The 115,343-nt window shown below is 69.6% G+C and carries 96 protein-coding genes, 2 pseudogenes and 1 riboswitch (1 of these 99 cut by a window edge); of the genes and pseudogenes, 51 read left to right on the top strand and 47 right to left on the bottom strand.

Features of this window, described 5'->3' with window-relative positions; genetic code table 11:
• Nucleotides 1-43 carry the start of a hypothetical protein gene (locus CLT74_RS19495; RefSeq protein ID WP_099847805.1) on the bottom strand. 137 nt of this gene lie to the left of the window's left edge, so only the first 43 of its 180 coding nucleotides appear in the window; it begins with the start codon at nt 41-43; its stop codon lies beyond the left edge, outside the window.
• Nucleotides 44-203: 160 nt separating this feature from the next.
• Between CLT74_RS19495 and CLT74_RS19490 the strand changes: the two genes are divergently transcribed.
• Complete coding sequence (locus tag CLT74_RS19490; RefSeq protein ID WP_099847804.1) at nt 204-872, top strand: alpha/beta fold hydrolase; 669 nt, start codon at nt 204-206, stop codon at nt 870-872.
• A gap of 87 nt (nt 873-959) precedes the next feature.
• On the opposite strand, the gene CLT74_RS19485 is transcribed toward CLT74_RS19490, so the two are convergent.
• From CLT74_RS19485 to CLT74_RS19470, 4 genes are all read right to left on the bottom strand, one after another.
• Complete coding sequence (locus CLT74_RS19485; RefSeq protein ID WP_099847803.1) at nt 960-2,165, bottom strand: AI-2E family transporter; 1,206 nt, start codon at nt 2,163-2,165, stop codon at nt 960-962.
• Between the two features lie 190 nt (nt 2,166-2,355).
• The gene (locus CLT74_RS19480) at nt 2,356-3,144 is read right to left on the bottom strand and encodes a hypothetical protein (protein ID WP_099852404.1); all 789 of its coding nucleotides are present in this window, start codon (nt 3,142-3,144) and stop codon (nt 2,356-2,358) included.
• Nucleotides 3,145-3,378: 234 nt separating this feature from the next.
• Nucleotides 3,379-3,774, bottom strand: coding sequence for a hypothetical protein (locus CLT74_RS19475; RefSeq protein WP_099847802.1), 396 nt, complete (start codon nt 3,772-3,774; stop codon nt 3,379-3,381).
• Between the two features lie 97 nt (nt 3,775-3,871).
• Complete coding sequence (locus CLT74_RS19470) at nt 3,872-4,207, bottom strand: MarR family winged helix-turn-helix transcriptional regulator (protein ID WP_099847801.1); 336 nt, start codon at nt 4,205-4,207, stop codon at nt 3,872-3,874.
• Nucleotides 4,208-4,409: 202 nt separating this feature from the next.
• Here CLT74_RS19470 and CLT74_RS19465 point away from each other — a divergent pair, with 202 nt between their 5' ends.
• A complete protein-coding gene (locus CLT74_RS19465; protein WP_099847800.1) occupies nt 4,410-5,108 on the top strand; it encodes a carbonic anhydrase in 699 nt (232 codons plus the stop codon).
• 58 nt (nt 5,109-5,166) lie between these two features.
• Here CLT74_RS19465 and CLT74_RS19460 read toward each other — a convergent pair whose 3' ends face one another.
• From CLT74_RS19460 to CLT74_RS19450, 3 genes are all read right to left on the bottom strand, one after another.
• The gene (locus CLT74_RS19460; RefSeq protein WP_099847799.1) at nt 5,167-6,183 is read right to left on the bottom strand and encodes a VldE C-terminal domain-containing protein; all 1,017 of its coding nucleotides are present in this window, start codon (nt 6,181-6,183) and stop codon (nt 5,167-5,169) included.
• A gap of 4 nt (nt 6,184-6,187) precedes the next feature.
• A riboswitch (cyclic di-AMP (ydaO/yuaA leader) is annotated at nt 6,188-6,318 on the bottom strand.
• Between the two features lie 166 nt (nt 6,319-6,484).
• Nucleotides 6,485-7,831: a YibE/F family protein gene (locus tag CLT74_RS19455; RefSeq protein WP_099847798.1), complete on the bottom strand. Its 1,347-nt coding sequence runs from the start codon at nt 7,829-7,831 to the stop codon at nt 6,485-6,487.
• A gap of 274 nt (nt 7,832-8,105) precedes the next feature.
• Nucleotides 8,106-8,402, bottom strand: coding sequence for a metal-sensitive transcriptional regulator (locus CLT74_RS19450; RefSeq protein ID WP_099847797.1), 297 nt, complete (start codon nt 8,400-8,402; stop codon nt 8,106-8,108).
• Between the two features lie 115 nt (nt 8,403-8,517).
• Between CLT74_RS19450 and CLT74_RS19445 the strand changes: the two genes are divergently transcribed.
• The 4 genes from CLT74_RS19445 to CLT74_RS19430 all read left to right on the top strand — a co-directional run bounded on the left by CLT74_RS19445 (nt 8,518) and on the right by CLT74_RS19430 (nt 12,238).
• Nucleotides 8,518-8,727, top strand: a complete 210-nt coding sequence (locus CLT74_RS19445) for a copper ion binding protein (protein WP_099852401.1) — start codon at nt 8,518-8,520, stop codon at nt 8,725-8,727.
• 32 nt (nt 8,728-8,759) lie between these two features.
• Nucleotides 8,760-9,731 carry a hypothetical protein gene (locus CLT74_RS19440; protein WP_099847796.1) on the top strand — a complete coding sequence of 324 codons (972 nt, stop codon included), beginning with the start codon at nt 8,760-8,762 and terminating at the stop codon, nt 9,729-9,731.
• Between the two features lie 11 nt (nt 9,732-9,742).
• On the top strand, nt 9,743-11,992 hold the full coding sequence (locus tag CLT74_RS19435; protein ID WP_099847795.1) for a heavy metal translocating P-type ATPase: 2,250 nt from the start codon (nt 9,743-9,745) through the stop codon (nt 11,990-11,992).
• 72 nt (nt 11,993-12,064) lie between these two features.
• Nucleotides 12,065-12,238 carry a CsbD family protein gene (locus tag CLT74_RS19430; RefSeq protein WP_099847794.1) on the top strand — a complete coding sequence of 58 codons (174 nt, stop codon included), beginning with the start codon at nt 12,065-12,067 and terminating at the stop codon, nt 12,236-12,238.
• 62 nt (nt 12,239-12,300) lie between these two features.
• Here the strand turns inward: CLT74_RS19430 and CLT74_RS19425 are convergent, their stop codons facing one another.
• Both CLT74_RS19425 and CLT74_RS19420 read right to left on the bottom strand, forming a co-directional pair.
• A complete protein-coding gene (locus tag CLT74_RS19425) occupies nt 12,301-13,260 on the bottom strand; it encodes a sensor histidine kinase (RefSeq protein WP_099847793.1) in 960 nt (319 codons plus the stop codon).
• On the bottom strand, nt 13,257-14,102 hold the full coding sequence (locus CLT74_RS19420; protein WP_486582420.1) for an MEDS domain-containing protein: 846 nt from the start codon (nt 14,100-14,102) through the stop codon (nt 13,257-13,259). Before CLT74_RS19420 ends, CLT74_RS19425 begins: the two co-directional genes overlap by 4 nt.
• 117 nt (nt 14,103-14,219) lie before the next feature.
• Here CLT74_RS19420 and CLT74_RS19415 point away from each other — a divergent pair, with 117 nt between their 5' ends.
• A complete protein-coding gene (locus tag CLT74_RS19415; RefSeq protein ID WP_099847792.1) occupies nt 14,220-14,795 on the top strand; it encodes a sigma-70 family RNA polymerase sigma factor in 576 nt (191 codons plus the stop codon).
• A gap of 17 nt (nt 14,796-14,812) precedes the next feature.
• Here CLT74_RS19415 and CLT74_RS19410 read toward each other — a convergent pair whose 3' ends face one another.
• The 3 genes from CLT74_RS19410 to CLT74_RS19400 all read right to left on the bottom strand — a co-directional run bounded on the left by CLT74_RS19410 (nt 14,813) and on the right by CLT74_RS19400 (nt 18,188).
• Nucleotides 14,813-15,655, bottom strand: a complete 843-nt coding sequence (locus CLT74_RS19410; protein ID WP_099847791.1) for a zf-HC2 domain-containing protein — start codon at nt 15,653-15,655, stop codon at nt 14,813-14,815.
• A gap of 69 nt (nt 15,656-15,724) precedes the next feature.
• Nucleotides 15,725-17,524: a glycoside hydrolase family 15 protein gene (locus CLT74_RS19405; protein ID WP_099847790.1), complete on the bottom strand. Its 1,800-nt coding sequence runs from the start codon at nt 17,522-17,524 to the stop codon at nt 15,725-15,727.
• A gap of 37 nt (nt 17,525-17,561) precedes the next feature.
• Entirely contained in the window at nt 17,562-18,188 is a 627-nt protein-coding gene (locus CLT74_RS19400; protein WP_099847789.1) for a universal stress protein, read from the bottom strand.
• A gap of 120 nt (nt 18,189-18,308) precedes the next feature.
• Here CLT74_RS19400 and CLT74_RS19395 point away from each other — a divergent pair, with 120 nt between their 5' ends.
• The 3 genes from CLT74_RS19395 to CLT74_RS19385 are packed head-to-tail and all read left to right on the top strand — an operon-like array spanning nt 18,309 to nt 21,052.
• The gene (locus tag CLT74_RS19395) at nt 18,309-19,523 is read left to right on the top strand and encodes a D-arabinono-1,4-lactone oxidase (protein WP_099847788.1); all 1,215 of its coding nucleotides are present in this window, start codon (nt 18,309-18,311) and stop codon (nt 19,521-19,523) included.
• Nucleotides 19,523-19,888, top strand: coding sequence for a sensory rhodopsin transducer (locus tag CLT74_RS19390; protein ID WP_486582419.1), 366 nt, complete (start codon nt 19,523-19,525; stop codon nt 19,886-19,888). The genes CLT74_RS19395 and CLT74_RS19390 overlap by 1 nt, the downstream gene beginning before the upstream one ends.
• Before the next feature lie 9 nt (nt 19,889-19,897).
• Nucleotides 19,898-21,052: an FUSC family protein gene (locus CLT74_RS19385; RefSeq protein ID WP_486582418.1), complete on the top strand. Its 1,155-nt coding sequence runs from the start codon at nt 19,898-19,900 to the stop codon at nt 21,050-21,052.
• Between the two features lies 1 nt (nt 21,053).
• On the opposite strand, the gene CLT74_RS19380 is transcribed toward CLT74_RS19385, so the two are convergent.
• The 4 genes from CLT74_RS19380 to CLT74_RS19365 form a co-directional block, all read right to left on the bottom strand.
• Nucleotides 21,054-22,667 carry a polyketide antibiotic transporter gene (locus tag CLT74_RS19380; RefSeq protein ID WP_099847786.1) on the bottom strand — a complete coding sequence of 538 codons (1,614 nt, stop codon included), beginning with the start codon at nt 22,665-22,667 and terminating at the stop codon, nt 21,054-21,056.
• On the bottom strand, nt 22,664-23,548 hold the full coding sequence (locus tag CLT74_RS19375) for an ABC transporter ATP-binding protein (RefSeq protein ID WP_199172225.1): 885 nt from the start codon (nt 23,546-23,548) through the stop codon (nt 22,664-22,666). The genes CLT74_RS19380 and CLT74_RS19375 overlap by 4 nt, the downstream gene beginning before the upstream one ends.
• A 105-nt stretch (nt 23,549-23,653) precedes the next feature.
• On the bottom strand, nt 23,654-24,694 hold the full coding sequence (locus tag CLT74_RS19370) for a cation transporter (RefSeq protein WP_099847785.1): 1,041 nt from the start codon (nt 24,692-24,694) through the stop codon (nt 23,654-23,656).
• 107 nt (nt 24,695-24,801) lie between these two features.
• The gene (locus tag CLT74_RS19365) at nt 24,802-26,412 is read right to left on the bottom strand and encodes a potassium/proton antiporter (protein ID WP_099847784.1); all 1,611 of its coding nucleotides are present in this window, start codon (nt 26,410-26,412) and stop codon (nt 24,802-24,804) included.
• Between the two features lie 307 nt (nt 26,413-26,719).
• On the opposite strand from CLT74_RS19365, the gene CLT74_RS19360 reads away from it, so the two are divergent.
• Both CLT74_RS19360 and CLT74_RS19355 read left to right on the top strand, forming a co-directional pair.
• Nucleotides 26,720-27,475 (top strand): potassium channel family protein, encoded by a 756-nt coding sequence (locus tag CLT74_RS19360; RefSeq protein ID WP_099847783.1) that lies wholly within the window; start codon nt 26,720-26,722, stop codon nt 27,473-27,475.
• Between the two features lie 247 nt (nt 27,476-27,722).
• Entirely contained in the window at nt 27,723-30,374 is a 2,652-nt protein-coding gene (locus CLT74_RS19355) for an HAD-IC family P-type ATPase (RefSeq protein WP_099852392.1), read from the top strand.
• A 33-nt stretch (nt 30,375-30,407) separates the two neighbouring features.
• Here CLT74_RS19355 and mgtE read toward each other — a convergent pair whose 3' ends face one another.
• The 3 genes from mgtE to crcB (CLT74_RS19340) form a co-directional block, all read right to left on the bottom strand.
• Nucleotides 30,408-31,736 carry a magnesium transporter gene (gene mgtE, locus CLT74_RS19350; RefSeq protein ID WP_099847782.1) on the bottom strand — a complete coding sequence of 443 codons (1,329 nt, stop codon included), beginning with the start codon at nt 31,734-31,736 and terminating at the stop codon, nt 30,408-30,410.
• A 103-nt stretch (nt 31,737-31,839) separates the two neighbouring features.
• Entirely contained in the window at nt 31,840-32,214 is a 375-nt protein-coding gene (crcB, locus tag CLT74_RS19345) for a fluoride efflux transporter CrcB (RefSeq protein ID WP_099847781.1), read from the bottom strand.
• Nucleotides 32,211-32,693, bottom strand: coding sequence for a fluoride efflux transporter CrcB (crcB, locus tag CLT74_RS19340; RefSeq protein ID WP_099847780.1), 483 nt, complete (start codon nt 32,691-32,693; stop codon nt 32,211-32,213). Before crcB (CLT74_RS19340) ends, crcB (CLT74_RS19345) begins: the two co-directional genes overlap by 4 nt.
• Before the next feature lie 187 nt (nt 32,694-32,880).
• Between crcB (CLT74_RS19340) and CLT74_RS19335 the strand changes: the two genes are divergently transcribed.
• The 4 genes from CLT74_RS19335 to CLT74_RS19325 all read left to right on the top strand — a co-directional run bounded on the left by CLT74_RS19335 (nt 32,881) and on the right by CLT74_RS19325 (nt 36,729).
• Entirely contained in the window at nt 32,881-33,216 is a 336-nt protein-coding gene (locus CLT74_RS19335) for a YnfA family protein (protein WP_099847779.1), read from the top strand.
• 11 nt (nt 33,217-33,227) lie between these two features.
• Nucleotides 33,228-33,383 carry a hypothetical protein gene (locus tag CLT74_RS30490; RefSeq protein ID WP_158240280.1) on the top strand — a complete coding sequence of 52 codons (156 nt, stop codon included), beginning with the start codon at nt 33,228-33,230 and terminating at the stop codon, nt 33,381-33,383.
• Nucleotides 33,384-33,655: 272 nt separating this feature from the next.
• Nucleotides 33,656-35,533 (top strand): ATP-binding cassette domain-containing protein, encoded by a 1,878-nt coding sequence (locus tag CLT74_RS19330; protein WP_099852390.1) that lies wholly within the window; start codon nt 33,656-33,658, stop codon nt 35,531-35,533.
• A gap of 95 nt (nt 35,534-35,628) precedes the next feature.
• A complete protein-coding gene (locus CLT74_RS19325; protein ID WP_099847778.1) occupies nt 35,629-36,729 on the top strand; it encodes an L-dopachrome tautomerase-related protein in 1,101 nt (366 codons plus the stop codon).
• A 107-nt stretch (nt 36,730-36,836) separates the two neighbouring features.
• Here CLT74_RS19325 and CLT74_RS19320 read toward each other — a convergent pair whose 3' ends face one another.
• The 3 genes from CLT74_RS19320 to CLT74_RS19310 are packed head-to-tail and all read right to left on the bottom strand — an operon-like array spanning nt 36,837 to nt 39,294.
• Complete coding sequence (locus tag CLT74_RS19320; RefSeq protein ID WP_099847777.1) at nt 36,837-37,469, bottom strand: copper resistance CopC family protein; 633 nt, start codon at nt 37,467-37,469, stop codon at nt 36,837-36,839.
• Between the two features lie 17 nt (nt 37,470-37,486).
• On the bottom strand, nt 37,487-38,689 hold the full coding sequence (locus tag CLT74_RS19315; protein WP_099852385.1) for a Dyp-type peroxidase: 1,203 nt from the start codon (nt 38,687-38,689) through the stop codon (nt 37,487-37,489).
• A gap of 17 nt (nt 38,690-38,706) precedes the next feature.
• Complete coding sequence (locus CLT74_RS19310) at nt 38,707-39,294, bottom strand: copper chaperone PCu(A)C (protein ID WP_099852387.1); 588 nt, start codon at nt 39,292-39,294, stop codon at nt 38,707-38,709.
• Nucleotides 39,295-39,432: 138 nt separating this feature from the next.
• Between CLT74_RS19310 and CLT74_RS19305 the strand changes: the two genes are divergently transcribed.
• Nucleotides 39,433-40,254, top strand: a complete 822-nt coding sequence (locus CLT74_RS19305) for an AraC family transcriptional regulator (protein ID WP_099847776.1) — start codon at nt 39,433-39,435, stop codon at nt 40,252-40,254.
• Here CLT74_RS19305 and CLT74_RS19300 read toward each other — a convergent pair.
• Nucleotides 40,229-40,660 carry a DUF2000 domain-containing protein gene (locus tag CLT74_RS19300; RefSeq protein WP_099847775.1) on the bottom strand — a complete coding sequence of 144 codons (432 nt, stop codon included), beginning with the start codon at nt 40,658-40,660 and terminating at the stop codon, nt 40,229-40,231. The genes CLT74_RS19305 and CLT74_RS19300 overlap by 26 nt on opposite strands.
• Nucleotides 40,661-40,714: 54 nt before the next feature.
• A complete protein-coding gene (locus tag CLT74_RS19295; protein ID WP_486582417.1) occupies nt 40,715-42,766 on the bottom strand; it encodes a copper-translocating P-type ATPase in 2,052 nt (683 codons plus the stop codon).
• Nucleotides 42,767-43,089: 323 nt separating this feature from the next.
• Here CLT74_RS19295 and CLT74_RS19290 point away from each other — a divergent pair, with 323 nt between their 5' ends.
• The 3 genes from CLT74_RS19290 to CLT74_RS19280 are packed head-to-tail and all read left to right on the top strand — an operon-like array spanning nt 43,090 to nt 47,238.
• Nucleotides 43,090-45,594: a nitrate- and nitrite sensing domain-containing protein gene (locus CLT74_RS19290; protein ID WP_099847773.1), complete on the top strand. Its 2,505-nt coding sequence runs from the start codon at nt 43,090-43,092 to the stop codon at nt 45,592-45,594.
• A gap of 40 nt (nt 45,595-45,634) precedes the next feature.
• Nucleotides 45,635-46,039: a roadblock/LC7 domain-containing protein gene (locus CLT74_RS19285; protein ID WP_099847772.1), complete on the top strand. Its 405-nt coding sequence runs from the start codon at nt 45,635-45,637 to the stop codon at nt 46,037-46,039.
• Nucleotides 46,036-47,238, top strand: coding sequence for an ABC transporter substrate-binding protein (locus tag CLT74_RS19280; RefSeq protein ID WP_486582416.1), 1,203 nt, complete (start codon nt 46,036-46,038; stop codon nt 47,236-47,238). The genes CLT74_RS19285 and CLT74_RS19280 overlap by 4 nt, the downstream gene beginning before the upstream one ends.
• Before the next feature lie 111 nt (nt 47,239-47,349).
• Here the strand turns inward: CLT74_RS19280 and CLT74_RS19275 are convergent, their stop codons facing one another.
• Nucleotides 47,350-49,452 carry a cellulase family glycosylhydrolase gene (locus CLT74_RS19275; protein WP_099847771.1) on the bottom strand — a complete coding sequence of 701 codons (2,103 nt, stop codon included), beginning with the start codon at nt 49,450-49,452 and terminating at the stop codon, nt 47,350-47,352.
• A 509-nt stretch (nt 49,453-49,961) separates the two neighbouring features.
• Here CLT74_RS19275 and CLT74_RS19270 point away from each other — a divergent pair.
• Nucleotides 49,962-51,032, top strand: a complete 1,071-nt coding sequence (locus CLT74_RS19270) for a LacI family DNA-binding transcriptional regulator (protein WP_486582415.1) — start codon at nt 49,962-49,964, stop codon at nt 51,030-51,032.
• Nucleotides 51,033-51,067: 35 nt separating this feature from the next.
• On the opposite strand, the gene CLT74_RS19265 is transcribed toward CLT74_RS19270, so the two are convergent.
• Together CLT74_RS19265 and CLT74_RS19260 are read right to left on the bottom strand one after the other, a co-directional pair.
• Nucleotides 51,068-52,072, bottom strand: a complete 1,005-nt coding sequence (locus CLT74_RS19265; RefSeq protein WP_099847770.1) for an FPP/GGPP synthase family protein — start codon at nt 52,070-52,072, stop codon at nt 51,068-51,070.
• A 48-nt stretch (nt 52,073-52,120) separates the two neighbouring features.
• Nucleotides 52,121-52,537 carry a hypothetical protein gene (locus CLT74_RS19260; protein WP_099847769.1) on the bottom strand — a complete coding sequence of 139 codons (417 nt, stop codon included), beginning with the start codon at nt 52,535-52,537 and terminating at the stop codon, nt 52,121-52,123.
• A 376-nt stretch (nt 52,538-52,913) separates the two neighbouring features.
• Between CLT74_RS19260 and CLT74_RS19255 the strand changes: the two are divergent.
• A pseudogene (locus CLT74_RS19255) lies at nt 52,914-53,762 on the top strand (tryptophan--tRNA ligase); the annotation flags it as partial.
• A gap of 50 nt (nt 53,763-53,812) precedes the next feature.
• Here the strand turns inward: CLT74_RS19255 and CLT74_RS19250 are convergent.
• Nucleotides 53,813-55,102, bottom strand: a complete 1,290-nt coding sequence (locus CLT74_RS19250; protein ID WP_099847767.1) for a GAF domain-containing protein — start codon at nt 55,100-55,102, stop codon at nt 53,813-53,815.
• Between the two features lie 300 nt (nt 55,103-55,402).
• Entirely contained in the window at nt 55,403-56,968 is a 1,566-nt protein-coding gene (locus CLT74_RS19245; RefSeq protein ID WP_158240279.1) for a GDSL-type esterase/lipase family protein, read from the bottom strand.
• Nucleotides 56,969-57,801: 833 nt separating this feature from the next.
• On the opposite strand from CLT74_RS19245, the gene CLT74_RS19240 reads away from it, so the two are divergent.
• Nucleotides 57,802-58,137: a helix-turn-helix domain-containing protein gene (locus CLT74_RS19240; protein WP_099847765.1), complete on the top strand. Its 336-nt coding sequence runs from the start codon at nt 57,802-57,804 to the stop codon at nt 58,135-58,137.
• A gap of 1,191 nt (nt 58,138-59,328) precedes the next feature.
• A complete protein-coding gene (locus tag CLT74_RS19235; RefSeq protein WP_099847764.1) occupies nt 59,329-59,553 on the top strand; it encodes a hypothetical protein in 225 nt (74 codons plus the stop codon).
• Nucleotides 59,554-59,768: 215 nt separating this feature from the next.
• Here the strand turns inward: CLT74_RS19235 and CLT74_RS19230 are convergent, their stop codons facing one another.
• Complete coding sequence (locus CLT74_RS19230; RefSeq protein ID WP_099847763.1) at nt 59,769-59,966, bottom strand: hypothetical protein; 198 nt, start codon at nt 59,964-59,966, stop codon at nt 59,769-59,771.
• 395 nt (nt 59,967-60,361) lie between these two features.
• On the opposite strand from CLT74_RS19230, the gene CLT74_RS19220 reads away from it, so the two are divergent.
• The 8 genes from CLT74_RS19220 (at nt 60,362) to CLT74_RS19190 (ending at nt 67,518) form a co-directional block, all read left to right on the top strand.
• Nucleotides 60,362-61,093: a GAF and ANTAR domain-containing protein gene (locus CLT74_RS19220; RefSeq protein ID WP_099847432.1), complete on the top strand. Its 732-nt coding sequence runs from the start codon at nt 60,362-60,364 to the stop codon at nt 61,091-61,093.
• A gap of 372 nt (nt 61,094-61,465) precedes the next feature.
• Nucleotides 61,466-61,864, top strand: coding sequence for a LapA family protein (locus tag CLT74_RS19215; RefSeq protein WP_099847761.1), 399 nt, complete (start codon nt 61,466-61,468; stop codon nt 61,862-61,864).
• A complete protein-coding gene (locus CLT74_RS19210) occupies nt 61,864-62,421 on the top strand; it encodes a DUF5994 family protein (RefSeq protein ID WP_099847760.1) in 558 nt (185 codons plus the stop codon). Before CLT74_RS19215 ends, CLT74_RS19210 begins: the two co-directional genes overlap by 1 nt.
• A 148-nt stretch (nt 62,422-62,569) precedes the next feature.
• Entirely contained in the window at nt 62,570-62,743 is a 174-nt protein-coding gene (locus CLT74_RS30865; RefSeq protein ID WP_199172223.1) for a hypothetical protein, read from the top strand.
• Nucleotides 62,740-63,753, top strand: coding sequence for a glycosyltransferase family 4 protein (locus CLT74_RS19205; RefSeq protein WP_099847759.1), 1,014 nt, complete (start codon nt 62,740-62,742; stop codon nt 63,751-63,753). Before CLT74_RS30865 ends, CLT74_RS19205 begins: the two co-directional genes overlap by 4 nt.
• Nucleotides 63,754-63,872: 119 nt before the next feature.
• On the top strand, nt 63,873-65,009 hold the full coding sequence (locus tag CLT74_RS19200) for a glycosyltransferase (RefSeq protein WP_099847758.1): 1,137 nt from the start codon (nt 63,873-63,875) through the stop codon (nt 65,007-65,009).
• Nucleotides 65,006-66,058, top strand: a complete 1,053-nt coding sequence (locus tag CLT74_RS19195; RefSeq protein ID WP_486582414.1) for a glycosyltransferase — start codon at nt 65,006-65,008, stop codon at nt 66,056-66,058. The genes CLT74_RS19200 and CLT74_RS19195 overlap by 4 nt, the downstream gene beginning before the upstream one ends.
• A complete protein-coding gene (locus CLT74_RS19190) occupies nt 66,055-67,518 on the top strand; it encodes a glycoside hydrolase family 130 protein (RefSeq protein ID WP_099852377.1) in 1,464 nt (487 codons plus the stop codon). The genes CLT74_RS19195 and CLT74_RS19190 overlap by 4 nt, the downstream gene beginning before the upstream one ends.
• A 73-nt stretch (nt 67,519-67,591) precedes the next feature.
• Here CLT74_RS19190 and CLT74_RS19185 read toward each other — a convergent pair whose 3' ends face one another.
• Nucleotides 67,592-68,653, bottom strand: a complete 1,062-nt coding sequence (locus CLT74_RS19185) for a Brp/Blh family beta-carotene 15,15'-dioxygenase (RefSeq protein ID WP_158240278.1) — start codon at nt 68,651-68,653, stop codon at nt 67,592-67,594.
• On the bottom strand, nt 68,650-69,345 hold the full coding sequence (locus CLT74_RS19180; RefSeq protein WP_099847757.1) for a bacteriorhodopsin: 696 nt from the start codon (nt 69,343-69,345) through the stop codon (nt 68,650-68,652). Before CLT74_RS19180 ends, CLT74_RS19185 begins: the two co-directional genes overlap by 4 nt.
• 175 nt (nt 69,346-69,520) lie before the next feature.
• On the opposite strand from CLT74_RS19180, the gene CLT74_RS19175 reads away from it, so the two are divergent.
• Nucleotides 69,521-70,348, top strand: a complete 828-nt coding sequence (locus tag CLT74_RS19175; RefSeq protein WP_099847756.1) for a bacteriorhodopsin — start codon at nt 69,521-69,523, stop codon at nt 70,346-70,348.
• A gap of 95 nt (nt 70,349-70,443) precedes the next feature.
• On the top strand, nt 70,444-71,211 hold the full coding sequence (gene heR / locus CLT74_RS19170; protein WP_199172222.1) for a heliorhodopsin HeR: 768 nt from the start codon (nt 70,444-70,446) through the stop codon (nt 71,209-71,211).
• 208 nt (nt 71,212-71,419) lie between these two features.
• Here heR and CLT74_RS19165 read toward each other — a convergent pair whose 3' ends face one another.
• Nucleotides 71,420-72,334 carry a LysR family transcriptional regulator gene (locus CLT74_RS19165; protein ID WP_099847754.1) on the bottom strand — a complete coding sequence of 305 codons (915 nt, stop codon included), beginning with the start codon at nt 72,332-72,334 and terminating at the stop codon, nt 71,420-71,422.
• A gap of 190 nt (nt 72,335-72,524) precedes the next feature.
• Between CLT74_RS19165 and CLT74_RS19160 the strand changes: the two genes are divergently transcribed.
• The 4 genes from CLT74_RS19160 to CLT74_RS19145 all read left to right on the top strand — a co-directional run bounded on the left by CLT74_RS19160 (nt 72,525) and on the right by CLT74_RS19145 (nt 75,635).
• Nucleotides 72,525-73,325 carry a GNAT family N-acetyltransferase gene (locus CLT74_RS19160; protein ID WP_099847753.1) on the top strand — a complete coding sequence of 267 codons (801 nt, stop codon included), beginning with the start codon at nt 72,525-72,527 and terminating at the stop codon, nt 73,323-73,325.
• Nucleotides 73,326-73,516: 191 nt separating this feature from the next.
• Nucleotides 73,517-73,951 carry a hypothetical protein gene (locus CLT74_RS19155; protein WP_099847752.1) on the top strand — a complete coding sequence of 145 codons (435 nt, stop codon included), beginning with the start codon at nt 73,517-73,519 and terminating at the stop codon, nt 73,949-73,951.
• On the top strand, nt 73,948-74,889 hold the full coding sequence (locus tag CLT74_RS19150; protein ID WP_099847751.1) for an ATP-binding cassette domain-containing protein: 942 nt from the start codon (nt 73,948-73,950) through the stop codon (nt 74,887-74,889). Before CLT74_RS19155 ends, CLT74_RS19150 begins: the two co-directional genes overlap by 4 nt.
• Complete coding sequence (locus CLT74_RS19145) at nt 74,886-75,635, top strand: ABC transporter permease (RefSeq protein WP_099847750.1); 750 nt, start codon at nt 74,886-74,888, stop codon at nt 75,633-75,635. The genes CLT74_RS19150 and CLT74_RS19145 overlap by 4 nt, the downstream gene beginning before the upstream one ends.
• On the opposite strand, the gene CLT74_RS19140 is transcribed toward CLT74_RS19145, so the two are convergent.
• Both CLT74_RS19140 and CLT74_RS19135 read right to left on the bottom strand, forming a co-directional pair.
• Complete coding sequence (locus CLT74_RS19140) at nt 75,619-75,864, bottom strand: hypothetical protein (protein WP_199172221.1); 246 nt, start codon at nt 75,862-75,864, stop codon at nt 75,619-75,621. The two genes, CLT74_RS19145 and CLT74_RS19140, sit on opposite strands and share 17 nt — an antisense overlap.
• Before the next feature lie 570 nt (nt 75,865-76,434).
• A complete protein-coding gene (locus CLT74_RS19135; protein ID WP_143697190.1) occupies nt 76,435-77,481 on the bottom strand; it encodes a hypothetical protein in 1,047 nt (348 codons plus the stop codon).
• Nucleotides 77,482-77,873: 392 nt separating this feature from the next.
• Between CLT74_RS19135 and CLT74_RS30255 the strand changes: the two genes are divergently transcribed.
• Nucleotides 77,874-80,810, top strand: coding sequence for a tetratricopeptide repeat protein (locus tag CLT74_RS30255; RefSeq protein WP_143697189.1), 2,937 nt, complete (start codon nt 77,874-77,876; stop codon nt 80,808-80,810).
• Nucleotides 80,811-81,219: 409 nt separating this feature from the next.
• Here CLT74_RS30255 and CLT74_RS19120 read toward each other — a convergent pair whose 3' ends face one another.
• The gene (locus CLT74_RS19120) at nt 81,220-81,483 is read right to left on the bottom strand and encodes a hypothetical protein (protein ID WP_099847746.1); all 264 of its coding nucleotides are present in this window, start codon (nt 81,481-81,483) and stop codon (nt 81,220-81,222) included.
• Nucleotides 81,484-81,560: 77 nt separating this feature from the next.
• Between CLT74_RS19120 and CLT74_RS19115 the strand changes: the two genes are divergently transcribed.
• The 10 genes from CLT74_RS19115 (at nt 81,561) to CLT74_RS19065 (ending at nt 93,792) form a co-directional block, all read left to right on the top strand.
• Complete coding sequence (locus CLT74_RS19115) at nt 81,561-83,588, top strand: P-loop NTPase fold protein (RefSeq protein ID WP_099847745.1); 2,028 nt, start codon at nt 81,561-81,563, stop codon at nt 83,586-83,588.
• On the top strand, nt 83,524-84,315 hold the full coding sequence (locus CLT74_RS19110) for a hypothetical protein (protein ID WP_199172220.1): 792 nt from the start codon (nt 83,524-83,526) through the stop codon (nt 84,313-84,315). The genes CLT74_RS19115 and CLT74_RS19110 overlap by 65 nt, the downstream gene beginning before the upstream one ends.
• Nucleotides 84,312-85,670 carry a Qat anti-phage system QueC-like protein QatC gene (gene qatC / locus CLT74_RS19105; protein ID WP_099847744.1) on the top strand — a complete coding sequence of 453 codons (1,359 nt, stop codon included), beginning with the start codon at nt 84,312-84,314 and terminating at the stop codon, nt 85,668-85,670. The genes CLT74_RS19110 and qatC overlap by 4 nt, the downstream gene beginning before the upstream one ends.
• A gap of 5 nt (nt 85,671-85,675) precedes the next feature.
• Complete coding sequence (locus CLT74_RS19100) at nt 85,676-86,419, top strand: TatD family hydrolase (RefSeq protein ID WP_199172219.1); 744 nt, start codon at nt 85,676-85,678, stop codon at nt 86,417-86,419.
• Between the two features lie 163 nt (nt 86,420-86,582).
• Nucleotides 86,583-87,968, top strand: a complete 1,386-nt coding sequence (locus CLT74_RS19095) for a hypothetical protein (RefSeq protein WP_143697188.1) — start codon at nt 86,583-86,585, stop codon at nt 87,966-87,968.
• 26 nt (nt 87,969-87,994) lie between these two features.
• Nucleotides 87,995-89,527, top strand: a complete 1,533-nt coding sequence (locus CLT74_RS19090) for a hypothetical protein (protein ID WP_143697187.1) — start codon at nt 87,995-87,997, stop codon at nt 89,525-89,527.
• 140 nt (nt 89,528-89,667) lie between these two features.
• The gene (locus CLT74_RS19085; protein ID WP_099847741.1) at nt 89,668-90,597 is read left to right on the top strand and encodes a hypothetical protein; all 930 of its coding nucleotides are present in this window, start codon (nt 89,668-89,670) and stop codon (nt 90,595-90,597) included.
• Between the two features lie 601 nt (nt 90,598-91,198).
• Nucleotides 91,199-92,032, top strand: coding sequence for an IS5 family transposase (locus tag CLT74_RS19075; protein WP_099845014.1), 834 nt, complete (start codon nt 91,199-91,201; stop codon nt 92,030-92,032).
• Nucleotides 92,033-92,195: 163 nt separating this feature from the next.
• The gene (locus tag CLT74_RS19070; protein WP_099845014.1) at nt 92,196-93,029 is read left to right on the top strand and encodes an IS5 family transposase; all 834 of its coding nucleotides are present in this window, start codon (nt 92,196-92,198) and stop codon (nt 93,027-93,029) included.
• Nucleotides 93,030-93,201: 172 nt separating this feature from the next.
• Nucleotides 93,202-93,792, top strand: coding sequence for a hypothetical protein (locus tag CLT74_RS19065; RefSeq protein WP_143697013.1), 591 nt, complete (start codon nt 93,202-93,204; stop codon nt 93,790-93,792).
• Nucleotides 93,793-93,881: 89 nt separating this feature from the next.
• On the opposite strand, the gene CLT74_RS19060 is transcribed toward CLT74_RS19065, so the two are convergent.
• Nucleotides 93,882-94,664 carry a transposase family protein gene (locus CLT74_RS19060; RefSeq protein WP_099845012.1) on the bottom strand — a complete coding sequence of 261 codons (783 nt, stop codon included), beginning with the start codon at nt 94,662-94,664 and terminating at the stop codon, nt 93,882-93,884.
• 225 nt (nt 94,665-94,889) lie between these two features.
• Between CLT74_RS19060 and CLT74_RS19055 the strand changes: the two genes are divergently transcribed.
• Nucleotides 94,890-95,516 carry a hypothetical protein gene (locus CLT74_RS19055; protein WP_099847739.1) on the top strand — a complete coding sequence of 209 codons (627 nt, stop codon included), beginning with the start codon at nt 94,890-94,892 and terminating at the stop codon, nt 95,514-95,516.
• Between the two features lie 178 nt (nt 95,517-95,694).
• On the opposite strand, the gene CLT74_RS19050 is transcribed toward CLT74_RS19055, so the two are convergent.
• From CLT74_RS19050 to CLT74_RS19025, 6 genes are all read right to left on the bottom strand, one after another.
• Nucleotides 95,695-97,245 carry a hypothetical protein gene (locus CLT74_RS19050; protein WP_099847738.1) on the bottom strand — a complete coding sequence of 517 codons (1,551 nt, stop codon included), beginning with the start codon at nt 97,243-97,245 and terminating at the stop codon, nt 95,695-95,697.
• A gap of 371 nt (nt 97,246-97,616) precedes the next feature.
• Nucleotides 97,617-101,489: a P-loop domain-containing protein gene (locus CLT74_RS19045; protein ID WP_143697186.1), complete on the bottom strand. Its 3,873-nt coding sequence runs from the start codon at nt 101,487-101,489 to the stop codon at nt 97,617-97,619.
• 426 nt (nt 101,490-101,915) lie between these two features.
• On the bottom strand, nt 101,916-104,819 hold the full coding sequence (locus CLT74_RS19040; RefSeq protein ID WP_099847736.1) for a Z1 domain-containing protein: 2,904 nt from the start codon (nt 104,817-104,819) through the stop codon (nt 101,916-101,918).
• Nucleotides 104,816-105,805 carry a PD-(D/E)XK motif protein gene (locus CLT74_RS19035; RefSeq protein ID WP_099847735.1) on the bottom strand — a complete coding sequence of 330 codons (990 nt, stop codon included), beginning with the start codon at nt 105,803-105,805 and terminating at the stop codon, nt 104,816-104,818. Before CLT74_RS19035 ends, CLT74_RS19040 begins: the two co-directional genes overlap by 4 nt.
• Nucleotides 105,802-107,334 (bottom strand): ATP-binding protein, encoded by a 1,533-nt coding sequence (locus CLT74_RS19030; RefSeq protein ID WP_486582413.1) that lies wholly within the window; start codon nt 107,332-107,334, stop codon nt 105,802-105,804. Before CLT74_RS19030 ends, CLT74_RS19035 begins: the two co-directional genes overlap by 4 nt.
• A gap of 23 nt (nt 107,335-107,357) precedes the next feature.
• Entirely contained in the window at nt 107,358-109,343 is a 1,986-nt protein-coding gene (locus CLT74_RS19025) for an AIPR family protein (RefSeq protein ID WP_099847734.1), read from the bottom strand.
• A 363-nt stretch (nt 109,344-109,706) separates the two neighbouring features.
• Between CLT74_RS19025 and dcm the strand changes: the two genes are divergently transcribed.
• Nucleotides 109,707-111,659 (top strand): DNA cytosine methyltransferase, encoded by a 1,953-nt coding sequence (gene dcm, locus CLT74_RS19020; RefSeq protein ID WP_099852369.1) that lies wholly within the window; start codon nt 109,707-109,709, stop codon nt 111,657-111,659.
• Here the strand turns inward: dcm and CLT74_RS19015 are convergent.
• From CLT74_RS19015 to CLT74_RS19005, 3 genes and pseudogenes are all read right to left on the bottom strand, one after another.
• Complete coding sequence (locus tag CLT74_RS19015; RefSeq protein ID WP_199172218.1) at nt 111,649-112,962, bottom strand: ATP-binding protein; 1,314 nt, start codon at nt 112,960-112,962, stop codon at nt 111,649-111,651. The genes dcm and CLT74_RS19015 overlap by 11 nt on opposite strands.
• Nucleotides 112,963-113,431: 469 nt before the next feature.
• Nucleotides 113,432-113,818: pseudogene (locus CLT74_RS19010) on the bottom strand (very short patch repair endonuclease); the annotation flags it as partial.
• 386 nt (nt 113,819-114,204) lie between these two features.
• Entirely contained in the window at nt 114,205-115,143 is a 939-nt protein-coding gene (locus CLT74_RS19005; protein WP_099847731.1) for a replication-relaxation family protein, read from the bottom strand.
• Nucleotides 115,144-115,343: the final 200 nt, after the last annotated feature.

Below are 115,343 nucleotides of genomic sequence, written 5' to 3'. Positions count from 1 at the left end.
GTTCGGCGGCGGACTGCACGGGCTCACGCTGGTGATGCGCCATGACGGTCCTCGCGATCTGTCGGGGGCGCCGGTGACGCCGGTCCGTCTGCGGTCGCCCGTCGGCTACCCGGCACCCCCCGGCGCAAACCCCAGGGCGACCGGGGGCGTGTCGTCGTCCGGGCCGGGTATCCGGGCGGGCGAGTCGGCAACTGGGGGACGAGATGGACGTACGCGGCGAAGCGGCGACGATCCCGGCGGGCGAGGTGCTGCTCCCGGCTGATCTGCTGGTGCCGGCGCAGCCGGTCGGGGCTGTGCTGTTCGCCCACGGCAGCGGCAGTTCCCGGCACAGCCCGCGCAACGTCGCAGTGGCTCGCCAGCTCAATCGTGGTGGACTCGGCACCGTCCTGGTGGACCTGCTCACCCCGGCCGAGGACCGGGTGGACGCGGTCACCGCCGAGCTGCGTTTCGACATCGGGCTGCTGGCCGACCGCCTCGCCGGAGTCGTGGACTGGCTGGCCACCGAGCGGCCGTTCGGCGCGGCCCCGGTCGGCCTCTTCGGTGCGAGTACGGGAGCCGCCGCCGCCCTGGTCGCCGCGGCGCGTCGGCCGGATCTGGTGCGAGCGGTGGTCTCCCGGGGTGGCCGCCCCGACCTGGCCGGTTCCGCGCTCGGCCAGGTGCGCGCCGCCACGCTGCTCCTGGTGGGTGGTCTCGACGAACAGGTGATCGCCCTCAACCAGCAGGCGCTCGGCCAGCTGACGTCCCGGGCCAACCTACGGGTGATTCCCGGCGCGACGCATCTCTTCGAGGAGCCGGGCACCCTGGACCAGGTCGCCGAGGCTGCCGCCGACTGGTTCCACGACCACCTGCACCCGCACACCACCGCCGCATAGACCACGCACCCGCCCACCCCGGCCCCGGGCGGCGCGGGCCCCGCCTCGGGCCGGCGTGCTCTGCGGGTCGAGTGGCTGGCTGCGCCGTCAGGCGGGTTCGGGGTCCGGCCCGGGTGGCGGCGACGACGGACGGGCGGGCGGCGCGGTCGGGGCTGGTGGTGCGGGTGGACCGGACTCGGAACCGGTGGTCGCTGCGGTGGTCTGCCGTTGCCGCTGCACGGTGTCGATCACGCGCCAGACGACAGCGGTGATCGGAACCGCCACGAAGGCCCCTGCGATGCCGGCGATGAGGGTGCCGGCGGTCACCGCGACCAGGATCACCACCGGATGCAGCCGTACCTGGCGCTTCATCACCAGTGGCTCCAGCAGGTTGCCCTCGATCTGTTGGACGGCGATCACGGCGGCCAGGGTGAGCAGGGCGGTGGTGGGACCGTTGGCGGCAAGTGCCACAAGTACCGCGACCGCGCCGGCCACTGTGGCACCGACGATCGGCACGAACGCGCCGATGAACGTGATCAACGCGAGTGGCAGTGCCAACGGGACATCGAGCAGCACCAGCGCCAGGCCGATGCCAACAGCGTCGATGCCGGCGATCAGCATGGTGCCTCGGGTGTACGAGCCGAGGGTCCGCCAGCCGACCCGGCCCGCCTTGGCGGCGATCTCCCGGTTGCGCCCGGCGGCCCGGCGCAGCGTCCAGTGCCACATTTCCCGGCCGTCCTTGAGCAGGAAGAACAGCAGCACGAGGGCGAGCAGGGCGGAGCCGACCACCTCGGTCACCGTGCGGGCGCTGGCGACCGGATCCACCTCCTGCTGGCTGACCGTCTGACGCACCTGGGCGAGCAGCCCGTCGAGCTGTTCGTCGGTGACCGGCAGGGTGGAGGTGACGAAGTCCCGGGTGCGTTCCAGGCCCTGCCCCAGCTCGTCACCCAACTCGCTGAACTGGTCGGCGGTCAGACTCCAGGCCAGCACGCCGACGCCGCCCAGGACGCCGAGCAGGAGCAGGACGGTGAGCAGGGCGGCGAGCGCGGCGGGCAGCCGTAGCCGGCGCAGCGCCAGTTGTACCGGGTCGAGCAGCGCGGCGAGGAAGAGGGTCGCGGCCACGGCGATGGCCAGGGGGGTGACCAGCAGCGTGATCCGGGCCAGCAGCCAGAGCCCGGCGGCGATCACCACCAGGCAGGCGCTCCACACCACAGCGGAGCGGATCAGCCACGGCAGGGCCGCCCATGTCTGGCGCGGGCCGGCGCTCCGATCTGCCGGCTCGTCGGGGGTTTGCCCGCCATTCTCTGCGACCACGTCGGCCCTCCTCGATGTCCGGCGAGGTCGGTACCCGATCGACGTCCTCCCGACACCGATTCCACGCCAGGGCCTGGCCGAAGTCCCGACCGACGGTGGCCTGCGCACCGCCTCGGCCCGACGAGGACTTCGACACCGACCCTAGTTGCCGGAGGTCGAGGCGGGGAGCGTTCGGCTCGCGAGACCCGGCTCAGTACGCGGCGACCGGTGCCGGCCCGACGACCACCGCCGGAATCTCCCGGGTCTGCTCGGCGGTACCCGGCGTGGTCAGTGGCAGGACGAACTCGCGCTCCTCGGTCACCGGCAACAGCGCGCAGACCGCCTCCTCCCGCAGGCTGCGGGCCGCCGCGGCGGCGAGTTCCGCAGCGCGCCAGGTGGTCTGCTCCCGTTCCCGAGCCGTCCGTTGCCGGGCCAGCAGGTGGTCGCGTACCGCTCGGCGCAGCATCAACTCCTGCTCGACCGGGTGCAACCTGGGGTCCCAGCCACGATGCGCGAAAACGTCGCTGAGCTGCTCCACGGACAGTTCCCGCCGCCAGTACGCGTCCAGGGCGGCCCGGTGCAGCCAGCGCTCCCGGTCGGCGTACTCGGCGGGAGTGCGGCTGGTCTGCGGCAGTGGCATGCAGGCGGCACCGGAGAGCCGACGCACGTCCGCCTCGGCCGCCTCGTACGCCCGCCACGCCTGCTCGGCCTCGTCCTGCGCGGCCAGCCACTCGTCGCGGCGGTGCCGGGCCGTGGCGTCGGCCCGGTCCGCGGCGACCGTCACCTCTTCGGCCCAGCGTTCCTGGTCACGTCGATGCTCGGAGTGTTCGGACCGGCTCGGCAGCGCGGCCTCGCGGATGCGGGTGCCGGCGTCGAAGCGGAAGAGCCGGGGTCGCAGCAGCAGGCCGGCGACGGCGAGCGTCACCACGCCGAGCAGCCCCAGCCAGATGGCGGCGGCGCGGGGCGCGTCGAGCAGGACGGAGGAGAGGGCGGTACGCATCATCAACACCTCGCGGTCGGGATGAGTCGTCGACTGTGGTGGACGCAGGTGACGGCTGGGTGGCGGGCGGCTCGGTGCGCGCTGTCAGGTCGGCTGGATCGGGATCGCCTGGCGGTCCCGGGACCACCTGCCAAGGCACCGACGGGGTGCGGTCGGTCGGCCGTCGGGCCGCCGCTGGCGTACCGGCCGGCGAGGGCTGCGCGTGGTTCGATCGGCCGGCCGGGCTGCCGTCGGTCAGCCGGAGGGTGGGCCGCGCCGGGTCGGCTCGCCAGCGCGGACGGCGGAAACCGCGACATGATGATCGACCCGGGCGATGCCGACCGACGCGGCCTCGGCACGTTCCGGCCGGATCTGTGCGGTGCTCGCCGACTCGCGTCGCTCCGGGCCGGCGTCGACCGCCTGGCCGGGCTCGACGACCGGCTGGACCCCCACCAGCGTGCTGGCGGGTGGGTCGATGGCGACAGTCGCGGACACCGGCGAGACGGTGGCGGACCCGGCCGGCGGATCGACCGCCACGGCCCCGCCGAGGCCGACGGCGAGCACGAGCGAGGCCAGTGCGAACCGGGTCAGCTCACGCAGTGCGCACAGCGTTGCCGGCCACAGTGGACGGGCGAAAGCTGGCGACGGCACCGGTCCAACCTATCCCGCCGTCGACGTGATCGCAGCGCGGCGATCGTCCGGGGTGGGTGAAGCGCGCCACGTGGTCCGATCGGGACGGCTGCCGGGCTCACTGGTCGGCGGTGCCGGTCACCTGCTCCTTGGTGAAGAGAGCCAGCAGGTCGCCGACCTGGTGGTCGGCCTCCGCCGGGTGGCGGAACCGCCCGGCCGGGTTGAGGGTGTACTCGTTGCGTCGGCCCACCCGGGTGCGGTGCAGGTAGCCGCCGGCTTCGAGGTCGGCGACGATCGCCTGGGCGGCACGTTCGGTGACGCCGACCTCGGTCGCGACGTCGCGCAGCCGGGCCGTGGGGTTACGGGCGATGGCGAGCAGGACGTGCGCGTGGTTCGTGAGGAAGGTCCAATTCCGCGCGTTTTCCCGTCCGTCAGTGCTCGCCATGTCCGCCATCGTATGACCTGCCGTTCGGGTGCCCGGGTGGCGCTGCCACCGGGGGTGCGGGATCGATCCGACGCAAGCGTTGGCTGATGCATGAAATGCATATCACGTATAGCTTGACGTGCGTTATGTCGCATGTGACGGTGTTGGCAGCCCGTGACCAGCGCCGGCCCGGGATGACCAGGCATTCCTCACGGAGAAGAGGTACAGCCGGATGAGTCGACCCGCAACTCCCGGTCCGCAGCCGGGGCCCGAACGCGAACTGCTCACCGCAGACCTTCCCGGCGCCCCGCAACGGGCTCTCGCCGAACTGCTCGCCGGCAACCGACGGTTCGTCACCGACACGCTGCGGCATCCCAACCAGAATGCCGGGCGGCGGGCCGCCGTCGCGGCCGAACAGCACCCCTTCGCGGTGATCGTCGGCTGCTCCGACTCCCGGCTCGCCGCCGAGATCATCTTCGATCGCGGGCTGGGTGACCTCTTCGTGGTCCGCACCGCCGGGCACACCGTCGGCCCTGAGGTGCTGGGCAGCGTGGAGTACGCCGTGGCCGTGCTGCGTACGCCGCTCGTGGTGGTGCTCGGGCACGACTCGTGCGGTGCCGTACAGGCGGCCCGCGAGGCACTCGCCACCGCCACCACGCCCCCGGGCCACCTGGGTGCCGTGGTCGACGCCGTGGTGCCCAGCCTGCGTCGGGCCCAGGAGGCTGGAGTGCAGGAACTGGACGGGATCGTGGACATCCACATCGCGCGGACCGTCGAGGCGATGCTGGAATCCTCCACGACCCTCGCGGCTGAGGTGGCCACCGGACGGTGCGCGGTGGTCGGCATGTCGTACCGGCTGGCCGCCGGTGAGGTGCGGGCGGTGGCCGCGGAACCCGCCGACCTGGCCGGCGCGCTGGCGACCGCTCCCTGACGACGAGGGCCGTCCCGCCAACCGGCGGGGACGGCCCTCGGTGCGTTGCGTCGGGCGATCAGAGCAGTGACACGTGAACGTGGTCCGTGTGGTTGGACGGACCGCTGTAGGAACTCCAGCGCTCGGTCGCCGCGAACCAGATCTGCCGATTCCAGATCACGTAGTAGACGCCCAGCCGGTCGGCGTTGCGGACCAGGAAGGCCGCCAGATTGTTGCCGTAGATCCGGGTGTCGTTGTTGTGCCACGGGCTGAAGCCGCTGTTCTGCAACGACCAGTCACAGGCCCGGCCCTTGGGGTGCTCGAACTTGTCGCCCGGGCGGAAGCAGCCGACGAACCTGTTGAAGCCGGCCCGCTTGACCTCCTTGTACATGTGCAGCGTCCGGGGCGTGATGCAGCCCGACGTGGTGGGGTCGTTCTGGCTGCACGACTCCGGCTTCCAGCCGCCGTCCGAGGCCCGGTTCGGCGCGATCCGCGCCACCGGCGAGGTGGCGTCCACCAGCCCGCCGGTCAGGCCGACACCACCGACCAGCCGGAGCGACTTCTCCGCCTCGGTCTTCTTGCGCGCCATGTCGTTGGTCAGCTTCTTCTGCTCGCGCACCTCGGCGTCGAGCGCGAGCTTGGCCTGCTCGGCGCGAATCTTGATCGCGTTGACCTCGCCCAGCTTCTTGTCGTTCACCAGGTTCAGCTCGTCGAGTGCCGAGGCCCGGTCGATGAACGAGTCCGGTGCGTTGCTCTGCAACAGCATGGCGATCGCGCCGACCCGGCCCGTCCGGTACGACTGGGTGGCGATCTGGGCGACCTGCGGGGAGAGCGCGTCCAGGTCGGCCTGCGCGGAGCGGACCTCGACCGCCAGTTTCAGCTGCCTTTTCTTGGACTTCTCCAGCTTCGCCTTGGCCTTGGAGTAGTCCCGGTTGGCCGCCTCGATCAGATCGTTGAGCATCGGCGGGTCGTCGTCGTGCTCCGCCGGCTTGGGGTTGTTCGGCGCGGCCATAGCCGGCATCGGACCGGCGAATACCGCGAACGCGGCGAACACGGCCACCACGGGTGTCAACCAGCGGCGTAGGGGTGCCGTCACTGTTTTCCCTTCCATCGACCGCCGACCGGGTTAGCTGACGGGTTCGGGACGGAAGTGGCCCCTACCGCTTTCGCGGATTCACCCCACGTACCTGGGTTCCCGGCTCGCCTGACGGCGATTGGGCGGTGGCACCGCTGGCGCCGCTGCGCGCCTCCGGCGGTGACCGGCAGTGAGGTTACCCGACAGTCCATCTGTGCTTCTACGCCCCGAACCCGACGAGATGCGTCATTTCGTAATCGCTTTGAGTGACCAGCGACACGGTTTCGAGCCGCATCGGCAGGGGCGGTCACACTGAGGAGTGTCACCATGTGGTGTCCGTGCTCCTGTCCGGGTCGGGCCACCCCGAAGGGGTGGCGGGGGACGTGTTTCGAGTGGGTGGTGCGCTGAGGGCGCGGAGCGCCTCGGCCCGGTCCGTCGCCGGCCGGGGAACTACGGGGGCGGGCTCACCGGTGGGGGTGCCGGCGTCGCCGCGCCCGGCGGTGCTGACCAGCGCGGCGAGCGCGGTGGTCAGCGGCACCGCGGCGATCAGCCCGAGCGTGGCGACCACGCTTCGGACGATCTCCGTGGTGAGAAACTCACTGGTCAGGATCTGGCCCAGCGCGCGGGAGTCCGCGGTCAGCAGGAGCAGCAGCGGCAGCGAGGCGCCGGCGTACGCCAGCACGATGGTGTTGACCACCGAGGCGATGTGGGCCCGCCCGACCCGGGTGGCCGAGCGGTACAGCTCCCGGCGGGAAAAGTTCGGGTTGGCATGGCGCAGCTCGTTGACCGCGGCGGCCTGGGTGACCGTGACGTCGTCGAGCACCCCCAGCGAGCCGATGATGATGCCGGCCAGCAGCAGGCCGTGCAGGTCGACGTCGGCGCGGAACATGGACAGGGTGGTGGCGTCCTCGCTGCCGAATCCGGTCAGGTGGGTGGCCCCGGTCGCGGCCAGCCCGAGCAGCCCGGTCAGCACCAGACTGGCCAGCGTGCCGAGCACGGCCACCGAGGTCTGGGCGGATATGCCGTGGGTCAGGTACAGCACCACAAACATGATCAACGAGGCGCCGACGATGGCGACCACGAGAGGCGGCCGGCCGGCGCTGATGCCGGGCAGCACGAAGGTCAGCAGGATGGCGAAGCTGGCGGCCAGGCCGCCCAGCGCCGCCAGGCCCCGCAACCGCCCGAACGCGACGATGGCGGCGGCGAAGAGCACGGCCAGCCAGACCAGCGGCTTGCCGCGCTGGTGCTCGGCGATGTTGTAGGTGCTGACCGAGGGGTCCTCGGGGTCGGTGAGCGAGACCAGGATGACGTCGTCGTCGACATCCACGCGGGGTGCCCCGGGCCCGGTCGGGATGGGCGTCTGCACCTCCCGTCCTTCGTCCGGACCGGTCTCCACCCGGACGGTGACCGTGCCGCAGGGGCCCTCCGCAGCCGTCGGGGTGCCCTCGGGGACCACCGGGTTGGGTGGGCATGGCTCGCTCACCACCCGGGTGACCGTGCCGTGGTGACGGGGAGCGTCGTCGGCGGCTTCGGGGCGCGGGGCGTCCCGGGGCCAGAGCACGATGGCGGCGACCAGGGTGGCCAGGAACAGGGGGACCACCGTCACGACGAGTATCCGCCGCACCCCGGGCGGGGTGGGCGGAGCGGAACGGGTGTGGTCGGCGCCCATTCAGTGTCTCCCAACGATTTCAGGGCTGAGTACGTGTCGATGGGCGAGACGGTTCAGTGCCGCCCGACGACCGGGTCGGAAGGCAGCCTGAATGGCCTGAACGTGGCGAGGTGGCTGCGTACCGTGAGGTGTGGATCGGCTCGCGACGGCCCGGTCGGTGTGCGCCCGGCAACGACCTCGGGCCGCGAGGCACGGATTTCGGCTGGCCATCGTGTGCGAATGGTAACCAGCCGGACCTGCCGACGCCTGTCGTGCGGGTGCGTCGGCGGGTCGGTCAGCCGCGTTTCATCAGGCGGCCGACGGCGGCCATCATCTCGGTCGCCATCTCGTCGGCGCGTCCCTCGGCGGCACCTTCGTGCATGCAGTGCCGGGCGTGCCCGTCGAGCAGGCCGAGGGCGACCTTGTCCAGTGCGGCCTGGATGGCGGAGATCTGGGTCAGCACGTCGATGCAGTAGCGGTCGTCGTCGACCATCTTCTCGATGCCGCGCACCTGGCCCTCCACCCGGCGCAGCCGGGCGAGGAGTTGGTCCTTGCTGGCGGTGTAGCCACGGATCGGCGCGGGTGTGCTCATGCCGGCAAGAATAACGTACCCCTGGGGGGTATGTTACCGTCGATACGCCAATACCCCCTGCGGGTATCTGGAGGGGCGGGTGCTCGGCTCGCCCGAGGAGCAGGAGGAGAGTTCCATGGTCAGCACGACGTACCAGGTGCAGGGCATGACCTGCGGGCACTGCGTCAACGCGGTGAGCACCGAGATCGGCGCGATCGAGGGCGTCACGGACGTCCAGGTGGACCTGGCCGCCGGTCGGGTCACCGTCACGAGTGACAAGCCGTTGTCCGAGGACGCGGTGCGCGCCGCCGTGGACGAGGCCGGATACGAGCTGGCCGGCGCCTGAGCCGGTCAGCAGGCGGGACCGGGAGGTCAACCATGAACACGGCGACGAAGCTGAGCGGCTTCGCACTGGGCCTGGCGGCGGTGTTCGGCGCGGCGTACGGGGTGGGGCAGCTGACCGGTCCGGTGACCGTGGTCGCCACCGAGCACGACAGCGACGGCGTCGGGCATGGCGGTGACGTCCGCGACGAGGACGCCGGCCACGGGGAGGGGGCGGTCGGGCACCTGCCCGGCGGCCTGCTCGTCTCCGACAGGGGATACACCCTGGTGCCGGTCGGCGCGCCGGCGGGTGAGTTCGCGTTCCGGATCACCGGGCCCGACGGCCGTCCGGTGACCGACTACGACGTCACCCACGACGAACGGATGCACCTCATCGTCGCCCGCCGCGACCTCTCCGGCTTCCGGCACGTCCATCCGGAGTTGGCCGGTGACGGCACCTGGCGGATCGCCTCGCCACTGGACTCCCCCGGGGTGTGGCGGGCCTTCGCCGACTTCACCCCGACCGGCGGCGAGCCCCTGACGCTCGGTGTCGACGTGACGGTCCCTGGCGCGCTGACCGAGCGACAGCTGCCCGCCCCGGCGAGCAGCGCCACCGTCGACGGTTACACGGTCACCCTCTCCGGAGCCCCGCAGCCCGGGCGCACCGCGACGCTGACGCTCACCGTCGACCGTGACGGCGTGCCGGTCACCGATCTGGAGCCGTATCTCGGGGCGTACGGTCACCTGGTGGCGCTGCGCCGCGGTGACCTGGCCTACCTGCACGTGCACCCCGAGGGCACCCCGGGCGACGGTCGGACCACCCCCGGCCCGCAGGTGAGCTTCGCCACCGAGTTCCCCTCGGCCGGCACGTACCGGCTCTACCTCGACTTCCGCCACCGGGGCGTGGTGCGTACCGCCGAGTTCACGGTGCATGTCGGTGACCCGGGCAGCACCACCGGGCCGACCGACGAGCACGCCAGCGCCGAGCCCGAGGACGGGCACGGCACCCCCGGGCACGAGCACGACTGACGGGACCAGCCATGAGCACGAGCCGACCCCTGACCGCCGCACCGCACCTGATCGAGCTGGCCATCGGCGGTATGACCTGCGCGTCCTGCGCCGCCCGGATCGAGAAGAAGCTCAACCGGATGGACGGCGTGCAGGCCACCGTCAACTACGCCACCGAGAAGGCGACAGTCTCGTACGCCGACCCGGTCACTCCGGACGACCTCGTCGCCACTGTCGAGAAGACCGGCTACCAGGCCAGCCTGCCGCCACCGCCCACGCCGACCGGGCCGGCAGTCGCCGACCCGGCCGACCCGCTGCACGCCCTGCGTACCCGGTTGTGGGTGTCGGTGGCGCTGAGCGTGCCGGTGATCGCGCTGGCCATGGTGCCGGCCTGGCAGTTCACCTACTGGCAGTGGCTGTCGTTGACCCTGGCCGCCCCGGTGGTGGTCTACGGCGGGCTGCCCTTCCACCGGGCCGCGCTTGTCAACCTGCGCCACGGTGCCGCGACCATGGACACCCTGGTGTCGCTGGGCACGCTCGCCGCCCTGGGCTGGTCGGTGTGGGCGCTGTTCCTGGGCACCGCCGGCACCCCCGGCATGACCCACCCGTTCAGCGTCGACATCGGCCGCACCGACGGCGCCGGCAACATCTATCTGGAGGCGGCCGCCGGGGTGACCGCCTTCATCCTCGCCGGCCGGTACTTCGAGGCGCGGGCGAAGCGGACCGCCGGTGCGGCCCTGCGGGCCCTGCTGGAGCTGGGCGCCAGGGACGTGTCGGTACTGCGCGACGGGGTGGAGACCCGGATCCCGATCGACCAGCTCGCGGTGGGGGACCGCTTCGTGGTGCGGCCCGGCGAGAAGATCGCCACCGACGGGACCGTGGAGGAGGGCTCCTCGGCTGTCGACGCCAGCCTGGTCACCGGCGAGTCGGTACCGGTGGAGGTGGCGGCGGGTGACGCCGTGATCGGCGGTTGCGTCAACGCGGGAGGCCGGCTGGTGGTCACCGCGACCCGGGTCGGTGCCGACACCCAGCTCGCCCAGATGGCCCGACTGGTCGAGCAGGCGCAGAGCGGCAAGGCCGCCGCGCAGCGGCTCGCCGACCGGATCTCCGGGGTCTTCGTACCTATCGTGATCGCCCTGGCCGTCGGCACGCTGGGCTGGTGGCTGGGTAACGGTGCCGGACCGGCCGCGGCGTTCACCGCGGCCGTGGCGGTGCTCATCATCGCCTGCCCGTGCGCCCTCGGCCTGGCCACCCCGACCGCGCTGCTGGTCGGCACCGGTCGTGGCGCGCAACTCGGAATTCTGATCAAGGGGCCGGAGGCGCTGGAGTCCACCAGGCGGGTGGACACCGTGGTTCTCGACAAGACCGGCACGGTGACCACCGGACGGATGAGCCTGCTCGCGGTGACCGCCGCCGAAGGTGAGCGACGCGACGAGGTGCTGCGGCTGGCCGCCGCCCTGGAGACCGGTTCGGAGCATCCGGTCGCCCGGGCGGTGGTGGCCGGGGCCGCCGAGGTCGGCGCGCTGCCGCCGGTCACCGGCTTCGCCAACGTGGCCGGACTGGGCGTCACCGGCTCCGTGGACGGCCGGCAGGTGCTGCTCGGTCGGGCCCGGCTGCTGCGCGATGAGGGTCTGGTCGTACCGGACGACATCGCCCGGGCGGCGACCGACGCGGAGGCGGCGGGGCGCACCGTGGTGCTGGTCGGCTGGGACGGCCGGGCCCGTGGCCTGCTGGCCGTGGCCGACCAGGTGAAGCCGACCAGCCGGGAGGCGGTACGGCGGCTGCGCGCGCTCGGTCTGAAGCCGGTGCTGCTCACCGGCGACAACGCCACTGTGGCCCGTTCGGTGGCCGCCGAGGTGGGTGTCGACGAGGTGATCGCGGAGGTGCTGCCGGCCGAGAAGGTCGAGGTGGTCGCCCGGTTGCAGGGGGAGGGCCGGGTGGTGGCGATGGTGGGCGACGGGGTCAACGACGCCGCCGCGCTGGCCCGGGCGGACCTCGGCCTCGCGATGGGCACCGGCACCGATGTGGCGATCGAGGCGTCCGACCTGACTCTCGTCCGGGACGACCTGCTGGCCGCGGTCGACGCGATCCGGCTGGCCCGCAGCACCCTCGGCACCATCAAGGGCAACCTGTTCTGGGCCTTCGCCTACAACGTGGCGGCCCTGCCGCTGGCGGCTGCCGGGCTGCTCAACCCGATGATCGCGGGGGCGGCGATGGCGTTCTCGTCGGTGTTCGTGGTCGCCAACAGTCTCCGGCTGCGTCGGTTCCGCCCGGTTTCTTGAACTTTTCCGGTTGGCCGCAGCCCGGCTGGGTACCTGACTGTTCGTAGCGACACGAACCCCGGGAGGCTGACAGTGGGCGTCGAGGACAAGTTCAACAACACCACCGAGAACACCGGCGGCAAGATCAAGGAAGGCGTGGGTCGGGCCACCGACGACGAGCGCCTGGAGGCCGAGGGCCGTGGCGACCAGATGAGCGCCAACCTCAAGCAGGCCGGCGAGAAGATCAAGGACGCCTTCCGCAAGTAGTCCGGATACGCGGTACGACACCGCCGGGTCGGCTCACGCCGGCCCGGCGGTCGCGTGTCCGCTCAGCCGCCCGGTGGCCGGCCCGCGGTAAGTCGCAGGGTGAAGCCATCGGCGTCGCGGTGGTGGGTGACGTGGTTGCACGACTGGTGGGTGATCCACAGGCCCAGCCCACCCGGTGCTCCGTTCACCGACGGCAACAGCCCGGCGTACGGATCCTCCGGGCCGGTGCCGGCATCAGTGACGGTGGCCACGATGCGGTCCGCGCCCGCCCAGAGCCGGAACCGGACCGGGGAACGGCCGTGCCGCAGCCCGTTGGTGACGGTCTCGCTGACGGCGACGACGAAGTCGTCGAACTCGTCGTCCCCCAGCCCTCCCTGGCCGGCCTGGTGCACGGCCGCGCGGGCCTGGGCCGCCGTCGGGTCGAGCAGATCGACAAGGGGTGGGGTCATCTGGATCGGGTCGGGTGGCATCGGGCGCGCCTGGCGCAGGAATGCCTCCGGGGCGAGGTAGTCGGCACTCGGCACGTGCCGCCCGTCGGGTGCGGCGAAGCACGGATGGGTGGCGGCGACGTCCGCCAGCACCCCGGGCGCGGTGGTCCGGGTGTCGTACGCGCACATGCTCCACAACGGCCAGTCGTCGTACGCGTGGTTTATCGCCGACTCGTACCGGGCCCACCAGTCCCAGGTGGGGCCGAGGCCGACCGGCGGCACCTCGCCGATGATCCGGATCTGGGTGGCGCCGTCGGCGACCAGATCGGCGAGGAGCTGGCGGTACATCCGGATCGCGGCGGTGGGCCGACCGTAGACGTCACCGCCGGCCAGGAACTCCACCTTCGCGTCGGCGGGCAACGCGGCGCGGACCAGGTTGCCGGTGCGCTCACCGAGCGCCACGAAGGTCGGCTCGTTCGCCTCGACGCCGCCGACCAGGAACGGCACCACGACGGCGAGCAGCTCCTCGTCCGAGCCGTAGCAGAGAGCCTCATGGAAGTAGCCGGTGTGCCCGGCGGCCGGACCAGTCCTCACCGGGCCACCTCCACCCGCAGCGCGGGTAGATCCAGCAGGGCGGCGAGCCGGGCCACCCCGGAGCGGGCGGCCCGCAGCACGACAGTCGCGTGCCGGTCCCGGGCGTACTCGCTCAGGTGGATGAGCGCCCGATGATCGAGGAAGCGGAGCCCGTCGGCGTCCAGCACCAGCTCGTCGTCGACAGGTTGCAGATCCGCGCGGTCCAGCGCGGTGCGGAACAGCTCGTGGTTGGACGGGTCGAGCTCCCCGGCGAGGGCGGCCTGCCCCTGGCGCAGCGGTACGGAGTACAACCGGAACAGCAGATGACCGAGGTTGTGCTCCGGGTGCAGGCAGGCCAGCTCGGCGACCGCCGCCTCGCCCAACTGCGAGCGGTCGTACGCGCACATGGCCCGGAAGGGCGCGGTGCTCATCATCTCGTTGACGCGCTGCTCGTAGCGGCCGAACGCGTCGCGTTGGGCGGGCGTGCGGACCAGGTCGGTGGCGTCGGCGGCGACGCGCAGGCCGGTGTACCCGTCGGCGACCGCGTCCCGGGTGGCCCTACGGTAGACCGCCACCTGGCTCGCCGGGTCGATCACCGCCGTGCTGGTGTACGCGCCGTCCAGGGAGCGGACCTGGGCGGCGCCGGCCAGCAGCGCGTCGGCGAAGTCCCGGACACCGAGGAGATGGTCCCGGACCGGCTCGGCGGGGCCGGAGACGACGAACCAGACCCGCTCGCCGGCCGCCAACCCGGCCCGCAGGAACTCCACCGCATGCGTCATGAACCCGGCCGGATCGTCGTACGCCCAGCACAGGTGCCAGTAGCACGGCGGCTGGTCCGTCAGCACGGCACTCCGCTCGCTCACCTCACGTGCCCCATCGGTGCAGTCTACGGCGTCCTTCGACGGGACCCCGATACGCAGGTCCTTCGATTGTCGGCCCGCCCGGGAACCAACCGGCGGGTACCGCCGACCAATACGGCGATGACAGCCGTGACCGACGACATCAGCGGGTACGCGCTCGCCGCGGGCCGGGGCGACCAGGCCGCCGCGGCAGCGTTCGTGCGGGGTACCCAGCACGACGTGCGGCGGTTCCTGGCCCACCTGCCCGGGGTACGGGAGGTCGACGACCTGGTTCAGGAGACGTACCTGCGAGCCTGGCGGGCGCTGCCGTCGTTCGCCGGCCGGTCCACCGCGCGGACCTGGCTGCTCGCCATCGCCCGCCGGGTCGCGGTGGACCAGGTACGGGCTGCCACCTGCCGGCCACGGACCGCGAACCTCGGCGACTGGCAGTCCGCCGCGGAGTCCACGCCGGCCGGCGTGCGGGCCGGGGTGGAGGAGCAGGTGGTGCTCCGTGGGCTGCTCGACGGTCTGGCACCCGAGCGCCGGGAGGCGTTCGTGGCCACCCAGGTGCTCGGCCTGTCCTACGCCGAGGCGGCGCAGGTGTGTGACGTGCCGGTCGGCACCATCCGGTCCCGGGTGGCCCGCGCCCGTGAGGATCTCGTGGCGGCGATCCGATCGGCCGACCCTCCGGCGGACCGGCCGGACGCCGTCGGCTGAGGGGTTCCCCGGCGTTGTCAGGCGACCCGCCGCTGGTCACGGTCGTGGCCGCGGGTGGCACCGGTGCGGGCCAGGACGGGGCCGTGGTGGGCGTGCCGAGCCTGGGCCGAGTACGGCGGCAGCAGCCGCAGGGGGGCGGGCTCGTCGACCTCGTCGAGGCGCAACCGCCAGCGGGACCGCTCCGGCTGGTGCCTGTCGCTCGGGTCGCCGGGCCGTCGGGAGCTGCGCGCCAGCAGCACGGTGATCAGGTAGCCGGCCACCAGGAACCCGTGGCTCACCAGCCGTTCCACGGCGACCTGCGAGGCGACGAGATCGTTCACTGACAGCAGCACCAGGGTGACCACGAAAGCGCCGAGCATCGGCAGCAGCCCCGACGGCGAGGTGCGGCGCAACGCGACGAACAGGAAACCGGCCCCCACCGCGACGTTCCAGGCGGCGGACTCGTGCCACAGGTGCTGGCCGGTCGAGTGGACGTGTCCGGCGACCTCGGCCCGGCCGACCTGTGCGAGCCCGAGCACCAGTTGCACGGCGCCGAGCAGGCCCAGCGCGGCGCGCAGTCCGTTGACCAGGGCGGGTCGCCCGGTGATCGTCGGCCACCGGCGACGCGGGACCGCCGCGGCGACGAGCGTACGCCAGTGGCGGCGCGGCGGCGGGGCCGCGGCGAGGATCGCCTCGGTCAGGTCCGGCAGCGACGTCACCACCTGGGTACGCGCCCGGCGGGTCACCCTCGCCGCCGAGTCGAGCCAGGCGCGGCAGCCGGCGCAGGTCTCCAGGTGCACTCCGACCCGGCGCTGCTCGTCCGCCGTCACCTCACCGTCCAGTTGCGCCGACAGAATTTCCCGCCACTGCTCACACCGCATGTACCCATAGTCGCTCCGCGGGCCGGCCTGGTTCCCGGCCGGGCCTGGCGGAACCCGCTGACACCGAGGTCAGGAGCCACCCCGGCCGGCCCAGGCGTGCAGCGCATCCCGGTTGCTCGCGCCGTCGAGATTCAGTGCCGCCTCGATGAGCGCGAGATGGGTGAACGCCTGCGGGTAGTTGCCGAGCGCGGTGCCGTCGGCGGCGAGCTGCTCGGAGTACAGGCCGAGGGGGCCGGCGTACCCGAGAAGTTGGGCGAAGACGTCGTGGGCCTCGTCCCGCCGGCCGGCCAGCACCAGCGCCGAGACCAGCTCGAAGGAGCAGAGCAGGAACGCACCCTCGGTACCGGGCAGGCCGTCGTCGGTGTTGTAGCGGTGCAGCAGGGCGGGGCCGATCTCCAGCTCGGAACGCAACCGGTCGATGGTGGCCAGCATCCGGGGGTCGTCACCGGGCAGGAACCCGACAAGTGGGATACGCAGCAGGGAGGCGTCCAGCTCGGTGGAGCCGTACTCCATCACGAAGCTGCCCACCCGCGGGTCGAAGCCGCGCTCCAGCACCTCGGCGTGCACCGCGTCGCGGGCCGTTCGCCACCGCTCCACGTCCGCCGTCGGGTCGTCGAGCAGCTCCGCCAAGCGGATGCCCCGGTCCAGGCAGACCCAGGTCATCACCTTCGCGTTCACGTAGTGTCGGCGCGGTCCGCGTACCTCCCAGATGCCGTGGTCGGGCTCGTGCCAGCGGTCGGCCATCACGTCGACGTGTTTGTGCAGCAGCGCCCACTGCTCCTCGGTCAACTCGCCGGTGAGCTGGTGGTACGCCAGTGCGGCGTCGAGAATGTGCCCGTACGTGTCGAACTGCACCTGCTCGGCGGCCTCGTTGCCGATCCGCACCGGCTGTGAGCCGGCGTACCCCTCCAGGTGCGGCAGCTCCACCTCCTCCGCGCCGGTGCCGTGGATGCTCACCAGCGGCGTCAGCAGGTCGCCCGAGCAGATGGAGATCAGGAAGTGCAGGTACCGCCGACCCTCCTCGGCGTGACCGAGCCGGAACAGCGCGAGCAGCAGCAGCGCCGCGTCCCGGTGCCAGGCATAGCGGTAGTCCCAGTTGCGTACGCCGCCGATCTCCTCGGGCAGGCTCGTGGTGGGGGCGGCGATGAGCGCACCCGTCTCGTCGAAGGACAACCCGCGCAGCACCAGCGCGCTGCGCCGTACGGCGTCCGCGCCGAAGCCGGTGTAGTCGCTGCGCGCGGACCACGTCTCCCAGGTACGGCAGGTGCGCCGGAACAGTTCGTCCGGGTCGGCGGGCTCGGCCGGGTCGTCGCCGTAGCCGAGCAGCAGCGCGGTGGACTGACCGGCGGACAGCTCCGCGCCGAACCGCAGGGTGCCGTCGGCCACCTCGCCGGCCAGGTCGCAGTCGACGCGGAGCGGAGTGTCGACGGCCCACCATCGTCGGTCAGCCGCACCCCAGGTCACCTCCCGGGCGCCGTATCCGACCCGGGGCCGCACCCGGATGTCCAGCCGGACCGTGCCCCGCTCGACAGTCACCCGCCGCACCAGCAGCTTGTCCGCGCGCAACGGTTGCTCGTCGTAGCCGGGCGCGACCGCGAGGAAGTCGTGGACGAGTGCCGTCCCGTCGGGGGTGTCGTACCGGCTCTCCAACACCAGGGTGTCCGGCAGGTACCGCCGGCTCGGCTCGGCGCAACCTGCCACGGTGAGGTCGAGGGCGCCGCCGGTGCGGCGGTCCAGCAGCCGGGCCAGCAGGGCGTCGCCGGCGAAGTGCGGCACGCAGAGCCACTCGACCGCCCCGTCCGCGGCGACGAGCGCGGCGGTGTGGGTGTCGGAGAGGAAAGCGTACGAGTCGATCGGGGGATAGGTCATCGCAGCTCCGCAGGGATGGGTTCGGACACGCCGGGGGTCATCGGCCGGGCAGGCTGCCGAGCAGGACGGCCCGGGCGGACCGCTGGGCGAGGCCCTCGGCGACGCTGCCCAACAGGCGGTCGCCGATCCCGTGCCCGTGCCGGCCGACCACCAGCAGGTCCACGTCCCGGTCGTCGGCGATCGCCAGCAACGCGTCGACGGGGTGACCGGTGACGATCGCGGTGGTCGGCCGGGGCAGCCCCTCGGGCAGCCCGGCGGCCCGTTCGTCGACCATGCGGCGGGCCCGCTCGTGTTCCCGTCGGGACTCGGCGTCGGACAGGTCGGGGCTGGTCACGGTGACCAGGACGAGTTCGCTTGTGCTTCCGGAGAGGGTTCGGGCGATGGCCCGCAGCGCCCGGTCGGCGTGCGCCGAGCCGTCCACCCCGACAAGCACGCGCAGCCCGGTGCCGACCGGCTCGGACGGTCGGTGGCGTACGTCGACAAGCTGCGGACGGGCCCGGCCCCGCTCGACGGCGATCGGCACGAAGAGCGGTCCGAGCAGCGCACCCACCAGATACCAGAGCAGGCTGCGGTGCCCGCCACGGGTGACGAAGACCGCCGCCGTGCCGAGGCCGACGGCCAGCCACAGCACCGCCACCAGCGCCGCGTACCACCACTCAGACATGACGTACCCCGCCGCCGGGTGTGGTCCTCAACGCGGAAATGACGGGTTCGGCCATACCCATGACTACCCCTCCAGCCCGGGGGTAAGCGCACGTTTCGTCCGTCACGAGGAGGTTGCGGGGTGTCCGGTCCGTTCGTGAACTGGTCCGGCAGTCTCACCTTCACCCCGTCCGGCTACGCGGCGCCGGGGGACGAACACGAAGTTCGGGAACTGGTGTCGCGGGCTCGCGAGTCGGGGGCCACGCTGCGGCCGGTCGGCTCGGGCCACTCGTCGAGCCCGCTGGTACGCACCGACGGCACCCTGGTCAGCCTGCACCGGATGGACGGCGTGATCGACAAGGCCGGTGACCGGGCCACGGTCCGAGGCGGGAGCCGACTCAAAGAGCTCGGCGAGGGACTCTACGACGCCGGGCTGGCGATGGAGAACCTCGGCGACGTGGACTACCAGTCCATCGCGGGTGCCACCGCCACCGGTACCCACGGCACCGGCCTCGGCTTCGGCAACCTGTCCACACAGGTGTCGGAGGTGCGGCTGGTCACGGGCACCGGCGAGGTGCTGGACGTCTCCGCGACCAGCAACAGCGACCTGCTGCCCGCGGCCCGTCTCTCCCTCGGCGTGCTGGGTGTGGTCACCCAGCTCACCCTTGAGCTGAAGCCTCGCTACGACCTGCGCCGGCGGGCCTGGTGTGCGCCGGTCGACTGGACCCTCGATCATCTGGCCGAGTTGCAGCACACCAACCGCAACATGGACTTCTACTGGTACCCGCGCAGCGACCTGACCCAGATTCGCACCATGAACCGGGCGGACGACGCGCCCGAACCGCCGCCAGGGGCGAACCGGATGTCCGGGCCGGGCGGGTGGCACGAGCCCAGGGATCTGGAGATCGGGCCGACCCACCGCACCATCCCGCAGAACCGGGAGCTGCGCTTCGAGGAGATCGAATACATGCTCCCGTCGGAGGCGTTCCCGGCCTGCTTCGCGGAGGTGCGTCGACGGATCCTCACCCGGCATCGGCGCACCGTGGGCTGGCGGGTGCTGGTGCGCAGCATCGCCGCCGACGACATCTGGCTCAGCAACGCGTACGGTCGCCCGACCACCACCATCGCCTGCCTGCAGAACGCCTCGCTGCCGTACGAGGAGTACTTCCGGGACATGGAGGCCGTCTTCCGGCAGTACGGCGGACGGCCGCACTGGGGCAAGAAGCACTGGCTGACGGCCAGCGACCTGCGACCGCTCTTTCCCCGATGGGACGACTTTCAGGCGGCGCGCCGCCGCCTCGATCCGGACGGGGTGTTCCTCACCCCCGACCTGGAACGACTGCTGGAGGAGACGTGATGGCGCAGGTGTGGGCGGTGCCGGGAGGGCACGTCCCGTTCGGCGGCAGTGGCGGTGAGCCGGATTTCACCAGTTTCGACAAGTTGTGCGTGCTGAACACCACCGATTCCGAGGCGGAGGTGACGCTCACCTTGTACTACGAGGACGCTGAACCGGTCGGGCCGTACCGGTTCGCCGTCGGTGCCCGACGGATCCGGCACGTACGGGTCAACGACCTGATCGATCCGGAGGCTGTCCGCCTCGATCGCCCGTACGGCTGCGTGCTCAGCTCGCCGGTGCCGGTGGTGGTTCAGTTCCTGCGGCAGGACACCCGGTTGCCGGGCACGGTGGCCCTCACCGGGACGATGGCCCACCCCGTCGGATAGTGCGGGACAATGCCGCAGCTTGAGGCGGCCTACACCGGGTATCCCGGGACCATGCCGAACTCGGTGGCAGGGCTCCGGGGACGAGTCTCGGCCGCCGGCTGGAGCAGCTACGGCCGGCTGCGACAGCATCTGCTGCTGGCCGTCCAAGGTGGCCTGGCGGCGTCGCTGGCCTGGTTGATCGCCGAACAGGTACTCGGCAACCCGGACCCGACCTTCGCGCCGATCGCCGCGGTAGGTGTCATCGCCACCGCTATCGGGCGGCGGGCCCGGCGTGCCGTCGAACTGATCGTCGGTGTGATCGTCGGTGTGCTGGTCGGCGACGTGCTCGTCGACACGATCGGCACCGGCGCCTGGCAGACCTTCGTGATCGTGTTCGGTGCGCTGCTCGTCGCGGTGGCGGTGCGGGGCACCGGTGCCCTGGTGACCCAGGCCGGCGGTGCGGCGGCGCTGATCGCCACCCTCACCCCGACCACGCCGGACGTCGTCCTGCCCCGGACGGTCAACGCCCTGGTCGGCGGCGCGACCGGGCTGCTGGTGGTGCTGGTGCTCGCCCCGATGAACCCGACCCGCAGTGTGCGCCGGATCGCCGGGCCGGCACTGGATACCTTCGCCCGACAGTTGACCTCCGCAGCGGAGGCGCTGGCCCGCCGGGACGCCCGCCGGGCGACGGAGGTCCTGGACGAGATGCGGTCCGCCGAGGGGCAGCTACGGCAGGTCGGTGATGTGGTGACCGCGGCCGAGGAGGTGGTCCGGTACTCGCCCCTGCGCTGGCGGCGCCGCCGGGCGCTGGCCGCGTACGGCGCCGGGGCCGAGCACCTGGACCGGGCGTTCCGCAACAGCCGGACCCTGGTCCGCCGGATCGGTACGGTTCTGCGCGACCAGGAACCGGTGCCGGCCAGCCTGTCCAGCGCCGTCGAACAGGTCGGGCAGAGCGTCCGCCTGATGCACGAGGAGTTTCTGTCGACGCGGGAGCCGGTGCGGACCCGGGAGCGGGTGCTGCTGGCCGTCCACGATGCCGGTACGGCCTGCCGGCAGGAGATCGGTTTTTCCGGCACCATCGTGGTGTCCCAGCTCCGGACCATCGCCAACGACATGCTGCGGGCCACCGGTGTACCTGGCGACGAGGCCCGCCGGCTGGTCCGGCGGGCCGCCGCCGGCCAATGACTCACCCCAGCAGGTCGCGCCGCCGGTGACCGAAGCGTCCGAGCGCGGCGGCGACGACCGCAATCCCGATCATGATGCGGTACGCCGGCCAGCCGGGCGACTCGGCCGGAACGGCCGCCAGATGGGTGAACGGAGAGAGCGTGGACACCCAGCCGGGTAGGTCGGCGCTGTCGGCGAGGACCTGGAGCAGGAACCCGCCGACGGCGGGTAGCGCACCGACGGCTGCGGTGGCCCGGGGCAGCCAACCGAGCGCGAGCAGCCCCGCGCCGAGGCAGAGCAGCACCACCGGCAGCACGTTCCAGGTGCCGGCCAGTGCGGCGGGCAGCGGCAGCGGAGCGTCCACCAGATAGGTGCCGAGCCAGGTCGCCACGGCCGCCACGGTGACGAGTACGGCCACCCCGGCCAGGGTGGCAAGCGTCTCGGCGGTCAGCAGGCGGCTACGGCTGACCGGCTGGGCGTACAGCGACGTCAACCGGCCGTCCGTCTCGGCGGCCACGAACTCGGCGAGGCGGACCACGGTGAAGAGCCCCACCGGCACGGCGAGCAGGACGAACAGGGACGAGGTGTAGCCGCGTACGCTGCCCAGCTCGGTGAAGCCGGCCTGCGCGGCCAGGTCGGCGAAGCGCGGGTTGTCCGCCAGGAAGCGGGTCATCGACGTCGCCAACAAACCGATGAGCAGGAAGTACGCGCCGATTCCGGCGGACCAGCCGGCCAGCGGGCGCAGCATCCGGCGTACCGCGAAGCCCTCGACCGTGCCGAGCAGCCACCGTCGGGGCGGACGACCGGTCGGTGCGGCGACCAGCCCGGCCCGCACGTCCCGTCGCCGGGCCAGTGCCAGCCCTGCCGCACCGGGCAGGAGCGCCGCACCGGCGAGCACGACCAGCGGCAGCAGCCGGTCCTCGTGGTACGGGCGGACGAGGGCGAGCAGGCCGTACGGCGACAGCCAGCGCAACCAGCCCAGCGCGGCGACGCCGTCGCCGACCATCCGAGCCAGCAGCCCGACGCCGAGTACGGTCAGGGCCAACCCGCTCGCCCCGGCTCGGGTCGGCATCACCTGGGCGCTCAACAGCGCTGTCGACACGGCGAAGAGCGCGACGAGCGCGATCCCGACGGAGTACCGCAGCGCCCCGGCCGGTGGCGTGCCGGCCGCGACGAGCACGACTCCTGTCATAGCTCCGGCGGTCGCCACGGCGACACACAGGACGGCGAGGTGCCGGCCGAGCACGGCCGGCACCGCCAACCGGCCAGCCAGCAGCAGATCCCACCGACCGCTCTCCTCCTCACCCCGGGTGATCCGGGTGGTGGCGAGCACCCCCCACACCGAGAGCAGGACGGCCAGGACGGTGCCGGTCCGCCAGACGGTGAAACCGCCAGCGGTGTCCAGCGCGAACGGTTCACCGAAGAGGGTACGGACCGCCGGGTTCTCGGCGAGGGCGGCAAGTGCGGCAGCGTCGAGCGCGGTGCCGGCGGTGCTCTCGTACCCGGCGACCACGATGGCTGTGATGCCGGCCGCCAACGCGGACATGACGAGCGCGCCCCGGCGTACCTGGCGCAGGGCGAGGCGGGTGACGGCGGCCCTGGCGGTGCCACCGTCGACCGATCCGATGGTGGTCACCTGCCGCTCTCCCCGTAGTAGTCGAGGAAGATCTCCTCCAACGTCGGCTCGCGCATGGTGAGGGTGGTGACGTCGGCTGCCGCCAACGCCCGCAGCGCCGGACCGGGCGGCCCGGTGAGGGTGAACCGCAGGGCGGCCCCGTCGACTTGGACGCCGTCGACCCCGTCGACGCCGGTCAGCTCCGGCACCGGGCCAGCGCACCGCACCAGCACCTCGGTGCGGTGCAGTCGCCGCAGCTCGGTGATGGTGGCGACGTCGACGAGGCGCCCGGCGCGCAGGATGCCCACCCGGTCGCAGACGGCCTCCACCTCGGCGAGTTGATGGGAGGAGAGAAACACCGCGCTCCCCGCGTCGCGGGCCTCGACCACGGCGCGGCGGAACTCGCGCTCCATCAGCGGGTCCAGGCCGGCGGTCGGCTCGTCCAGCACGAGCAGCGGCGCGCGGGTGGCGAAGGCGGCGACAAGTGCCACCTTCTGCCGGTTGCCTGTCGAGTAGGCCCGCCCCGGCTTGGACAGGTCGAGTGCGAAGCGCGCCACCAGCTCGTCACGGTAGGCGACGTCGACGCCCGGCCCGGTGGCACCGAGCAGCTCCAGGGTCTCCGCGCCGGTCAACTGCGGCCAGAGCGTCACATCGGCCGGAACGTACGCGATCCGCTGGTGTGCGGTGGCCACGTCGGCGGCGGGGGTACCGAAGATCCACGCCTGGCCGGCGGTCGGCCGGGCCAGGCCGAGCAGCAGTCGGATGGTGGTGGACTTGCCGGCACCGTTGGGGCCCAGGAATCCGAAGACCTCACCGGCGGTGACGGTCAGGTCGAGGTCGTCGAGAGCGAGCAGGGGACCGTAGCGTTTGGTCAGCTGACTGGTGCGGATGGCGGGTTGCACGGCGGCCTCCGGAGGGGTTGGGGACACGACCGCCGACCAGACTTCCCGGCACACCGAGCTCACCCTAGACCCAGGCGGCAACGACGGAAGCGCGGTGGCGGACGCTCAGGCGACGAGCACGACTGTCATCACGGCGTACGTGCCGAGCAGCACGATCCCCTCGAAGCCGAGGCGTCCCCACCCGCACGCCTGCCGGACCAGGAGCCCACCGAGCAGGGTCGCGGTCATGAACAGCGCGGTGGCGGTGACGAAGAGTTCCTCCGTACCGGCGGCGTGATAGATCGACCCACCCCGGTAGGCGATGTCGCCGACGACGAGGTTGAGCGCGTCCAGACTGTTGCCGCCGAGGACGGCGGCGATCGCCAGGGTGGGCGCCCCACGCCGGACGGCGGCCACCGCGGTCACCGTCTCCGGCAGCGCGTTCACCGCACCCATCAGGCTCGCACCGACGAAGCCGGCGCTGAGTCCGGTGACCAGGAGGAGGCTCTCGGCCGCGAGCGCGATGACCCACCCGCCGGCGGCGACCAGCAGGCCGACGAGGGCGAACCGACGCCACAACCAGGTGGAGCGTCGACGGTCCAGGTCGCCGTGCTCGTGCGGGACGTCCGGCAGCGTCTCGGCGGTGGCGACGGCCTGCCAGGGTGGGCTGGCACCGGCCCGGCGGACCAGGTGCAGGCCGCCGAGATAGCAGGCGACAAGCGCGTACGAGACGGGATGCAGGCCGGCCACTGTGGCACCCGGTGCGAAGCTGCCCAGCAGAGCGAGCGACAGCAGCGCGATGAGCAACGCGCCGAAGAGCACGTTCGACAGTGACGCCGCCGCGTGTTCCAGGTTGGCCCGCCGATGGAAGGCGTCGGCCACGGCAACCGCTGTGGTCTGCGCGGCGATGCCGCCGACCGCGTTTCCGTAGCCGAGTTGGGGTTGGGCGCCGGCCGCCGTGACCGCTGTCATCACGATCCCGGACAGCGAGGTGGCCAGCCCGAAGAAGACCGCCCCGAACAGGGCCTCACCCCAGCCCGTACGGTCGGCGAGGGTGTCGCCAAGCGCGACCAGCCGGATGCTGCCGAGCACGGTGACCACCCCGGCGAGCAGGAACAGGCCGATGCTCCAGCCCAGCGGCCACGGAGGCGTCAGGATGTCGGCCACCGGCCGGGCATTCCCGGAAAGCCGGGTCCGAACCCGCCCGGTGCCGCCCGGTTGGCCGACCCGGCGTCACGATCGCGACGTTCAACCGACCCCGCTGGCCGCGCTGCTCAACCAGCCGACTGGACGAGGACCGGTGGTGACTGGTCACCGGTGTCGGCCGGTGGTGTCGCTCGCGGTAGGGCCGTGGGGGTGTCCGGGTGGGGTCGGATCCTGGCCCGCTGTTCCGGGTCGCCGGTCTCGCCGCGCCAGTGGGCGAGCCGTCCGGCCCGGGCGACCGCCCGCAGCCGGCGCTCCGCGCGGTCCCGGACGTGTGGCGTGGTGACCACGAGTAACTGATCACCGTGCCGTAGCCGGGTGTCCGGCTCGGGCACGAAGGCGGTGCCGTCGCGGACCACGAGGGTGATCGCGGCCGGCGGAGGCAGTCGCAGCTCGCGGATGTGCACGCCGTGCATCCGGGAGTCGGGCTCGACGGTGAGGTGCAGCAGGTCCGCGTCGATGGCGTCCAGCGGCGCGGACTCGACCTGGAGGTCCGGGCCGATCCCGGTCGAGCTGAGCCGTAGGCGTTTGGCCAACCACGGCAACGTCGGAGCCTGGACCAGGGTGAAGGCCACGACCAGCACGAACACGATGTTGAACAGTTGCTCGCTGCCACCGACCCCGGCCACGACGGGAATGGTGGCCAGCACGATGGGCACGGCACCACGCAGCCCGGCCCAGGACAGCAGCACCTGTTCGCGGAGCGGAATCCGGAACGGCAGCAGGGTGACGAGCACCGACAACGGCCGGGCGAGCAGCAGCAGCACCAGACCGACGGTGAGGGCGGGCAGGATCGCGGCGGGCAGTTCGCTCGGATTTGCCAGCAGGCCGAGCATCACGAACAGGCCGATCTGCGCGATCCAGCCGAGGCCCTCGGCGACCGACACGGTGGCCCGGCGGTGGGCCAGCCGGGCGTTGCCCAGGATCAGCGCGGCGAGGTACGCGGCGAGGAACCCGCTGGCCTGGGCGAGCCCGGCGGCGGCGAAGGCGAAGATGCCGCAGGAGAAGGTGGCGATGGGATAGAGGCCCGAGGCGGGCAGGGTGAGCCGGCGCAGGAACCACACTCCGGCGGTGCCGATCGCGACGCCGACCGCGCCACCGACGCCGAGCTGGTAGACCATCTGGACCAGCAGTTCCAGCGGGCTGGTCGCGGTGAGCCCGGTGGCGCTGAAGGCGAGCACCAGGATGACAGTGGGCGCGTCGTTCAGCCCCGACTCGGCCTCCACCAGCCCGGCCAGCCGCCGGGGCAGCGGCAGGGTGCGCAGCACCGAGAAGACCGCCGCCGCGTCGGTGGAGGACACCACCGCGCCCAGCAGCAGGGCCAACTGCCACGAGACGTCGAGCAGCAGGTACGCGCCGAGGGCGGTGACCCCGACGCTTATCAGCACACCGGCGGTGGCGAGCGCGGTCGCCGGCGCCAGCACCGGTCGAATGTCGGAGAACCGGGTGGTCAGCCCCCCGTCGACCAGGATCACCGCGAGCGCCGCCGTGCCCAGGGCCTGCGCCAGGGCGGCATCGTCGAAGCGCAGGCCGAGCCCGCTCTCGCCGAGCAACAGCCCGATGCCGAGGTACGCCAGCAGCATCGGTACGCCGACCCGGGTGGCCACCCGTGCGGCGGTGACGCTGACCAGCACGGTCGCCGCCGCAGCGATCATCAGCAGGTAGACCTGTTGCAGGGTCATCCCGGAACCCGTCCCAGCCGCCGTCGACCCATGCTTCGCTCCCTCAACGCTCGCGCCTCAGTTGGGGTACAACGCCGGCACCCGCCCCCACGGGCCGCACAGCCGTCACCGCCCGGCGCTGTCGGCCGGGTGGCGACGCGCGCCATGGTGTGTCCCCGGCTCACGTTACCGGGCGGCGAGCCGTCGAACGCTCAGCGTGACTGTGATTCGCTGCCGGGGTCGATCTGCCGACCGCCGATGGGGCCGGTGTTCGACTGCGCGACCATGATTCGGCCACGCGTACGACGGAGAGGACGGGAGCCGGCTCATGAGCGGCGGGACAGCAGTGGAAACCGATCGACTCAAGGCATGGGAACGAGTCAGCGCCGCGCCGCTCACCGTGCTGTCCGTGATGTTCCTGGTGGCGTACGCGGTACCGATCCTGCGTCCCGACCTGAGCCCGGGGTTGCGGGACGCATGCGTCGCCACGACGGTCGTCGTCTGGTTGCTGTTCTGGGCCGACATCATCGTGCGGCTGCGGCTGGCGACCGACCGCCGGAGGTTCCTCCGGGAGCACCTGTTCGACCTCGTGGTGCTTACGCTACCGATGCTGCGCCCACTGCGTGCCGTACGCCTGGTCATGGTGGTGCTGACCATCAACCGCCGCACCGAACTGTGGGCCCGTGGCCGGCTGGCGGTCTACGTCGCCGCCACCACGGCGCTGCTGGTGCTGGTCTCCGCGCTGGCCGTGCTGGACGCCGAACGACTCGCGCCGGATGCCAACATCACCTCCTTCGACGACGCGTTGTGGTGGTCGACGGTCACCATCACCACCGTCGGCTACGGCGACTACTACCCGGTGACGGCCATGGGGAGATTCGTCGCACTTGGCCTGATGATCGGTGGGATCGGCCTGATCGGTTTCGTCACAGGTTCGCTGGCGACCTGGATCGTCGAGCGGGTCTCGTCAGCCGCCGACAGGCCGGTGGCGGCCACCGGCGACGACGTGGCGGCCCTGCGCGCCGAGATCGCAGCCCTGCGCCGGCGTCTCGACCCCGATCCGGCCGAACAGACCGTCACCTGATCGTCGACGCCTGTGCGGTGTCCAGAAACGTGTCACCGGATCACCGCCTAGCCGGGGCGTGATCAGGCGTTCCGGCCTGCTGGACGGTGTTCGTCCCGGAAGATGGTGGGCGCGGCGTCCGGCCGGCCGCCGGGGCTGAGGCGGCGACCCGGGTCGGCGGCGCGGGTCCGGTTCTCTGATCGTCGGCGGGGTGACGGTGACGCTCGAACAGTCGGCTGGGACGTCGCGGTCCGACGAACACCACGGCATGTCGGCCCACGAGGTGGTGCTGCTGCTGGAGACGGATCCGCAGCGCGGTCTGAGCGACGCGGAGGCCGCCCGGCGGCTGGCCCGCTACGGCCCGAACGTGCTGCCCGCCGCCGGTGGTGGCGGCCTGCTACGTCGGATCCTCCGACAGTTCCACAACCCGCTCATCTACGTGCTGATCGCGGCCGGCGTGGTCACCGCTGTCCTCGGGGAGCACGTCGATTCCGCGGTCATCTTCGCGGTAGTGCTGATCAACGCCGCGATCGGGTACGCCCAGGAGTCGCGAGCCGAGGCGGCACTGGACAGTCTGCGTTCGATGGTGCGGACCGAGGCGCGCGTGATTCGCGACGGTGAACTGCGGGCGATCTCCTCCGACGACCTGGTCCCCGGTGACCTGGTTGTGCTGGAGGCGGGCGACAAGGTGCCGGTGGACCTGCGCCTGGTCCGGCTGGCCGAGCTGCGGGTCGACGAGTCCGCGCTGACGGGTGAGTCGGTCCCGGTGGACAAGTTGGAGGCGGAACTGCCGGTGGGCACGCCGGTCGCCGACCGGCGCAACATGGTCTGGTCGGGCACGCTGATCGCGGCGGGCGGCGGTGCCGGCATCGCGGTGGCCACCGGAGCCGAGACGGAACTCGGGCAGATCCACCGTCTGGTCGGCGCGGCGGAGGCGCTGGCCACGCCGCTGACCCGCAAGCTGGCCCGATTCAGCAAGGTGCTGACCGTGATCATCCTGGTGCTGGCGGCGGTGACCTTCGCGGTCGGCCTGCTCCGTGGCCAGGACGCGGTCGAGACGTTCACCGCGGCCGTGGCGCTCGCCGTCGGTGCGATACCCGAGGGGCTGCCGGCGGCGGTCACGATCACGCTGGCCATCGGGGTGACCCGGATGGCCCGGCGGCGGGCGGTGATCCGTCGTCTGCCGGCGATCGAGACGCTGGGCAGCACGACTGTCGTCTGCTCCGACAAGACCGGGACGCTCACTGAGAACCAGATGACCGTACGGGCGGTGTGGACCCCCGACGCCGGGTTCGAGGTGACCGGCTCCGGCTACCGGCCGGAAGGGGAGGTCCGCGACGCCGGCCGGGGTGGTGAGGCGCTGCGCTGGTCCCTGCTGGCCGGTGCCGGATGCAACGACGCACGGGTACGCGAGCAGGACGGCGAGTGGCTGCTGGCCGGCGACCCGACCGAGGGCGCCATGCAGGTGGTCGCGGCCAAGGTGGGGATCGACCACGGCCGGCTGTCGACCGACTATCCGCGTCGGGACACCATCCCGTTCGACTCGAAGCGGCAGTACATGGCGACGTTGCACGACGAGCGGGCCACGGGCCGCGAGGTGGTCCTGGCCAAGGGCGGTGTCGAACGGATCGTGTCGATGTGTCGGGGTGAGATGGGCGCCGATGGAGAGATCCGGCCGCTCCGCGCCGACGCCGCGTTGCGGGCGGCCGAGGAACTGGCCGGTCGCGGGCTGCGGGTGCTCGCCACCGCCGTACGGCCACCGGACGGCCCGGACGACGGTTTCGACGAGGTCGCGCTGCCCGGCACCCTGGTCCTCACCGGGTTGCAGGCGATGCTCGACCCACCCCGCAGCGCCGCCGCCCCGGCGGTCCGGGCGTGCCACACGGCGGGTATCGACGTCAAGATGATCACGGGGGATCATGCGGCGACGGCCGGTGCCATCGCCCGCCAGCTCGGGTTGCTCGACGCGGAACGGCCGGACCGGGTGGTCACCGGCACGGATCTCGAAGAACTGCCCGCCGAGGGGTTCGCCGAGGCTGTCGATCGGGCCACCGTCTTCGCCCGGGTCTCCCCGGAACAGAAACTCCGGCTGGTCGAGACGCTCCAGCAACGCGGCCATGTGGTCGCGGTGACCGGCGACGGGGTCAACGACGCGCCCGCGTTGCGGCAGGCGAACATCGGCATCGCCATGGCCCGCTCCGGCACCGAGGTGGCGAAGGAAGCGGCCGACATGGTCCTCACCGACGACGACTTCGCCACCATCGAGGCCGCGGTGGAGGAGGGGCGCGGGGTCTTCGACAACATCACCAAATTCATCGTCTGGACGCTGCCGACGAACCTCGGCGAAGGGCTGGTGGTGCTCGTCGCCATCGTGCTGGGTGCCACCCTGCCGCTGCTGCCCACCCAGATCCTCTGGATCAACATGACCACCGCCGTCCTGCTCGGGCTGATGCTCGCCTTCGAGCCGAAGGAGCGCGGCATCATGCGAAGGCCGCCCCGTGACCCGGCCCGGCCGCTGCTGACCCGTGCTCTGGTGATCCGGATCGTGCTGGTGGCCACGTTGCTGGTGGCCGGCGCGTGGTGGGTGTTCCAGTGGGAGTACGCGAACGGCGCGGACGTCGCGCAGGCGCGTACCGCGGCACTGAACGTCTTCGTCGTGGTCGAGACGTTCTACCTGTTCAGCTCCCGGTCGTTGACCCGCTCGGCCTGGCGGATCGGCTTCTTCACCAACCGCCTGCTGTTGCTCGGCGTCGCCGCGCAGGCGCTCTGCCAGCTCGCCATCACATACCTGCCACCGATGAACGCGATCTTCGGCACCGCGCCGATCGGGCCTGACGTGTGGTTGCGCATCCTGGCCGTCGGAGCGGCCTCCGCCGTGGTGGTCGCCGTCGACAAGCGGCTGCGCCGCGATCTCGGCTGAGCCGCCCCGGCCGGGCACGCCGACGAGCCCCGGTCACAGCGAGAGGACGGCGTGCGCGACGGCGAAGTAGATGATCAGGCCGGTGGCGTCGACCAGGGTGGTCACCATCGGTGCCGACACCACGGCCGGGTCGATGCGCAGCCGTTTGGCCAGCAGCGGCATGGTGGCACCGACGGTGGCGGCCCAGGCGCAGATCACCACCAGGGAGATCCCGACGACGAGGGCGATCTGTCCGCCGACCACCACCGCGCCGACCACCAGACCGACAAGCGCGAGCATCGTCCCGAGCAGCAGACCGACCCGGGACTCGCGCCAGATGACCGCCGGCAGGTCCGAGCCGCGCAGCTCACCGAGGGCGAGGGCACGTACGGCGGAGGTGGTGGCCTGTGCCCCGGCGTTACCCCCGGTTCCCACGAGCAGCGGGATGAACAGAGCCAGTGCGGTGACCTGCGCCAGGGTGGTCTCGAAGACCTGCAGGACGTTTACGGTGAGTACCGAGGCGATGATGAGCAGCAGCAGCCAGGGCGCCCGGGAGCGGGCCAGCCGCCACACACTCACCGCCATGTAGTGACCGGGCCACGGCGCGGTACCGGCCTGACGGGCCACGTCCTCGGTGTCCGCAGCCTCGATGATCTCGACGGCGTCGTCGATGGTGAGCAGGCCCACGAGCCGGTCCTCGCTGTCGACCACCGGCAGCGCCAGCGTGTTGGTCTCCCGCATCAGCCGCGCGGCGTGCTCGGCCACGTCCGTGGCGCGTACCCTCGGCACGTCGGCGTCGACCAGTTCGGCCACCTGCGCGTCGGCGGGACTGAGCACCAGGTCGCGCAGCTCCACCACGCCGACCAGGCAACGGCCCGTGTCCACCACCGGCAGCACGTACACAGTCTCTGCGGCGGCCCCCTTCTGGCGTACCACCTCAAGGGCCTCGGCGGCGGTGAGCTGCCGGGGCAGCGCGACCGTCTCCGGTGTCATGATCTGCCCGACCGATCCCGCCGGGTAGCCCAGCAGCTCGGCGGTCATCTGCCGTTCGTGCGGGGACAGCCCGGCCAGCACCCGCTTGGCAACCTTTGCCGGTGCCTCGGTGAGCATCCGCGCCCGGTCGTCGGGGTCCATCCCCTCGACCAGATCGTGGAACGTCAGATCGCGCAGGCCCATCAGGATGCTCTGCTGGTCGACCGGTTCCAGCTCCTCGAAGACGGCAAGCGCGCGGTCCTTGTCCAGCAGCCGGAACGGCACCCCGGCGGCCACGCCGTCCAGCCGGGCGAGCGCGTCGGCGATCTCGTGCGGCGGGTGGTCGTCGAGCCACCGGCGGATCAGGTCCAGGTCGTTGCGCTCGACGAGCTGCTGCAATGTCGCAGTCATCCGATCACCTCCACCGGTGGTGCCGTCGTCGTCGGGAACCGGATCACGGCTGGCTGGATGATCCGAACCTACCCGCCGCGTCCCCTGGGCGAACCCGTCGAGGTCAGGCCCACAGCGCTTCGGCGAGGGTGACCCCGAGGAACGCGGCACCCAGTGCGGCGACGACGCTGACGCCCGCGTTGACAAGCGCGTGGAAACGGGCGCCGTCCTCGAAGAGCCGGATGGTCTCGTAGCCGAAGGTCGAGTAGGTGGTCAGCGCACCGCACAGGCCGACGCCGAGCAGGGCGACCAGGGAACCGGGCACCGCGCCCACGGCGGCGCCGCCGATCAGGACGCCGAGGACGAGTGAACCGACCACGTTCACCGTGAAGGTGCCCCATGGGAAGACGGAGTCGTGGTGTGCCTGCACCGCCCGGTCGACCAGGTAGCGCAGCGGCGCGCCGAGGGCGGCGCCGAGCGCCACCAGGATGACTGTCATCCGGCGCTCCGGTCCCGGCCCACGCCGGTCGCCCGCCGGGTCAGGGTCACGCCCGACCAGACGGCGGCGAGGGCGGCGACGAGGGTGGCGGCGAGGTACAGCAGGCCGGTCCGCGCCGCGCCGGCGGCCACCGCCTGCTGCACCTCGACGGCGTACGTGGAGAAGGTCGTGTACCCGCCGAGCACGCCGACGCCGAGGAAGGGCCGGACCAGTCGCGGCGCGGTCCACGCCTCGGTGATCAGCACCATCAGCACCCCGATGAGCAGACAGCCTGAGACGTCGACGGCGAAGGTGGCCCAGGGGAAACCCCGGGGCGGGTGCGGAAAGGCCACCGCGATCCCGTGTCGCACCACCGCGCCGACCATGCCGCCGACGGCGATCGCCGCGAGCAGACTCGCCGTCCCGCCGCGCAGTTCCGCGCGCTGACGCGGAACGCTGAGATCAACATCCGGATCGACAGGCGGTTGCGGTGAACCCACGGCTGCCCCCTACCAGCAGATGTGCCCTGGCAGGGACCGTTGGCGGCGGGCGCCGCGGTTGTCCCGCACCGGCGGGGTGGCGGGCCCCACCGCCACGGGCACCTCCGGCGGGTGCCCTGTGCAGAGGATAACGCCGCTCGCTCGCCGCAACCCGGGGTGGGCCAACCGGTGACGGTAGGGTGCGGCGGTGACCGTGCTGCGTTCCGTCCTGCTCTTCGCCCTGGCCGCGATCGCCGAGATCGGCGGGGCCTGGCTGGTGTGGCAGGGCTGGCGGGAGCATCGGGGGCTGTGGTTCGTCGCCGCCGGGGTGCTCGCCCTCGGCGCGTACGGCTTCGTCGCCACCTTCCAGCCCGACCCGAACTTCGGCCGCATCCTGGCCGCGTACGGCGGGGTTTTCGTCGCCGGTTCGCTCGTCTGGGGCATGATCTTCGACGGCTTCCGCCCGGACCGGTGGGACATCTCCGGTGCCGGGATCTGCCTGCTCGGCGTCGCCGTGATCATGTACGCCCCGCGTGCCGCCTGACCCGTCCGCCCGTGAGCGTCGACGCCATCACGGCGTACGCCCGCCGGCTGCTACCCGGCCGTAGCGACCATCGGGATGCGGCGTGGACGCTGGCCAGGGAGATCGCCCGCATGCCCTCGCCCGAGCAGGTAACCCGTCGACTGCCGGAGTACGCCGGGGGACGGTGATCGGGACGCGGTTCCGGTGCCGGGCGGTTCGGCGCGCCGACAGGGCTGGACCACTGCCGCGTCGACGGTGACTATAAGTAGCTGGTCGGTCGCCTTTGGCTATCTCGGCGGTTTCCGCATTTTCGGCGGCGCCGCCGTCCGGCGGGGCGACCGCCACGTGTCGCCGACCCCCAGGAGGTACCCCCATGGCCGCCACGTCGACCCGGCGTCGTGACCGAGCGCAGCAGGCCGGGTCGTCGGGCGGGGAGTCGGTGCTCCCCGAGATGCGGGCCATGTGGTGGGAAACGGGTATGCGGGCGCGGACCCAGGCCGGTCTGCTCGCCGTCTTCGCCGAACTGCCCAGGCTGATCTGGGCGGCCCTGCGGATCAGCTGGCGAGCTGACCGGCTGCGTACCTCTGTGGTCGCGGTGGCGACGGTCGGTGCCGGCGTGATGTCGGCGTTCGGGCTGCTCGCGACCCAGCGGGTGCTTGTGGAGTTGTTCGCCGGTGGACCGACCGGGGAGAAGGTGGTGGCGGCGCTGCCGGCGCTCGCGGTGCTGGCCGCCGCGACGGCGGCGCGTTCCGGGATGGCCATCGCCACCGGCTACGCCCTGAACGGGCTGACCCCACGAGTGAGCCGGGAAGTGGAACGGGGCCTGTTCGAGGTGACCACTGCCGTACGCCTGGAAGCCTTCGACGCGGACGCCTTCGCCGACGACATGGAACGCGCCTCCCGGGGCACCGATTCCGCTGTCGACCTGGTGCCCGCCTCGATGAACCTGCTCGCCGGACTGGTGGGGGTGGTCGCGGTCACCGTGGCCGTGGTGGTGATCCACCCGCTGCTGCTGCCGGCGCTGCTGGTCGCCACCGTGCCGAACGCGTGGGCGTCGCTGCGGGCGGGGCATCTGCGGTACCAGACCTACATCGCCGGGTCGGTCCGGCGGCGTCGGATGTGGTTGCTGCACCGGCTGATGGCTGAACGGGCGTCCGCACCGGAGCTGCGTTCGTACGGGCTGCGCCGGTTCCTGCTGGACCAGTACGACCGGGTGATGGCGGTGGAGACCGACATCGAGCTGGCCCTGGCGCGTCGGGTGACCACGACGGTGACGGTGGGCTCCATGATCGGGGGCGTCGCCACCGGCGTGGTCTACGTGCTGCTCGGGCTGCTGCTCATCGACGGGCAGATCCCGCTCGCGGCGGCGGCCACCTGTGTGATCGCGGTGCAGGCGGCGCAACGTTCACTGGCGGTGGTGACCTTCCAGATGGACCGCGTCTACACCGAGGGCCAGCACTTCCGTGACTACACGGAATTCATGACCCGCGCGGCCACCTATCTGCCGGCGCAGGTGGTGGCGGCGGCACCCGACCGGCTGCGGGTGTTGACCGTGGACGAGGTGAGCCTGCGGTACCCGGATCGCGACACCCCGGCGGTCGATCGCGTGACGTTGACCGTCGAGGCGGGGCAGACGGTGGCCTTCGTCGGCGAGAACGGCTCCGGCAAGAGCAGCCTGGCAGCGATGATCGCCGCCCTGCGTACGCCCAGCGACGGCGTGATCCGCTGGAACGGGCGGCCCCTGTCCGAGCTGGACCGCGACGAGCTGCGTGGTCGCATCGCCGTGGTAACCCAGGAGTACCACAAGTGGCCGTTCACCGCCGCCACGAACATCGCCATCGGGGACATCGACGCCGAGGCCCGGCAGGACCGGATCGAGGCCGCCGCCACCCGCGCGGTCGCCGACGAGATGATCCGCGAGCTGCCGCACGGGTACGAGACGCTGCTCGACCGCACCTTCGCCAAGGGGCAGGATCTCTCCGGCGGGCAGTGGCAGCGGATCACCGCGGCCCGCGGCTTCCTCCGCGACGCCGAACTGCTGGTGATGGATGAGCCGTCGTCAGCGCTCGATCCGCGTGCGGAGGACGCGTTGTTCCAGGCCATTCGGGACCGGCGCGGCCGGGCCACCACCATCCTGATCACGCATCGGCTGGCAAACGTCCGGCACGCCGACCGGATCTTCGTGCTGCATCACGGTCGACTGGTCGAGGAGGGCACCCACGACGACCTTGTCGCCGCCGGGGGCCGCTACGCCAGCCTGTTCACCCTCCAGGCCGCCGGCTACGCGGACACCGCCGGTCCGCCCGTCCCCCGGCAACCCCCGCCCGCCGCCGGCTGACAGCAGCCTCACGCGGGTCGGGCGGCGAAGTCGCGCTGTCACGTTTGCGCCATCGGACGACGGGAACGGGGGTGGCCCAACGGTAGGAGCAGCACATGAGCGAGCCCGTGTCCGGCGAGCCCGTCGGTGAGCTGGAACTGGTCCACGCCTTCACCGGGCCCATGCCGACCGGCGTCAGCGTCTCGCACACCGGCCGGATCTTCGTCAACTTCCCCCGCTGGGGCGACGAGGTGCCGGCCACCGTGGTGGAGCTACGCGACGGCGCCGAGGTGCCGTACCCGGACGAGCTGTGGAACCGGCCGCGCGGCGTGGACGACCAGGGCGCGTTCGTCTCGGTGCAGAGCGTGGTGGTGGACCCCGCCGACCGGCTCTGGGTCCTCGACACCGGCAGCCCGATGTTCCAACCGACCCGACCGGGCGGCCCCAAACTGGTCCGGATCGACCTGGACGACGACACCGTGGCCCAGGTGATCACCTTACCGCCGGACGTGGCGCTGCCCACCACGTACCTCAACGACGTGCGCTTCGACCTGCGGCGCGGTGACGCGGGGCTCGCGTACATCACCGATTCGGCGGTCGCCGGGCCGAACGGGATCATCGTGGTCGACCTGGCCACCGGCGCCTCCTGGCGGCGGCTGCACGATCACCCGTCGACAAAGGCGGAGCCACTGTCCCGCTTCCGGCCCGTCGTGGAGGGACGACCGTTCCTGCAACGGCCGGACGACGGGCCGCCGAGTCCGGTGACGATCGGCGCGGATGGGATAGCCATCTCCGCCGACGGTTCCCGACTCCACTACTGTCCGTTGGCCTCGCGCCAGTGGTACAGCGTCGCCACCGACGCGCTCGCCGACGTCTCCGTCAGCGCGGACGAGGTCGCCGCGACAGTGGTGCACGAGGGCGACAAGGGCACCGGCTCCGACGGCCTGGAGACCGATGACGCCGGGCGGATCTACCTCACCTCGTACGAGCACAACGCGGTGCTGCGGCGGCGCCCGGACGGCGAGTACGAGACAGTCGTCCACGATCCTCGGCTGCTCTGGCCGGACACCCTGTCGGTGGCGGTGGACGGATACCTCTACGTCACCGCGAACCAGTTGCACCGGCAGCCCGGCTTCCAGCAGGGCCGGGACCTGCGTCGCAAGCCGTACGCGCTGTTCCGCACCCGGATCGACGCCGGCCCGGTGCTGCTGCGCTGAGCCCGCCGGCTCCCCCGGCGAACCCGACCGCCGAGGTCCGGCCCGACCCGCTGATCACCGCGCCCCGTCCCGGCGACACTCACCGGCCCAAGCGTCGCCGACAGCGCTCACCGCGCCGGGCCACCCCGGGCTGCGGATCGGCGGCGCAGCAGCAGCACCGCCGCGCCGGCCACCAGGGCCAGCAGGACCCCGCCGCCGGCCAGCAGCGCCGCCGTACCTGGGCTGTCGGAGGAGCCGCTCGCGGCCGGGCTGGCGGATGCGGCCGAGGCGGTCGGCTCGGCACTCGGGCTCGCCGGCGTCGGCGGTGCCGGCTCGCTCGGCGTCGGACTGGGGCTCGGTTCGGCGGTGGCCGTCGGATCGGCCACGGTGAAGGTGTACGACCCCTGCACCGGGTGCCCGTCGGTGGAGACCACCCGGTACGCGACCGTGTAGACGCCGTTCGGCAGCGCGGGATCGATGCTGACGGTGCCCTTGGTGCCGGTCACCTCCGGCTCACCTGTAACCACCTGCTGCTTGTCGCCGTCGCTGAGGGTGATCGTGGTGAACTTCGGGTTCAGCTTCTGCATGAACTCCAGGGTGATCTTGCTGGGTGCCTTCTTGAGCTCGGCGTCCTGCGCGGGAGTGGCCTTGCGCAGCACGTTGTGGGCGTACGCCGGCTGGACCGGCCCGATCAGCAGGGCGGTGGCGACGGTGAGCGCGGCGGCGAGGACGGCGGCTGTCGTCCGTCGAGGGCTGGACATGCTTGTCATTCTCCTCGTCAATCGAGCAGTTGCTGACCGACCCAACCGCCCTCCGGGCAGCCGGGTGGGACGGCGAAGACGGCGGAGCCGATCGGAGTGGTCCACTCGTTGAGCAGATCCCGCTCGGCGAGCCGCCGCTGGATGGGTAGGAACTGGGTGGCGATGTCGGCCTGGTACGCCGCGAAGATCAACCCACTGTCCGCGATGCCGGCTGCGTCGGGCACGCCGTCGTAGTTGTAGGGGCGGCGCAGGATCCGGAACCGGTCGTCGGTGACGTGCGCCCGGGTGAGGTGGGAGAAGTCCGGGATGACAGTCAGCCCGTCCGGACCGAGGGCGGCGAAGTCGGGTTCGTCGTGTTCGCGGGTGCCGGTCAGCGGGGCACCGCTGTCCAGCCGTCGCCCGACCGCCAGTTCCCGATCGGTGCGTCCGAGCAGATCCCAGGTTTCCAGGTTCATGCTGATCCGCCGCACCACGAGGGTGGTGCCGTTGCGTAGCCACTCCGGACCGTCATCGATCCAGACCGCCGTCTCCACAGGCGTACCCGGCTTCGGGTTGGCGGTGCCGTCGAGTTGGCCGAAGAGGTTGCGTTGAGTCCGGCCCGGCTCCGCGCCGGCCGCCCGCCGGAAACCCTGCTGGACCCAGCGCACCGTGGCGAACGGGCGGCTGTCCTTGATCAGAACCCGCTGCGCGTGGGCGACGGTGATCGGGTCGTCGGCGCAGATCTGCACCAGCAGATCCCCGCCGGACCAGCGGGGTTGCAGCCTGTCGATCGGGAACGGGGGCAGCTCGGCAACCGAGGGCGGGCGACGGTCGTCGAGACCGGCGGCGGTGAACAGGCCCGGGCCGAAGCCGAAGGTGACGGTGAGCCGGGCCGGCAGCAGCCCCAGCTCGGGTTCGGTGTCGGCGAGCGCGGGTCGGCCCTGGGTGAGCCGGGCGGCGTCGTCGGAGAGCAGCCGCAGCAGCCGCCCGAGGGCGGCCCGGTCGGTGGCCGGGCGCAGGGTGAAGGCGACGAATGCGGCATGCGCCTGGGGCTCGTCGACGATTCCCGCCTGCCGTACGCCGTGGAACGGCTCGACCGCCTCGCCGACAGCCGCCGCCACCGGCGTCCGCTCCGGCTGGCGTACCGGTGGCTCGGTGCGGGTGGTGGCCACCGCCGCGGCACCGGCAAGCGTGCCACCGGCGGCCAGCGCGCCGCCGGTGAGCAGGCCGCGCCGGCTCACCGGCCGGCTGGGGGGAGTCACGGTGCCGGGCTGTGGCTCGCCGACATCGACGGCATCGGCTCGCCGTGTCCGGGCGCGTAGGACTCCTGCGCTCCGGTGAACGGCTTGGCCACCGCGCTGAACGTCTGGCTCCGGCCGTCGGCGAAGGTGAGAGTGAAGGTCAGCTCGTCACCGGCCCGCACCGGCCGGGCGAGGTCCATCAACATCAGGTGGTCGCCGCCCGGTTCCAGCTTGTACTCGCTCCGCGCCTTGATCACTACACCACCCTGCTTGGCCCGCATGACCATCTTCCCGTCCGCCATGGCCATCTCGTGCAGTTCCATCGTTGACACGTCGGTGGCGGCACCGGTGATCGTGACGTCGGTGTCTCCGTCGTTGACGAGCGTGGCGAACGCCGCCGTCATCCCCTCGTCGGCGGCCTTCACCCACGGGTCGCGTACGCCCAGCACGCCGGCCTCGGCAGCGGCGTCGGCGGCGGTGGCGGACGGCGTGGGAGCGGCCGAGGTCTCCCCGGACGACCCGCAGGCGGCCAGGGACACGATGAGTACGGCCCCGGTGAACAGGACCGTCGGGCGCAGGAACCGGCGGGGCAGGGCGCTGGGCATGAAGTTCCCCTCGAAGATCGATGTCATCAGGTTTGTCGGCCGAGACCGCCTGGAAGTTCCGCCCGCCGCAGTTGCCCCGGTCACCAACGGCCAGGTGACAGCCGCTGCGCGACCCGGCGGAGCGGTTACAGTTCGGCGGTGTCCGGCCGACAGCAGGTACGGGTCTGGTCCCCCTCGGTCAGCGGGATCACCGAGGTGCTGCACGCGAGATTCACCGATCACGCCTACCCGATGCACACCCACGACAGCTGGGCGCTGCTCGTGGTCGACGAGGGAGTCGTCCGGTACGACCTGGACCGCCACGAGCACGGCGCGTTCCGGCGGGTGGTCACGCTGTTGCCACCGCACGTGGCGCACAACGGCTCCCCGGTCACCTCGCAGGGGTTCCGCAAGCGGGTCCTCTACCTCGCCCCCGGGCAGCTCGACGAGCACCTCGCCGGTCGGGCGGTGGACCGGCCGACCTTCGACGACGAACCCCTGCGGCGGCGGATCGATCTGCTGCATGCGGGGCTGACCGAGCCGGGTGACGAGTTCGCCGCCGAGGTGCATCTCGCGCTCGTCGTCGCGCGTCTGCGGGCGCGACTGGACCGCCGTACGCCAGTTGTCCCGCCGCCGCGGGACGCACGGATCGCCCGGCGGCTACGGGACCTGCTCGACGAACGCTTCGTGGTGGGCGTGACCCTGGCGGAGGCCGCCGGTCTGCTCTACGCCCACCCGACCCACCTGGTGCGGGCCTTCTCCGCGGCCTTCGGCATCGGGCCGCACCAGTATCTGATCTCCCGGCGGGTGGATCTCGCCCGACGGTTGCTGCGGGAGGGCGTGCCGGCCGGGGAGGCGGCTGCCACCGCCGGCTTCCACGATCAGTCACACCTGAGCCGGCACTTCAAGCGGATCCTCGGTTTCAACCCCGGCCGGTACGCCCGTCCCGGCCGGGTCACGGGTGCATCCGGGCACCCTTGAGAACCTTGTCCACGGCGTTCCTCGGGCCGTACACGGCCAGCCCGGTGAGGTCGAGGTGGTCGCGGCCGACAGCACGAACCGCCGCCCGGTTGTCCCGGTCGTTTCCGGTCCGGAACAGGTCCGCGGTGAAGACGGCGAGCGGCAGCCCGCGGGTCACGGCGCGCCGGTGGGCGGTGGTCATCGTCTCCTTCCCGCCGGCGAACACCAGCACGGGCTGCCGGAACATGGGCAGGTAGGGCGTGTCGTCGGCGTCGGCGTACGGCTCACCGAGCACCTCGGGCGCGGCCTGACCGATGCCGCTGACCAGGAACGCGGTCATGTTGAGCCGCTGCCAGGTCGGCAGGTCGTCGCGGAGCAGGACCGCGATCTTGGTGTCGAAGCGTACGGGCTCGGTGACGGTATCCATGCCGGCGAGTCTGGGTCCGGAGCCTCGACGCGGTCTTGTACGAAACTGCCCTGCTCACTCCGGTGGGCGCAGTTCGACGCGGCGCAGCAGTTGGGCATTGAGCGCGACGACGATCGTGGAGGCCGACATCAGCACGGCGGCGACCGCCGGGCTCAGCGCCACGCCGGCCCAGGCCAGGGCCCCGGCGGCGAGTGGTAGCGCGATCACGTTGTAGCCGGCGGCCCAGGCCAGGTTTTGGAGCATTTTCCGGTACGCGGCCCGAGACAATCGGATCACGCCGCTCACGCCGCGTGGGTCGGACGAGGCGAGCACCACCCCGGCGGACTCGATGGCCACGTCGGTGCCGGCGCCGATGGCGATGCCCACGTTCGCTCGGGCCAGGGCGGGCGCGTCGTTGACCCCGTCGCCCACCATGGCCACCCGCAGTCCTCGCCGCTGCAACTCTGTCACGGTGTCGTCCTTCTCCGCCGGCAGCACCTCGGCAAAGATCTCGTCCGCACCGGAGCGGAACCCGAGGTCGGCAGCGACCGCCTCGGCGACCGGACGTGCGTCGCCGGTGATCATCACAATCTTGCGGATGCCCTGCCCGCGCAGGTCGGCGACGGCCTGCCGGGCCTCCGGCCGAACCTGATCAGCCAAGGCGAGGGCGCCGAGGACCACGGCCCGGTCGTCGCCCAGCCGCAGCAGGTAGAGCACTGCCGCGCCCCGGCGCGACCAGTCCCGCCGGTGCTCGTCGAGATCATCCGGGACCGTCACGTCGAACTCCCGCAGCAGCGCCGGACCGCCTACGGCATAGGTCGTCCCGTCCACCTCGGCGCGCACACCACGACCGGTCAGCGAGTCGAATCCGGTCGCCACCGGCCGGTGCTGCTGGTCGGCGGCGGCAGCCACGATCGCCCGGGCGAGGGGGTGTTCGCTGTCGGCCTCCACCGCCGCCGCGATGGCGAGTACGTCAGGCCCGGTCGTGCCGGTGGTGGCGGCGACGTCGGTGAGGACGTGCTCGCCCCGGGTCAGCGTGCCGGTCTTGTCGAACAGCACCGTGTCCACAGTGCGCATCCGTTCCAGGGCCAGTCGGTCCTTGACCAGGATGCCGGCCTTTGCGGCAACCGCGGTGGACAGCGCGATGACAAGCGGAATGGCCAGGCCGAGCGCGTGTGGGCAGGCGATGACCAGCACCGTCACCGTCCGCACGACCGCCTCGTCCACATTGCCCAGCAGGGACCAGACCACCAGGGTGAGTACGGCGGTCGCGGTGGCGATGTAGAACAACCAGGCGGCGAACCGGTCGGCCAGGACCTGGGCCCGACCGCTGGACTGCTGGGCCTCGCCCACCAGCCGCTGAATCCCGGCCAGTGCGGTGTCGTCACCGACGGCCTCGATCCGGACCCGCAGCGCCGCGTCGGTGGCCACCGTGCCGGCCACCACCCGGTCGCCGGCCGAGCGCGGCACCGGCCGCGACTCTCCCGTGATCATCGATTCGTCCAGCTCGGCGCGGCCGTCGACCACTGTCCCGTCGGCCGGGACCCGCGAGCCCGGCCGGACCAGGACCACGTCGCCGACGCCCAGTTCGGCCACTGCCACCCGTTGCGGCTGCCCGTCCGGGTCGAGCCGCTCGGCGTCGTCGGGCAGTAGGGCGGCAAGTGCCGACAGGGCGCCTCGGGCCTGGCCGATCGCCTTCATTTCCTGCCAGTGCCCGAGCAGCATGATCGTCACCAGCGCGGCCAGTTCCCACCAGAAGTCCAGGTCGAAGGCGCCGAACGAGGTGGCCAGCGATGCCACGTACGCGACAGTGATGGCCATCGCGATCAGCAGCATCATCCCCGGTGCACGATCCCGGATCTCGCGCACCGCGCCCTGGAGGAACGGCCAGCCGCCGTAGCCGAAGACCACAGTGCCGAGCACCGGCCCGATCAGGCCGATCCCGGGAAAGTCCAGGTCGTAGCCGAGCCAGTCCATCACCATGTGACTTGTGGCCACGATCGGCACGGTCAGCGCCAGGCTGAGCCAGAACTTGCGGCGGAACGCCGCCGGGTCGTGTCCGGCGTGCTTGTCGTGCCCGCCGGACCCGTGCTGCGCCGGGTGGTGCCGGGCGTCGTCGTGGGACATGTCATCGCCTCCCGACACCACCATATACCCCACGGGGGTATTGGCACCCCTATAACAAGATCGAGCCGGATCGGGCCTCGCCCGTTCCTCCATTCGTTCACAGCGATTGGTCGAACAAGTTTCGCTATCGTGCCTTCGGTTCATGTCCGAGACGTCAGTCAACCCACCGGCGGGCGAGTGGGGATCTAGAGGTGAACCGATACATCGTGGTAGGAATGGCGCTCTGACGTGGGCAGGCACGCCCACCCTCCACCATGTAACCGACGCCTGCGTCGGTTCCTGCTGAGATCAACGTCGATGAGGCAAGGGGGCGGAGTACGCCGGTGACACGTGCTACAGCGGCAGCCGCAGTGCGTACCCATGCCGAAGCGCGTCGGGGATGGCTGGCCCGGGGCAGCATCGTCCGTCTGCTGCGGCTGCTGGTCGCCGTACCATTGATCGCGGTCGTAGCCTTCGCCGGCCTGGCCCTTGAGGGTACGGTCCGGCAGGTGCTCAACGCGGGCACCGTGCAGGACGTTGTCAGACTCTCCACTCAGGCCGGCGCGCTGGCCCGGGCCCTACAGGCCGAACGGGTGATCGCCGCGGTCGAGGTGACCACCCAGAGCCAGGCCGCCAGCGCCGCCTTCGACGATCAGGTCGCCCGGACCGACGCCGAGATCGTCGAGTTCCAGCGCGACAGGTCCGAGGTGTCGAGCGGGAACTCCGCCCTGCAACGGATCGACGCCGGTCTGACTGCGCTCGGCGCGGTACGCGAGCAGGTCCGCTCAAGCCCTCGCGCCACCCTGTCCGCGATCGCCTTCAGCTACCGCATCCTCGTCGCGGACCTGCTCACCTACCGCGCCTCCGTGGCCACCGACACCTCGACGAACATCGCCGACGACGTCCGGGCCGCGGTGGCGGTATCCGAGGCGGGGGAGGCGATCGGTCAGCTCCAGGTGATCGTGCTGCGCAGCCTCGCCGGGGGCGAGCTGACCCCGGCCGGGCAGCAGGAGATCGTCGGTGCCCAGGCGCGGTACGCCGAGGCCACGAACGCCTTCCTGGCCCTCGCCGAACCGGGGTGGGCGGCGAGTTGGGAGCAGATCGGTACCGATCCACAGGTCGTCGCCGCGCAACGGCTTCAGGACCAGGTGGGCCGGACGCTTCCCGGTGGCCGGCTCGCCGTCGACGCGAACGCCTGGGTCGAGGCCACCGACGGCTGGGTCAGCCAGATGTTCCGGATCCAGAGCGACCTGGACGCCGCCGTGGCGGACCGGGTGTCGACCGAGCGCGGGCAACTGCTGCGTAACGCGCTGCTCCAGGGCGTCGGTATCTTCCTGGTCCTGGCGCTGACCGCCGTCCTCACAGGTGTGGTGGCCCGGCGGATCACCCGGCGGCTGCGGTCCCTGCGCAACACGGTCACAAAGGTGGCGTACGACCGGCTGCCTGCGGTCGTCCGGGAACTCAGCGCCGCCCCACCCGGCAGCGTGCAGCCCAACGAGGTCGCCGACCGGTCGGTGTCGGAGTTCCGGATCACCGGCTCCGACGAGATCGCCGAGGTGGCCACCGCGACCCGGGCCCTGCACCGGGAGGCGGTCCGGATCGCCGGCGAACAGGCGGTGATGCGGGCCAACATCGCGGAGATCTTCGTCCACCTGTCCCGGCGTGAGCAGCGGCTGGTGGACGCGATGCTGGCCCAGGTCGACGAGGTCGAGCGCGACGAGGCCGACCCGGAGCGTCTCCAGCAGCTGTACCAACTGGACCACCTCGCGACCCGGATGGCGCGGATCAACCAGAGCCTGCTGGTGCTCGGCGGTTCCGGCATCTCCCGGGTACGCCAGGAGCCGGTACCGCTCGACCACGTGATCCAGGCGGCGCTGTCTCAGATCGAGCACTACACCAGGGTCCGCATCGGTTCGGTGGACAAGGAGCTGGCGATCGCCGGCACGGCGGTCGACGAGATCGTGCACCTGGTCGCCGAGCTGCTGGACAACGCGACCGGGTACTCCCCGCCGGATGCCGAGGTGCTGGTCACCGGGCACGCCCTCTCCGACCGGGCCATCGTTCAGGTGGTGGACCAGGGTGTCGGGCTCTCCAGACAGCGGTGCGAGCAACTGAACGCGGCGCTCGCCAACCCGTCCTCGGTCGACGTGTCGGGGGTGCGGGCCATGGGTCTGACCGTGGTCGCCCGGCTCGCCGCCCGGCACGCGGTGAAAGTCGAGCTGCGTCCCGGACCGACGGGCGGCACGGTGGCCGAGATCGCGCTGCCGGCACCGATCGTCGTGCGCCGGCCGGTCCAGCAGCCGCTGCCGGTGGAGTCCGAGCTGGGGCGGACCCGCCCGTCCGCAGCCGGTGGGCGCCCGGCGATGGCCGCTGTGACCCGCGCCGACGTTCCCGTGGCCGGCTCCGGCAGCCGCACTCCGAACGCCGGGCGGGTGCCGGTCGGCGTCGCCACGTCCGGCACCGTGCGGGCGAGCACTCCGGTGCCGTCCAGCTCGGTCGCCCCGCCGCCGGTACCCGCACCGCTGTTCCAACCAGCAGCCCAGCCGCAACCCGCCGCGGTGGGGTTGCCGGTCGGGCCGACGGTGAACGGCTGGTTCAAGACCGCCTTCGACGGCGACTCGGTGGCCGTCGTCTGGCCGGTCGACGCCGGTGAGAAGTGGGCGACCACGACGACAACGGTGGCCACCCAGGTCGGGTTGCCCCGCCGGGTGCCGCAGCCGCACCTCGTTCCCGAGGTACCGCAGCCGAGCGCGGACCCGCGCCGGAAGCTGGACCCGGCCGCCGTGTCGGCGGCGATGTCGGCCTACGCCAAGGGCGTCGCCGGACGCCGGGCCCCCAACTCCTTCTGACGCTTACTGCCCCAACCCCTCCCCGATCTGGAGCGACGTCGTGACAAGCCCGAACGACCTGAGCTGGCTGTTGCAGAACTTCGTGAACCGTACTCCCGAGGTCAGCCATGCCCTCGCCATCTCCACCGACGGGCTGGTCCTGGCGCACAACCACAGCCTGCCCCGCGACCGGGCGGATCAGCTCGCCGCGACCGGAAGTGGGCTGATCGCCCTGCTTGTGGGCGCGGCCCGGTTCTTCCAGGCGGGCTCGGTGATCTCGAACGTGACCCAGATGGACGGCGGCTTCATGTTCTGCATGTCGTTCAGCGACGGGGCTTCGCTGCTCGTGCTGGCGTCCCCGGTCTGCGACGTGGGACAGGTCTCGTACGAGATGACCGACCTGGCGAACCGGATGGGTGAGGTGCTGACCCCGGCGGTGCGGTCCCAGTTGCTGGGGATGCTGTGAGCACCAGCCGCCCCGCCGTTCCGTCCGCCCGCCGGTTCGTCGCGGCGCTGCTCGCCGGCGTTCTGGTGGCCGGCACCGCCGCCTGCGACGGCGGGTCGGAGCCGGAACGTCAGACCATCCGGATCGGGATGATCACCGCCCTGTCCGGCTCGCTGGAGGCACCGGGCTCCGAGCTGCGCGACGGTTTCCAGCTCTACATGGACATGCGCGGCGGACAGTTGGGCGGCCACCCGGCCGAACTGATCGTCGCCGACGAGGGGTACGAACGCGACGTCACTGTCGAGTCCGCCACGAAGCTGCTGGAGCAGGATCGGGTCTCGGCGATCACCGGCATCATCAACGGCGGTAGCGTCGCCGCGATCCTGCCGCTCATCAACCAGAACAAGGTGCCGCTCGTCGGCGCGCTGGGGCGGCCGGCGCTCACCGACGTGACGTACGTCTGGCACACCAACCTGATCTCCGTCGAGCCCGGGGTGGCCATGGCGCCCTTCGTCAAGCAGGAGGTGGGGCAGGGCCGGGTCTACGCCATCGGGCCGGACTTCCAGAGCGGTCGTGACGAGTTGCGCGGATTCGTCGAGACGTTCACCGAACTCGGCGGCCGGTTGGCCAACCCCGGCGGCGAGGCCGTCTTCAGCCCGTTCCCGGTCACCGAGGACTTCGGGCCGTACCTGGAGGAGATCGCCGAGTCCGGTGCGGAAGCTGTCTACTGCTTCTTCGACGCCCAGAACGCCATCACGTTCGTCAAGCAGTACGCCGAGTCCGCCGTCGCCGACCTGCCGCTCTACGCGGCGGGCTTCGTGACCGAACCGGCGAGCCTGGTCGAGCAGGGCGACGCGGCCGAGGGCATCTACAACGGCCTGAACTACTCACCGGACCTCGACAACGCGGCCAACCGGGAGTTCGTCGCCGCCTGGAACGCGGCCTACCCGGGCCGGGTGCCCACCTCGATCGTGATGGCCTCGTACGACGCGGCAGCCGTACTGGACCGGGCGATCGCCGCGGCGGGCACGAACCCCAGCCCGGAGCAGATCAACTCCGCGATCGCCGGTCTCGGGCAGCTCAACAGCCCACGCGGGCCCTGGCAGTTCGCGAAGACCACCCACGCGCCGATCCAGAAGTGGTACCTGCGCCAGGTCCGCCGGGACGGCCGGGCACTGACAAACGTCGTGGTCTCCGAACTGGCCACCCTCGGCGGTTGATCTCGGTCGGCATCAGCCCGTCGGCATCCGGTTGTCGCCGAGGCCGATCCGTCGGTCGACACCCGGTCCGTGGCCGGTGCGGAAACCCGCACCGGCCACGCCGCATGACGGTCAGGCCGGGCTGCCGGTGACCGAGCTGCCGGATTTCGTGAGTCGGTAGGTGATCTGTGTGCCACTCCAGAAGTGGAAGGTGAGCGTGACGGGACCGTCGTTGACCTCGGCGAAGAACTCGGGCGTCAGCAGGATTGTGTTGGCGCTGTAGTCGGGGCGGAAACTGCTCCAGAACTCCTTGTACGGGGTCCAGTTGGCCGGTCCGGCGGGGCTGCCGTCGGCGTACTTGGCCTCCATGGTGGCGAGTTGGTCACCGCGGAACTGGGTGGGAATGGTGAATCCGCTTGTCGTGCCGGTGGCGGTGGACTGAGTGGGTGGGTCGTAACTGATGAGGCTGATCCGCCACGGCACGCCCTGGGAGAAGCGGGCCTCGATCGTGGCGTTGAGGCCGGTGGCCCGGTTGCCGACCAACCGGGTGACAGCCGCCTGAGTCAGCGTGAGGGTGCTGCCGGTGATGGTGTAGTCGGCACCGTTTGTCAGTTGGGTGCTGCCGTGCCAGAGGCTCCGGAACGAGGTGCCGTTGAGGTTGAGGGTGAGCGACCTGCTGGTGATGCCGCCGGTGCGGGGCACGTAGATCTGGTCCGAGGACGCGGTGGCGGAGCGGGTCGTCAGGCTCGCCTTCATCATTTCGTAGATGCCCTGGTCCCGCCAGCGCAGCTCGGGCCGGTGCAGGAACGAGCCCGCGTCCCACAGCATGGTGGTGAGCTTCCGGGTGCGGGCGTGGTGGCCTACCGCTTCGAAGAACTTCAGCAGCTCACCCCGTTGGATGATGCCGGGGCGGGTGTAGTCGTAACTGAGCAGGGCCCACTCACCGATGATCACCGGGATGTTCCGGGACACGAACGTGTTGTACGCCCGGTCGAACGTGCCGACGATGTCCTGTTCGACGTTGCTGTCGTAGCGCGTGCCGCCGGCGATGTTGACGCTGAACGGCCACCAACCGTAGAAGTGGATGGTCGCGACGAGGTGGGGGTCGTCGAGTTCGTCGAACGTGGTCATCAACGCGTCCATCCGGGCCTGCTCCCCGCTGGTGTGCAGGGTGGGCAGCACCAGCAGCCGGGTGGCGTTCCCGCCGCCTGACCGGCGTACCAGGCGGACGAACTCAAGATTCAGCTCGTGCAGCACCTGGTCGCTCTCCGCGTCTCCCGAGGTGCCGGCGAACTGGGGTTCGTTGATGCTCTCGAACACCAGCTTTGCCGAGTGGCTGCGGAACGTGGTGGCGAGCTGGTTCCACAGGGCCCGGTACCTGTTCATCACGTTCGTGCGGTCGGTGGGATACGTGTTGATCCACTGCCACGAGTCGTGATGCAGGTTGATCATCACGTACAGGTCCTCCGCCAGCGACCAGTCGACGATCTCGCGGACGCGGTTCAGCCAGGTCGGGTCGATCGTGTAGTCCGGTGCCGGGCCGTGGTGGTTGCTCCAGGTGATCGGGAGCCGGATGCTCTTGTACCCCTGCGACCGGATGTGGCGCAGCATCTCCCGCGTCGTCAGCGGATTGCCCCAGGCGGTCTCGTCGGGGATGGCGTCCAGCGTGTTGCCGAGGTTCCAGCCGGGCTGCATCGCCGCCACCATCGCCATCCGGTCCCCCGGCGGCGGGGTCACCGTCGGCGAGACCGACGGTGACGTGGTCGGCGACACGGTCGGCGAGACGCTCGGCGTCGTCGTGGGCCCCACGTTCCCGGTGCACGCGACACCGTTCAGGGTGAACGAGTCCGGTGCGGTGTTGGTGCCCGTCCAGGATCCGTTGAAGCCGAAGGAGACAGTGGCGTTGGTGCCGATTGTGGCGTTGTAGCTCATGTTCGTCGCGGTGACCTGGCTGCCGGACGAGGTGACTGTCGCGTTCCAGGCCTGGGTGACCCGTTGGCCGGACGGGAACGTCCAGGCCAGGTTCCAGCCGTTGATCTGGTCGCCCAGGTTTGTCACGTTCACGTTGGCGGTGAAGCCGCCCGGCCACTGGGACGAGACCGCGTACGCCACCCGACAGCCGGCCGCCGCCTGAGCGTTCGCGGTCACCATTGATCCCGCCACCAGCAGCGCGGCCACTCCGCCGGCGATCAGGCCGGCGCGTCCGGCGGTTCTCCTTGTTCTGTGTGAACTCATCAGCAACTCCTCGCCATGGTGGCGCCCGTGTCGTGGACCGGCCGCTTCGCCGGTTGATGCGGTCTGTCGGACGGGCTGCCAGCACAGGGCATGGCGAACGGAGACATGGGTCCTCCAGCGTCCGTCACGACGGGAACGGCGCGGCGATGGTGTGCCCATGAGTGCCCGGCCGCGCGCGATCGAAGGTGAGGGGTACGCGGATGCTGCCCTGGCTTCCGCGACGAGCTGTGGGACTCCCGCATGGAAACTTTCGGACTCAAGCTCTGGAAAGTTTCCTGGCGAGACGTTACAACTTTCTTCGATCGGGGTCAATGAAGTGGCCGGTCGCTCCGGCCTCCGACCTGGCGCTCGCGGCTGCGGGCCGTACCCCGGCGACGTCCAGCGGGGCCAGCCAGGTGCCGGGACGAACGGTTATCCTTGCGCCCTGAGCGATGTAGCGGCCATCGGCCGCCCGGTGATGGCCGACCCCGGCCTCGCGGCCACGAGGGACCGGTGAGTAGGTGGCCAGGTTGACGCACCTCGATTCGAGCGAGCAGCTCGACCTGCAGCCGCAGCTCGGTGATCCGTCCCGACCGGTGACGATCGCCGCCATCGCCGAGTCGGCAGGCGTCTCGGTGCCGACCGTCTCCAAGGTCATAAATGGCCGGTCCGGCGTGGCGGCGAAGACCCGGGCCCGCGTCGAGGCGGCGATCACCCAGTACGGCTACCGCAGGTCATCGCCGGCCGCTCGGTCCAACATGGTGGAACTCGTCTTCGACGAGATCGAGGACATGTGGGGCATGCAGATCATCCGTGGCGTGCAGCGGGTCGCCCGGCAGCAGGGTGTGGGAGTCATCCTCACGGAGTTCGGTCCGGAGCGTGGCGCGATCCGGTACTGGATCGACGACACGCTCTCCCGTCGCCCGAACTGCCTCGTGACGGTGGCCCAGTTGGACGAGGAGCAGCGTAACCAGTTGCGTGCCAGGGGCATCCCGTTCGTGGTCTTCGATCCCACCGTCGAGCTGCCGGACGACGTTCCCTTCGTCGGCGCGACGAACTGGGCCGGTGGCCGGGCCGCGGCCCGGCACCTGATCGGGCTGGGCCACCGCCGGATCGCGATGATCGCCGCGCCCGAACCGGTCCTGTGCTGCCGAGCCCGCCTGGACGGTTATCGCTCCGCGTGTGACAACGCCGGCCTACCCGTACCGCCGGATCTGATCGTCCGTGCCGAGTTGACCCGGCAGGGCGGTGAGACGGCCGCGCTCGACCTGCTGACCCGTACCGACCGGCCGACGGCGATCTTCGCGGCGAACGACCTGCAGGCGTTCGGGGTCTACCAGGCGGCCGGGCGGCTGGGCCTGCGCATCCCGACCGACCTGAGCGTGGTCGGCTTCGACGACCTGCCGATAGCGGCCCTTGTCGATCCACCGCTGACCACCATCCACCAGCCACTCATCGAGATGGCCGTCACGGCCACCGAGTTGGCGCTCGCGCTCGGTCGCGGAGAACGGACACCGCAGGCGGGCCTGGAACTGGGCACCACCCTCACCGTTCGGCACAGCACCGCACCGCCCCCCACGGCGCGCGAAGCGACCTGTTGAACCTGCTCGGCGGGGACGGGCCGGTGTGCCGATCGTTACCGGCTGCGCTCCACGACGTACTCGGGTAGGCCGAGCAGGAACCTGCCGTCCTCGGTTTCGGCCGCCGCCGGACCCAGCGCCTGCCGTCCTTCCCGCCAGGCGGCGGCGGCCAGATCGCGGGCGCTGCGGCGGGCCGACTCGACGCAGTCGTAGGCGAGCAACCGCCCGTGCAGCCACCGCACCTCCGCCGCCGTGCGCCGCGCCCGGGACCGGCTGAGGAACGCGGCGGTCCGCTCGCGCTCGTCCCCGGTGCAGCGTCGCAGGAAGTCGATGAGAATCAGCGTCCGCTTGCCCTCCCAGAGGTCACCCGCGATCTCCTTGCCGTACCGGGCGAAATCCCCGACGAGGTTGAGCGCGTCGTCCTGGATCTGGAACGCGGCGCCCAGGTACCAGCCGTAGCGGTCGAGGACGTCGACCGCATCGTGCTGACCGGTGGCGACGAGGATGCCGGTACGGCACGGGTAGATGCAGGTGTACCAGGAGGTTTTCTTCAGACACATCCGGTAGTAGTCGTCCGCGTCGAGGTCGCACACGTTGTCCCGGATCCAGCCGACCTCGATCGCCTGCCCCTCCAACGAGTGACGCAGCATGAGTTGGGTCTCGTCGAACAGCCGCCACGCGATCCCCGATCCGAGCGCCCTGCGGTTGGCGGCGAGCCGTTGCAGGGCGAGCAGGTTCGTCATGTTTCCCACGTTGAGCGCGACACCGACGCCGTACTCGCCGTGCAGGGTCTGTGCGCCGCGCCGCTGCTCGCTCTCGTCCTGGATGTCGTCGTGGATGAGGAACGCGTTGTGGAACAGCTCCACTGTCACCGCCGCGTTGAGCCCCACCGACGCCGTGCCGCCGAAGGCCCGGCAGGCCGCGAGGCAGAGCGCGGCACGCAGCCCTTTGCCCCAGCGCCGCGGATACTCGGTCACCAGGTCGTAGAGATAATGCGGTCCGCCCGACGGCACGTCAGCGAGGAGCGCGCCGATCGCGAGGGCACGGTAGCGCTCCAGCATCTGCGTGACATGGTCACGAGTCACGCCGGTGGTCGACACGGCAACCGGCTACCTGTCCGACGCTGCGGGCTTCTGCGGGGTCTCCGACGAGAGACGGTCGACAAGCCCGTTCGCCACGTCCGGCACCAGCCGTGCGAGGTTGAGCACGCCGTCCAGGGCTTCGTGCGCGTCTGAGGTGTACCTGCGGATCACCTCACCGCGTCGGTCGTCGGAGGTCTTCAACTGTGCGACGACGGTGTCGATGAGTGCGTGTCCGTCGGTGCGGACCCGCGTCACAAGTTCGTCGAACGCCTCCGGATCCACCCGGCGATCGGCGGTCAGCTTCTCCTCAAGCCGACGCGCGCTGGCAATGCCCGCCGCGAGTTCCTCCTCCAGCACGCTTGCCGCATGGTTCACGGTCTCGGAAGTCTCCTCGGCCACCTTCTCGAAACGCTCGTCGCTGCGCTCACGCCCACTGCTCTCCATGGAAGGAGTGTTGGCTCCTCCCGCACCGCCGGATAGGGATGTGTCGAAATGGTGACTCACTGTGATATGACTCAGCGTGCAGGGCCTGTGGCCAGCGCAAGTGACTACATCGATCGCCCTCAGCGCTTAGGATGGCCGCATGGTGCGCCCTGCAGCGTCGACCTCGCGGCTCCGAGTGGAGCTTGGGGTGACACGGTGCGATGGGCTCCTCGCACTGCTGCGCGCCTGCGGGCTGCGGTTTCGTGACGGGTCGCGATGGCGGCCTCCGGTGATGGTCCAGCTTCACCTCTGATCGACGGCGCCACCGTCGCCTCGTCGGCGCGCCGTGCGCGATCTTCAATCGATCCGTCACGCCTCGTGAAAGGCCCGCTTCGTCATGACCGCTCTGCGGATGCTCACCGGTGACCGACCCACCGGAAAACTCCACCTCGGCCACTACGTCGGCAGCATCGCCAACCGGGTGAAGCTGTACCGGAGGTACGAGAGCTACCTCATCATCGCCGACCTGCACATGCTGACCACCAGGAACACCCGCGACGACATCGCGAAGGCCACCCAGAACGCCCGGGACAAGGCCGCCGACATCCTCTGCGTCAAGGCCCACGTGGTCCCGGTCGGCAAGGACAACGCCGCACACGTCGAGGTCACCCGGGAGATCGCCCGCCGCTTCAACCACCTGTACGGGCAGGTCTTCCCCGTTCCCGAACTGGTCAGCGCCGAGACCACCACCCTGATCGGTACCGACGGCCGGGCCAAGATGAGCAAGAGTCTCGGTAACGCCATCGCCCTGTCCGACAATCCCACCGAGGTCCACCGCAAGGTCATGGGCATGTACACCGACCCGAACCGGATTCGCGCGGACGTGCCCGGCACCGTCGAGGGCAACCCGGTGTTCCAGTACCACGACCTTTTCAACCCGAACCGGACCGAGGTCGACGCCCTGAAGAATCGCTACCGCGAGGGCCGGGTCGGCGACGTCGAGGTCAAGGAGAAACTCGCCACCGCGCTCAACAGATTTCTCGATCCCATGCGCGAGCGGCGGGCCCGCTACGAGGCCGACAAGGGCCTGGTCGACGAACTCATCGTGCGGGGCACGGAACGCACCCGACGCGAGGTCCAGCAGACCGTCTTCGAGGTGCGTAAGGCGATGGGACTCACCGGCGTCTACACCCAGCTCCGACGTAAGGCCGAACGGACCGGCAGAGCGGCGAGCGTGGCCACCGCGAGCAGCCGACCCGGTCAACGGTTCGACGACGAGGGGTCGCGGGACGGCGGTCAACGGTTGAGGTAGGCGGCCAGGCCGCCGAGTTCCTCGCTGGCGATGAAGACCGCCCGTACGTTGAGGATGGCTTCCTCGACGTGGGCGGGACAGCCCCACGCCGAGTCGCCCCACGAATCGGCGATCTTGATCTCGGCCGGTGCGGGGCACTCCTGGGTGCCGCCGAGTTGACAGCGCTCCGGGTGGGGCGTGGTGGCCTGCGCGGCAGCGGCGGCGCGCATCTGCGCGGTCAGTTCCGCAGCGGCGGCGGCACGCTGCTCAGCCTCGGCGCGGAGTTCCCGCTCCGCGCGGACCGCCTTGGCGAGCTCGTCATGGGCCGCTCTGGCCTGCGCCTCGGCGGCGAGTTTCGCCTGCTCGATGTGGTGGCGCTCGATGGCCAGTGCCGCGGTGCCGGCGAAGACCCGGGCGAGGGCCAGGTCGGTGTCCTGCGGAACGCGCGGGGTGCGGTGGTACATGGCGAAGGTGCCCAGCAGGCTCCCGTCGCGGGCGAGGATCGGCGTGGACCAGCAGGCGGCCAGTCCGGCCCGCCCGGCCAGGTCGCGGAAGTCGGCCCAGAACGGATCGGCGCCGATGTCGGTGACGATCACCGGTTCCCGCCGGTGGGCGGCGGTGCCGCAGGATCCGACGCCCTCGCCGGTGGCGATCCCGTCGATGGCCTGGTTGTAGAAGTCCGGCAGGCTGGGCGCGGCCCCGTGGCGCAGGTGCTTGCCGTCGGGGTCGGCGAGCAGCACGGAAACGAGCATCTCCTGTGGGGCCAGGTTCTCGATGCAGCGCGCCATTCCGTCGAGCACCTCGGCCAGCGGTGCCTGGCGGGCGATCTGCTCCAGCATGGCGTGGTGCTCGGCCATCAACCGTTGGGCATGCTTGACCTGGGTGGTCTCCACGCCGATCACCCGGATGCCGATCACTGTGCCGTTGGCGTCCCGGCGCGGCTCGTAGGTGAAGTCGAAGTACGCCTCCCGCGCGTGTGGCTCTTCGCCCAGGACGATCCGGGCGTCCCGGCCGGTGTAGGGCTCACCCGTGCGATAGACCTGGTCCAGCAGGGCGATGAAGCCCTGGGCGGCCAGCTCGGGCATCACCTCCACGAGGGGTACGCCGGTGCGGGCGCGTTGCTCGCCGATGGCGTTGAAGAACGCCGGGTTCGCCGTCTCCACCAGGTGCTCCGGCCCCACAAGCGAGGCGAAGACGGCGATCGACTGCCCGAACAGCGTCCGCAGATCCTCCGCTGCCTGACCGGTGCCCGTCGGGTCCGCAGCAGTGGGCAGTTCACCTGGTACCGCCGTCATGGTGGTCCGTCTCTCCTCTGCCTGTGCTGAACGATCGGTGGTGCGCCGGGTGGAACCGGCAGCAGGCGCAGCGAACCGCCTGATGCCGCCGATGCAGCCTAGCGGCAGTCGGTGCAGCCGGCAGGCGACCCGGCTCGCGGGATCCGCGCCGGGGCCCGCCGTACGAGCATCGCGGGTCTCCGGCGTTGGATTGCGGGCTGATCAGGCAGCCGGTTGATGCTTCCTTCGAGAGGCGACGCACCGATGCCGGTGTCGGGCGCCCGTGGCGGACCACGGGCGCCCGACGGATAGGCGGAGGCGTCAGAGTGGGGGGAGGACCTGGGCTATCCGGGTCGCCATCGCCTGGTACCCCGGGGCGGTGGGGTGGAACGAGTCGCTCAGCGGCGAGGTCAGGCCGTTGGCCCAGACGCCGTTCGTGCTGCAGAGCCGGTGGCCGCGGAACAGGTCCAGGCCGTTGACGTAGACGACGCGGGAGTCGCCGGTGGCCAGCACGGCGTCCCGGATCATCCGGTCGGTCTGGGCGGTCGCCTCGTAGATCGCTCTCCGTTCGCTTTCGACGAGGTTGCTGCCCAGGTCCGGGCAGCGGTCCTGAGCCGGCGGCGGGTCTGCCGGGTCGTCCGGGTTGGGCACGACGGCCGGGTAACTGAGCACCATGAGCTTTCCGGTGGGGTGCATCTCCGCCCTGATCTGTCGATACAGGGCCGTGAGCTGGACCCGGACCTGATCAAGTTTCTGCTGGGTGACCAACGGTCCCCCTGCGGCACAGTCGGCGCCCAGGTAGCAGCCGGTGAGCTTCAGCGAGAAGTCGAGGTCGTTACCGCCGATGGTCAGCGTGACGAGCCGGGTGTGTGGCTGTATCGCGTCCAGTTGGGGTGGGAGGCCGGGATGCTGGCCCACGTACAGGTCGATGATTTTCCCGCCATGACACGCCGCCAGGGTCGGCCGGTCCACCGGCAGTCCTGACACGACTGTTCCTGTGATCAGGTTGGCGTAGGTCGCGGGTGACCGCCGGCACAGCTCGTCGGAGTACGGTGGCGCGCCGGTGCCCGAGGAGTAGGAGTCGCCCAGTGCGACGTGCCGGATCACCGGGGGCTGCAGCCCGGTCCCGAACGACCCGGTGCCCAGCACGATGTGCAGCAGGTTGGTGCCGAGACCCTCACACAGCAGGTAGCGCAGCCCCGGTATGGAGAAGCAGCCACCCCAGTAGACCCCGACCGGAGCCAACAGGTACAGCTCGAAGGCGATCTCCACGTTGCGGCCACCGTCGAAGAGTTCGCCGGGAATGCTGAGGCCGCCCGAGGTCGCGCCGTAGTAGGTCGGCCCGTACGTGCGGGGCGCCGTGGTGTAGAGGAACTGGCCGTCGAAGCGGCCACGATCGATCACGCCGGTGGCGATGTAGGCCGCGTCGAGCCAGAAGTTGCAGCCGAACTCCGCCAGGTAGGAGATGTTCGCCGCGTAGTTGGTCTGATTGGGTGCGCCGCTGACGGAGCCGTTCCGGGTGATCGCCTCGGTGCAGTACAGCCCGGTCGGCGGGTCGTCGGGATCGGCCTGCGGCGATGCCCCACGGAAGGCTGGCCGGTCGGCCTTGCGGACTGCCGAGCGGGCCGCGCTGTCTGCCTTGAGCGTGGCGCCGGGTCCCTTCGTGGCACCCGGCAGCGCCTCGGGCTGTTGAGGGCTCAGCGGTTTCTCGAACGGGGTGATCTTCTTGGTGGTGCCGGGAAGGGTCACCGGGGCGGGCGTCTGGATATCGGGCTGCCAACCCCCGCCCCGCGCCGTCGGTGGGGCCGCAGCGCCGTCATCGACGGTCGGCGTTGCGGCCAGCGCGGGTTGTGCGCTGACGAGCAGCCCACCGATGACCGCAACCACTGCGAGTAACCGCGCGGGTCGCCCCGGTGGCACGACTCTACGTGATGTCACTGCCCAACCTCCTAGCGTGGCGTGATCGTCAAGTGACAAACAGTGAGATGGATGCTAGGCAGTCGGTAGGTGGGCACAGAACCGTGAAATTACGCAAAGAGGCGTGAAGAAATCAGTCCTCGCCGATCGATCGCCCCGCCAGCTCAAGCCCTGGCGCCGGGGCCGACGTGCCCCGGGCCGGGATGGCGCGTTCGAGCCACCCTGGTGGTCGGCGGACAGAAAATCTAGGCTGGAATGACTAGATATCTTCTGTCGTATGGGATAATGTTCTTTGAGTCGAGAGGGAAGATCCGTCAGGACGCAGACGGGGCCGTCCGGCCGTGAGGCCACGACGGGCGGCAAGGAGAGGAACAGTCTTCATCGTTCCTCCCGAGAAGCAGTAGGAGCAGGTCACTCGGCGTGATACGAGCCGGGGTGCAGGCGGGGCCAGAGGTCTTTCAGGGCTCCACCTGATGTTCGCCGCACGTGCAGGGGCCAGGAAGTCGCGTGGGCTCCAGCACCGGCGGACCGTACGTCAGTAAGGAAGAAGTAGCAGAGGAAAGGGAGGGCCGTACACCGTTGGATCGCCCGCCGTCGGCCGTCATATCGGGCCGGGCGGACACCGCAGGTTCCATCGAACGAGAGGTGGTCTCCGGTCACGCAGATGCGATCCTCGCACCCGAAGTCGCCGGTTGCGGCTGGTGCGGATACGACAAGCCGACGTTCCTGTCGGTAGATGGTGTTCTGACCCCTAACCCTGGGCCCCGGCGCTGACGCGCCGGGGCCCTCGACGTGGAGGTGACATGGGGCAAAGCCCGGACGACATGTTCGGCGACGAGAACTACCCGGCCTACACCATCGGCCAGGCCGCGGAAATGCTCGGCACCACGCAGGACTTCCTGCGCCGCCTGGACGAGGCGAAACTGATCAACCCGCACCGCTCGACCGGCGGACACCGCCGCTACTCCCGCTACCAGCTGCGCCTGGCGCTCCGGGCACGGGAGATGGTCGACCAGGGCACCGCCCTGGAGGCCGCCTGCCGGATCATCATCCTCGAAGACCAACTTGAGGAAGCTCTGCGACAGAACCAGAACAACACGGGACAGGGCAACGCGACCGACCGGACCACTGACGGATGAGAGCGCGGGCCGGCGGTAAGACGGCCAGCCGGTCAGTGCGAACTACCTCGTGGCAGCCCCTGTTTGCTCTTCCCGTCCCGGCCGCCAGCCCCGGGTTGCGGTGCGAGGCACCGCCCGAGGCACCGCCCGAGGCACCGCTCATTGGCCGGCCGCCATGCCTGGGCACCGCCGCGGATCAGGTGTGTTGCGACAAGTACTGGAACCCGCCCGGAACCACGGGGTCAGTTTTCCCTACCTTGTTGACAGGCTCGACGAGGCCCCTGGGTCGCGGCTACGGTGATCGCAGGGGCGCGAGCTGCACGGTCCACGTCCGGGCTGTTCCGACAACCGCAATTGCCCGGCAGAGTAGGTCGCAGCCAAGCTGTGGACTTCCTTCTGCGAAGCCGCGGTTGATGAAGCTGATCGCTCTCGGGTGGTCGCCCGCTTCAAGAGCGCTCTCCAGCCCGTCGGCCAGAACTGCGGCGAGGGCGGCGTGGAAGCTGTCTGCCCCTCTTTCGCGGAGGGTCTTGGCGGGCTCGCGCAATGGTGACGGAGAGACTGCGGATGGGGCTGTCGCGAGAGTCATGTTCTTCTCCTGTGGTCCGGTTTTGCTCGACTCAGGCCAGCCAGATTGACGCCCACCTGCCGCAGCCGTGCCGCAACGGCATCGGCGTGCCGCGATGGGCGGGATCCGCTTGCTTCCCGGCAAGGTAGCGGCTGGTGACCTGGGCATGATCCCCGACGAGATGGCAACGCGTCGCTGGTCCTCTCCGGCAACCGACGCGGCGTTGTCTGCCAGCACACTGACGTGTCGGTGGTGATCGGTTGGTCTGCCAACGCCCGTCCCTCAACCCTCGAGGTTGTGCTGTGGACACTGCCGAGACCTGGGCAGCACGCCCGGTAGGCGCCGGCCCGCCAACGATGTTGACGCACTAATTCACCACTCACTCTACGGCACCACAGGCAGCGCTGCCGCCGCCAGCTCAGCAGGCTGACTCCAGCGATGAATGTGGCCCTCTCGGGACGAGGGGCACAGCCTCGTCTCGTGTCCATGCCACGTCCGTCCGGGTGTGATCCATCGTCCGAGCCTCGCCCGTGTCGGCGATCTGCGTCAGCATTCGCAGTTGGTGCAGATGGCTGTGCCACTCGACCGGAGGAGCCCGCGACGACGCCACCGTCCCTGGCATCCGCACTCGACTAGTCTTCTGCGATATGGCAACCACGGTGCTACGCGTCCGGCTCATCGGCGGCGACCGCATGGACGTCACGTACGACGAACCGGACGTCTCCGACCAGGACGAGCTTGTGGAACACGTGATCTCGACGCTGGCGCAGGATTCGGGCATGCTGCGCACCAAACACGGTGATCGGCTCGTCGTACTTTACGGCCGAGGTGTCGCGGCGATCGAAGTTGCGCCGCGCGGCGCTGTGCTGTGACGGAGGCCGCCACCAAATCCCATGCAGGTGCATTTTGTTTTCGTGTCGATCTGGGCGAGCGGCTTCCGCGCTGGATGACCTCGCCGCCGCAACCGGATCGCTGTGCGCTGTGGCAAACAACCCGGTGTCGACGCGGGGACCGTTGCCTCGCCTCGCCTGTCCCTAAAGGACGTCTCGTAACTCGGTGAAGGCGTTGCCCGGGACCGGTGCTGGTGTCAGCCGAGGAGGATGATGTTGTGCGGGTTGGCGATGCCGGAAGCGGTGTCGGTCAATGTGCTGGCGGCACGCCGATAGTCTCGTAGGATCTTGAAGGTCTTCATGCGGGCGAGGGCGTGTTCGACCTGGGCGCGGACGGTGCGGTGCTGCTTGTTCGCCAGCGGCGAACTGTCAGCCACCGGGGTCCCGAGCGACACTGCGAGCGTACGCCTCCGCGACCGGATCGGCAGCCGTCGGTGCCGTCGCGGTCCGGTGGTCCACCGTTCGCGCGGTGGCGTCACGCGGGAGTACGGTGTGATCGTCGTCCGAGACCTCGGCACCGTACGGCAGCGCGTCCGCCACCCCGCGTGAGCTGATGTACGCCACGGGCCGGACCGCGTCGGAACTGAAAAACCTTACCCTCACCTTTGGTGAGGGGCCGTGCGTGGACGCGACCGCCGGTGGACCTGTCCTGATCGCCGATCTGACTGTGCCGGAAGTGCCGGAACCGCTGGCCGGTGTTCGCGCCGGCTGCGGTGCTCGTCGGGGTCGGCGCGTTACGGACCATCCCGTCGGGCGACCGGTGGGACGACTGATTGACGAGGTGACTGAGATGGCCGAGACCCCGCTGGTCGATGTTTTCGTGGAGTTGGCCGACACTCTCGTTGACGACTTCGACGTGATTGAGTTCCTGCACGTGCTGTCTGAGAGATGTGTCGAGGTGCTGGGTGTGTCGGCGGCCGGGCTGCTCCTGACCGGCCAGCGGGACAGGCTGCAGGTGGTCGCCGCCTCCTCCGAACGCACCCGGCTGCTGGAGCTGTTCCAGCTTCAGACCGATGAGGGGCCCTGTCTCGACTGCTTCCGGACGGGGCAACCGGTGTCGGTCGCTGATCTGACCCGGGCCACTGCCCGTTGGCCGAGGTTCACCGCGGCTGCGGCGGAGGTCGGTTTCGCCGCGGTGCACGCCCTGCCCATGCGCCTGCGCTCCGAGGTGATCGGCGCGCTGAGCCTCTTCGACGTCCGGCCGGGGGACCTCGACGAGGACAGGCTCCGCATCGGTCAGGCGCTCGCCGACGTGGCCACCATCGGACTGCTGCAACACCGCGCCATCCATCGGCGCGACATGCTCACCGAACAGCTGCAAACCGCCCTGAACAGCCGGATCCTGATCGAACAGGCCAAGGGGATCCTCGCCGAACGCCTCCAGGTGGACGTGGGTCAGGCCTTCGCGATACTGCGTGACGGCGCCCGCAGCCGCAACCGGCGACTGTCCGAACTGTCCCAGGCGATCGTCGACGGCTCCGAGCAGCTCGCGCCCGGACCGGTCGCCCACCGGCCCGGCTGACGACCGGCTGAACAATCGACTGCCGCGAAACCAAGCTGGGTCGCTCCTGATCCGAGGTTGTGCGCCACCTGAAACGACATCGGATGCCCCGCACCTCCGGCCGCCGTGCGTTGAGCTGCCGTGCCACCCCGGGCCGGAGCTGAGGCGCCCTTCCGGGCCCTACGGCGTGGGCCGTGCCAGCGGGCGATGACCGTCGGTGTGCTCGCGCACCTCGTCGACCTGGTGGCGGCGGGACGTGTTCCTCCGGATTTGTAGATTCGGCACCTCGGGCGTACCGATCAGCCGATCGGAGAGTAGGCTGAAGATGTCGTCCTGGACCCCGGCGGCTCCGGCTCGCGTATTTCGCGAACCACCGTCGAGATGAGGTCCACCATGACCAGGTTCGTCGGCTCCACCCGCCCCACAAACGTGCGGTCGCGCCCCGAGATCAACAACCGGCTCCGTCCTGTGCCGCGTGTCCGCACCGGGGGTTCGCTTGTCGCGTTCGCAGCGTCCGCCGTGGTGCTGCTCCTGCTGTTGATCTTCATCCTGCAGAACGGTCAACGCACGGAGGTGCACTTCTTCGGCGCGCATGGGCAACTTCCGATGGGAGTCGCGCTGTTGTTCGCCGCAGTGTTCGGCGTACTGCTGGTGACCATCCAAGCCACCACGCGGCGCGTCATCCAGCTGCGGCTGCTGACCCGCAGGCACCGCACCCCCGACACCACCATCACCCGTCCATACCCCGCCGACACCGACCCGCGCGCCGACGTACCGCAGGGACGGAGCTGATGGTCCGCTCGGCCGAGGACCGCATGACGTGGGTCTGCACCAGCGAGCCGCCCACAGCGCGCCTGCGGATGGCTGACTCGTCGCCCGGCCGCGTGATGCTCGACGGCGGTTGGTGGCCGACCTCACGCGACCCGGTCGTCGAATTGTCCAGCCTGGTCACCGCGCTCACGGCACGGCGTGGCGGCGGGATCGAACGGATCATGCTGCAGCCGGCGGCCTGGGACAGGCATCCATCCCGGATCGGCGTCGGCGGTGCCGTGGTGCGGGTGGGCTGGTTCAACACCCTCGGTGCCGAGTTGGTGATCATCACCGGTCTGCGGGGTCTGCGGATCGACTTGGCCGTGGTAGCGCCGGAGACTGCGTACGCCGTGGCGACGGCGGCCATGCTCGCGGCCTCCCGCCCCGCCGCCACCACCCGCGCCGCCGATGTTCTGCTCGTACCGTCCGGCTCTCGCACGCGACCGTTTGTGCGACAGGGCGACGATGTCGGCGAGTGGGAGACCGAAGGTGGCCACCTGCAACCCGATCGACCCCCCACAGCGCCGGCCCGGACCTGAACGCTCCACCGGCCGGGCCGGGAGGCGCGGGGTCCGGGACCTCGGTTCGAGGTCCCGGACCCCGGTGCCATCACTGACTGCAGTCCCCAGCCGCGGGAACAACCTGCTGACCATGACCGTTCCAGACCGCTGCACAAGGGGGCACCCGATGAGGATCGCCAGGTACAGAATCGTTGCGGCGCTGCGCGAACGCGGCCAGCAGACCAGGGCCGACTGGGTCGAGCGCGAGCTACCGGAGCGGGTGGACCCCGACAAGCACGTGGGGCTGCTCGCCACTCTGCGTCTCGATCCGGCCGATCTTGCCGACGCGCCGTCTCCGTGAGGGTTGCCCTGCTCGGCCCGGTGGCCTGGCGGACGCCCCCGCACCACTACGGTCCCTGGGAGCAGGTGACCGGTCTGCTCGCCGAGGGGCTGGTCAGCCGAGGCGTGGACGTGACCCTGTTCGCGACGCTGGACTCTGTCACCTCCGCCGCCCTTGACGGTGTGTGCCCCCGGGGGTACGCCGACGACGCGGCCATGGACGGCCGGGTGTGGGAGGCGATGCATGTCTCCCACGCGATGGCCCGCTCGTCGGAGTTCGACCTGGTGCACAGCCACCTCGACTGGCTGCCGCTGGCTTTCGCCGAGCACTGCCGTGCTCCGCTGCTCACCACCGTGCACGGCTTCTCCGGTACGGGGATCGTCCCGGCGTACGCCCGGGCCCGCTCGTCCTACGTGTCGATCTCCGACGCCGATCGGAGCGCCGAGCTCGACTACGTCGCGACGGTGCACCACGGCGTCGACCTCACCGGGCTGCCGTTCACCCGCGACGCCGGTCCCGGACTGGTCGCCTTCGGCCGGATCCACCCGGACAAGGGCATCCACACGGCCATCGAGATCGCCCGCCGCGCCGGCCGGCCGCTGACCATCTGCGGCATCGTGCAGGACGAGCGTTACTTCGCCGAACAGGTGGCCCCGCACATCGACGGCGACCAGGTCGTCTTCCTCGGCTCGGTCGGCCCTCGACGGCGTGCGGAGGTGCTGGGCGCGAGTACCGCGCTGCTGCACCCGATCGCCTTCGACGAGCCGTTCGGACTGTCGGTGGTGGAGTCGATGGTCTGCGGCACGCCGGTCGTCGCATACGCGCGAGGTTCGATGCCGGAGGTCATCGACGAGGGGGCGACGGGGTTCCTCGTGCACACCGTCGAGCAGGCCGTCGAGGCGGTCACCCGGGCCGGCGGGTTGGACCGGGGCGGCTGCCGGGCCCGGGCCCGGCAGCGCTTCGGCGTGGACCGGATGGTCACCGACTACCTGTCCGTCTACGACCACCTCATCCGCCGATCGCACCGCTGAACCCGATTCCCGCCCACGAACCCGTTCCGCTGGCCACACACGCTGGCCGGCGTGCGCCGTCACCGCGTGAGGCCGCCCTGCAGTCAGGCGGTGGCCGACAACCGGAAGGCCCGACACCCATGCCCAGCTACGGATTCCTCAGCACCCACCCACCGACCCGGTGCGGACTGGCAACGTTCAACTCCGCCCTCGCCGCCCACCTGACCGCCGACGGCGCGCGCGGCGGCATCGTCCGGGTCACCGACCGCAGCGACGACCTGCGGGCCGGACCCGGGGTCGTGCACACCTGGTCGCCCCGTGCCCAGGCCGGCTGGCGGGACGCCGCCGCCGTCCTGAACACCTTCGACGTGGCCGTCGTGCAACACGAGTACGGCGTCTACCCCGGCGTCGACGGGGAGGACATCGTGCCGCTGCTGCGCCGGCTCACCGTGCCGAGCATCGTGGTCCTGCACACCGTGCTGCGCCGGCCCTCGGCCCGGCAGAAGTCCCTGCTGGAGCAGATCGTCACCGCCGCCGGAGCGGTCGTCACGATGACCGAAACGGCTCGCAACCGGCTGGTCGTCGGCTACACCGTACGTCCGGGCAAGGTCACGGTCATCCCGCACGGCGCCGACGACCATGTCCGGGCCCCTGCCGACCGCCGTACCCGCCCGCACCTGCTGACCTGGGGACTGCTCGGCCCCGGCAAGGGCGTCGAGTGGGCGTTGCGGGCCCTCGCGAAGTTGCAGGACCTCGAACCGACACCCACCTACACCGTCGCCGGCCGGACACATCCGAAGGTGGCCGCGCGTCAGGGAGAGGCGTACCGGACGGGACTGCACCGGCTCGGCGCGCAGCTGGGCGTCGCCCATGCCGTGGACTACCAGGACGTCTACCACGACAAACCCACGCTCGCCGGGTTGATCCGCTCCGCCGACGTGGTCGTGCTGCCCTACGACTCCCGTGAACAGGTCACCTCGGGGGTGCTCATCGAGGCGGTGGCCGCCGGGGTGCCCGTCGTGGCCACGGCCTTCCCGCACGCCGTCGAGCTGCTCACCGGCGGTCCCGGGCTGGTCGTACCCCATCAGGATCCGGCGGCGCTGGCCGCCGCCATCCGGCGGATCCTCAACGAACCGGGCCTGGCGGCTCGGCTGGCCGGCCGCGTCCCGCCCCTGGCCGCGGACCTGCGCTGGCCGGTGGTGGCGGCCCGCTACGGCAACCTCGCCGAACGGCTCGTCGCCGCACACCCGCCCGTGGTCAGCGCGGCGTCGGCGTGACCGCGACCACCGGTCTGTCCAGCATGCCGGGCAGCGGTCGCCGGCATCCGACGCCTCAGCCGAGCTTCGCGCACCTGATCCGGTTGAGTGACGACACCGGCCTGTTCGAGCACGCCCGGCATGCCATCGTCCGCCGCGAGCACGGCTACTGCACCGACGACGTCGCCCGTGGCCTGGTCGTCACCAGCCGCGAGCCGGAGCCGACCGAGGAGGTGCTCGGGCTGGCGGAGTGCTACCTCGCGTTTCTCACCCACGCGCAGGACACCCGGGGCGCCTTCCACAACCGGCTCGGCCATGACCGGCGTTGGACCGACGAGCCTGGGCTCGGTGACTGGTGGGGTCGTGCGCTGTGGGGGCTGGGCACCGCTGCGGCCCGCAGTCCCGCGCCCTGGATCCGGGAGGGGGCACTTGTCGCCTTCAGCCGCGGTGCCGCCAGGCGCGCCCCGACCCCGCACGCGATGGCCTTCGCCGGGCTCGGCGCGGTCGAGGTGCTGCGCCGCCACCCGGGCCACGCCGATGCGGCCGCGCTGCTGAGGGACGCCGCTGCCACGATCGGCGCACCCGGATCCGACCCGCGCTGGCCTTGGCCGCGACCGCGCCTGACCTATGCCAACGCGGCCCTCACGGAGGTCGTCATCGCGGCCAGCCAACTGCGCCACGACGCCCCACCCCTCGGCGACGGCCTGCGGATGCTGACCTGGCTGCGCGACATGCAACTGCGCGACGGGCGGCTGTCGGTCGTACCCGCGGGCGGTTGGGAACGTGGTGGGGTGCGGCGCCACCACGACCAGCAGCCAATCGAGGTCGCCGCGTTCGCCGACGCCTGCGCCACCGCCGCCACGGTCACCGGCGACCCCGGCTGGGAAACCGGGATGCGGCAGGCGGTGGGGTGGTTCCTTGGCGACAACGACGTCGGCACGCGGATGTGGGACCCGGCGACCGGCGGCGGCTACGACGGGCTGACCCCGCACGGACCCAACCTCAACCAGGGCGCCGAATCCACCCTCGCGCTGATCTCCACCCTGCAGCACGCCCGGCGGTGGTCGTGAGCGGGGCCCTCGCCGTCCGCCAGGACGTCGTCCTCACCCCGGATCCAGGTCGGGTGATCCTCAAGCTCTTCGTCCCGGGCGAGGACGACGCCGTGGTACACAGCCGCGCGCGGGCGCTCATCGCCCGTCTCGCGCGCCTCGACGAGGAGGAGACCAGCCGGTTGCTGAGGGACACCTTCGAGCGCTTCGGGGCCCGGCACCGGGACCTGGACGGCACGTTCCACCACCACTACGACCTGGTCCGGCACCGCGCCGCCCGGGCCGGGGACCTCTCGCCCGCCGCGCGTCTCCTGGTCGGCGCCTACTTCAGTCACGAGTACGCGGTCGAGGCCGCCGCACTGTGCAACCCGTCGATGGTGGCCCACCCGGACCAGAGCGCTCTGGGCACCGGGCAGTTGCGCGTCGCGATCAGCCTGCGCCAGATCGGCGAGGGGCACCGGTCGTCCATCGGGTTCGCCACCGCGGTCCTCGGACCCGGACGCCGGCTCGCCGTCGCTGGCCGGTCCGGTCCGCTGGTCGTCGGGCAGCGGATGGCCGTACGCCATCGCCGGGACCTCCTCGTCGCCGGGCTGGCGGAGGAGGAGTGCGACAACGAGATCACCGCCACCGTGCTGGACTCCCTGCCCGAACGGTACGACGAAGCCACCTTCGAGCGGGTGCTCGGCGAGCTGCCACCGGACCTGCTCTCCCGCAGCAGCGGACCGGAAACCCTCGAACACGTACGCCGCACCAACGCCGCCACCTACGCCACGACGTTCCCCACCGGCACCGCCCTGCACCAACGGGTGCTCTGGCCCGCCGTTCCGGCGGAGAGCAACGGCATGGAGGACGCCCGGTTCGTCAGGTTCACCAGCGAGTCCGGACCCGTGTACCGGGCCACCTACACCGCCTACGACGGACGGCGCATCGCCACCCGTGCGTTGGCCAGCAGCGACCTGCGCCGCTTCGAGGCGACCCCGATGCGTGGGCCGGGCGTCCGCAACAAGGGCGTCGCGCTGTTCCCCCGCACCGTCGGCGGCCGGCACCTCGCCCTGTGCCGCGCCGACGGGGAGACCCTCGGCCTGACCCTCCTGGACGGTGCGAACCGGTGGCAGGAACCGGTGCCGCTGCACGCCCCGCGGGACAGCTGGGAACTGATCCAGGTCGGCAACTGCGGATCCCCCGTCGAGACCGACGCCGGTTGGCTCGTGCTCACCCACGGCGTCGGTCCGATGCGCCGGTACGCCATCGGCGCCTTCCTGCTCGACCTGCACCGACCGGAACGGGTCCTCGCACGGCTTCCCGGCGCGCTCCTGTCACCCGACGAGGCCGACCGGGACGGATACGTCCCCAACGTCGTCTACTCCTGCGGCGGCCTCGTCCACGCCGGTGAGCTGTGGTTGCCGTACGGGGCCAGCGACACCCGGGTCGGTTTCGCCACCGTGTCGGTGGCCGCCCTCCTCGCCGCGATGGTGGATTAAGGTCGCCTCGATCTCGGCTCGGTGGTGTGGGCCGTGGCTGATGCCGTTCTACGCCCTGCTCCGGCGGTGACGATCAGTGTGCTGCGACGTCCGACGCCGTCGCACTGGAAGCTGTCACCGGCCCCGTCGCCGTCCACTTGTCGAGCCGGGCGACCACTGCCGCGTGCGGCACGGTGAGCCCGGCGAGCACGGCGAAGACCACCTGCAACGGGTCGGCTGCGAACGGACCTGCTGTGGTTTCGTTGACGGTCGACGTTGCGCCGGTGGCGTACAGCAGGGCGAGTAGGCCGGCGAAGGCGACAATTGTCGGCAACGCCGCCTGCCTGGCGAATCTGCCGACCGGTCCGCCCAGTCGCCCCACCGCCAGGCGGTGCCGGTTACCCGGGTCGGCGCGCAACAACCGGGCGATGTGCCGGGCGGAGTGCCAGGCCGCGAAGTACGCGCCGAAGGCCAGCGGCGGCGGCACCAGCGCGAAGGCTGCGACGAGGATGCCGAGTGCCACCACATCCTCCCCACGGTGGGCGGTGAGGGCGCGCAGTCCGGTCACCAGGGCCGCCAGAAGCACAGCGGTCAACGCCACCAGCCGACCGGCCGGCGTGAACGCGGCCGAGGCGCCGGGGGCGACCGCGTCCAGCAACGGATCGACCGTGCCCGGCCACATCGCGACGGGCAGCACCACCGGAGGCCCGCCGTACGCCAGGACGGCGAGCGTGGAACGGACGGGCGGCTGCCCGTACCGCTCGGCCTGGTAGGCCACGTCGCCGGTGCCGAAGTGCAGCACCGTGAGGATCAAGAATCCGGTCAGCACGGGCACCGGCATCCAGAGGAACAGCGCAGCCGTGGCGGCGGTCGTGCCGGCGTACGCCAGTAGCAGCCCGACGGTGGCCCGCAGCGGGCGTGTCGTGGCGCAGTGCCAGGCCGGCACCAGGTGATCAACGGCGCCGTGCGGCAGGCCGATCAGCAGGCCGATGAGCAGCGGGAGGATTCCGGCACCGGCGGCCGTGTCCCGCGCCAGCGGGCTCAGGCAGATGAGGCCGGCCAGTACGACGGGGCCCGACCGGCCGACCCGGCGCAGCAGCCAGGTGTCGTGCGGGAGGGAAGCCGCTCGGCTGATCTGACGGCGGGATGAGGTCACGCGGTGGTGAGCAGGCGGCGGTCGGACAGGCGCCGCAGCAGACCCAGGTCGACCGCGCTCCACACGACCTTGGACAGGATCGGCAGGACCACGAACAGGGCGGTGTCGGTGGTGTCCCCGAACAGCCCGAACCCGGACGGCCCCAGGATCCAGATCAGCGGATAGCCGACCCAGAGCACGCTGAGCAGGAGCGCCACCTGCGTGAAGGTCCTTGACATCGGGGCCGGTTGACTGGCTGCGGTGGCCCGCAGCGGTCCCCAGATCAGCCCGAACACCACCAGCAGGGCCACCACGCCGACGGCGTAGAGCCCGTACCGACCGGCCCGGTTCTCCATCAGGTCGGCCAGGAAACCGCTTGTGATCATGATGACGTCGGCGGCGACGAGCGCGCGGACCAGTCCCCAGCGCTTGTGAGGCAGCGCGTGCATCGCGGTGAACGAGAGGGCGATCAGCAACAGCGGGGTGGTGACCACCCAGTCGGCGTACCGGGCCCAGAAAGTCGTCTGGTCGGCGACGTCGATCCGACCGCCGCCCACCGCCATCACCAGGTACCAGAACCCCGACCAGAGCGGAATGACCGTGGCGATCGTGTACTCCACCGACGGGATGCCCTTGGGGTTGGCCCGCCAGTAGCGGAAAAGCACGACGCCGGCCGCCATGGCGGCGACGTAGAACCACAGCCAGAGTTCCACGGCAACTCCCTCGCCAATCCCGGCTCTCCCCAAATGAGGGACCGTTCCGTTGATGCCAGCTTAGGATGGTTATCGAGCCTTTTAGGGTGACAAGGGGTAATCACCCTGATCGCCGGCGACGCGGCACCACCTCCGCGATCGGAGACAGTCCCGGGTCGGAAGGGGGGCCAGCGGCATGAATTTCGAGAACGAGTTCGGCTACAACGTCATCCAGTACACGTTGGTTTCGCACGTACTGACTCTCGGTTACGCCGTCATGGCGGCCGGGCTCGTCTACTTCCTGCTGACCATGTCCGGTGTCGCGCCGCGGTACCGGCTCGCCTCGGTGCTTTCCGCAGTGGTCATGATCTCTGCGTTCTTCGAACTCTGGGTGCTCTCGCAGCGCTGGTCGTCGGCGTTCTCCTGGGACGGAAGCGCGTTCGTGGGGACCGACGTCCTGTTCTCCAACGGGTACCGGTACATGAACTGGTCCATCGACGTACCCGTGCTGCTGATCCAGTTGCTGGTGGTGCTGGGTGTCACCGGACGGCGCTTCCACCGCACCTGGGCGATGTTCGTCGCCGGCGGCCTGGCCATGATCTACACCGGCTACGCGGGTCAGTTCTACGAGGTGGACAGGTCCTGGCCGTTCTGGTTCTGGGGCCTGGTCAGCACCGCCTTCTTCCTGTTCCTGCTCGCCCTGGTGGCCCGCCTGATCTTCGGCAACCTGCGCCGGCTGCCCCACGCCGCCCGTGGGCCGGCAAGATCCGTGTGGTGGCTGATCCTCGTCTCCTGGATGCTCTATCCCGGGGCGTACCTCATGCCGGCGCTGTGGGACTCCGCGGACGGGGTGGTGGCCCGGCAGATCACCTACACACTCGCCGACATCACCTCGAAGGTGATCTACGGAGTGCTGATCGGTGTGATCGCCCGCAAGGTCAGCGCAGCCGAGGGCTGTCAGGCCGCGATCGAGGAGGACGTGGCCCAGCCGCGCGGTGGCCTCACCTCCGCCACGTCCGGCTGACGGCTGCACCGGTCCGGCGCACGTACCGAACGCGGGTGACGGAAATGTGCAGAAGCTCCGGCTGACGGCCGTACCAGGTATCTATGGTGGCGCCCATGGGACACCAAGCCGCCGCCGGCGGCGACCGCTACCGGCGGCTACGCGGGTTCAACGTGCTCGTCGGCCTGCTCCTGGCCGCCGAAGGCGCCTGGATGTGGGCGGCCAGCAACGACCTGTCTCTACCGGTCACCGCGTCGTACCTCACGGCGGACCCGGTGACGCTCCGAGACGCCACCCTCCCGGAGGTGGCCTTCCGGATCGCCATCGGGCCTGCGGTAGCGGTCTTCCTGCTCCTCGCCGCGCTCGACCACCTGGTCACCGCCGCCCCGGGCGTGCACCGCTGGTACGAACGCAACCTCGACCGGCGGGCCAACTACGCCCGCTGGATCGAGTACTCGGTGAGCGCCTCCATCATGATCGTCCTGATCGGCCTGCTCGTCGGGATCCGCGACCTCGCGGCGGTCATCGGGATCTTCGCCGCGAACACCGCGATGATCCTCTTCGGGCTGCTGATGGAGCGGCAGCAGACACCGGGACGCGCCGACTGGAGCGCCTTCTGGTTCGGCTCGCTGGTCGGCCTGGCACCCTGGCTGGCGATCGCCGTGTACGTAGCGCAACCGCCGGAGATCCCCGGTTTCGTGTGGGCGATCATCGTCGTCCAGTTCCTGCTCTTCGCCAGCTTCGCCCTCAACATGGCGCTGCAGTACCGCCAGCGCGGCCGATGGCGTGACTACCGCTACGGTGAGGTGTCGTACATCCTGCTAAGCCTCCTGGCCAAGTCCGCGCTGGCCTGGCTGATCTACGCCAACGTGCTGCGCACCTGACGTCGGGGCCTCGGGGTTGTGGGTGAACGCGGGCCACTCCCTGCCACCCCAGGTCGCTAGATTGTCCAGCGCTGGAGGGGTCCACCGGCTACCACGTAGGGCTTCCGGTCACCGTAGGGCTGGTAGTCCGCTTCGTATGCCCGGGCATGCGGGTTCTCCCGCACCGGCCGATCTGTTGCGCGGCAGTCGGAAGCTTGTTGAGCCGCAGTCACGGTCTGCCGGTGGGAAGGGCGGTGCCAGGCCGGGCTACGTCGGTTGCTGCGATTTGAGCGAAGGCGCGTACCAGGGCATTCTCTCCACCTTTGCGCCACACCGGCGCGTAGTGCAGCACCGGTCCGTCGGTGATGGGCAGGAAGGTGATGTCGCCTCGTTGCCGGGTGGCTGTCACGTCCGATCCGATCGGGGACACGACGCTGCCGCCGGCGATCGCTCGGAAGGCCTCCTCGAGGGTGACGATGCCCAGTCCGCGCCGGATGGGCCGCCCGGCCGGGGTGGTGGACGGGGTGTGCGCCTCCCACACGTAGTCGGGAATGGGTCCCTCGGGGTAGACCACCGGATGATCGCCGAGATCCTCCAACTCGACGCTGCCCCGGCCGGCCAGCGGATGACCGGCGGCCACCGCCAGCACCAGCTCCTCGCGGTGCAGGACCGGCCCGACCGTGAGGTCGGGCTCGCGGATGGGCAGCCAGAGAATCCCGATGTCGACCGAACCGGCCCGCAGCGGCCCGAGCGGGTCGGTCGGCAGGATTTCGCGCAGGCGCAGCTCGCACTGCGGGTGCCGCTGCCGGAACAGGTCGAGGACGGCCTCGACCGACTGGTAGTGGGTGCCCATGGTGCCGACGGTCAGCGTGCCGGCCTGGCCGCGTGCGGTGGCGGCGGCCTCCTCGATGCCGGAGATGATCTCGCTGTAGCCGGCGCGGAGGCGGTCGCGTAACCGTTCGCCGAGCGGGGTGAGTCGAACGGCGCGGCTCGTACGCTCGAACAGGCTTCCGCCGATCCGGCGTTCCTGCTGTTTGATCGACTGACTGACCCGCGACTGGGACACGTGCAAACGCTCGGCCGTGCGACCGAAGTGAAGCTCTTCGGTCAGCGTCAGGAAGATCTCGATGTCGCGCAGTTCCACCAGACGGCCCTACCTTCGATCATTGCGGCCCGGGATTGGGCAGTCTACGGCCGTGACGGGAACGGGCGGCACGAGCGTGGTTCGGACCACCGGCCGTCGCGGAGTCCGTCGTCGATCGATCACCGCTGGCTAATGCGGCGATGCGATCTTCTGCGTTGTTCGACCGGGGCGGCCGGACGATGGTGGACGCATGAGCGAAAGCGTGATCGACATCGTGGCGGTGCCGGATCATTTCGGGACTCCACGCTGGCACGCTGTGATGTCGCCCGGCTCGGTGGCCGGGGTCGCCGATCTGCGTCCGGTCATGCCGTTCGAGTACGAACTGTCACCGCCGACCGCCCTGCAGCCGGGCACCCTTGATCTGAACCTGTATGTGCGGCCACAGTGGCATCGACGAGGGATCGGATCGCGGCTGCTGGCCGCCGTCCGTGCACACGCCGTGGGACGGCGGCTGATCGTGGAGATCGCCCCGGATTCCGCCGCGCAGTCGTTCTGCGAGCGGCACGGATTTCGGCGCGCCGGATCCAGGAACCATGACCTGCTCGCCTACCGCGATATTCATGATGCCTGGCTGGGTGAGTTGGTCGACGTCGAGCACCCTGGATACCGACTGCGTCACTGGACCGGGGACCCGACTGGCGCGAACAGCGTCGAGCAACTACTCCGGTATCCGAACCGACCGGGTAATGCGGTGGTGAGCACCGCCGAGGCGGACGGCGGCGTGGTCGCCTATGTCATGGCGGTGACGGGTGCACCGTCACGGCGTCGCGCCCGCCAGTACGGCCCTGCCGTGCTCGTCGGTCATCGTGGACGGCGGCTGGGGCTGTGGGTCAACGCCGCTCTGCTCACGCGACTGCGCGAGATCCACCCACACGTCGAGGAGGTCGAGACTCGCGCCGCCGACGAGGACTCCGACCTGCTCGCCCTGCATCGACACCTGGGCTTCCGCCCTCTCGGGCGGCGTCTCCGCTACGAACTCACCCTGCCGTAACCGGCGGCCCTGACTCCGGTCCAGCAGCACCTGGGTCGACGCGTCCCACTGAAGAGAGGTTTGTCATGAAAGATCCTGCGCGAACCCGGACGTGCGCCGCCACGGGCAGGAGCCGAGACCCGCCCTGTGATCGCCGGGCCGCCACCCGGCGGTCGCCACCTGCCCACGTCAACGTCAAGGAGCTCACCACCGTGTCCGTCAACCTTTCCACCCAGGACAAACTCACGCTTCGCACGGCCGCGTACGGTGCGGTCGCGCTGCTGTCGGCCGCCGGAGCCGCCGGCGGCTCACCCCACAAGATCGCCACCGGAGGGTCCATCGCCGTGGCCTCGGCAACCGGCCTGGTCGGGCACGTGCTCGCGGAGAAGTCCACGGGTATTGACCTGGGCGGCAGGTCGGTGGCCGAGATCGCCGACCGCGTTCTGCCCGCCCTGACCGAGTCGATGCGCCTGCTCGCCGAGCAGGCTCCGGCCGAGGCCGACAACTTCCGCCGCACCGTCGTCGTCGCCCTCGACGCGGCCGTCCGTACCCGGCAGGGCGCACCCGGTCCCACCGTCGTCGACATGACCAACAAGATCATCGCGGCGCTCGACGCCGCCGAGGCCACCCCGGAGGTGACCACGTGACGACCCCGGCGATCTCGGTCTCCGGCCTGCGCAAGGCGTACAAGGACAAGACCGTCCTCGACGGCGTCGACTTCGACGTCCACGCCGGCACGGTGTTCTGTCTGCTCGGCCCCAACGGCGCGGGCAAGACGACGACGGTGAACGTGCTGACCACGCTGGTGCAGGCCGACGGCGGCGCGGTCCGGGTCGCCGGCCATGACCTTGCCACCGACGCCAAGGCGGTCCGCGCGGCCATCGGCGTCACCGGCCAGTTCGCGGCCGTCGACGAGCTGCTGACCGGACGCGAGAACCTCCAGCTGATGGTGGACCTCAACCGCGGGGTCGTCGGCGACGGCGAGCGGATCGTCGCGGACCTGCTGGACCGGTTCGAGCTGACCGCCTCGGCGGACAAGCCGACCTCCACCTACTCCGGGGGCATGCGCCGCAAGCTCGACCTGGCGATGACGCTGGTCGGCAATCCGCGGATCATCTTCCTCGACGAGCCGACGACGGGCCTGGACCCGCGCAGCCGCCGCACCATGTGGTCGATCGTGCGTGACCTGGTCGACGACGGCGCGACCATCTTTCTCACCACGCAGTACCTGGAGGAGGCCGACCAACTCGCCGACCGCCTCGCGGTGCTCGACCAGGGCCGCCTGGTCGCCCAGGGCACGCCGGAAGAGCTCAAACGCCTCATCCCCGGAACACACGTACGGCTGCGGTTCTCCACCGCCGCCGAACTCGACGCCGCCGCGGGGATCTTCACCGAGGCCACCCGAGACGACGACGCGCTGGCCCTGCGGGTGCCCGCCGACGGCGGCACGAAGTCACTGCGGGCCCTGCTGGACCGGCTCGACGAGCACTCCCTCAGCGCCGAGGAGTGCTCCGTGCGTACCCCGGACCTCGACGACGTTTTCCTCGCCCTGACCGGCCACGCCACGGAGGTCGACCCGAAATGAGCGCCCAGTCCCATTCGCTGGTCATGCTGCGTCGCAACCTCAAGCACCTCACCCGGAACCCGACCTCGGTGTTCAACGCCGTCCTGATGCCGATCATCATCATGCTGATGTTCGTGTACATGTTCGGCGACGCCTTCAGCGTCGGCGTGGACTACATCGACTACGCGACGCCCGGCCTGATCCTGCTGGCCGTCTGCTACGGGCTGGGAGCCACCGCGACGGCGGTGAACTCCGACATGACCAAGGGCATCATCAACCGGTTCAAGGCCATGGACGTCTCCCGCGGCGCGGTGCTGACCGGCCACGTCATCACCAGCGTGCTGACCAACATGATCGCCATCGCGGCGCTCGTCGGCGTGGCCTTCCTGCTGGGGTTCAGCCCGAAGGCGAGCCTGACCGACTGGCTCGCCGTGGGTGGCGTCGTCGTTCTGCTCGCGTTCGCGGCGGGCTGGTTCACGGTCGCGCTGGGACTGTCGGCGAAGTCGCCGGAGACAGCGGGCATGGCCGCCGTGCCGCTGGTCATGCTGCCGTTCTTCAGCAGCGCGATCGTACCGGCGGAGAAGATGGGACCGGGTCTTCGTCAGTTCGCCGAGTACCAGCCGTTCACGCCGATCATCGAGACCGTGCGCGGCCTGCTCGACAGCGCGCCCGACACCACCGACGCGGCCGTCGCCGTCGCCTGGTGCGTGGCGATCGCCCTCGTCGGCTACCTGTGGGCGCGTTCCGCCTTCACGAAGCGAGCGTGACCCGGGCGGTGTGGGGCGTTTGCGGCGCCGTCTCGGTGAACGTAATCCGACGAGGCGGCGCCGCAACGGGTCGAGAGCCCTTGCGCTCGGCACCTGACCGTCGCGGTCGAACGGCCGCCACCGGCATGTCCTTGTCAAAGCTGTCGAGGTCGATCGCGTCCTGGACCGAGGCATGTGGCGGCAGCGCCAGCGATTGGGTCAGGTAGCCGATACCGCCGGGGGTAATCACCGTCAGTTCCGAGGAAGACGCGGCACTGGTCCAGAACGGTGCGTGCTCTCCGGCGGATGCCAACCCGGGTGAACCGGTGCCAATGCGGTCGCCTCGGCCGACAGTCGGCCGCAACCCGGGGTTCGTGTGCTCCGGGCGTGGTCCTGGGCTGGCTGAACAGGGCCTCGGGGTTGTGGGCGAACGTGGACCACTCCCTGCCACCCCAGGTGAACCCCAGGTCGCTAGACTGTGCCCTCGCGCCCTCGTAGCTCAGGGGATAGAGCATCGGTTTCCTAAGACGACGCTCTATCTATACCCGGAGGCTGGCTACCTGCCGGTTCCTATTTTGTTTTCGTGTTAGTGGGTCGCACGCGCGCTTTGCTGTGCTCGGTTGCTGAAGATCAGCAGAACCGGCGTAGGTCCTGCTCAGGCCATGCTTCGGTCGCTTCTAACCCGACGCTCCGCCTGTGTCCCCAGGTTGATGACCTGCGCTTTCTTGCTTCCCGCCATTGCGTGCCGGTCGCTATGCGGCCCTGCTGCGATCGCTTGCTGAAGATCAGCCGGAGCGTTGCGGCTGCTGCGTGTACATGCTCATCGCTTCTTGCGACGACCCTTCCGTAGGGCCGACTCGGCTTCCTGGCGTCGACGGATGGCAGCCTCGTCGCGCTGGGGAACAATGGCCGCGTCCGAGATGCGGGGGCGCCGGCCCCTGCTGTCGCGGACTCGGCGAGCGCCAGCGACTCGCCACTGCTGCAGGACGGCGGGCAGGCTTTCCCGGGTACGGAACCACGACACAGCTGCTGCGGTGGAGGCGTCGCTCGCGTCTTCCCACTTGGCCATCATGTCGGGCTCGAAGAGGAACTTCGCCGCGAGTTGGAAGTAGAGGTCGTCTTCGGCCTCGGCGAACTTCTTCATCGCCTGCACTCGGCGGATCTGTGGGCAGAACGCCGCGCCGATGAACCATGTGGCGCCGGCCATGACCGCGCCTGAGTCCTCGCCCTCCTCCGGCGTTGGCGCGCAGAGAAGGTCCACGATGCGTTGCTCGGGGTCGTCGAGCTGGATAGGGACCTCGTCGCGGAGGGTGGCCTCGTACACGTGGCGGGCGTCGTCGGCGCCGGTGAGGCGGTGCGTGCGACGCAGCCCGGCCATCTCGAACATCAGGATGCTCTTGCCAACCTGGAGTTCGCTGTCGTGGCCGTACACGGCGGCGGTGCTGTCGAAGCCTGCCAGCACGAGCGTTTCGGCGCGTCGCTGGCCCTTGCGCTGTGCGTCGCCCAGCCGAGCGTGGGGCGACGAGACGAACGGGCACACCTGGGCGGCATAGAGCGCGCACACCTCGTGCACCGGCGCCTCGTTGAACGTGGGGGTCTCGCCCATGTGCTGCAACTGGTCGTCGAACGTGACTTGCCAGCGCAGCTCGTCGCGAAACGGCATGGCGCACACCGCGCACAGGTCGTAGGTGGCAAGAACAAGTTTGCGCTGCTCGGACAGGGCCCCGTAGTCCTCCTCGCCCGGCTCCTGCGGAATGACCGCGATGATCGGGTAACCGCGGGGATCCACACGGAGGTGCGAGCAGCGCACGGGCGCCTTTACCTCTGCGGGCCGGGTGCCAACACCTGCTTGGGAGCCAGTGACCACGCGCCTAATCTACGACCCCAGAACACCCATCCACCTGGCGGCCCAACGTGTCGGCTCGATCATCCTTCTACTGGTGGTCGCCCTCGATCTACGCTGTCGCCAGCGTCACCGCCGGTGGTATTGCAGGTTCGCCGCCACCGGCGGCCTACACGCCCTCAGCACGTTCGGCACATTGCGCCCCTGACCCGCAGCACGCTCGGCGGCTTCGGACTGGTCTCCCCATCGGCGCGGTGCTGGCCGGCGCATGGCTGGCGTGGCTGCTCGGCTTCGTGCGCGTCGTCAGAGCGGTCTCCGTCGGATGCCTGCGGCTTCGCGGGTCCCGCCTCTTGTGGGAGGCGAGGTACGGGGAAGCGGGTTTGCGGCTCTCCTAACGTTCCGGCAGCCTTGAGCCTGTGACTACTGCGGCACGGGGCGCAATCGGCGGATCGGCTGGCGAGGTTGGCAGCGCCCACCGGGCAGCGGCAGCCGCATTCATCGTGGTGCACGGCCTACTCGAAGAGGAAGTCCAAGGGCTCCTCCCGCAGGGCGGCGGCGCTCCAGTCTTGGTCAGGCTCGAAGTTGACGAGCCCACGGACGACATCTACTGCGAGTGTGCCCTCGGTCGTCGCGCCTGGGTACAGGCGAAGCACGAGCTAAGCGTGGGAGCCGACGGAAAGGGCCTCAAGCCGGTCATCGAACAGTGGGCCGGCATGATCCGCGATGGACGAGTCGAGCCCGGCGATGGCCTGGTACTGGCCGTGAGGCATCTGACGGGTCCACTCGAGGTTTTGAGGGCGGCACTCAATCGACGACGAGATCCCTATAGCGGAGCTCCAACCGGTGAGCAGCAAAACGCGCTGGACGTCGTGAGAAGGCAGTTTTATCTAGTAGCATCCGACCTCCCAACCGACGCCGCGGAGCGACTCCTGGACCACGCGGTGATCTGGCATGTGGATGCCGCCGACGCGGAGAACGTCCTAATCGGTGAGCCGGTACTTGGTCGGGATGCCCATCTGGGGGCTAGCTGGCTACGTTCCCTAGTCGAACAGCCGGATGTCGCAGCTAGAGCCATGGCGCTGCTTACGGTGGCCGCTCGCGCCTATGCAGCCCGCCGCTCCGGAGGCGACATGGCCGCCTGGCGCCGGGCGCTTTCCAGCGAGGGAATCCGAACCACCGCTTCTCCTCCAGGCTCCCGGATCGAGGCATACGGCCCCTTGAGTCTGGGCGTCCACCGTTGTATTGAGCTCAACAATCCCCACAAGTCAGAACTGCCGCCTTACGTTGAGCGAGAGCATGACTCGCGTCTGCGGGATATCGTCGACGACGTTATCCAGGGTGAGAGTCGCATGGCAACTTTAGTGGCCGGATCGTCCACCGGAAAGACCCGCGCTTGTTGGGAGGCGGTGCTCTATCTGAACGAGCAGCAGCCTGGCCGGTGGCGTTTATGGCATCCCTACAGCCCCACCCACGTAGATGCGGCTCTGGAGAAGCTAGACCGGGTCGGCCCCTACACGGTGGTGTGGCTCAACGAGGTGCGGCGGTACCTCGCTCCGACAGATCCTGAGGCGGGCGAACGTATCGCCGCAGGACTGCGGCGTCTACTCAACAGCCCCGATCGCGGACCAGTCCTGGTCCTCGCCACGGCTTGGCGGGAACACTGGAACGAACTGGTCCGTCAGCCCAGCCGCGACCGACCCGACTTGTATTCACAAGCCCGCGAGCTCCTGGCTGAAACCTGTATCGAGGTCGCTGAGGGCTTCACCGTGGAGCAACTGGCCACACTGCTGACGAGGGCCGAAGACGCCCGGTTGCGCCATGCCGCCGAACGTTCCGATGGTGGCCGCGTCACTCAATATCTAGCCGCCGCACCAGAGCTGGAGAACAAGTACCGCCTTGCCGAACCGCAGGCCCGGGCGGTAGTCGACGTCGCCATCGACGCTCGTCGCCTCGGCCATCCATCGGACATCCCACGAGACCTCCTCGAGAAGGCGGCGCATGGATACTTGGATGACCATGAGTGGAACCGGGCCCCGGATGACTGGCTCGGCGAGGCCCTCCGATACGCCAGCGAGGAGTGCCGGGGAGCAGTCAGCCTACTCACGCGTATACGACCACGGCCTCACCCAGCCGGGGGCAACGGCCGTCCCTCCTACCGGTTGGCCGACCATGTCGAACAGATCGGCAGCAGGGAGCGGGCGCTCAGGTTCCCGCCAGCCAGTTTCTGGGAGTCCGTTGCAGATGTCGTGGAAGACGCCAGCCTGCTGTTCACGATCGCCCGCCACGCGGACAACCGGGGCCGTTACCAGCGAGCTATAGCCCTCTATCTGCGGGCAGTGAGCAAGGGAAGCATGAGGGCGGTTACTCAACTCGTCCGTTTGTGGGAGCGTGCCGAGGATGCTGCCAGCGCGGAGGCGATCTGTATCGAGTTCCTTGACAGAGCGGATCCCGACATCCTGTACGTTTTGGCTCGACTGCGTCACCGGGGAGGCGAACTTGGTGCCGCTGAAGCGTTGTACCGGCAGGCGGCCGAGGGTGGGCGAGGGGAAGCGGTTGAAGACCTGACCGATCTCCTTTGTAGAGTGGGTCGCCGCGTCGAAGCAGAAGAGTTCGCAGCATATGCAGCCAAACTGCTGAAAAGAACTCATGGCCTCGTTCGCATGGCGCAGCTGCTAGAAAAGGCGGGTGACCTCGCAGGTGCTGAGAAGTTTTGCCGAAAAGCCATTGGCAATGGCAATAGCTGCGCACTTATCAGACTAGCCCGACTGCGCAAGAAAGCCGGCGATCTTTCTGCGGTGGAGCATCTCTACAGGCAGGCCGTGGACTCTGGCCACACGGGAGTGTTGGTCAGCCTCGCGGATCTGCGCGAGAGGCTAGGCGACTTCGCGAGCGCGGAGCTCCTTTACCAACAGGCCGTCGAAAAGGGCCACTACGGGGCCTTCGCCAACCGGGCGCGACGCCATTACCAGCTAAACGATCACGCGCTCGCCGAGCAGCTCGCCCGACAGGCCGCCAAGTACGGGGATCTTCGAACCTACGGGAAGCTAATCCGGCTACGGCTCAGGTCAGGTGACCGGGAGGGTGCCGAGCGCCTATGCGGACAGGCGGCTGAGTACGACCAAGATTGGGCGCTGACCAGACTGGCAGACATACGCGCTCACGATGGAGACACGGCGGGCGCCGAAAAGCTGACTCGGCAAGCGATCGAACTCGGCGTCCCTGGGGCAGTCGAGAGGCTAGCGAAGCTACGAGAGCGTGCCCACGATCCCGCAGCGGCTTACCGGATCAAGCGCTTCGGACTCGATGACAGCGGCCGCCCTGCAACCTCCCTGCCGCGCTACCTTGAGGTCTGACCAGAACCGCTTAGACCTGCAGAGGTGCTGTGCAGTGACACCTATCGGCCGAACACCTCGATGTGTGTCAGGGACTCTTGGTGGATCTTCTGGTAGGTGTCGGGGCTGACGTTACCCAGACGGCTGTGTCGTCGGCGGGGGTTGTAGAAGCCTTCGCTGTAGGAGAGGACCTCCATTTCCAGTTCGTGTCGGCTGGGCCAGGCGCGGGTGTATATCGGTTTCGGCAACGTGGCGCGTTTGGCCGCGCGTTCCGGGGGGTGGTGCCTCTGCGGCGCCCGCTACTCCGCTCGCCGGCCACCCGGGTGCCCCTCAGCAGCGTAAGGAGGCACGGCCGTGCCCGTCGGCCGGCTGCGGGGTGGCCCTGTGTGCCTCGCCGCGGGGCGACTGAGTACCGGCGAGGCATGTCGGGTCAGCGGATCGGTGCTGCTCGGGGGTCGGTGAGGTGTTTGGTGATGCGGAGCAGTACCCGGCCCGGAGCTGCGGTGACGAAGGCGGCCGTGTCGGCGAGCGCGCCGATCAGGGGCAGTCCGCGGCCTCCAATGGTCAGCGGGGCGGGGAGGTCGGCGTCGAGTGCGGTGTTGTCGGGGCTGCTGCCCCGGTTGCCGACCTCGCAACCGAACAAGGCGCCGACAGCTCTGGTACCGGTGAGTTCGGTGCCCTCTTGGTTGTCCACCGGCCCGCCGTGTATAGATGAGTGCTGCCCGCTCGTGTGGCGCGGCTACGCACGCTGGTGTGCTGGCGGAAGTTGTGATGTGGGCGGACAACGAGACCGACGAGGACCTGCTCGGGTTCGACTTCGTGGTCGACTCGTTGTTCGTTGCGTTGACCGAGCCGCGGCTGCTGCCGCTGACGATCGGGCTGCTGGGTGACTGGGGGTCCGGCAAGAGCAGCGTGCTGAAGATCGTGCATGCCGAGCTCGAAGCGCTGCGCGACGGCGACGAGCCCGGTCACTACGTCTGCGTCGAGTTCAGTCCGTGGCAATACGAGGACTACGACGACGTCAAGGTGGCGTTGATGGCCGCCGTCCTCGACCGCCTGGAACGCGAGGTCACTGACACCGAGGAGCAGGAGCGTGTGTCGTGGCTGCGGCGGAGGCTTCGGGCCTTCCGGGGGCGGGGCCGCACGTTTGGGCGGATGGCGCTGACCACGGCACCCGCGGCGCTGTCCGGGATGGCCGGATTCGTTGACCCGTCGCTGGCGTCGCCAGAACTGGTGCAGGCCGGGACATCCATTCTCGGCGCGGCGGCCGGCGCGGGCGAGCAGGCACTGCAGGATCCGCCGAACGACGCCGAGCGCAGCGTAGGGGCCGATCCGACCGGCGAGGTCCGCGCGTTCAAGGAGCAGTTCGCCACGCTGGTTGGCAACCTGAGACACGTGCGCGCCGTCGTCGTGCTCATCGACGACCTGGACCGATGCCTACCCGAGTCAGTGGTCGATACGTTCGAGGCGGTGCGGCTCTTCCTCAACAGCCCGAAGACGGCGTTCGTGGTGGCCGCGCACCAACTGGTGGTGGAGTCGGCGATCGACTCGCGGTATCCGGAGCTGCGCCGGGCCGACGGAAGCGGCATCGGTGCCGACTACCTGGAGAAGATGCTGCAGTTGAAGGTCACGATCCCCGCTCTGTCGGCGGCCGAGGCCGAGACCTACATGAACCTGCTGCTGGCCGAGCTGTGGCTGGCCGACGAGCAGTTCACCACCGTTCGTGAGACGGTGCGGCAACGACGGGTGCAGAACCCGCTCGGCGTCGGATTCAACCTGGGCGTTGCCGAGGCATGCCTCGGCGTCGAGGAGTTGCCGAAGCCGCTGGTCGACGACCTGATGTGGGCGGGACATATCGCGCCTGCGCTCACCGGCGGGCTGCGGGGCAATCCACGGCAGCTCAAGCGGTTCCTCAACAACGTGATGCTGCGCCTCCGCAGCGCGCAGCGGCGGTCGATCAACCTGAACCCGGCCGTGATCGCCAAGCTGCTGGTACTGGAGGAACAGCACTTCGGCGACTTCAAGAAGCTGTTCGACTGGCAGATGGCAGCCACGGGCACGGTCGAGCAACTGCGCCTGGCCGAGGCTCACGTTCGTGGCTCGGCATACCCAGCCAATGGCGATCAACCGGACACGCCAGCAGACGGGCTGGACCGAATCGATTCGGACGCCGAAGGCTCTAACCCGCCGGCCGTCCCGCGCTCACGGGTGCGGGCTCGCCGTGGTGGGGATCCTGATCCAGGACCGCGGTTGTCGTCCGAGGTCGCCGAGTGGGTCGGGCGGGAGCACATGCGGGCATGGCTGCAGCTGGAGCCGGCGTTGGCCGGCCACGACCTGCGACCGTACTTCACCTACGCACGGGACAAACTGTCCTTGGGTGTGGTGGCGGCGCGGCTGGCGCCTCGCCTGCAGGAGCTGCTGGCAAACCTGCAGTCCGACGTCGTTGCGACCCGGCGGGCCGCGGTGAACACGGTCACGACGCTGGAGGTCGAGGAACGCGAGCAGCTGATGTCGGCGCTGCTCGACGCCGTCGTCCGCAATCCCGCCGGGTTGGCACTTACCGCCGCTGCCGAGCTGGTGGCGCGCATTCCCGACGTTGTCCAGATCGTGTGCGAGGCGCTGATGCAGGTACCGGTGAGTGCCGTGCCGGCGCAGCGGGTTGCGTCGGTGGCGCGGAACCTTCCGCTGGGTCACCCGGCCGTGGTGGCGTTGCTCGATCGTTGGCAGGGCAGCGGTGTTCCCGGGCTGGAGCGGGCGGTCGCGACCGCTCGTCGGCTGGCGGCGCAGAGCGGTCGCTGATGGGAACCTCCGCCGACCGGACACCCGGCAGTGGTGGCGCCTGGACGCCCTGAAGTACGCCACCGCCTCCTACGTGCGCGGGCTCGGCTCGGGCGATGTCCGGCAGCGGGACCGCGCGCTACGGGTCCTGGCCCGACATGTTCCGGTGCTCGGCGGTGCCGGTGCGGCTGCCGGGTCGGCCAGCGCCGGTCGCGCCGGGATGCAACGCCTTGGCGGTCTGCTCGCCGGGATGGGCGGCCCAGGACTGGCGCCGACGCTGGAGGCACTCGGTCTGGCCGAGCTCGTCGGCCGGGACCGGTTCGACGTTCTCGACGGCCTCGTCACGCTCCTCGCCGGCGACGGCGACGACCTAGATTCGCAAGCCGCGCGTGACGCGGCGTGCGACGTGCTGGACGAGGTCTTCGCCGACGCCGACACTTGGCAGGATCTTGCCGCGGCGACCGTCACCCGCGACGACATGCAGGCCCTGCTGGAGATGTTCCTGGCCCGCTACATCTACAACCGGATGCCGGTGATCGCCGAACGGCTCGGGCGCCTGGCCGACCAGCAGGCGGCCCGGCAGGCCGACGCGGACATGCGCCAACTCATCACCGATCTGGTGGCGTTGCGCCTGCCTGAGGACCCGTTCACTATCGACTGGGCCGGATCGCAGGGCCGGCAAATCGCCGACGACACCATCGGCGCGGTCTACGAGACGCTGGAAGCCCTGGATGGGAGCGACGAGTGACCTCCTACCTGCTACGTACCGACCTTGCCCGTCCCCTGCCGCCTTCACCGGACGTCCGGATTCTGGACTGGGCGCCCGGCAACCGCGCGGCCACAATGCAGACCGGGGAGCGAGGGCCGGATTTCTTCGCCAGCTGGCGACCCACCCGCGCCGGCGCCGACCTCATGCTGCTGGGCGCCGGCGCCTACTGCGTTGACCGAACCGCCCGCCGACGCCCCACCGCAGATGCCTGGACCCGCACCCTGCAACTGCGGATGCCTGTCGCCGACGCTGATGCTTGGGTCAGCGCCAAGTGGCACACAGCGTTGGGCTTTTTGACCGGCGACGCCTGGCACATCGAGCCCTACTACGAACGCCGCCATCCACTCGCCCGAGTGCCAGGCGTTCCCAGAGACGACCGACCGGTGGGACTCGAAGCCGACGGCATCTGCCTGTTCTCCGGCGGCCTGGACTCTCTCTGCGGCGTCATCGACCTTCTCGAAGAATACCCGCAGCGACGACTCTGCTTGCTGTCACACCATGAGGGCGGCCAAGCGTCGACCGCCCAGATCGCCCTGCTGGGTGAGCTCGTCGCTCACTACGGCCGAGAGCGGATCACGTCGCGTCGCCTTTACCTGCGCCCGGCACCGTCGAACCAGTTCCAAGCCCGCCCGCTGCCCACCGGGCGGGAGAACACCACCCGGTCGCGGTCCCTGCTGTTCCTGTCCACCGCGCTGGCGATGGCCACCGCGACCGGGCCCGACGTGCCGGTGTACGTGCCAGAAAACGGGTTCATCGGCATCAACGTCCCGCTTACCAGAGCACGCGCCGGCAGCCTCAGCACCCGCACCACCCACCCGCACTTCATGCACCTGCTCGCCGAAGCCAGCAGTGCGGTCGGCGTGCCAAACCTGGTGATCAACCCTTACCGGCTGGCCACGAAAGGCGAGATGCTCGCCCAGTCTCGCAACCCCGGCCTCCTGCGACGGCTTGCCCCGCTCAGCGTTTCCTGCGCCCACCCCGAAACCGCTCGGTACGCCAAGCGGCCCCAAGGCAACTGCGGCTACTGCTTTCCGTGCCTCATCCGCCGGGCGTCACTGGCTCACGTCGGCTGGGACACTGACACCTACGCTTGGAATGTGCTTGCCGAGGGCGCGCTCCTTGATCCCCGTACCCGGCGCGGGGCAGACCTCCGCGCCATCATTAGCGGCGCCTTCACCGACCGCCCGGACCGCGACATCCTGCGCAACGGGCCGCTTCCACGCGGCGAAGGGGCCGCATTCCTCCGGGTCTGGCGTCAGGGTCTGGTCGAACTGCGGACCTGGCTCGAACAAGGCGCCAAGGGCGGTCTCGCTGCCCTGCTGGGCGCCTCGTGATCCCAATGCTTCTCGACACCCACTGCCACATCGACGTCTACCCGGACCCGATCGCTGTGCTCAACGAAGCCAAAGCGGCCGGTGTCCACGTCGTCGCGGTTACCGAGGATCCCGGACGCTTCCGGCTCCTCCGCACCCGGCTCGGCCGGCGAGATGGCATCCACCTTGGTGTCGGCCTGCATCCCCTCCGTGTCACCACCCACTACCGCCGTGACCTGGACCGGCTGAGCCGCCTGCTGCCGAATGCCGACTGGGTCGGCGAAGTAGGGCTCGACTTTTCCAAGGCAGGCGCCGCTACAAAGGCGCTGCAGATGGAAGCGTTCGAGGCGCTGCTCGCGATCGACGCGGTCCTCGGTAAACCGATCACCGTGCACAGCCGTGGCGCTGAACGCGACACGGTCACCCGGCTGCTCCAAACGAATGTGGTCGCCGTCCTGCACTGGTACACCGGATCCATCGCCGTCGCCGAGCAAGCCGTCACCGGCGGACTCTGGTTCTCGGTGAATCCTGCCATGATCCGGTCATCCCGGGCCGGTGGTCTGCTCCGGACAATCCCTCCGCGCCATGTCGTACTCGAAACCGACGGACCATACGCCCGCTGCGCCGGGAGACCGGCACACCCAGCAGACCTACCAGCCGTCGCCGAACACCTTGCTGGTGTCTGGGGCCTTCCCCGCGAAGCCGCCCTAGCGCAGGTCGCTTCCAATCAGCAACGGCTCGCCGCGATGCTCCGACCCGAGTCGGCTTGAAGTCGATTCTGAGCACCTACAAACGTCCGCTCCGCCCTGGGCAGCCGGCCAAGACGACAGTCTGAGTAGCGTGACCCCACGGAGCGCCTGACTGCCGCTCTCCGGCCGGGTTGCTCCGCCTTCGGGATGTTCAACGTTGGGCCAAGGCATCAGAATGGGCTGCGTGGCAGTTTCGCCCGGCACGGCAGATCCGACCGGCCCCGATGGCAGCCCTCCCGTCCATACGGTCCCCGGTACCTCAGCCACGCGAGGTGGCCTCTCTGGTGCTGACTACGTCAAGTACTCCCGCAACGCTCCAACGACGGACGGCGGGTCGGACGGCCGGTGGATCGCCGCAGACGAGTCCGGCTGGGATGGCGAGGCCCTTTTTCAGGCCACCGAGCCGTACATGACCATCGGTTCGGTCGCCATCGACGACGGCGACGCCGCCACGGTGCTGGCCCTGCTGCGCCGCGACGCCGGTATCCAGCAGGCCGGTGAGCTGAAGTTCAGCCACTTCGCCGGGGGCGGTAACCAGCGGCGGCTTGAGGTGCTCGCCAGAGCGCTGCGGCCCGGCGGCATGCTTGCCGGCAGGGCGAGCATCTTCATGATCGACAAGCGGTTCTTTGTCGCGGCGAAGATCATTGACCTGCTCCTTGAAGAGCATGCGCACAAGAACGGTATCGACCTGCACACGGACGATCAGGCTCGGCGGTACGCACAGAAGCTGATCGAAGAGGGCCCGCGGGCGCTTGGGGCGCCCATGTTCGACGAAGTGGTCAGAGTGTTCGTCCGCTTCGCCGGCATCCGCAACCGTGGACAGGCGTTGGTCGAGGTAGCCGAGTTGTTCCGGGTACTCGATGCCGCCGAGCACCGATCGCGACGCCGGGCGGTAACGGACATCCTGAGCATGCTGCTGCGGTGCCGCGCGCAGGCTGATGAGCTGCAGAAGACGATGCTTGAACCGGACTTCCTTCTGGCGATGGAACCGTTGATCCCGGCGATGCCCGCCGTGCTCAACGAGTGGTCACGGCATATCGGGCCGGCAAGCCTGCTCATGGACGCCCACAAGGTTTTGACCGACGACCGCATCGACATCTTGTGGAAAGCCATGACGGCGGGTCACCCAGACTTTCGATTCCTCTGGACTGGCGTCAGGCCGCGAGGGGTGGCACGGGGTGACTCATCGGATCATCCGTCGATCCAACTCGCCGACCTCGTAGCGGGGGCAGGACGCGCCGTGGCGCACTTTCACGAAGGCTTGACCACCTCCACCGCAGAAGTCGGCGCCGCACTCGCAACCAGCGTTGCACCGCTCATCACACCGCACAGCCTGATCGCGCACGACGAGCCCGCCCGCTTCTCCCGGCCAAAAGAGTCGAGGGGCCACCCGGCTACAGGCTCGCAGTTCGCAGACGGCCGGGTCCTGTTCGGTGTCAACGCCGGTTCAACCTTGACCCCTCTGTTCGGGCGGGTTCCGAAACCACGGGTCGGTTTCAGGCGGAGCCGACAGTTCGGTTCGTTCTTCGGTTCGGGCTGCCGTATACGGCCGTGTCCAGCCCTCATCTAGGACGCCGTGCCCCTTACTGTCGGGTGGTGCAGCGATGGAATTCGCTCAATGAGCGGCAGCTCGACCTGCTTCGCCGGATCCACGGCGGCGATGACCTCAGCGGCCCGGACGGCGTCGAGTACCGCCGGTCGGCGCGTGCGCTCCAGGACCGGAACCTGGTGACGGTGACACGCAAGGCAGGGGTGTGGAGGGCGTCCTCTACCGACGCCGGTCGCTTCTATCTCGAACATGGCCACCATCCCGATCATCCAGACCACCGTGCTTCCCACCCGCGGCCCGAGACACCGGCACCTAGCGGCATCGCCGGCGGCGCTTCGTCGGCGGACCTGCTGCGATCGGCTCGCGAACTGCTCGACCGCCTACAGCACGAGGGCGGCATGGTCCGTATCGAGAGTCCCGACAGTGAAACGCGGGCCCGGTACCGCCGGATCATTCACGCGTTCAAGCAGCAGGGACTTGTGCCATCGGGTCACCACCTCCGCCACACTGGCCGCGACGCCGGGGACATCGTCATCCGCCTCTACACCGACGCCGGCCCGGACGAGACCGACTGGAACCGGATCCGGCTCAACACCCGACGTGTCACCACCGACCCGCATCTGGCGTTCAGCGCCCTCGAAGCCGATCCGACCAGCCTCGCCGTCAGCTCGAACCTACTGCCCCGGGCGTTGCTGCTGATCCGGCACCTCGCCGGCGAGGCGGCCCGGCGTGGGCACCGGCTCGGGGTCAACACCAAGGCGAAACACCCGCGGATGTTCCTCCAGGCCGGGCAGGTTCGACGCACGGTCACCCTGACCGAGGAACGCGACCAGGTCCCGCACGAACCCAGCGCCGAGGAGCTGAAGGTGCTGCGCCTGCGGCCGTGGATGAAACCCGCGGAGTTCGACGTCGTCGCCTCCGGCAGGCTCCGCTTGGAGATCGCCCGGGCCGGACACGACAACCGGGACACCTGGACCGACACCGCACGCGTACGTCTGGAACGTCGCGTCGCGCAGATCATCCAAGGGTTCGAGGCTGGCGTCACCACCGACGAACAGCAACGGCGGGCAGCCGAAGCCGCGCGGGAGAAAACCGCGGCCGAACACCGGCGGCGGCAGGAGGAAGCAGCGGCCGAGCGCAGACGGCAGGAGGAGGCCACCCTCGCGCAGTGGCACGCCGCGATGGCCGACGCCCGCGCCCGGGCCGCCGAAAAGATCCGCGCGGACACCTTCGGTAACGCCTACCAGGCGTGGACCACCGCAGCTGACATCCGCGCGTTCTGCACCGCCCTTGAACAGGCGGCCGAGGGGCGGAGCGGCGCCGGCGGGTACCTCGCCAGCTGGGTCGCGTGGGGCAGGGCCGCCGCCGACCGGATCGATCCCGTCCGCAGTCCCCGCGTGCTGGCTGACATCGACTACAACCCCGAACCCGGACCCGACGACCTACGCCCGTTCCTCGGTGACTGGAGCCCCCACGGGCCACGCAAGGAGCACCGCCCTGATCACGACCGGCAGGCCCACGCCGGCATCCGCCGACAGGCCGAATCCTGGCACCACGGGCTGCTCGACCGCGGCGCCTGAAGTGCGTCCACACCTCAACCTCCACCACACCCCGGCCGGATGCGCACGAGCCTGCGCCGGGACCTGCCGCCATCGCGGCGCGAACCGCCAGCACGACCCGGTACCACGCAACAAGCGACGCTTACCCGAAGGACGGCTGGATGAGAATCGACCCCTCCCACTTCACCGTCGGCGACGAATGGGCGTACCGGCAGTCGGACCACGCACCGTCCGAACGCGTCCGCATCCTGGCCGTCGAGCCGAAGAAGACCAGCGCCCGCCTCGAGACCAGATTCCTCGACGACCCCGACAAACGGGTGGAGAAGGTCCCCGGGTCGCGGCTGCGGGTGCCGTGGAACGAGGTCGGGACCTTCGACGCGCTGATGGCGAACTGGCAACTCATCGACGACCTGAGCCTCGACCGCACAGAGGAAGCCTGCGTCGAGGAGATCTTCGGCCTCTTGATCAGCGATGACGTAGCCGAACTGCTCTGGTCCCGGGTGTCATGCGCCACCGACATCCACGACAGGGCCCGGCTGAGCGAGATCATCGGCGGCCCGGTCGACGACATCCTCGCCTCGGCTGAATGGTTCGACCACGACGGCCGGACCATCCTGTCACCGGCCGGCACCCTCCAACTGGTCGAGGCCGCGTGCCGCGCCCATCCGACCCAGGTCCTCGACCTCGTCATCGAGCAGGAAGCCCAGTCCCGGCACAAATGCAAGTTCGGCGATGACTACCGCGTCGGCCGCGACAGCCGGTCGACGACACCGGAATGGGAGTACGACTGGTACCGCCGCCACGACCGGCCCCGTCACGAACTAGTACGCCAGTGGTGCGGCCACCGAGCAGTCACCCACCACGAACGGTTCCTCGCCGCCGAAGCCGAAACCCACCGCCTCGACATCCTGGTAACCGACCTCCTCAAGGCCCTGGACAACCTCGGCGAACACGAACAGGCCGCCCGCTTCGCCGAGGAACACGAACGCGACCGCATCACACCCCACACGATCCGCCCCGTGGTCGAACGCCCCCTACACCCCTCCGAGATACCCGTACGCGAGATCAAAGTCAGGAGCCGCTGGTGGTGAACCCATGCGCGACGTGGACCTTGAGCCTTTTCCAACCTGATCTTGCAGGTCAGCACCCCCGCCGGCTGATGGGAGCTAGGTGGCCGCCGGTGCCCGGTCCGCGCGACGGCACCATGCCGGCGGGGGTCGTGTTGCCGACTAGACCGGATCGGCGGTCCTCACGGACGGCCGCGGCGTTACCGGTGTGGGGATCGGATGGGGTTGCGGTGCGATCGACGGCGATCAGGTCGCCGTCCGGGTGTTGGTAGAGACGGAGCATCGTGTCCTCCTTGGACATGACAAAACGGCGGTCACCCGAGTGGGTGACCGCCTACGCGGATCGGGGTTGACGCCCGCGCCCGCCGATACGGCGGCTGCGGGACAGGTGATGAGTGCTGGCTCTGAGGCGTGTCAACGGCGCCGACAGGAGGGTGGGCGCGATGCCGTCGCGGGACGGGTCAGATCAGCCAGGCAAGAGAGAAGTGAACCGCCCCGGATCTTGTAGAGACTCCACAGAACCCGGGGCGGTTCAAAGGAAGAGCCCTCAGAGCGTGTTTGAGAAGGTCTGTTGTGGACGGTGTGGCGGCGTGACATCTGTTGCCGGGGCGGGCAGGGTGGCGCGGTGTCTGCGCGCCGTGGCTACCCCTCCGACCTGACGGACGCCCAGTGGGCGCTGATCGAGCCACTGTTGCCGGAGCCGAACACGGACGGCCGCAGGGAGAAGCACCCGCGGCGGGAGATCGTCAACGCGATCCTGTACGTGGTGCGTTCGGGGTGCCCGTGGCGGTACCTGCCGGCGGATCTTCCGCCGTGGCAGACGGTGTACTGGTACTTCACCCGGTGGGAAGAAGCCGGCGTCACGGACAAGCTCCTGGCCACGCTGCGGATCAAGGCGCGGGTGCAGCAGGGCCGTCAGTCGCAGCCGTCGGCGGGGATCATCGACTCCCAGAGCGTGAAGGGAGCCGACACCGTCGGCCGGGACACCCGAGGCTACGACGCGGGCAAGAAGATCAACGGCCGTAAGCGATTCATCATCACCGACACCCTCGGCCTGCTGGTCACCGTCACCGTGCTCGCCGCGAGCTGGCAGGACCGCGACGGCGCCAAGACCGCCCTGCTCCACGCCTGCATGCTCACCCCGATCCGGCACGTCTACGCCGACCAGGGCTTCACCGGACGGCTGGTCGACTGGACCCGCGACACCCTACGCACGACGCTGGAGATCGTCCGCAAACCCGCCGACCAACGCGGCTTCGCCGTCCACCCCCGCCGCTGGGTCGCCGAACGCACCCTGGCATGGCTCACCGCCTGCCGTCGACTGGCCCGCGACTACGAACGCCACCCGACTGTCTCCGAAGCCCTCATCCGCTGGGCCGCCATCGCCGGCATGACCCGCCGCATCACCCGCGGCCAACCCGCCCGCCGGCAACCCCGCCGCACCTTCAACCGGACCTGATCAACCCATCTCAAACACGCACTCAGGCTACCGGCGGCAGCAGTGCCAGGGCCCGGCTGTCAGTTCCGACCGTCTGGCAGAACCCTTAGAGCGTGTTTGAGAAGGTCTGTTGTGGACGGTGTGGCGGCGTGACATCTGTTGCCGGGGCGGGCAGGGTGGCGCGGTGTCTGCGCGCCGTGGCTACCCCTCCGACCTGACGGACGCCCAGTGGGCGCTGATCGAGCCACTGTTGCCGGAGCCGAACACGGACGGCCGCAGGGAGAAGCACCCGCGGCGGGAGATCGTCAACGCGATCCTGTACGTGGTGCGTTCGGGGTGCCCGTGGCGGTACCTGCCGGCGGATCTTCCGCCGTGGCAGACGGTGTACTGGTACTTCACCCGGTGGGAAGAAGCCGGCGTCACGGACAAGCTCCTGGCCACGCTGCGGATCAAGGCGCGGGTGCAGCAGGGCCGTCAGTCGCAGCCGTCGGCGGGGATCATCGACTCCCAGAGCGTGAAGGGAGCCGACACCGTCGGCCGGGACACCCGAGGCTACGACGCGGGCAAGAAGATCAACGGCCGTAAGCGATTCATCATCACCGACACCCTCGGCCTGCTGGTCACCGTCACCGTGCTCGCCGCGAGCTGGCAGGACCGCGACGGCGCCAAGACCGCCCTGCTCCACGCCTGCATGCTCACCCCGATCCGGCACGTCTACGCCGACCAGGGCTTCACCGGACGGCTGGTCGACTGGACCCGCGACACCCTACGCACGACGCTGGAGATCGTCCGCAAACCCGCCGACCAACGCGGCTTCGCCGTCCACCCCCGCCGCTGGGTCGCCGAACGCACCCTGGCATGGCTCACCGCCTGCCGTCGACTGGCCCGCGACTACGAACGCCACCCGACTGTCTCCGAAGCCCTCATCCGCTGGGCCGCCATCGCCGGCATGACCCGCCGCATCACCCGCGGCCAACCCGCCCGCCGGCAACCCCGCCGCACCTTCAACCGGACCTGATCAACCCATCTCAAACACGCACTTACAGCCCTACTGATGCTGACAGTCTTCACACAAGGGCGATTCGGCGAAGGCGTCGATGGCAGCCGTGACGGCAGGGACTTCAGCGACAGGACTATTCGACAGCACGGACCTGACCCAGATCTGCGGCATCAATCTCTAGGCTTTCGCCATGCCTGAGCAAAGCACGATCGATCTCGACGAGTGCGATGATGCGCAGCCTGGCGGCACCGCCACCCGAGGTGGCTCTCCTGCCCAACCCCAGACTGTTTCCCGTCTCGTCGCTGTCCTCGCAGTTGGGGTCGTGCTGGGTGGTGTCGGCGTCAACGGGCTACGAGACGCTCGCGAACGGCAGCAGCGGGACTCGATCGTGCAGCTCGTAGTCATGCCCGCGACGAATGACGGTGCGCACATGGAATCGGAGGGTCTCGCCCAGATGAACGGGAAGCTTGCGGTGATCAACACTGGCCCTGCGCCGATCACCGTGTTGTCAGCCCAAGCGCAGAGACAAGATGTCGTGGTCCGCAGCAGCGGCGAGTCCTGGCTAGTTCGCTCGGGAGGTACAGTGTCCGTCGATGTGGAGGCGCTCTTCGGCTGTTCGTTGTCCGCGTTCGGGCCTCAGCCGCTGTCGATGCAGTTAACAGTCGAGACAGTTGGTGGGAAGGTCAGGAAGGCCAGCTATCCGATCGTCTTGACCGGAAGCGTCTGGCATCGGGACATCTCTATGCTGTGCTCCGCCGCGAGCGAGTACAGCCCTCCCTGATGCACATACCGCTGGCCGACCCTGCCGTGGGGTGCACGACCAACACGCAGGGCCGGGTTGGCATCATCGTGCTCCCACACTGAGCCCTTTCATCCTGCGTAGCGGTCGACTTCGACGTGGTGCAGGACGAGGATGGCCTGCACGATCGCGGTGGCTCGGCGCGGGCAGCAGCGCACCTTGGCCAGGATCTTCCAGGTCTTGAGCGTGGCGATCGCGCGTTCACCGCGGGCGCGGATCTTCGCTTGCGCCCGGTTGATCGCCTTCTGCCGGCGTGACAGTTCCGGCCGGAAGCGGCGCCGCTTGAACGGGGTACGCACGCTGCCGTGGGCGCCTTGATAGCCCTTATCGGCGAAAGTCATGACGTCGGCGCTGGTCAGCGCGTCGATGATCCTGTGGGTGCGGGCGGCGGTCAGATCATGCGTCGAGCCGGGCAGCGCGGCCGAGGCCCAGACGAGACGCCCGGCCGCGTCCGCGATGACCTGGACGTTCACGCCGTGACGTTTGTGCTTTCCGGAGTAGTACGACTTCTGGTCGGCGACCCGGTCGATCGGGATCAGCGTGCCGTCCAGGATCGCGTAGGCCAGTTGCCGGATGCGCCGCATGGCGGTGTCCAGGTCCTCGGCGGCTGCGCTGAGCAAGGCGATCGCTTCTTGAACATAGCGCCAGGCGGTCGCGACGCCGATCTCGAAGCCGGCGGCGAGGCAGGTGTAGGTGTCGCCGTTGCGCAGGTGGGCCAGGGCCAGTAGTGCTTGGCGGCCCGGGGTCAGTCGCCTCCACCGGGATTTGCGCCGCTGGCGGTGGCCGCGGATGCGGTCGGCGAGGTGGTTGAGGGTCCGGCTGGACAACGGGATGGTGGCAGGGTAGGACAGCATGGCGAGGCTCCCGGTCGGGGCATCGGGTTTTGGTCGATTTGCTGTCCTACCTGGAGCCTCGCCCTCATCGATCAGCACCCCCTGCCGACCCGGGCTGACCTGCCAGATCAGGTTGGAAAAGGCTCCTTGATGATGTTGGCGGGCAGCGACGGTGGCCGCCCGCCGATCTGGGTTCGATGGGTTGCATGCACCCGATTGCGTGACAGAGTCCACCAGGCCATCAACATGAGCAGCAAGCGCCACGTCAGTCCAGAAGACTATGTGGTGACGCTCGGCGAAGCCGAACGCGCGATCTTTCAGCAGGCCGCGATCTTGCTGGACAAGCGATACGGCGTCCGTAGCCGACCCGCCCTGCACTCGGCACTAATGCAGTTGATCGGTGAGGGGCAGGTCGCGAGCCGGGACGACCAGGGCCGCGTGAAGATGGCATGGAGCCTTGTTGACTCTCTCGAAGGCCTCGGCCCAGACCCACGGTTGGCGGCGATGACAGAGGCGGTCCTGCACAGACGTCAGTCCGGCCCCGTCATCGTGGTAACTGGCCCCTTGCGTGCCGAGGTCGAGTACGTGCGGGATCACCTGACCGCCCACGGAATCCGGACAACTGAGTGGATGTTGCAAGATCCGCCGGAGGCACTAGCTACGGCGGCCGACCGCGACCCACTCCCTGTCATCGTTGCCACTCCCAGCGGCCTGGAGGTAGGTGAATCACTGCTACAAGACGCCACGCTGGTTTACTTCACCAGACCGCGAAGCGACACCGATCGTGCGTGGCTTCTGAGCGCACTGCAGACCGGCATGGCTCGCGGCGCAGTTCTGCCTGTCGATGAACCGCCCATTGCATCCGGAAGCTGAGCTAGCGAGGCTGGTCCGACTCCAGCTGGGTCGGTGAACCGGAGTTCGGCCGTCGCTTCCGCCTCGCCCGCGTGGTCGTGGTCTGGCGGCTCGTTCGTGGGGCGTCCGGAGGGCAAGCTTGGGCTCTAGACCACGGACACCTCCGACGCCAGGCAGCCCTGTCGTGCCGACCACGCACTCAGGAGTTCCACCTTCGCGGCTCCCACCCCTTCTGGGTGAGTCCGATGGCGTCTAGAACCACCTTTTGCCGCCCGAGCAGAAAGTCGATGGTGTCGATCTTGAAGTCGACACCATCGACGGGCAGGTCGGGGGAGGTGAGCGTGTCGATGACGTCGTCGAGCGAGCGGGGCTTGCCGTGGCTGGCCATGTACCGGAAGGACGTCGCGTAGATCTCGTCGAAGGGCAGTGGCCGCAGACAGAGCTGCTGCGGCGTGGCCACGGCCCACGTCCAGGTGATTTCGGGGAACGCGGGCCAGCCCTTGGGCATCTCCACGACAGCACTGCCGGATGTCAGCTCCGTGCGGAGGCGGTTGACTTGGGTGGCGGCTGAACTAACCCAGTCCTCGATCTTGGTGACTTCGGGAAGCGAGATGGCGTCGATGGGCCACTTAATCTCGAGACAGAGGCCTCGCCGCCGGCTCGGGTCCACCGCCACCACGTCAAGGTCGCCAGCCGTTTGGCGGTCTTGACGCCGGGCGCGTATCCGGTCGGCCACAAGGACTCCAGGTATCTGACCGAGCCAGTCCTTCCACTTCACTGCCCGGTTTCCCTGCCGTTGACCGACGGGCCCGTACAGGCCGGGGTCGTACGCGGAACTGCGCAGGATGATCGCGTCGATGACCCGAGGCGTGATGAGCGGCGGGCACACGATGATGGTGTCCTCGAGCTTCGCCAGCGGTGATACGCGGCAGGAGCGGCCGTTAGTGTAGGTGAGGCGTTCGATGGTGGCGTCGATGCATGCCGTCGGAACCGTTGGAAGCAGCTTAGCCGTCATCTCCAGCAGCGTGGTCCGACGGAGGCTCGCCAGAGTTGTCTCGGTGCGCTTGAGCATGCGCGCCGCCGCCTCGCACAGTGAGGCGAATCCCATGACGACCGACAGCACATCAGCGACTTGGCCCACGGTCAGGCCGCCATCGAGTTGGAAGGAGTCGGGGAGGTTTCCCTCCGGCAGCGCGTGGCGGTAGGCGTCGACAGCCGTTTTCGCGCGCTGCGCCGCCGCGCGGAGGACATCCGCCGGGGGAAGTTCTCGGGATGCTCTTGGCCGGCTCCGGATCCACGCCCGTTCGACCGACGTGATTCCGGGAAGGTTGGCAGGGGCGGTGGCGTGTTCGAGGAAGGCGTCGGCCGCCTCGACCGCGGGATTCCAGCGGTGTCGGATCCGGAAGGCGTCGCCACGACGGCGAACCTCGTAACCACCGGCCCTGAAGGTGCCGCGGAGGTTGTCGAGGCGGGTCGCTTCCAAGGCGGCGAGGCAGATATCCGCGGCCTCTACGTCTTCACAGGGCCCTTCTCCCACGGGAATCTCGTGGTGCCACGTGATGATCTGGGCGAGGACGGACTCCCATGGCACATCGCTATCACGCGCTTGAGCAATCTCCATTGCACGGAGGCGAGTGGCATGCTGGAGCAGCGTGAGCAGCCGCTCCGGCGCGGACCGCCAGCCGGGAAGATCGCGCGCCGCCTGTCGGCGGCTGTCGATGAGGCTCTGGAGCTCGTCGTCGGGTCTCACGTCGTCATCCCGAGTCTCCCCGTCCTCTCGCTCCTGTCGATTTGGCCTTGTCGATTGTTCAGCATTGGCTTGGCCGTGGCGACCCCCTCCAACGCCAGTGCTGCGGCTTCGCCGAGCCACAGTCCGCTGCGCCATCGAGGGCGCGCCGGCCAGGCTTGAGGTCAGAGTCGGCACAGGTTGCCACCATCGCCGAGCCAGGTTGTCGGTGCCGACTGGTCAACTTGCCGCGCGACCGTATCCGTCAGGAGGAACGAGTCGGACGGAGGTCCCGGGCCTGTTCATGCGCTCGCTTCTCGTTCCGGTGCCGCGCCGTCTCTACCGGGCCTCCTCAAACCTCAAGATCACGGCTACCGTTGAGCCCGAGGTTGGGATCAGGGGCGGCTCATCAGTGCATCAGCCGCCCGAGCTATTTCGGCAGAGTTGACCTGCGCAATGACTGTGAGGGAGGCGGTCCAATCGCCTGCGCACAAGGCTCGTGCGGCAAGATTGCGCGCCCGTACCGGATCGGCGTGGCTGAGCGCAGCTCTAGCCAGGTCAGCATATGCGCGAGAACGTCGCACTGATTCGATGATGCGATCAGCTGATGGCTCAGCCGTTGCCCAGTCTGCGTACGCAGCGGCCGCTTGTGCAATCTGATGATATGCATCGTCTCGCAGCGATAGGTCTTGGAGCGTGTCGGCGACGCGCTCAGCCTCGGTTCGAAGAGACTCGGCTTCGTCACGGTCCCTAGCGCGGTGTGCGGCCTGCATCAGCCCGCCCAACGCCGCAATCTGCAGAAGCGTGGAGTCTGCCAGGGACGTGGCAAGAAGACGAGCGTAAGTCCGATTGCCTACGGCTGCGAAGGCTTGGACCGTGGCGATCAGCGCCCGCTCGAAGAGAGCAGGATGTGTCACCACCTGGCGGGCTTCGTGCTCGGCCGCCCCGCACAGCTCTTTCGCGCGCTCCGTGTCGCCCAGTTCGGCAGTGAGGCGGGCGATGGCGCTGAGGGCAAGCGATTGGCTATACGGCTCGGAATGGCGGACGGCAGCGGCAAGGTTGCCCGTGCTGGCCGCCCCGGCGATGTCGCCGGCGGCGATCTGTGCGAAGGCGAGTTCGACAAGAGACGACGCCCGAGTTTTCGTGTCAGGAACGGTCAATGCCAGTCGCTGCGCCTGCGCAGCGTCGCCTGCCGAGGCATAGGAGGAGACAAGGTGTGAGAGAGCCTCTGAGCGAGCGTTCTTATCTGAGATCTCTGCCACCAGAGTCTCGGCTTGCACAAATCGATTCACGCGAGCTAGCGCCTCGACGATGGTGCAGAGGGCGGCGTCCTCCCGAGCGCGCGTCGCGATCGTGCGCGCGCACTGTTCCGCCGCAGCGTAGTCGCCAGCCTCGGCGAACCCTGTAGCGATGGACTCGAGAACCCAGTCGAGGTCGTCAGGCTCCTCCGTTGCCTCCGCTTGGCTCAATGCGAGCTGACACAGGGCACGAGCACGTTCCTTGTCCTGCCCATACCTGCCGATAGCGATGGCTACCTGGGCGAGGCTGTGGGCGCGCTGCGGCAGGTATACGCTGCTGCGGGCATGGCGTTCCGCAGCGTCCGCGAACTGAGCTGCATCGAGGCGATCGCCGCGGCGGGCCGCCGCTCGGGCCAGCGTTGTGCAGGCCCGTGCCTGCCAGAAGGGCTCCTTCAAGGCAGCCGCGAGATGTTTGGCCCTGGTTGAATTCTCTTCTGCCAAGGCGTCGACGACAGCGGTGATGGCTCCTTCTCGATTGAAAGCCCGGGTGACGTCCTGAATGAGAGCTTCAGCTCGAGCCATGTCGCCAAGGGACACCACCGCGGGGACCAAGGTACCGAGAGCGGCAGCACTCATGGCGGGCCGCAGGCTTCGGTCGGCCTGTTCGGCGACAGCGAGAAGTTTCGTAGCCTCATCCCGCTGACCCAGGCGGGATCGGGCAGCGGCGATGGCGGCAAGAGCACTGACCTTACGCAATGTGTCGCCCGCGATCATCGCCGTGGATTCAGCCTCCAGCAGCAGCGTAGGGGCATGCGCGGGATAAGCCTGAGCTACCTCGATCAGCGCCGCTGCCCTCTTCTCGGGCTTCTGCTGTCCTCGCGCAGCTTGAGTTGCATCACCGACCATCCGCGCCGCGTCCTGTGACTTGCCTGCCGTTGCCAACTGTCGCGCCAAAGTCGCGAGTGCGCCCGGGTACCCGTCGAGGCCGGCGGCTGCGCGTGCAGCTCGCTCTGCCTCGTCGAGCAGTGCAGCCGCTCGGCTACGGTCGCCTGACTGCAATTCGTGTGCAGCGAGAGCGGCGAGGGCCTTCGCTTTGGATGCCTCATTCGGGATGGCGCGTGCCAGGGAGCGCGCACGGATGAAGGAACCGAGGCTGGCCCAGACGGCCGGCAGGTCCGGCGGAAGGTTCGCATTCCGACTGTGCAGCTCGTCGCGGTGCATGGCGAGCCGAAGTAGCGATGATAGGTCCGGTCGTGATTGCTCCTGTCCTACGGCCTGTGCGCCCCAAATCTCGGAGAGCGCAGCCGCATCGCCACCCGTCATCTGGAGCATCCGCTCGTGCCGCTCAACGTCCAGAGCACAGGCCAAGAGGCGCTCCCAATCGCCGCTCGCACGTAGCATGGAGAAGTAGTCGCGCAGCAGATAGACCGGGGTGATGGCGGGCCAGCCTGCCTGGCGATACTCCTCGGCCCAGGCGTGCAAGCGATGGCGGGCCTGCTGGATCATGCTGCCCGCAAGTTCCGACTCCGCCATCACGCGCAGAGTTTCGTGAGCGAACAGCAGCACCCGGTGGGGCTGCTGATCCACGCTCCAGTGGTGGCTGCGGCTGGTGACTGAGCGGCCGAACACCCCCCTGAGGAGTTCGTTGAGCTGGTAGCGCGGGACGTTCGTGAGTTCTTCCAGATCTTGCACGGTGAGACCACCACCGCTGGCGGTGATCATGGCTAGGACTGCCGCCTGAGTCGGCTTGGACAGCAACTGACGGAGTTCCAGGGTTGCGCGGCGCCGTAGGTCACGCGCGTATGGCGATGGCTTAAGCGCCCGCACTGAGCAATGGCGCAGGGGGTGGTCGTCAGCAACGTCGTCCGGCAGTTGCGCGATCGGTCGACTGGCGACGATAACCTGCAGGCCGGCGGGCGGATGGAGAGGAAGCAGCGACGCCACGCTGGGGATGCCTGACGCTGCCGTCGCGCCAGTATCCTCGTCTAGGCCGTCGACGACCAACACTAGGGGACGCCCAAGCCGGACCGCTCTTTCAGCTGCGGAGGTAAGCAACCTCCGCAGAAGACCCCTACGAGCACTCGGCCGGCTGTCCTGGTACGGAGCGCGCCCGAGGAGCGAGCTGAGCTGGTCGATCAGCGCCTCTGTGAAGGCATCGCTATCAGATGAAGCCGTGTACCGTGCGGTCGCGAAGAACGAGAGTACGTCGAAATGTGGCCGCGGGCGCAGGGCAAGGGTCGCCATGAGGGCTGTCTTGCCGGACCAGGGCTCGGCCTGCCACCACATGTAGCTGGCGCCGTGGCCCCGGCAAAACTCCAGCAGTTCAGCGAGCTCCGCATCCCGATCGTGCAAGCTGTCTGGCACGAGGTCGCGGTACTCCTCGACACTCGCGGAGTTCCATGCCCCTGAGGCGTCCGCGTCTACCATGGAGCGGACAGGTCCGATCGTCGTCGCCGCGAACAGCCCCAGCCGCTCGACCTCGTCGCGAACCTCGGCAACCTCAAGACGACGGCGCCCGTCCTCTACCCATTCCCCAACAGCGGTTATGCCGGACCGTAGCGCCTCGCCGTCACTGCGCAGCCCATTGGCTCTCATCAATTGAACTGCAAGTTCTTCTTCAACAGCGAACGTGCGCCCTGCATGGAAATACAGAGAATTGAGCATCATCAGCAACTCATCGAGGTCACACCCAAGATGGCTGCACAGCTCCGTGAGTCGCTTCCCGGGCCCCGAACGTGGCGAGGCCGCACGAGCGGCAGGATTGAGCAACGATGTGCGCGAATCGACTAGGCGCAGTAGTGGGTCGTCGGCATCGAGCACTCGACTTGTCACCAACTCCATGACGAACCCGGCACGCGTTGCGCCCAGACTTCTCCAACTCCGGAGGAACTTCTCGAGCAAAGACGTACGGCTCTGCGGTGATGTGCCGGTCAGAAATTGGAAGTCGACCTTCGCGGCTGCCTTGGTTGCGCACTTCAGCTGCATGTATCGGTCCTGACCGGTCTTCGCCCGCAGAACCACGTCGTCCACGTGGGCGGAATCCCGGGCCTCCAACTCGATAGCGTAGAACTCGCTATCGGGATGAAGCAGCTCTACAGCTACCCTCCACGCTACAAGATCTTGATACTTGTCTCCGAGGCGGCGAGCGGCGCTCGGAGCTGGCACACCAGCCGCGGGTTTCCGCGCCACCACCACCCGTTCTCCTTTCCGCGCCAGCGGGCGCGAGTTGTGGCTAGTCGCTTCAACGCCCAGCGCATGGCTGCCGTTGCTGACTGCCTCTCACGGCTCTCGCCCACTATGCCACCGGCCGCATGTGCGGGCATCTATACACTCCGCAGCCCTATAGCGTCCCCCACTGCTCCATGACCCGGACTGCGCCGATTTGGCCCCGTGGCGCCTCTCTGATTCGGGGTGTCGTAAGGAGCCAAGCGGTCGAAGCGCGAGTGGCCTTGAGGATCACTTGGCATCGACAACCAGCGCGTACGGATTCGTCTTGTCCACCGTCACCCAGTGCATCAACTTGCCGCCGGCCGGCACTGTGGTAGTTGGGGTGACCAGGTGGAACCCGATCGTAACCTTCTCGTCTTCAATGGCTTGGCCCTCACCCCCGGAGAGGCTGCCCTTCTCGACGGTTGGGTAGAGGATGATTGCTCCGGTGGAGGAGCCCCTGAGCACGTCGGCCTCGGCGTCAGGGGTTGGTGTGTCTAAACCGGCGATCCTCATCGCCGCGTTCCGGTGTCGTTCTTCGCTGAACACTCGGAAGGAGGCGCTGGAAGAGGTGCGTTGGCGTTCGAAGATGCTGAAGGGTCCGTGTCCGGCGACGAGGCGTCGTGTGGTGGACCTCGTCTGCTGGGGCAGGAGCACGATCCACCGTGCGAGTTGGTCGTCGCTCAGGCGGCGCAGCCAGGCTAGTTCGGGTTGGAAGGTGTCATCGGCCAGCCACTTGAGGTTGCCGAGCACGGCCAGAAGCGCTGCGTGACTGACGATTGCCGCCCCCGCCTCGTAGGTGGTCTTGGCTCCCGGTACCACGAACCTGACGGACCGTTGGGCTGCGGCAGCGAGTAGCGGTTCCCACTGTTCGAGGTTGTGCTTAATCTTGGTTCCGACAGAGGGGAAGGCCACGGGTTCCATGGGCTGGCCCGGTGAGCTCTTCAGCACGAGCTTGGCGTTCCACATCTTGTTCCGGCCGGTGGGTCGCAGGTCCGGGCGGTGCTGGGCGATCAGGGGCGGGATCTGCCGGGGGGTCAGCTGGGGCCTGCCGTCGGCCGGGGCCGCGTACTGGCGTAGTTCGCGTCGGAGGAAGTCCTCGTCGCGGCAGGCGGCCTCGAACATGTCGTGCAGGTCTGGGGTGGTGTAGAGGCGGACCAGGTCTCGGTAGCCGGGTCGGAAGCCGAACCACCGGCCCATTTGCATGAGCGTGTCGACCTGTGTCGTGGCGCGCCGGTAGTAGGTCACGGTCAGCCCTTCCACGGTGAAGCCGCGGGCGAGCTTGTTTCCGCCGACCAGGATGCGCCAGATCTCGCGCTTGTCGAAGTCGAGGCTCTCCTGCTGCCTCTCAAGGTCGGTGTCGCTGTTCACGACGATGACCGGGCTGCCGTTACGGTCGGCAGGGCTGATGAGTCGGAGTGCCTCGCCGATGTCGTCGCGCAGGTCGTCGAAGTTGGCCGGTGTGAGCAGTGCGGGCGCCTGCGCGCGGGACACGGGCAGGACGTCGGTGAGGTACAGGTCCCGTAGCCGGGCCAAGCCGCTGGGCCGGTAGTAGCCGGCGGTGTTCCACAGGTGGACGATCAGCTCGGCTGTCTGCCGGTGGGAGTCCTTGCCCATGGCCTCGTGGACGAGCATGGTGTGGTGCCGGTAGGTGGTTCCGTGTCGTTGTCGGTACAGCTTGATGGCACCGGTGAGGACGAACATGTCCATCGCGCGGCGCAGTTCGCCGTCGTCGGGCTCGTCGCCGAGGTACCGCACGTGTGCCCGTTCCTTCGACGTGTCGAGAGGGCGCTGCTCCAGGGGGAGTTCGGCGTCGAAGTCGTGGAAGTCCTCTGCGCCCATGTAGCCCTCGGGGCGCGGCAGGGAGATGAGGAAGTCGCGGGGGAAGATGTCCTCGACGTCGGACGGGTCGATGAACACGTTGGCGTACGGGGTGGCGGTGTAGCCGACGTACTGCGCGCGGGGCATCATCCGTAGCAGTTGTCCGATGAGGCGGTTGATGGCGGTGCGCTTTTTGCTGTCCTCCTTCCACTTCTTCGGGCTGACGGTGTTAACCGACGCCTGGTCCGACTCGTCGTCGATGATGAGGACCGGCACCTCACCGAGGCGTTCGCTGATGCGGCCCAGGTCTGCCACCAGCGCATCGAGAACGGAGGCGTTCTTCTTGGCGACTACGAGCCGAGCATCGCTGGTGTGTAGGTTCGCCGGGTCGAAGAACTTCCGGTTGCGCTCTCGGCCCCTGAACTCCAGCGCGGAGAAACCCATCTTGAGCCGCCGGTAGTCGCCGGCGTGGTTGCTCAGGCGGTGGATGTCCGGGTATCCGGCGTCGGACGGCCGTCCGCCGTGGCGGACGAAGCGGTCGCGTTTCCAGTCGGGGTCGTCCTGGTACTCGTGGGCCTTCTGGTCGTGGGGGGAGATCTCCCGCTCGATGTTCTCCCGGCCGCACAGCTCGATGTCTAGGCGTCGCTGGGTCTGGGCACGGAGCATGTTGGTGGTGCCGGTGAGCACGATGACGAGTCGGTACCCGGCATCGATGGCCTTGGCCACGACGCCGGTGAAGTTGGCGGTCTTGCCGCTCTGGACGTATCCGACGACGAGACCCTTGGCCTGGTACGCGACCGACCGGGTTGGGTCTGACAGGCGGCGGACCACCTCCTCGGTGGCCCTGTCAAGGTCGGCGATGGCGTCAGGGTTGCGCCACTTGTCGAGCAGGTGGCGCTGGTAGTGCGCCCAGTAGAAGCTACGTTCCGTGCGGCGCTCGGGCGTGCGCCACTCCTCCCAGTCGTCCGCGATGACGATGGGACCGTCGGCGGCGGCGAAGGGGAACAGGTCGGCGAACAGAGCTGCTGTCTGCTCGTCAATGCCGAGGGCGGCGATCACCGCCTCGCGACGTGCGGCAGTGTTGTGGCTGGTGCCGCCGGTCCAGGGGGCGCCACCCTGTTCGTGGTCCCAAGCGGCGAGGGCATGGGCGAACTGCTGGCGCAGGGCGTCCTCGGGGCCGGCGTCTCGCAGGTGACCTAGAAGGGCGGATCCGTCGGCGATACCGGGAACGTCGCCCCCCAGCATGGCTGCCAGGGCATGCAACGGCTTCGGCCCGGGACGCTGCATGGCGTCGAGGGCGGCGCTGTAGGCGGTGGTGACGCTGTCGCTCATGGCAGTTCCCGCTGTCCCCTCGTGAGTGCGTCGGTGAGGATCTTCGGCGTGGGGTCGCCGCTTCGTCCGGTCAGGTCTAGGCGGTAGCGGACGTCGGTCACGTGCGTACCGTCGACGCCGGCGTCTGCCAGGAGGCGAGGTGTGAGCCGGGGGAACGACTTGGTCACCTGGAATGCTTCGGCAGCGGTTCGTAGACGCCATCGGCGTTGGCAGGTGGTCGAGTAGCGGTCCCGCCAACCGGAGCCTCGGAGCAGGTCGTCGAATGCGGCGCGGTGGGCCGTAAACGGCAGGTGGTCGCGGATACCCGTGATGAGGTCCGGTAGCGTGCGGCCGGCGCTGCCAGCGGCGGTGATCTGCAGGGACACCAGCCAGAGTTGCCGTTCGCCGGTCTCGACCAGCTGAGTCAGGGATGAGATCCAGTGGGCACGGCGTTCGGACACGGTGGTCTTGACCTCGACGTCGTGGTCGGGGAGCCCGAAGTCGTGCTCCTCGGCCTGTCCGCCGCGCCATGAGGCGAGCGCGGTGTCCGGCCCCGCGGTGTGTGCGAGGCCGGCAAACAGGAGTAGTTCGCCTACGAGCCCCGTCTCCCTCTCCTGTGAGAGGACGTCCTCGGTCTGTAGGAGGTGTCCGAGGCGGCGCAGGGTCTCGGTCAGCGCGGCGGTCAGTGTCTGCTGGTCCAGTTGGACCCGGTCAGCGACGGCGCACAGCAGCGGATAGGCGTCGACGAACAGACGAGGATCGGTGACGGCGATCTCGATCATCCGTTGCCCGTCGTGGTGCACGGCGCGGACGGTGAGGTGTTCCAGCCCGGCTGGTGCAACCTCGTGGGAGGTTGCGGGTCCACGGAGTCCGACGCGGTCGGCGTGAGGGTCGACGAAGAGCAGAAGACGTGGTGATCCGGGGATCGGGTGGTCGATCGGGACGCTGCTTCGCACATATTCGGCGAAGCTGTCAGCGCTCAGGTGTCGGTCGGCTGGCGCCGTCATGAGCGGGCCTCGAAGGTCGACCTCTCCGCCTTGGCCGCGGTGGTGAGGACTTCCTGCCAGAGGTCGATGTTGTCCTTGTCGCGGGCGCCGAAGTGGGCACCTTCGAAGACGTTACTGGCGAGCAGGAACAGCAGGGCCTTGAGAACTGGGGCGTCGTTGACGCCGCCGCGGCGTCCGCCGAGGAGTGCCTGCCGGTATGCCCGGTTGAGCCACAGCGTCCTGGTCCCGCGGTCGAACTCGACGAACGCGTCGCTGGTGAACCGCTTCCACTGGATGTTGAGGGGTTCCTCGGGCAGTAGGGGCAGCTCGTTGCGGATCTCGCGCGACACCTTGGGGTGGAAGCCCTTGCCCGGTGGTAGCACCGCCTTGCGGCGTGCGGTGGTCCGTCGGTTGGCGTTGACCCATGCCGCCTCTGCGGCTTGAAGGTAGTCGGTGATCGTGGTGCCATCGTCGGCGCGCGCTGTGGCGACGGCGTGGGCGAAGCGGGGCCCGGCCGACACGCGCGACTTCTCGGGGTTCATGACGAAAAGTCCGGCGGTGTCTCCGTCAATGTCGATGCAGACCCGAGCAAGTTGGAGCCGGGTGTCAGATGCATGGATGCCTTCCCAGCCGCCGGCGTGCAGGAGCCGTCCACGACGGTAGAAGTAGAGACCCTGTCGCGTCTCCGCCCCACCGGGCAGTCGGTACTCGGGCGAGCTGGAGCGGCGCGGCCAGATGTGGCAGCGCAGAAGCAGGTCAGTTTCTCCGGCCCGGACCTTGAGGTCCTTTGGCCAGCCGGGCAACGTGTCCTGGTACGCGAATGGATCGATGGGCGCCACCGGGTGGCGGACGCCGGCGCCGAACGCCACGTCCTCGACGTCGATGACGATCTGGATCTTGGAGTGGGCGAGGATGCGGTGAAAGGTCAGGCCCAGGTGTCCCTGCAGGTGGGAGATGGTGCGGCTGAGGAACTCGTCGACCTGGTCGGGATCGTCGGACGAGGGTAGGCCGTTCACCTGATCCCAACGGACGACGGTGCCCGACTCACTTGTGGGAAGCTGCCAGTTGCGGTCGAGTTCGGCAGCGGCGAATGCACCGGGGACGACTTCGCAGGTGAAGTCACGCCGGCCGGATGCGAGCTGCCAGCGTCGCCCTACGGCCGGCTGTCCGGCGGCGCGGGACAGAACGGTGAGGCTGGCAGCCTGGCTGAATGAGGCAGCCTTGAGACCGATCCCGAAGTGTCCGAGATCGTCGCCGGTATAGCTGCGTTGACCACCGACGGTCATCGCCGCATCGATACGGTCGGGTTCGATACCTCGGCCGTTGTCCACGACGTAGAGCCCGACAAGCCGGGTGTCGCGTTGGACGAAGCGCACAAGTATGTCGGTGGCCCCGGCGTCAACGGAGTTGTCCACCAGGTCGGCCAGCGCTGTCTCCAACGAGTGGTTGCGGCCCAGGGCGTCCATAGCCCGTGGGTCCGGTGGCAGCTGCACCGCTCCCTCGGTGGGGACCTCCTGAGACCAGACGGACACGAAATGCTCCTTTGGCATGGCCGGTGGTACCGGCGAGGCTGTCAGAAACCGTTGACCGGACGAAAACCGTTGCGTCGGGCGTGGCGCATGGCGTCCAGTGCACCGCGCAGGTGCTTGCCAGCGGGGTCCCAACCCTGATGCAGGGCTTGGGCGACCTCGGTCGCCGACTGCCGTTGCTCCGGCCTGAGGATCCCTGTGGCGGCACCCCAGGCGGCAAGGTCGCTCCAGTCGGCACCGGTGGTGCCTCGGACCAGTTGCAGGTCGTCGCCGTAGGTGTCGACGTCGGCGAGTTCCGTCTCCAGCTGTGGCGGGACGACCCAGTCCAGTTCGCGTACCGCTGTCCAGCACTCCGGGCGCTTGGTCCACTCGCCCACGTTGGTACGGCCCTCGGGCGGCGACGTGATGATCTTCTGTACGAGCGGGCACAGGTCGGTTACTGCGTCCTGCAGCGCGGGGGTGAGGTCCTGGTTGCGCCAGATGCGGTCGAGGTCAATCCTCTGGCTGGTCACATGGGCGAGTTTCGCGACGGTGTAGGTAACGATGTTGGCCTTGTACCCGCCGAAGTTCTGTCTGGCGACGAGCTTGTCGACCTTCCTGAAGAGGATCGCCTTGGCCACCAGGTGCCGGCAGTACTGCTTGTCCACCGCCGGCGGATGCTCGTCCAGCCGCTGTGAGAACAGGGTGAAGTTCTTCTCCGCCCCGAGGCTCACCAGGTGCGGCTCCATACCCCAGGAGTGCTCGAACTTGGCCAGGTCGGACTTGGTGAACTTCTGGGCTGACGGGTTGGCGGCCTTGAACACCTTCTGACGGGCCGGCGTCCCCTCGCGGGCGAGAGCGTTGGCGTACTGGCCGCGGGCCCGTTCGTAGAACCAGTGGGTGTCGTGCGGATGGGCAGGGCTGGGCGGCGCCCACAGGGTCCGCATGATCCGCTCGACGTCGACGTGGAATGCACTGTTCGCCTTGAGATCGGAGGCGGTGACCCGGTTCTGGGTGTTGGAGTACGCGGAGATCTGCGGGACGATGTCGTCGAGCCGGTCGGGTGAGACAACCGTCAGCTTCATCTGCACGTGCGCGGCACCGACGTCGACCTTGTTGCGGTGGGCGTGGTGAATAGTCGCAGTGGTCTGGCCTCCGTTGACAATCTGGAGGTTGTGGATGCGGCGGATCATCCGCTGACCGGACGTCGTCTCGTCGAACTCGACCTTCGAGGCGGTGGCTGCGATCCCGTTGTTGTAGGCGAGGAATCGCTCGGGGTTGTTTTTCAGGGTGTCCAGGATTCCTCGATTGACCGCGCCGCGTACCTGCAGAAAGGAGCGAACGTTCAGCTCCAGCAACCGAGCCCCGTGAGCGGAGTACAGCTCGGCCAGTCCGCTGGCGGGCACGATGGCCAACAGAACCGAGTAGTCCTCGTCGGTTCGCGGGGTCGCCAGGCAGGGCAGACCTTCCGGGAACTCCGCAACGATCGGCTCGGCTTTGCTTCCGGAGGTCGACCAGTTGGCCATACGTCGTAGGTCCCACAACTCGCGGCTCACGTGCCGCCCCTCGAACAGCATGGGCGCGATGCCGTCGCGGACCACGCTACGAGCGTTCGTTATTAGAACCAGACGCACCGACTCGACCCGACCGAATCTCTCGCTGACAGCGGCACACAGACCGGCCACGTCCGAGGAGCGGTCACGCCTGACCAGGGTGCCGGCGACACAGCGGGACAGGAAGTTCTCCAGGCGTCTGAACGCCGCCTCAACCTCGGCGCGACCGATTTTGTGGTCGTCGTCGGCGCGAGGGCTGTAATGGGTAAGAAACAGGTCCAACGAGCGGTCGTCGGAGGCGGCGCCGTACCCGCTGACCTCGACCCCGTGGTCCTTGAAGCGCACCGCCACGGCATCCTCGGTGTGTCCGTCGGCCGCCAGTTGGTCGAGCATCAGCTGGGTGAAGGCCTCTTGTAGGTCGCAACCCTCGATCTCGGCCTGGGCCCTGACGTCCTCGATGAGGCCGTGCGCGTAGGCACTGACGTCCAACTCAGCCATGCATACCCCTGTGCCGCAGGACACGGGCACGGCGAAACGGGCCGCACATCCCGAGCGGGCTCGTTAGGGGCATGCAGTTCTCCGGAGGATTGCTCGGCACGTGAGGTGACGGTACGCGCCGACTCGGTCGCTGATGGCACCAACTCTCCACGATAGGGACAGGACCGACAAGACCCTGCGGGCCGAGTCTGATCACCGCATCGGTCCTGTTCCGGCTCCACAGAGCCACCTCTGGCGCGACCGGAGTCCGAGAAACCCCGAGCAACCTCGACCCGTCGTGACGATGCGGGGCGGCCGACGCGCGGCGTCGGACCGCAGAGGTAACCTGCGCAGTGCGTTCTGACCGATCGGGAGGTGACACGGGTGACGGACGATGCCGCCGAACGGCGTCGCGCGGGCTACGGCGTCAAGCTCGTGCGTGGCCCGTTCGTCCGCCTTGCGCCGCACCCCGAGGCGTGCGAGGACGACGACGAGTTCCTCCGCTTCGCGGCAACGTGCCGTGAGCAGGGGGAGAGGCTGGCTGCGGACCTGTTCAGTGGAGCCGGTGGCCTGAGTCTTGGTCTCACCCACGCAGGCTTTCGTGTCGCCCTGTCGGCAGACCGCGACCCTGAGTCCGTCGAGACCCACCGACACCACTACCCGGGCCTCACCCTCGACTGCGACCTTGGAGAGTCCGCCAACGTCAGGCGGATCGCCACCCTGGTCAAGGAGGCGGGGATCGAGCTGCTCGCCGGCGGCCCACCCTGCCAACCTTTCTCCCGGGCGGGCCGTTCACTGATCCGTCACCAGGTCCGTCACGGCCTCCGCCCGGCGCACGACGAGCGCCGGGACCTCTGGCGCTCTTTCCTTGAGGTCATCCAGCTGGCCAAACCCACTGCCGTGATCATGGAGAACGTCCCTGACATGGCACTCGATCGGGAGATGTTCATCCTCCGCACCATGGTGCACGAGCTGGAGTCCATCGGTTACGCGGTCGAGGAACGGGTCGTCGACACCCTGCGCTACGGCGTACCCCAGTTCCGTCAGCGGTTGATCCTGGTCGCACTGCGAGACGGGATCGCCTTCGACTGGCCGCCGGAGGTGCCGGACCGGGTGTCGGTGTGGAACGCGATCAGCGACCTACCCGAGGTCGAGGGCGGCTGGAGGCCCAAGGGTGGCGCCGACGGCTGGTCAGACTACGCCGGCCCCGCATCTGCCTTCCAAAGGCAGATGCGTCACGGTGTTGCACCAGCGGACACGAGCAAGGTCTTCGACCACATCACCCGACCCGTACGCGAGGACGACCAGCGCGCCTTCGACATGATGGACGCCGGCACCCGATACTCGGACCTACCGGCGGACGTCAAGCGCTACCGCGACGACATCTTCGACGACAAGTACAAGCGCCTGAGCGAGGATACCTACTCCCGCACCATCACCGCGCACATCGCCAAGGACGGCTACTGGTACATCCATCCCCGACAGGACCGCACGCTGACCGTGCGCGAGGCCGCGCGGCTGCAGACCTTCCCCGACTGGTTCCGCTTCGCCGGTCCACCGTCGGCCGCGTTCCGCCAGATCGGCAACGCCGTCCCCCCGGCGCTCGGCACCCAGCTCGGGCGCGCAGTGATGGCGGCACTGGACGCACCGAGGCCAACTCCGTACCGCAGCCGCGACATAGCCCAAGCCCTCGCCGCCTGGTTCAACGACCTCGACGAGCCGGCCCTCCCGTGGCTGCGCGCCCGGACACGCTGGCAGGTCATCTCCGCGGAGATGCTCCTCGACCGGGCAGCACCCGAGCAGGTCCGAATCCTCTGGTCACTGCTCGAACGATGGGAGCAGCCGCAGGACACCGTCGACGCCGGCGACGAACTCGTCGAGATCGGGCGGTGGATCAACCGCGAACACCGCGCCGAGCGGCTGCTCGAGCTGGCGCGCACGCTTACGTCGCAACCGGACCTACTCGACGACGACAAGATCCACAGCCTCCGCGGGGTGGACGCCTCGGTAGTCGATCTCGCCGTCCTCGCGATCCCAACGCGCGACGAGGACAACGCGGAAGAGCCCGTGCTCATCACCAAGGGCACCCACCGCGTCGCCGCCCGATTCACCGGCGAGCACGTCGAACGTAGCCACAGGATGACCGCCGGGCGTCTGGCCGTTGCCCGAATGATCGGCGATGACACCGACGCACGGCGTGCACACCTCGGACTGATCGAGCTGGCCACCTCGATCTGCCGCCCCACGAAACCCGCCTGCGCCCGGTGCCCGCTGAACAAGGCATGCAGCGAGGCAGCAAGACGCGGCACCGAACGGCAGCGGGTGGTCAGCCTCTGAAGCCAAGCGCCGCAGCGACGTCGGGAGCCTCGGCCCGCAACGTCTCCCCGATGCGCTGCAGGGCAGCGTACTCGCCGGCACGCATCGCCGCGGCCCGCAGCGCCAGTCCGACGACCGGCATGGGCGGCGTCATCCCCGACGCCTCAGCCTGGGAGACCACGGCCAGCTGCTCAGAGTCGTTCGAGGCCGCTGAGGCGACGCGTGAGTTCTTGCGGTAGGCATCGTCCGCCCGCATACACAGCTCGTGCACGGGACGCTCGAGCAGCTGACGCAACTGCGGCGGCATCGCCACCCTGATCTTCGCGACGTTGATGTTGAACACCACGTCGAGGTCGGTGTCGAAGTCCAGCGACGCACGCGCGAGTTTGGTGTGCTCGTCGATGCCCCGCATCCCGTTCCAGCCACCCCATTGGACCAGTCGCTGGGCGCGGTACACGTACAGGCCCTGCTGACGGTTCCAGTTCAGCGGTCCCGACAGCCGCTCGAACTCCGCCTGCGAGGTGAACTGGTCACGAGACGGCAGGACGTACCGCTGCAGCGCCACCGTTCCGGTGGCCTCACCGACAGTCACCTCGAAACGAAGGGGAGGAAGCACCTCCCGCGCCGGCTCGTCCGGGGCGAACGGGTTCCACGGCCGGACCTTCTCACCGTTGACCGAGATCACGAGGCCACCACCGACCTCACCCTCGAGAAAACGGTGGAAAACCGTACCCAGGTGGTTGGCCGTCCTACCCGCCAGCGCCTCCAACCGGCGGCGCGCCCAACCACCCTCTGGCTTGCGTTCCGGCAGCACCCGGTCGAGCCCACGCCAGAGCACCACGGTTCCCCCCGTGTCCGCCACCGTCGCGCGAGCGCGGGAATGCTGCTCATCGTTCGCTGGCTCCGCGACGACCCAGTCGTCCACCTCGGCGATGAGATCGAGATCGATCATCCGCGAGACAGTGCGGGCCGTCGCAGCCCTCCTTCGGCTCACCACCGTGAGGGATCGGCACTGCGACAGTGAGGCGGTCTTCAGGCCCAGCCCGTACCGGCCGAGATCGCCCCGGCCGTAGTCCCGCCGGCTGCCGTAGCGCAGCGCCTCCAAAAGGCCGCTGCCACTCATGCCCTCGCCGTCGTCGGCGATCATCACCCACGACTCGGCCCCGTCGAACACGATGTCGATCTCGACGCGGCTCGCACCTGCGGCGACGCTGTTGTCGACCACGTCAGCCACGGCGGTCGGGAAGTCGTAGCCGATGTCGCGTAGCGAGTCGGTCAACCGTGCAGCAGACGGCGCCACGCTGTACATGTTCCGTGCGCTCACGACGCTTCCTCCGTTCCGACAACGACGACGGGGACCAGGATGTCATACTCCTGCGCACCCCATCCTGCGGGACGCACACCTGTGGGCCAGCGATCAGTCTTTTGCCTCAAGAACTGCCGACACACACGTCAGGTGGGCGGATCCGGATGAGGCGCCGAGGCTCACCCACTCCGACGACAGGAGCGTCTGGCTTTCCAGACGCCTAGGCATCGTTCCGCCCGACACGCCAGCGACATTAGAACATCGGTACGACCGAGCCGGCTCATTCACGACCGGTTGTCGCTCGACCGCAACGCTGCGCAACGTTCGAGGAACGGGCGACGCCGGAACCATCCGGGAGTCAGGGCTCTCGTCGGCGGCTGCCCAGCGGGCCGGGCGCGGGGATGATGTCCGCGATCAACGGGCCGCGTACCTCGGCGGCAACCCGGCGCGCCGCCTCCCCGACCTCTCGACGCACCTCACACTCCCACACTCTGACAACGCGCCAACCGGCCTCGGTCAGCTCGTTGTCGATCCGTTGATCGCGAGCCTGGTTCGTCGCGATCTTCGTTGCCCATCTGCCCGCGTTGGGTCCGCGGAATCGCGACGGTCCGTGCTGTGGACACCCGTGCCAGAAGCATCCGTTGACGAATACCGCGACGCGTGGACCGGGAAACACCAGGTCCGGTCGGCTGCGGTTGAACAGGGTTCGTCCGAGGCGGAATCGGAGACCGAGGGCGTGCACGGCACGGCGCAGCGCCATTTCGGGCAACGTGTTGCGTGTACGCCGTCCTCGCAGGTGAGACCCCTGGGCTGTGGCCACCCAGGTATGAGAGCCGTCGTGCGGCGTGGAGGTGCCATCGCTGGAGTTCGTCATCGCACACCTCGACGGGGTCACTCACCGGCGGCCAACTTTCGCTCTATCTGCCAGGCAGCCCTCGCGTTCTGAGTACTGAGAGCAGTCGATCGACCTGCGGCCTCCTCCGGGTCGGGCGCCGCGGTCCTCAGCGCTGACCAATGTACCTTCGGCAGGTGTCGACCTGGACTCTGGGATCTCGGCGCCCTCCCATCTGAGTGCGGGCGCTGTCGCCGGACAGCGTGGCTGACAGACTCTGACAGCTTCCGATCGAGGCGCAGTCCGCTCCGGTCGCTCGGTGCGCGCCCGTGCGGCGGGTGACGGTTACCGGCCCGACGAGCTGGCGGGTGGGGGCGGCGGCGTGGCGGCCTTCAGGCCGCCGCACGCGCCATGTGCTCCGCTCCCTCTCATTGGGCGGCCCGCTCTTCCGGGGTGGGCTGGTCGTGGGCGGGGTATTGGTCGTCGTGGTGGGTGTCGGTGTAGGGCAGGTCGATGAGGCGGTGGCGGCCGGTATTGCCGGGTCGTTGCCAGATCTGGTGGGCGGGGCTGGCGGCGAGTGCGGTGCGTAGTTCGGCGGTGGTGGTGGCGATGACCGTCTCCAAGCCGGTGCCGGCGAGGCGGTGGTGCAGGTTCGCCTCGCGTCGTGCGGAGGGTAGGTGCAGCAGCACCGGCCATGCCCAGGTGCTCATCGTGTACAGCCGCTCGTATTTGATGACTTTGTCGATGAGGACCTGCAGGTTCTCGCCGCTGGTGTCGTACTCGAGGAAGAACGGCACGGACCGTCCGTGTTCGGTCCATATCCCGGCGCCGTCTGGGCGGGGGAAGCCGGTCGTTCCGGCGATGATGATGTGCGGGTCGCTGCCTGCGCGGTAGAGGGTGCCGGGTTCGTGGTAGGAGGAGGCGGGCTGCCAGCGGGCCAGCTCGGTGTCGGGGTGGGTGCGGGCGTGGGCGGCGAGGTCGATGAAGACCTGGTTGCCGCCGAGCAGGTGCGGCAGGTCCGGCCGGCTGGTGAGGGATTGTTTGCGGCGGCGGGCTTGGTCCCGGCGGCCTCGTGGGAGTCCGCGTTGGGCGTGGACGTGGTCGTAGCCGAGTTGGTCCAGGACGTAGTGGTAGGGGTGGGAGCCTCCGTACGCCCGGTGGGGTCGGAACCGGTCGACCGCGCGCAGGGCGGTGAGGCGGCGTAGTCGGCGTTGGGTGAAGTCCAGGGATGGGAACAGGGCGGCGGCGATCTGGTCGGTGGTGAGCACGCCGTGGTCGTAGAGCCAGCCGAGGAGCCGGTCGTCGCGGGCGGTGATGCTGGCCTGTAGGCGTAGTAGCGGATCCGCGGTCGGTAGGTGTTTACCCATGGGCAGAAGCCCTTGGGGGGAGGCCCGAGACTGGAGGGTCTGTCTGGAGGGGTCCCGGACTGCTGACAGCGGGGCTGACCTGGGCTGTGAGCGGTCGTAAGGGGTCAGTTTGGGGGGCAGGATCAAGACGGACGGTAGAACGGAGATCGGCACTGACTGCTGAAGCGCCGGGCACAGCGGGTTCGGCGTGACGGTGCGGT

The sequence above is a fragment of the Verrucosispora sp. CNZ293 genome, assembly GCF_002754655.1.
The sequence above is the reverse complement of the archived record's forward strand: the minus strand, read 5'-3'. Positions and strand labels throughout refer to the sequence as shown.

Bases quoted from the DNA above. Each gene is read 5' to 3' on its own strand.
- CLT74_RS19490 (WP_099847804.1), top strand. From the start codon at position 204: ATGGACGTACGCGGCGAAGCGGCGACGATCCCGGCGGGCGAGGTGCTG.
- CLT74_RS19480 (WP_099852404.1), bottom strand. From the start codon at position 3,144: ATGCGTACCGCCCTCTCCTCCGTCCTGCTCGACGCGCCCCGCGCCGCC.
- CLT74_RS19470 (WP_099847801.1), bottom strand. From the start codon at position 4,207: ATGGCGGACATGGCGAGCACTGACGGACGGGAAAACGCGCGGAATTGG.
- CLT74_RS19465 (WP_099847800.1), top strand. From the start codon at position 4,410: ATGAGTCGACCCGCAACTCCCGGTCCGCAGCCGGGGCCCGAACGCGAA.
- CLT74_RS19455 (WP_099847798.1), bottom strand. From the start codon at position 7,831: ATGGGCGCCGACCACACCCGTTCCGCTCCGCCCACCCCGCCCGGGGTG.
- CLT74_RS19450 (WP_099847797.1), bottom strand. From the start codon at position 8,402: ATGAGCACACCCGCGCCGATCCGTGGCTACACCGCCAGCAAGGACCAA.
- CLT74_RS19445 (WP_099852401.1), top strand. From the start codon at position 8,518: ATGGTCAGCACGACGTACCAGGTGCAGGGCATGACCTGCGGGCACTGC.
- CLT74_RS19440 (WP_099847796.1), top strand. From the start codon at position 8,760: ATGAACACGGCGACGAAGCTGAGCGGCTTCGCACTGGGCCTGGCGGCG.
- CLT74_RS19435 (WP_099847795.1), top strand. From the start codon at position 9,743: ATGAGCACGAGCCGACCCCTGACCGCCGCACCGCACCTGATCGAGCTG.
- CLT74_RS19415 (WP_099847792.1), top strand. From the start codon at position 14,220: ATGACAGCCGTGACCGACGACATCAGCGGGTACGCGCTCGCCGCGGGC.
- CLT74_RS19410 (WP_099847791.1), bottom strand. From the start codon at position 15,655: ATGCGGTGTGAGCAGTGGCGGGAAATTCTGTCGGCGCAACTGGACGGT.
- CLT74_RS19405 (WP_099847790.1), bottom strand. From the start codon at position 17,524: ATGACCTATCCCCCGATCGACTCGTACGCTTTCCTCTCCGACACCCAC.
- CLT74_RS19400 (WP_099847789.1), bottom strand. From the start codon at position 18,188: ATGTCTGAGTGGTGGTACGCGGCGCTGGTGGCGGTGCTGTGGCTGGCC.
- CLT74_RS19390 (WP_486582419.1), top strand. From the start codon at position 19,523: ATGGCGCAGGTGTGGGCGGTGCCGGGAGGGCACGTCCCGTTCGGCGGC.
- CLT74_RS19385 (WP_486582418.1), top strand. From the start codon at position 19,898: ATGCCGCAGCTTGAGGCGGCCTACACCGGGTATCCCGGGACCATGCCG.
- CLT74_RS19365 (WP_099847784.1), bottom strand. From the start codon at position 26,412: ATGACCCTGCAACAGGTCTACCTGCTGATGATCGCTGCGGCGGCGACC.
- CLT74_RS19360 (WP_099847783.1), top strand. From the start codon at position 26,720: ATGAGCGGCGGGACAGCAGTGGAAACCGATCGACTCAAGGCATGGGAA.
- CLT74_RS19355 (WP_099852392.1), top strand. From the start codon at position 27,723: ATGTCGGCCCACGAGGTGGTGCTGCTGCTGGAGACGGATCCGCAGCGC.
- mgtE (WP_099847782.1), bottom strand. From the start codon at position 31,736: ATGACTGCGACATTGCAGCAGCTCGTCGAGCGCAACGACCTGGACCTG.
- crcB (WP_099847781.1), bottom strand. From the start codon at position 32,214: ATGACAGTCATCCTGGTGGCGCTCGGCGCCGCCCTCGGCGCGCCGCTG.
- CLT74_RS19330 (WP_099852390.1), top strand. From the start codon at position 33,656: ATGTGGTGGGAAACGGGTATGCGGGCGCGGACCCAGGCCGGTCTGCTC.
- CLT74_RS19325 (WP_099847778.1), top strand. From the start codon at position 35,629: ATGAGCGAGCCCGTGTCCGGCGAGCCCGTCGGTGAGCTGGAACTGGTC.
- CLT74_RS19320 (WP_099847777.1), bottom strand. From the start codon at position 37,469: ATGTCCAGCCCTCGACGGACGACAGCCGCCGTCCTCGCCGCCGCGCTC.
- CLT74_RS19310 (WP_099852387.1), bottom strand. From the start codon at position 39,294: ATGCCCAGCGCCCTGCCCCGCCGGTTCCTGCGCCCGACGGTCCTGTTC.
- CLT74_RS19300 (WP_099847775.1), bottom strand. From the start codon at position 40,660: ATGGATACCGTCACCGAGCCCGTACGCTTCGACACCAAGATCGCGGTC.
- CLT74_RS19295 (WP_486582417.1), bottom strand. From the start codon at position 42,766: ATGTCCCACGACGACGCCCGGCACCACCCGGCGCAGCACGGGTCCGGC.
- CLT74_RS19275 (WP_099847771.1), bottom strand. From the start codon at position 49,452: ATGAGTTCACACAGAACAAGGAGAACCGCCGGACGCGCCGGCCTGATC.
- CLT74_RS19265 (WP_099847770.1), bottom strand. From the start codon at position 52,072: ATGCTGGAGCGCTACCGTGCCCTCGCGATCGGCGCGCTCCTCGCTGAC.
- CLT74_RS19260 (WP_099847769.1), bottom strand. From the start codon at position 52,537: ATGGAGAGCAGTGGGCGTGAGCGCAGCGACGAGCGTTTCGAGAAGGTG.
- CLT74_RS19250 (WP_099847767.1), bottom strand. From the start codon at position 55,102: ATGACGGCGGTACCAGGTGAACTGCCCACTGCTGCGGACCCGACGGGC.
- CLT74_RS19240 (WP_099847765.1), top strand. From the start codon at position 57,802: ATGGGGCAAAGCCCGGACGACATGTTCGGCGACGAGAACTACCCGGCC.
- CLT74_RS19235 (WP_099847764.1), top strand. From the start codon at position 59,329: ATGGCAACCACGGTGCTACGCGTCCGGCTCATCGGCGGCGACCGCATG.
- CLT74_RS19220 (WP_099847432.1), top strand. From the start codon at position 60,362: ATGGCCGAGACCCCGCTGGTCGATGTTTTCGTGGAGTTGGCCGACACT.
- CLT74_RS19215 (WP_099847761.1), top strand. From the start codon at position 61,466: ATGACCAGGTTCGTCGGCTCCACCCGCCCCACAAACGTGCGGTCGCGC.
- CLT74_RS19210 (WP_099847760.1), top strand. From the start codon at position 61,864: ATGGTCCGCTCGGCCGAGGACCGCATGACGTGGGTCTGCACCAGCGAG.
- CLT74_RS30865 (WP_199172223.1), top strand. From the start codon at position 62,570: ATGAGGATCGCCAGGTACAGAATCGTTGCGGCGCTGCGCGAACGCGGC.
- CLT74_RS19200 (WP_099847758.1), top strand. From the start codon at position 63,873: ATGCCCAGCTACGGATTCCTCAGCACCCACCCACCGACCCGGTGCGGA.
- CLT74_RS19175 (WP_099847756.1), top strand. From the start codon at position 69,521: ATGAATTTCGAGAACGAGTTCGGCTACAACGTCATCCAGTACACGTTG.
- heR (WP_199172222.1), top strand. From the start codon at position 70,444: ATGGGACACCAAGCCGCCGCCGGCGGCGACCGCTACCGGCGGCTACGC.
- CLT74_RS19160 (WP_099847753.1), top strand. From the start codon at position 72,525: ATGAGCGAAAGCGTGATCGACATCGTGGCGGTGCCGGATCATTTCGGG.
- CLT74_RS19145 (WP_099847750.1), top strand. From the start codon at position 74,886: ATGAGCGCCCAGTCCCATTCGCTGGTCATGCTGCGTCGCAACCTCAAG.
- CLT74_RS19115 (WP_099847745.1), top strand. From the start codon at position 81,561: ATGTGGGCGGACAACGAGACCGACGAGGACCTGCTCGGGTTCGACTTC.
- CLT74_RS19100 (WP_199172219.1), top strand. From the start codon at position 85,676: ATGCTTCTCGACACCCACTGCCACATCGACGTCTACCCGGACCCGATC.
- CLT74_RS19085 (WP_099847741.1), top strand. From the start codon at position 89,668: ATGAGAATCGACCCCTCCCACTTCACCGTCGGCGACGAATGGGCGTAC.
- CLT74_RS19065 (WP_143697013.1), top strand. From the start codon at position 93,202: ATGCCTGAGCAAAGCACGATCGATCTCGACGAGTGCGATGATGCGCAG.
- CLT74_RS19060 (WP_099845012.1), bottom strand. From the start codon at position 94,664: ATGCTGTCCTACCCTGCCACCATCCCGTTGTCCAGCCGGACCCTCAAC.
- CLT74_RS19055 (WP_099847739.1), top strand. From the start codon at position 94,890: ATGAGCAGCAAGCGCCACGTCAGTCCAGAAGACTATGTGGTGACGCTC.
- CLT74_RS19040 (WP_099847736.1), bottom strand. From the start codon at position 104,819: ATGAGCGACAGCGTCACCACCGCCTACAGCGCCGCCCTCGACGCCATG.
- CLT74_RS19035 (WP_099847735.1), bottom strand. From the start codon at position 105,805: ATGACGGCGCCAGCCGACCGACACCTGAGCGCTGACAGCTTCGCCGAA.
- CLT74_RS19030 (WP_486582413.1), bottom strand. From the start codon at position 107,334: ATGCCAAAGGAGCATTTCGTGTCCGTCTGGTCTCAGGAGGTCCCCACC.
- CLT74_RS19025 (WP_099847734.1), bottom strand. From the start codon at position 109,343: ATGGCTGAGTTGGACGTCAGTGCCTACGCGCACGGCCTCATCGAGGAC.
- CLT74_RS19005 (WP_099847731.1), bottom strand. From the start codon at position 115,143: ATGGGTAAACACCTACCGACCGCGGATCCGCTACTACGCCTACAGGCC.